We start from the raw sequence: 115,343 nt of genomic DNA, 5'->3' as shown, positions 1-115,343 counted from the left end.
GATCTGGACTTGCCATCGCGAGCCGACTTGATCGAATTGACCTCCCCCCGAAAAACAGTGCCAATGTAAAATAGAGGAATTCGGGTAATTGTGACAGTATGAGGAGACATAATTACCATGAAGAGATCGAAGTTCACGGAGCAGCAGATCGTGTTCGCGTTGAAGCAGGCGGACACAGGGGTTTCGGTAGCAGAAGTGTGCCGGAAGATGGGGATCAGCGAGGCGACGTTCTACAACTGGAAGAAGAAGTACGAGGGGCTCGGGACGGCGGAGTTGCGAAGGTCGCGCTCACTCGAAGAAGAGAACGCCCGATTGAAGCGGATCGTGGCGGATCTGACGCTGGACAAGCAGATGCTACAGGACGTGTTAAAAAAAGTGTCTGAAGGCCGGAGAGCGGAAGAAGTTGGTAAGGAAGCTGCTGGATGCATACCGTATCTCGGAGCGGAAAGTTTGCTCGGTGATGATGGTATCGAGGACGGTGTTGCATTATGTCGGTCACAGGCGTGACGATCAGGCGATAAGGCGCTGGATCAGAGAGATCGCGGAGACGAGAGTGAGATACGGATTCGATCGGATACACATACTGCTCAGGCGGGAAGGTTGGGCGGACAACCGGAAGCGGACATACCGTATTTACAAGGAAGAAGGGCTAAATCTGCGAAGTAAGAGGCCGCGAAGGTCGAAGGCGGCGGCACACCGGATGGAGCGTCCGGTGCTCGGCGGTCCGCACGAGTGTTGGAGCATGGATTTCGTGGCGGATCAGTTGTTCGACGGGCGAAGATTCAGGGCATTAACTTTAGTCGATAATTTTAGTCGTGAATGCGTCGAGATCGAGGTCGGGCAAAGCTTGAAGGGGTCTGACGTCGTCGACGTAATGGAGCGGATCAAGTTGGCACGAGGTATTGTGCCAAAACGGATCCAGGTGGATAATGGCGCGAGTTCGTTTCGAAGGTACTCGACCGGTGGGCGTACGAGAACAAAGTCACGCTCGACTTCTCCCGGCCCGGAAAACCAACGGATAACCCGTTCATCGAATCGTTCAACGGGAGCTTCCGGGACGAATGTCTGAACGTCAACTGGTTCCTTTCGCTTGACGACGCGAAGGAAAAGATCGCGGCGTTCAAGGATGACTACAACGGCTTCAGGCCGCACAGCGCGCTGTGCGGCCTGACCCCGAACGAGGTGGTTAAGCAATACTTAGAGACTCGAATTTCTCCAATTTAGACCGGCGCTGAAAATGGAGGGAGGTCAACGGACAGCCGATCGTTGTTTCCTGTTTCTGTCGCGCCGGTGAGATGTGTCATGCCGATGTCGTTAAGCTGGCGATCGAGAAGGTCCAACAACGGGTATTGCTTCATGACAGAACCAATGGCAAAACAGAGCACTCACCATCAATGACAAGATCGGTCGATATTCCTAATCCGAGGACCCAAAGAGCTATTAACGAGATACATTCCGTCAGTAAATCGGACTTGCTACTGGCCCGCATAGACCAAGCTGATGGTCGAAGCCGATATGAACACGCCTCGTACTTGAACCAACATTCCCAATTCGCCCGGGATCTTTACGAACGCGGAGCCACAGTATCCGGTAACGCGGTTATCGTTCCCAAAGAAAAGCTAACCATTACCGCTGGGTTGAATATCGCCACCAATCAGTATGCGGTAAAGAAGTTGGAACATATAACCGGAGACAGATCAAAAGCCGCCGAACTTGCTCCCCAGATAGTCGAATACGGCCAAAAGATCGCGGGTTCTGACGTCGACCGTGAAACTCAGTTAAGGGTCTTCAATTGGATCTACCAGTCATTGGAAGGTAAAACTGAATTTTTAGATTCCGGCGATAGGACATTCAGCGAAGAGTCTAAAGAAGAGCGCTTTGAGGGAACAATGACCGATATAGCGAACCTTGCTCACGAGTTAAGCCAGCTTGAACCTTCCGATCATTTTGTACCGTTGGATACGGTATTCGAACGCGATCACAATCACGCAAAAGATGAAAATCATGAACTTCTGAGAGATGAAGATGGTTCGCTCGCAAGAGACCCAAGCGAAGCGACTAACGCCAGTCACGTCGAATTTGAAAGATTCGAAATCGGCAACCTTGAACTCGCTCACATGGCATCGGAAATGAGTCACAATGAGCGCGAACACTGGTTCAGCGTTAAATTGCCGGCAATCGACAAGGAACTCGAAGACGGCAAACCCGTTAGTGAAATACTAGAGGCGTACGGAGGTGCCATCTACGCGATCGCTATTCACGAACCCTCCAGGAAACACGAAGCGGTTGACGATCTGAGATTTGCCTCTGCTTATATCGAGAATCAACTAAAACATCCAGATTCGAGGCTGCGGCACTTCAATGCACGATACCGAGAATATGCCGCGATGCTTGACCGCGCAACGACTCGCCAAGAAGTGATCGAAGCAGCTTCATTCATTCGCAAGGATAACGCTCAAATAGGCCTTAGATGGAAGGAACTTTCAGATCAAGAACGCTCAGAAACCGCGATCGCAGTTTCAGTGAAGGAACTTCAATTTCTATTTACCGAGAGTTCACCCTTACACTATTCATCGGAAATGACAGCGGCAAAAATGTCCTACTCACACTTTGGAAAGAGTCGCGAGGAAAAGACTCAGGCCCTTTTTGATGGCAAGATCCGGTTAAGCACGGAGGGGCTGCAACTACTGCACAGCCTCGAAGCGAGATTGGAAAGATCTGATCTAAGACATTCATTGGCCGCGACTAAACACTTTCTTTCAAGTCTGAGCACTCCAAGCAATGATCTGAGAAACCCGAACGAATTCGACCATGCGAAGACTTATCAAAATTTACCTCCATACGAAAAAGATTTTATTTTCGGCAAGGCGATGCAACAGAGGGATCTATTAGAAACTCGAGTGCAAGAGCGATATGGTAAAGCATCAGATGATACGGTTCACCTGTTTGCACAAATTCGCAAGGACGTAGCAAATGACCTTGTCCAGGATTTGAGTAATGACCTGACTATCACACGATCGAGGTCATTAGAGATTGTTACTTCGCAAATGAGCAAATATGGGCTGATTGACTCCGTTGAAGCATCTAGGATCGAAGCGCTACGTCATCAGATCGAAGAAAGTCTACAAAAGGTTCGACTGTCAATGCCGATTGCAGTTAACTATGATGCTCCTAAACTGAACGCTCAAAATACCAGGAATGAGCCACTTATAGAAAGAAATTACTCCCAAAACCGCTAATTCCAGCCCAAAATTCCATATTGAATCAAAACTGACACCTTCTTACGAACGAGAGGGTCTCTAATCTTACTGTAACGAGGAAGTTGCGAATTTTGCAGCTTGCTTGAGGATTCTTAAAAATGTTTATTACCGCAAACAATGTAAGTTTTAGCTATACCGAGGACAAACAGGTACTTCAAAATGTGTCGTTGTCTCTTGAGAGGGGCGAAACGCTTGCAATTGTTGGCGCTTCCGGTTGCGGCAAGTCAACCTTATTGAGGATATTGTCCGGAATTCTTCCGAACTCACCAGGGAATCAGCTTTCAGGCGATATATCGATTGATAACCTTACAGCGGATGACTATCGAAAGGCGGGCCGGCTTGCCTTCATGTTCCAGGAGCCGACACTAATGCCGAATCTAAATGTTCGAGATAATGTCGCTTTCCCGCTGAAAATCAAAGGGACGAAATATGGGAATGTTGATGATCTCATTGAGACGGTTGGATTGAAAGAGTTTTCCAACTATCTGCCAAAGAATCTTTCCGGTGGAATGAAAACCAGAGTAGCTCTTAGCAGGAGTTTCGTAAGTGAGCCGGAATTACTTTTCCTTGATGAACCGTTCGCAGCTTTGGATATTGCATGGAAGAGCAGGCTCTATGTCGAACTTGAGAATCTAGTTGACCGTTTTGGAACGACGGTAATGTTTGTTACTCACGACGTCCAAGAAGCCCTGTTGCTTTCAGATACCGTCTTAGTTCTTGGCAATACCGGACATGTGAAGGCCCATTTTCACATCGAAACGAATCGCTCTATCAGTGACCGAGTGAGGAATATTAGCGGATATATGAGTGAAGTGTATTCCAAATATATGCTGCCGATTCAGGATGCGATTATGAATGGAAACGGTGTTGGATCGCATGAAAGCCTTCAAAAGTCCAATAGTTCACTTCGGGTTTCAAAGGAAGCGTTACACCAATGAAGAGAGGGTTATATTACATCGTTTTCGCCCTGGCGTTGGTGGCACTGTGGCAGTACTTCGGTAGCACCAATCAGACTGTAAGGCTGCTGGTTTCATCACCTTCATTGGTGACGAGCTATTTTGTTGAGAATCTTGGAGATTTGCTGCGCGCTACGTGGATGACCATGCTCGAGGCAATCGTAGGCTTACTCATTGCAACTTTTTTTAGCTTCGCCGTAATGATCCTTTGTTTTTATCGCCCGAGATTAATGGACTATGTACTGCCATTGATGGTGACCTCCCAGGTCATTCCACTAATTGTCTTGGCTCCATTTTTTATTATTCTGCTCGGAATCGGCCTTAGTTCAAAGATTGCGATGGCTGCATTGATGTGTTTCTTCCCGATTTTCGTTAATTTCGCTCACGGCTTCAAAAGTATCTCGACGAATGTTCACGAGTTATTACACATTTATAACGCATCTCGCTTCTTCAGGATAGTAAATGTTTACTTTCCCTTATCGTTTGACAGTATTGTTGCTGGCCTCAAGATCAGCGCAACCTTGGCTGTGATAGGCGCGATTGTTGCTGAATTTAACGGCGCAGAAATTGGGCTTGGCAAAAATCTATATTTATCGGCCAAGCGCTTGGAGCCGGAGATGATGATTAGCTCATTAGTTCTTTCGACCTTGATTGGCTTTCTTCTCTTTGGAGTGATTCGACTATTAGAGAACAAAAAGAGGATATGATTATGAAACTCAGATACATCTTTGGTCTATTCTTGTTAGCAATATTGACGGGTTGTGGACCACAACCGCAACCAAATCAGACAGAAATTCCTTCTGTAAGTTTTCGTGAAGAATGGTTCCCGAGCGCTTGCTTCGCAGGCGACATGATGGCGGCAAATAAGACTGGGAAGGCGAACAAGATTGATATTAAAGTCGAAGCAGGAGCTGAAGACATCGACCCGGTCAAACTTGTTATCGCCGGAACAAATGATTTTGGTGTAGCGGGGGCTGACAGGGTTATAACCGCTAACAGCAAGGGAGCGGATTTGGTAATCATCGGGGTTGTGAATTACAAATCCCCGACAGTTTTCATTTCCCTAAAAGAAAAAGTAATCAAGACGCCGAAAGACTTTGAAGGGAAGAAAGTGGGCGTAATGACTGGAAACAATACTGAGTATGTTTATCGATCCCTCATTGAAAAGGCCAAGGTCGACAAGTCCAAGATCAAGGAGGTCGAAGCTCCGTTCGATGTAGCCACTTTTGTTTCGAAAACATATGACGTTCGTCCAGCATTCGTTTATGACGAACCTGTGTCGCTTGATTTGCAAGGAATTGAATATGACACGATTCGACCGGAAGACTATGGAGTAAATTTTGTTGGACCTGTAATTTTTACTAAAAGAGAATTTGCTGAGAAGAATCGTGAGACAGTTCAGAGGTTTGTGAATGCTCTTGCTGAGGGATGGGCGGATGCTTTATCGAACCCTGACGAGGCAATCATCTTCTTGAAGCAGTTCGATTCTAATATCGACGTGAATCGCGAAACCAAGTCCCTTATCAAGGGCAAGGAATATTTCGCCGGAGAAGATGGTAAGCCATTATTTTTGAGCGATAAGCGCTGGCAGTTATTTCTCGATGAGTTGGTTGCTCTAAAATTGATCACGGAAGACGAACGCAACCGCAAAGTGTTTGATAATTCATTCTTGCTATCACACTACAAGCTGGAGAAATAGATGCTCGAACAGCTCAAAGACAAGTTGGCATTTAAGAAACGAAATAGAAGAAGTTGGGAGCGTAACACAGAATTTTGGTTACACTCCCCGCTTCGTCATTTCGTTGATACAGAAGAGTTTCTTAGACGCCAACTGCCTGATCTCTTTGAAGACGTCAAGACGCCTAACCCGGTTGTTGTCGATATGGGAACGGGCAGCGGATGGGCATTGTCACTATTGCGGGATCTGGGCATCCACTGCCATTTTATTGGGCTAGATTTTAACCCACTATTTATTGATCATCTAACATCAGAATTTAGTGACGACAAGGATGCCGAGTTTCTTCAGTTCGATTTGGAGGAGACTCTACCCGAGAACTTGAAAGGAGTCGCAGATGTGGTTTTCAATTTTTTCAATTTTTTCGAAATTGCGAATATTGAAAGTGCGTTTAAGAACGCGTCACTAATGCTAAAGCCTGGTGGAAAATTAGTAATGATGACGATTGATTCTTATTATTTGATGTTCGCACTGGTTGAATCTCTTGAAGAATTGAAGGAACTGATGACGGTATACCAAGACCGTAAAATCGAAGGGAGAGTGCCTTTCTTTTTTCAGAAAATCGATCTTGGAGACAAGGAATCTGAGGAATACGAATATGCGAGCGTTCTATACTCTTTTGCCGATTATTTCAAGCAATCCCAGATAAACGAGATGACGCTTTGTGATTATGAGGAAATTGTAAAAACTGCAAAGTTTATTCCTAAGGTCTATCAGTACTTCGTTTTTGAAAACATGAAGCTTTAACAATTCGCGAGCAATGCCGGACCTAAAAAAACTTGATCATGAGTTCTCTATAAAGAGAGCCCTGGAGCGCTTCATTTTTCGCGTGGAGACCGAGCTCTGCCCGCTTGGCCAAACTGTTGCGACTCTGACTCCAGAAATTCAAGCACGCAACACTAGGTCGCCGGTCACGTCAGTAATATCCTGTCAACTAGTTGTTTATCACACCGCAGCCAACACCGGGCTATATAGTGTTTACAATTTCTGTCACGATTTGGACAAGTATTCGAGTAGACACGATTACTACTTTGATCAGGAGGGAGGGAAATCGATCGTGTCTATTTACTCAACTTGGCGAGCCAACGCGGAACTCGGATTTTGGAAATCCAATCCGAATCCGTCTGAGATTCCAGATGAACTCATTCTAGAGCATAGCACTAACATAGTTCCGGCTGCCTATACACAGTTTACAGATGAAAACGAGTGCGAAAATGAATGGGATCGTTGGTGTGCTTTGATGTTTCAGATATATCCATTCAGCCGTGGGGTATTCACCGATAATTTTCCAATTCAACTTGAGTCCCAAAACTTTTTGCATAATGCATTGTTTTTGAGTCTAAATCATGACTTGGATACAAAGCAGCAAAAGATAATTTCAAAGTTATCGAAGAGCGTGCTTATTGACGTTGCTCGTCAAAGCTTGATTCCAGCCATGTTTAGGAGTTTGCAGTCCCAAGCAACAAGGGCCGCTATTTCTCAAGTTATGGCAAGGAACCTGAGCCATAATATTGGTTCACACGTGATGAACCATTTGACGAAGGTCAACGATATCTATGAGTTGGTAAAATTCAGCGCTGCTATTAAAGGGAGTGCCGGGACATTTCGAGACGAAAAGAAAAGCAATGGTGAGAAAGTTGATAGAAGTGAGTACTATGGCAATCTGTTCGCCTACTATTCTCCCAGTGCATATATTCCTAAGACCTTAAGCCCTGAAAGCTCAGACTATAACTCCTTTAACTTGATAGCGAGATTCAATGCCTACTTAAAGCATCGAATGGGCTATTTAGGTGACGTTACGTTTGGGACTCCCATGATGCAGACAACAAAGACAATAGGTGACATGTATCGCGATTTCGAACGAAATCTCGTTCTACTCGATAGCATTTCCGGGCTTGGAGCGAACTTTAAGTACGCGGTCAATTTTACTTATCGAAATACCCCGATTTGTAAACTGGAGGAGGATAAAATCGCAGGAAACGCTACAGATCTTAAGATTGCCGTTCCAAATGACTTATTGGGCTGCCAGGCGTTCTACAACATTATTGAGAATGTAATCAGGAACACAGCCAAATATTCAAATTTGGCTGAGGAACGTCCCGTCAATTTTACAGTGGATTTTAACGAAGCGACCGTTTGTGACGGTTATAGTTCAGAGATTGACGATCCAGATACCCTTTATAGTGTTGAGATATATGACGACATCGATCTCAGAACCGAAAGTGAATTTAGCGATGCTGATTATAAAGAGTATAAAGACGGCGGAGGAACTAAAGAGAAGTCAGAGATGACCTTTGCTGACATTCTTGCTTTTGGACAGAATCGGCTGATTAACAACAGTGTTTTAGATCAGAACATGCAGCTCAGAACAAAGGGGCTGGGGCTGCTGGAGATGGAAGCTTCCGCTGCTTATTTGAGGCGCCTGCCGGATATTACCGATATTGAAAGCGATTCGTACAAGGTTCTGTACAACGATCATCACTTTACGACTTCGCGGGAGGTCGATCAAGATGGTAAGCATACAGATGTTACTCGTCTCAATATCCTCAAGGCCTTTGTCAAAGACGACGGAAACAAAGAATATCTCGGTTACCGTTTCTTTGTTTTGAAACCGCGAGTTGCAGTAGTGATTTCGAACGAGGTGATTGAGTCCGCTTCGGATCTAAAGAAACACGGTATTCTCATCCTGAACACGACGCAATTCAAAGAGCGCTTGACTAAGTCGCCATTGAATCATGAATTTCTGGTTTGCGACAAGGAACTTGAGGACAATTGCGAATTGTTGGGTTTGTTTAAAGAGCATGAGACGTCCCTTCCGATGAGGAAGATTCGCGTAAATGTATCTGACTGGATTGGAACAAACTCAGAGATTGAGACGCTAATAATTGATCTATGGAATAGCTGGTTTGACGAAATAAGGTGCAGAAAATCTGAGGTGGTCTCACTAGGGAACGTGAAATTCCATTCTGATGATAACCCGATCACTAACCGAGACAATCAATGTAAATTTGTCATTCAGTTTCTTAACCATGCTACTGAATTCTCGAAGACGAAATTCGACTCTTTTAAGACTAACCCGAACTATTATCTGGAGCCTCTTTCGAGTTTTGGTCAGGAAAAGCTTCCTAACTACGAAGTCAATCATATTCGAGATTACCCTAGGCATATTGACGATGATATTGAAACTAAGATCAGATTGTTTGAGGCGGCGACGACCCCAATTATTGTTATCGATGAGCGTATACAGAACTACGCAAAGGAATCTTCTGAAGGAGCAAGGAACCGCGAAATCTTTGAATCGATTGGAGTCTCTGTCCCGGCAGACAAAGAGTCTGATCCAAAGTTCGGATTTGATTTAGACAGTAGCGATTATAAAGGCATAAAGGAAAAAATCGAGAAGTTCTTAGAAGAACATCTGCCTAGCGATAACACTCCTGAGGAATTAAAGCCTTTCTTGCTACTTCATTATGGAGTTATCGAGAGATCCTACAAAGAAGTGAGTGGCAATTGGGTGGAGCAGGTGAACACTAAGCTCGAAGAATGGGGAAAGAGATCAAAAATTGTTATAACTTCCGGTAGAGGTAAACCAAAGGAACTACCCAGCAGTGTCAGATTTGTTCATCTTTCGCCAATATTAAATGTCTTTACTGAAATTAGATCCAAATATCTGATGACTAACTTACTCTATTCCGCTCGGAGGGCATCATGAGCATTTTATTAGTATTTACACATCCCACGTCTATTAACGGCATGAGACACGCGATAGGGAATCGAGAGGACGTCTTGAATCTCAACAATGAACCCATACTCTGGTATGACGAGAACGCATGTCAATTCCAGCCACATAGGGCGGAAATGACTGAAGGCCTGTTCTTCGTCTGCGACGCCACAGCCGAACAAGGGCTTAATCAATATCTACCCAAAGATCGTTCTGAACTGTTCGTGCTGAAACATCAAAGTCCTAGTTACAACATCGATGGAGCCAAGGTTGAGGTTGGACATCACATAACAGGTGATCGATTCTATCAGCCGGTTTTTGATTTTCTAATTGACGATCAGCCAGAAAAGTTTTCAAGAATATTGGAAGCTGTATTTCCTGCAATCCTTCCAATTAAACTTCAATTACTCCATAAGTGTCTGATGCCAGGAAATGCTCCGAGACATCTACCGGAAGCTCTCGATGAGCAGTATTCGGATCTGTATGAACAATTCTGGGAAGCGGCCGGAGGTGGACTTGATGACAAACAGTTGACCGAGTCAGATCCGTTTAATCCAGCATATATTGCAGCGTTAGCCAACCTGCGGGATGAGTTGTTAGCGTAAGGCTAATGGAATTTAGAAGAAGACACCAATGAAAGCAGTTTTTATTGATTCAAATACAGATTTTATTAACGCAGTTGCGGAAAATTTAGGACTGCCGGAAGGGAATACGACTACTTTGTCGAAAGACGTTGCGGCCGCAAAAGATGTTCGGACTCTGGCAGAATCAATTGTTATTGGATACAAAGATGCTATTTCGTCGCAAGCGTACTCGGAGTTGCTGTTTTTTATCAATTTAGACCTTGTATTGAATGAGTCATACAAACCGTTTCTTGGCGTTGAGCTATTAACGTGGTTGAGGATCAAGGGGATCATGAGCCACTGCGTGCTGTATTCGTTTTGTGACGCAAGCACGATCGCAGGAAAAGACCGGCAAAACCTTATACTCTTTTCTAAAGGAACGACTTTAATTCAACTTCCCTATGATTTTTCGCAATTGAAGTCAAAGATCGTAAATCTTTCTACAGAGATAGCGAACAACAACAATCTTGAATCCTATCTAAAAGCTTCTTTCAACCTCGGAGCCTTCCGTCATCGCGAAGCAAACTGGTGGGGTATGAAGCAAACCTTGGATGTACATGCCCTAACCGACATGAAAAGCATTGATGATGCATTGCCCACACCAAATTACGACAGAACATCAGTTAGTAAGGAACTTAAATCCCTGAACAATGCGGTTGCTGCTTATCTGCACCGCCTCGACACAAAACATTTTTGGAAATACCGTCAGGAATGTGCATTACGACTGAAGGATACGAGGACGAAACGAGATCAGGCAAAAGGTCATGCTGATGCAAAAAATGGAGAAGCTGAACGGATTAAGGCTGAGAGTACACAAGCAATAGAGGCGTTTCAAGCAGAACTGGATCTTTTGACCGCTGAACTCACTAACCCTCCTGACAAAAGCTCAGATGTCTATACACTTCAGGCCCGACAAGTTCGTGTGTCTGAGATTCAAGAGAAAATAGGAACTCTACGAGAATTGATTGAGGTTGCGAATTCAGAAGCGAGATCAGCAAGTCTAGATGCGGATCAATTAAACAAATCTGTTAAGGATATGGAGGAATCCTTCTGGAATGTTGAACGAGAAAGCCTTGGGATTGAGGCTAGGCAACCGAACAAATGCAACATCGTATTGATCGACGACCAGGCCAAGAGCGGATGGAAGTGTGTTTTTGGCGAGGTGTTACGCCCAAGACATATTGTTGATGTTTTCGACGGGTTGGTCATCGACCGTAATGCTGAGGATGATGAAAAAGTCGAGAAAGTGTTCAATGCATCCGTTTCAAGCATTGATCGCTTGCTAAATGGGTCGGTGCCATTGCTCGTATTTCTTGACCTTAGGTTGTTTGATGAAGTGGGCAGAGTTGCCCCCTCCAAACTTACCGGGCTTCAACTTCTTAAACGCTTACGCAAGAAATATCCGGCTCTGCATATCATGGTCATATCTGCATCCAATAAGCGAGAAGTATTTGAGGAAGTGATTCGTAGCGGTGCTGATGCGTATTGGGAGAAAGAAGGATTAGACCAACACTTTGACTTTACCAGTTCGGTGGATAGTTATAATCGACTAATTCTCCTGGTCAACCGTCTTTCGGGACAAGAATACAAACAGTTGCGTGAATTTACTCAGTTTGCGTCCGGACTTAGACAGGTTGCTTATGAACACCCAAATGTATGGTGGATACACTCAACTGATGATTTGGCAGAGACGCTACTCGATGCAGCTAATATGTATAGGGCTTTTCTGCACAGTTCTCATTTGCGGTATGGGGCAAACGTGGGTAGTGATGCTTTTGTGTTGTCCGGCCTGATTAATAAAGTGTGCGGAGTATATGAGAACGTGCATCCGGACTACGACTACGAAGCAGAGACATGGGGAAACTTCTTAAATCGGAAACACGATTATTATGCAAAGAAGCTGAAAAGGGCTCGCGATGAATTTTCCCACGCTGGGTATCGTGTGAATGGGTACTCACCTACCGCCACCTTTTCACAGGCAATTAGAACTGTCGAGGAGTACTTGTCCATGGCCGATAATCGTCCCGTTCATACACCGCCTGATGTACTTTCTACATGAGAGATGAGAGTAACAATTTTGGCATTCACGCTGATTGGCTAAGATCAGTAGAACTTTCTGCGTCAATTTGTTGGGAATTTGGGGGGCTCGATCGATCACAGCGTGACCAAATAGTTTTTGTGAATGGGGACGATGAGGAAAATTATCAACAAATTGTTGCCGCCAGACTGAACGGTGTCCGAAATCCCATTCTAATAATCTCATTCCAGGACCTTAGCTGCTTGAACAAGAAGCATCCGATACTAGGCTCTAGCGGTGTTTTTTTTCTCCGGTTGCCAGTAGATCGATCAGATTTAGAGACAGCCCTTAGCTCCTGCTCTAAAGGTGCTATTTCTGAAGAAGAACTTGCGACCACTCAACGATGGTTCTGCTTTTCAGAAGAGTGGAGAGCGTATTCACACTCATTGGGAAATCTTCTGAAGGATTGGCCTGAATCATCCAACCAGATTCAAGAGATAGTCAGCAAGTGGTCGGAGAGTATTCTCAGATTTGCGAAGGATCAGATCGAAAATCTTGAAGCATTCAAACAGACCATCAATTGTCCATCCGAACCGTTTGATCTGAAAGAGAGTCGAAGGCGTCTCGAAGTCCTAGACGTTGGTCTTCGTCTAAAAGAAAAGCCGGTGAGAAGCTCCATCGGAAGGGTTTATCCTAAACGGCCGCCCAAGGGGTATTCCAAATTGCTCATTGCGGACGATAACCTGCAGATGTTTCTCCCAGCCATGCTGGAGCGTAAATATCGCTACGACGTTATTCGTCCACAAGCAATGAAATTAGGCCAGGCCAAACAACTACTTGATGAACGTGACCCGAGAGTTGTTCTTGCCGATCTGTACTTTAAGAAATCCGAGAGAGCAACGGAAACTCCTGAGAAGGCAGTTGGCGAGGAGTTTATCAAATATGCAATGCGGGATCCAAACAGATTGGTACTGGTTACATCTAAAGCGAGCGTAACTGAGGTGCTTGCTGGAAGCTTTAATTGTTCCGGAGCGGAGCAGGCGACAAACCCTGAATTTGTACATCAGGCAATTTGGGCCGCTGCAGAATCTAAGGGGGTTACTGATGCTGAGCTCATAGATGGAAACGCATGGACCCCTCAAGCTGAGTATCTTGACCAACTTTCATTGTTCGGGGAGCAGCTACCCGACTTAAAGGAGCAATGGAGATTATTCCCCAAACTGATAACTGAAGCTCTTAATTTGACCAGACTCTTGGAAGTGCGGACTACCGGTCCAGAAAAGGAACTCGTAACAGAGCTCGGCAACCTATTATCTTCATTTGGCGGACAGAATGACTTCTCATTGCGACAAATCAAGGAACTTTTCCAGACCACAAATGAGATACACCGAAAGGCAAGACTTTCTGATACTGAGGTAAACAACAATATTCGCAATATTCTGCACGGAAAGATCGAGCAGTTTTCGAGTGAAATGAATGCTGCTGACTTCTTGATCTCCTCACTTAAAGAACTTGTTGAAATGATGGATGTTCTCGGACAGAGGAGTGAGATCACCTCCAGACTAGATTCTGTGCTCGATGCCTATTCTATTGATGTGCCAATGATTCCATTTCTTAGTGGCCTTGACACGATCATCCAGAACGAATCTTCGGGGATTTCGGACATACGCAGGAAAAAAGCACGGGATGGCCATGGAAAAACGCCTGAGAAAATCAAGGTTATTGTCGCCGAAGATACTGAGTATTGGTCCAATCAAGTTCGTCGGATAATAAGCGAATTATCGGAGGTTTACGCGGGTGAATGTGAATTTGAGCTTCACGTCACCGATAATGCCGCTGAGGCCTATGCCCTAGCAGAACCCAAAAGCCAAACCTCTGCTATGAATGAAACCACGGGTGGGGTCAGGACAATCGCCGTTTTGGACATCTGTCTGCCACGCGATCCCGAACACGCAGATGCGATTCGATCGGCGAGCAATGGTGACGCTACGTCATTTGAATCTCCTTCATCAGAGTTTGGGCTTGATTTAATTCGAAAGCTAACTGAGTTCGAATTCAACATTCCTACCATTGTCTTTAGCACGATCGATAACATCGAGGATCGCAAGAAGGTCTGCGGCTGGGGCGTACCTACCTCCAATTTTATTTCAAAAGGGCCAGGAGCGACGAGTTTTCTAGAACGTGCCTTGGTGCGATACATTGAAAAAAGTCAACGATACATCATTACACGACGGATTGTTGGAGATAAGGAAAGCTTTTTCATCAATAACAAGGAGATAGAACTTTCCGGGGCTTTATGCGAATTATTTTCAGCTCTTTATGATCTTGCCCAGATTGAGGACAAGGTTACCGTCGATGCTCTTGTTAATAAACTCAATCTTGGTCGTCAAGGAGATCCCAAGAGCAGCGTCAAAAAGAATATTCATAATATTCGAAAAAAGATTTTTGAGACCTCTCAGAAATATCGGTTTTATGTTGATGCACATCAGGTTATCAAGACTGTTTCGGCTTCAGATGGGTTTGCTTATCAGGTCACGGCACAAATTCCTACTTACAAAGAAGAAACATATGACACATGGGAAGAAGATTTAGATGAGGTAAATCAAAAGAACCGACTACTTGTGATCGGATCCGAAAACACGTTTAGCGAAATAGGCGATGCTCTTGCCCGCGGCGGGTACAATGTGGCTTATAGCTCGCACTTTGACACGGATCTGATCGCGGCATTTGAGCCGCATGTGTCGGTGATCGATAGAACAGCTTTCAAAGGCGAAGGAAGTAGTTGGGCTATTCTGCAGACGATCTTAAATAGCTTAGAAACTGGCGTTATTTTTGTTTTAGAAGAAGAAGATCCCATATTTGTGAATTCTGTCTTACAGTTAGGAATCCCCTTGGATAATATTTTGTTGCGACAGTCTAAAGAGTTTGTAAGCCGCTTGATTCGGTCATTGGAAACTGAACGGTTAAGAGTTTTCGTCGGTGATTCGCCAATTCCTCCGTCAGATACTGTATTTCCAATAGTCGAGATTATGGATGGTACAGATTTCGAACAGAACTTGCTGAACCTGTCGATCGGCGAAGTAGCATATTCAATTAAGCCAAGAAAGAAAAGCTACCTTGCTGCAATCCTAACTCGATTAGTTCAGAGTCCTGGCATGACGATTGGTTGGGATGCAATCAGCGATCACATTGCTCATCCGGTTACCGAAGACGATAGGAAAAATTGGACAAAAAGGCTAAGAGAAATATTGGTTGATGAGTGGCAAATAAATGATGCAATGGTAGTTCTCGAAAGTTCCGCTGATGGTCTGCGGTTGAATATTCGGGTTCTCGATCTTCGCACGACGAAGCCTTAAAAGTTCATATCCTCCATTTTCTGAAATCCGCCTGCCTTCTCGGCAGGCTTTCTTATTTTTAAAAGGCCGAACGTCTAACGCCTTACGCTCTGAACTAATTAAGGAACAATACTATGCCGCTGACTCCAATGAATGTTTGTTTGCGCAAACTGACACCGATCAGCGGATGCCAAATGATTTACTTGTTTTCAATGATGACAAAGAAGGTGATGCGGTTTGAACGGTGGAGCATGGTAGCCGAAACAGGCGGGTGGCTCCCGCCAATATTACAAACTGACACCTATGTGCCAATGCCAAGTGGTTTACTTATTTCCACGATGACAAAGGAGGTGAACGATATGGGCTACTAAACACTAGCGGGGCGGGCGACCGCCCCACTTTCAAGACTTCGCTGTCGCGGCCACGGGCTGCTTGACGGCTGCCAAAACGGGGCCAGGTGTGTTCCGGAAACGGCAGCCGTGTATTTGGACTCAGAACGTAAGACACATACTCAAGGACATTATGAACACATTTCTAAATAACCTGGCCGCCAACGTTTGGAACTTGCTGCGCGAGGCATTCTCGAAGGGCGGCTTTAATCCAAACAAGGCGTCCGGTATGGGTTCTTGGGTTGAATCAGAAATGCCTGCCAGCGCACCTTCGTTACCGCCGATGAGTTCGTTTGACAGGTCACTGCCCTTTCACCTGAGAATGGACGCGCTCGATCGCGAGCTTGAAGAATTTGATCGAGTGCTTCCGCACGCCGGTTTTAACGGAGTTGTCGATATCTCAGATTCGAATTTCCAAGCCTAAGGCCAAAAAAATGACAAACATCAGGACAAAACGTATGGATCGCACGAAAACAATATTCTTCAGACTCGGAGGAGCGGATTATAACGTAATTAGAGCGTGCAGTTCACGAACCGCTACGAAATATGGTGTATTTGCTATCGCATTGTGTGTCTCCGTAGCACTAGCATTCGTTGGCGGCGCGGACATTGCCCATCAGTATATTCCGGTCGAAACTCCTCTTTCTACTCATATAGCTATTTGTGTCGGGGTTGGCCTTGCTTGGTCGGCCCTTATTTTCACCTACGATTTCGGCATTCTTAATATCGGTAATTTGGGACGTCTTGGCTCAGCTCTGCGGGTCGTTTCCGGAATTGCCGCCGTGTTTCTGACAATCACAGCGTTGAATATTCTAATGGCTCAGAAAAAGGTAGACAACAGGATCAACGCTGATAAAGCTGCAGCACTCAAAGGTGTGGATGAAGCGTATCTTTCCGAAAGAGCGGCCAGATTTAAATTAGTAAATGAGAAGAAAGAACGTGCCGAAAAGTACAACAATGAAGTTGTAATGGCGGAGGCTAACCGCGTATATCCTGGCCCAAGATATCAGGAGAAAAAAGCTGCGTATGACGCATTGATAACCAATGTGAATGCCGAATTGAAACAGTTAAATGATCAGGAGGTTCCTTACCTTACCGCATATCAATCTGAGAGAAAGGAAATTGTCAGCCGAGGGTCTGGTGACTACATGATGAAAGCCGAAACTTTGTTCAAAGTTATCTATGACGGCGGTGTTGTTTCAATCATGACGGCTCTCGCATTGTATGTTGTCTTTGCGGCTTTCGAAATGGGAGTTCTTGCCATAAAAGCAACGACTTCTCCAGACGATGAGTATCATCAAAAAGAAGATCAATACAATCAGAGGATGGAGGCGGTTCGCCTGGAAGCCGCGAATGCGGACGCAGAATTAAAACGGGAACAAAAACGGCTTGATGATCAGAAACGCAGAAGTGATCTTAGGGCCGATAAGGATATCGCGGATATGCGGGATTCCGATGACAAAATCATTCAAGAAAGAAGGTTGCGCGGAAGGATACAGGTCTTGAGGAGCAAAGGCTACCTTGCCAACGCAGACGCGCTTGAAGCTGATTTGCAGCACCTGACGACAGGCCGAGGTGCAGTTTAGAAGATCATATGTTGAAATACATCCTCTTAATAGCTCTTTCATTCTTCTGTTGTGCCTATGCCGCATCCAGCATAAGGGAGATTGTATTCAACGACCCTACGCCTTTTTCAATCAAGTGTATCGGCGTTGCACTTGATCCCGCCAAAACCTTCGAGATCAGAAATTCAAAAACAAAATCTGAGGACACTCTGCAAATCGATTATCCCCAGGGCAAAGGGCTCCTCCCCAACAACCTTGGAACCATCAGCTATGACGAAAAAGCTGAAGGATATGCACTGACGGTTGGCAATGAGGTGACAAATAAAAAGGAAGCTAGCGTCAACCCCTTCTTTGCCTTTGCGAGAACTGCCAGTAAAGATTGGTTTGGCTTTGGAAGTTACTCCTTTTTTAACGCGGGGGATAAGGTTGTTGATGATTTGCGTGGAGACGGAATAATCTTCAATTCACCTGCCGGGGACAGAAACTCGAGAGTTGCCATCAAGACTATCGGCTATCAGGACAAGACGTTCCTTTCTGCTAAAACCGAAGGTATCGGTATCAGTTATCCGCTGGAAGCGGGCAAAGTCAATAAGTTCCTGGTGTTATGCAACCGGGATGTCTCATTGGTAGCCGCAAAGATTTTTAAGTTTGAGACTACGACGTATAAGCAATGTAGTTTCACAATCGAAGCGACGCCTCAACAATCGTTTGACCTTACTTACACGGTCTATGATGAGTACGGACACAGTGTCGCTAAAGGAAGCGAGAATCAGCTACGATTTGTTACGGGCGATTTTCTTTTTGAGTTTAGCCCTTCCAATAGCCACTGGAACCTACTGCCACTATTTCTGGGCATCTTAGTGTTAGCCGGATTTCAGATCTATATTCTGAGACATTACAAGGTGAACGGTACTCCCACAATACAGGCCGTTTTGGCCGTCCGATGTTTGTTCAATTGCCTTGCCTTCTTGTCGGTTCCACTGTTCTTGACAATATCAAACTCGGATGCGAGCCGGTCTTGGTATTGGTTTGTCTTATTCTTGCTAAATTTGACGTATTTTTCACATATTTTCCACAATCCTATTCGCAATTCGCTCTTTGGTTGGCAACTGAAAAACTTCTTTGGAAATCATTTCGTCAAAATAGCTATTTGTTTGGCCTTGGTAGTTTTGCCATTTACCCTTCCCCACTTCACGTCAAATGAAAGGCTCGGTCCGATTCCGATGCTACACATAGTAAAAGTAGCAATTCTGGTTGGAATGTACGCCATTTACGATCTCTTAGCAGCCAAGTCTTTACGATATGCCGTTATTGTGATTTATGCCGCGATTTTGTCCTACTTCTCCGGAGACTTTGGAAGCATTATTTACTGTTCGTCCGCATTTGCTTTAATTGCCTGCTTTTCTGGCCAGGCTAGGAAATGGAGAACCGGAATTGCCGTATTCGTGGTGTTGGGAGTGGCTAGTGCGATAGGGGTTTTCTATTTTACCGGCGGAGCGGTTGCCGGAGGAAAAGGGTACAGAATCTATGCCCAGTATTTCCAGCCTGACAGTGATTACCTCGAACTCGCGAAAGAAGCTGATCGAGAAACCTACGCGCATCTGAATTTTATCCAAAAAGAGCTTATCGATGGCAAAATTCCCGAGATGCGAAATGTCGTTGTGCCGGCGCCGATGAGATCCACGGCATTTAGCGATTATGCCTTATTCTGGTCTTTGGTTTACGGCAAACTCTGGTTCGCAGGACTATTTATTTTGACCATCGGTTTCTTGCTCTATCAGCTCTCATTCTTACTGACCTTAACCATTCGGCCGATTAACATTGGAAACGGAATGGCATATCTTCTCCCAGCGACTCGGGAATCCGAATTCATACAGTTCCTTCTGGCTCTAACAATAGTCACGCTGGGATATCCAGTGCTTTCAAATCTTTTGATCGCACCGCTTACAGGACAGAGTCTGCCTTGTATTTCGATTTCAAATGTCGAGCCTATATTTCTTGCCTTACTTATTATTGCTCTCTCGTTCATATTCATGGACCAGAAATACCAGCAACCGACCGATCCGCGGATTACCGAAAGTTACCAGGGGGTTCTTAGTTCACTCAAGAAAGGTGGGATTCTTATTCTGGCTGTTTTTGTCGCGTTAGTTTTTATGAGATCGAGTTTTCTACAGACAGTGCCAGGTGTCTATCGTTGGACGAAGACAACAAAGGAAAGTGAGAAGGACGCGGGCGACAATCTCAATAATTTGAATGCGTCAGACAGAAACTCGCTGATCGTTGCCGCAACCAAATTAATCGCAACTGATGAGCGTATGGCAGTCAGCGCCCAGAAAAGGCCCCTGCTACGGGATATCTCAAGCCTTTACTACGTAAAGGTTCCTTATTCACGGATCAGGATCGAAAACACCAAATTTGAGCTGATCGGAGAACGACTGCTTAGGCGAATGGACGCGGCATCGTATTTTACAGTTCGCTCCAGACAAATCAGCGGCGAGCGATCACCATTTGGGCGAGTAATGGGGGTGGATCAAATCGTCAACGGAGACTCGAAAATTGTCTATACAAATGACTACTATTCTTCAATCCCAAAATCAGCTAAGACAATCAACGCCGATCTGACGGCTGAGCTTGCGAAAGCACTCGAAGAACATTTAAAAAAGATCGGGGTAACGACAAACAAAGGTGCGATCGTGATCGTGAATAATAAGAATGGAGGCATTGTTGCGAACAGCACATATCCATTGTTGGGCGACACGAATTCGAATGAAATACACTACCTGATCGGCAGTCTCAAGAAGCCTATCCTTGCCTACGCCGCCCTCGCGGTCGATTCGGCGTACAAAAACCGGCCCTATCGTAATGTCACATTCGATAGCTTTATTCAGCAGTCAGATGATCTCTATGCTGCAAACCTGTTGAAGGATGTTATGCAGCATTATCCTAAAGAATTCGGTAGTGTTCTTGACAATGACTTGGCGTTGCCCCTTGTGTCTCTGACCGATGATGCTTACTTTGATAAGTTGCCTGCAAAGGCTGCATATTCACGACCGCTTGATAGAAACAATGAGATCTTCAGATTGAGCATTGGGCAGGAGAAGCCGTATAGATTCATCGATGTCATTCAATGGTATGCCCGCATCGCTTCCGGAAAGAAAATTGAGTTGAACTATGAGGGAAATGAAAAAAGCTATGATGAGGTTTCAATTGATAAGAATGAGCTTGAAAGACTGAGGTCCGCGATGAGCAGTGTCCTTTCAGGTACGGCCGGTGTGGTTGGTGACGCCCTTGAAAAGAATGGATTCGAGAAGGCAAATTTCACAGCTAAGACCGGTACTGCCGAACACTCATCCGGCAAGTACAATTCAAGCAGCTCATTTGTTATTGCAAGCAGCGATTTTACAATTGGGATGATGATCAATGGTAATATTCCTGCGAACAGCAAGGGTCTTGCCGCCAAAGACCTTATGGTTACCCTAATTCCGTTGCTTCAGAAGTATCGAATCTTGAACTAATCGATTATCCTAGCCTATGACCAATAAAGACGGTAAAAGCATGGCCCGTTCCGTCGTGGACGAGGATAAAGATCGGGGAGATTTCCAGCATGTAGACGATAAGCCAGGGTATTCTGTGTTTCTGACCAACAGAAATCACAAAGTTAGCCCACGAACTCGACGAAGGTTCAATAAGCAGATTAGAGACTTGCGCGATACGTTTTTCCTCAATAGAGATTTATTCGACCGTCGGTGGGACAGGCTCATTCAAGGGTGGCTCCATGAAATTCATCACAGAGCAACCTGCTGGGCAGAAGGAAAGGAGTTTACGGACGAAATCACGAAGGAACAAATAATCGAGCAGGGACAAATGATGGTTTTTGGGGTAATTGAAATTGCTGATTCTGTTTTGGAAGCTTGCGGGCCGGAAATTCAATCCCTGGTTGGAACTAATACAAAGGAGCTGCTAAAAAACGAAAGCATCAGGGCCGTTGCTCGAGTCGTAGACCACCGGCTGAACTTTCCTGTAGATAGACATTATCACCGAAAACGGTAGATCCCGCATTCGAGCAACTAATCAAGCTACCTGTCAATTTCGATGGCAGGTTTTTTTGTTTAGGTGAACATGGGGTCCGGATAACTTCGGCTAATTCTGCACCGCATAATATCGAAGCTTTGGAGGATAGGGTTGCAGCAAAACTGACACTTGTCTTCTGACAGTGCTACGTATGATGGACCTGTAAAGCAGTGAGTGACGAAGAACTGAAGTTGAAAACGCTTACTTCGCTGTCGCGATCTTTTAGAGAGATTGCTTGACGGCTGCCACGACGGAAGACGTGCATCTTCCGCCCTGGGGAGTACAGGAATTAGAAAGGACAACAAACATATGAGCAAAGACATGATAAAGATTAGCATGCTTGCGATTGCCGGCGGGATATTTACCGTGCTTGTATGCAAAGTCCATGCTTATTTTCTCGTCACACCGATCATGGGTATTTTGGTTGGTCAGGCAGCCCACACACTTGGAGCGCATAAGAAGACGGTGAACCGCCTGATCGTCATGATCATTCTGATATTCCTGGTTGTGCTGCCATACGTTGAGAGTCACCCCGAGACATTGGACAAAATGAAGGCCGGTTTTGACCGAGGCTTTAACCAAATGATGAAAGCCATAGAACGAATCCAGCAGACATCCGCTGCCAAAACGGCAGATGCGGCATCCGGTCGAGCAAGAAATAAGTAGCTATCGGAAAATATCAAACGGTTTTTAGAATGAACAGATCACTTTTTCAAAAAGTCTGGGACACACCTTGGAATCCGAATAAGTTATACGGTTCCGGCTCTTGGGGTTTCGAGGGCAGGAAGAATCCTGCTTCCTCAAATCTGCGACATCAGTATAGGTTTGGCAAGTACGTAATGCGGCTTACGCTCGCGACCATTTTTATGGCAGCTGTTATTCTCGGTGCTTATCATCTTGACCTTGTTCAATGGGTTGATAGCCAAATGGAGAGTTTTACTTCGTTTGCGCAGGGGTTACCAAAAAAAGAAGGCAATTTCACCAAAAAGAGCAACAACTCCAAAAAGAAGAACAAGGAAAAGAGGAACAGAACAGTTAAGAGAAAATAATCAAATACGATCATTATGAGCTTCGATTCACCGCAAAATAAGACCTACGATCACTCAAAGTTGGAGTTCCTCAAAGAATTTGGGACCGATCTGACTGCCGAGGCTTCCGAGGGAAAACTCTCTCCGATCGTCGGACGAAAGGAGGTAGTGGACATGATGATCCAGACTCTTTGTCGAAGTACTAAGTCAAACCCTGTGTTGATCGGACCGGCGGGCGTTGGAAAAACTGCACTCGTGGAAGGACTTGCTCTCAAGGTTTATAACAACGATGTACCTGAAACGCTGAGAAACTGTCGCATCTTCTCCGTCTCCGCCTTGTCACTGATTGCAGGAGCATCCTGGTACGGAATGATTGATCACAGAGTCAAAAACCTGCTGGAAGAAGCGAAACGAAAGAACGTCATTGTCTTTATAGATGAAATTCATACACTCATTGATTCCGGCCCGGGAGGCGATACTTCTCGCGATATTTCGCAGCAAATGAAGCCTGCCCTTTCTAAGGGCCAGATTCGACTCATAGGCGCGACAACTGACGAAGAATACCGAAAGTTCATTGCGAAAGATCGAGCATTGGAACGAAGATTTCAACCAATTCCTGTCCCGGAACTTTCGAGCGAGGAAACCCTGACTCTTCTTCGGGAGATCAACAACAGATTTAGTGAAAAGAACGGAATCATCGCGAGTGAAAACATACTCCGCCTCGTTTTGTCGTACAGTGACCGCTTCATTCGAAATCGACGATTTCCCGATAAAGCCATCGACCTTTTTGAACAGTCGGTCGCTTATGCGGAATCCCGAAATATGAAGGTTGTGTCCGCCAATGATGCGAAGACTGTTGTTCAGCGAATGGTAGGAATGCCCGACAACGTAGATGAGGTCCTGAACGATCTATACGACAACCTCATTGGCAAAGGGCTTTTGAGTGAGGAGCAGTCAGCTGAGTTCCGTAATCTTCTGAAAGTCTCTCTGTTCGGCCTGAATCTTCATCCCGAACGACCCAATGCAACTGTACTGATGTTAGGTGCCGGTTCAAGGGCTTCAGAGTATGACCTGCTCCCGTAAAATTACCCCAAGTGGAAAGCAAGAATCAAATAGAATGGAGGAAGGTTCTTGCAATGAGGAAAAAGTATACGGAAGAGCAGATCGTGGGGATCTTGCGAGGGGCGGAGGCGAGCGGGAAAGGCGTTAAGGAATATTGCCGTGAGAAGGGAGTGCACGAGACGACGTTCTACGGGTGGAAGAAGCGGTTTGGGTCGATGGATGTCGAGGAGGTACGGGAGTACCGAACGCTGGTGCAGGAGAACGCACGGTTGAAGCGTCTGCTGGCTGAGCGATCTTGAGATCGACGCGATCAAAGAGGTGCTTAAAAAAGTGGTAGGCGTGTCGGACCGGCGAGAGGCAGTGAGGATAATGATCGGTGCGGGTATGAGCGAGCGGTTCTCGTGTGCTTTGTTGGAACTGGAGCGAAAGAGCTATCGGTACGAGCGGCGAGAGCGAGCACCTGACCCGATCTCAGAGCGGATAAAGGAGTTGGCGCTTGCTTATCCGCGATTCGGGTATCGGCGGATATGGGCGATCTTGCGACGGGCCGGAGAGGTGGTGAACATCAAGCGTGTGCATCGCTGGTGGAAGAAGCTGAAGCTGCGGCTTGCGAGGAAAAGGCCGAAAAGACGGCGTCAGGACGTGCAGATGATCGTTCCAAAGGCCGAGAAGGCGAACCAGGTGTGGACTTACGATTTTGTATTCGATCAGGCAGTTTCGGGGCGAAAGCTGAAGATGCTGACGCTGGTTGATGAATACACGAGGGAATGCCTTGCGGTCGAGGTCGCATCATCGATCACGGCGAGGGCGTGAGACGGGTGCTTGAGCGGGTTTGCCGCGAGAGAGGATGCCCGCAGATGATCCGCTCGGACAACGGCAGCGAATTCATCGCCGGGGCGACCCGCGAATGGCTCTCGGCAAACAACATTCAGCCAATGTTCATCGCACCGGGCAAGCCTTGGCAGAACGGCAAATGCGAGAGCTTTAACGGCAAGCTGCGCGATGAACTGCTGGGCCAAAGGTGGTTCAGTTCGATGTGGGAAGCACGGGTAGTGATCGAAAGCTGACGGAAATTCTATAACACGACGCGCCCGCATTCGGCGCTTGGCTATCTCACCCGCCGAGTTTGCTGCCAGCCTCGCCTCCGGCTCGGCTGCCACCAAACTCGATCACGATCCGACGGCAGTTAGACCAAAAACACTAGCTTTCCACTTGGGGTAAAAACAGGGGGCTGGACAAGTATTTTGCAGAATTGCTGGCCACTACATTGTTCGGAAGCGGCGATAGGTTGATCAAACTGGATGTGTCCGGTATCACAAGCAAAACAGAGTTTGACCAAATGCTGGGGATTGAAAGGATGGCATTCCGACAACAGGATATCGACTCTCCATCGGCAAAAATCGCTCACACACCCTGGTGCGTGATTCATTGTAAGGGCCTTGATGATTGCGACCACTCCGTTCAGGAGGCACTCGCCCGAGCAATCGAGTGCGGTTACATAACAAATTCAGATAATCGCAAGATCTATCTGAGTGATTCGCTATTTGTCCTCGACGCTGATATTGACTTGTCTGCAAAGAAACTTGGATTTGGATCGTTGAAGGATGAGCCAGTTTCAGCCTTATTACCAACTCAGGTTGGAAAGCTCATTTCCAGTTCTCTTGTCAATCTTGCTGATCTTGTCATCCAGAAAAGTCAGGACAATGAAGAGGCATCTCGGCGGCAATGGCTCAAGCATACACTGCATGAAAAACTGACCAAGAGACTTCGACAACAAGGCATATATGTCCAATGGGACAAGTCATTTATAGAACATCTTAACTGCCGCCTTGCCGATTTTGCGTATGACTACCAATGGGAGCGAATTCTGAACATAGAGGTAATGCCTGAATTGCTGCCGTTCATTGAGGACTTTGGGACTAGAACATCGTTAATTGTGAGGTTCGACGACGGAACAATTATCGTTAATGCGGAAGAACTTTCCACCAACGCCGAAGAAGCACTTAAATTTGAAGAAAGTATAAAGAAGGATCTTTCGGAGAAGTTCACCCTATGGCTCAAGGGGCTGTATTACATCGAAAAAGATGATGACTATTCGAAGGTGACGATACACGTCGGCACATCAAAAATAGAGGTATATTTTTCATTCTGGAAGGAACGACCTTTGCTCTCGTTTTTGACTTTAGTTGAGGAGACATTCGGTGAGCAGGAAGACTCACAGGTTGGACTCTGACCTCCCCCCGAAAAACAGTGCCAATGTAAAATAGAGGAATTCGGGTAATTGTGACAGTATGAGGAGACATAATTACCATGAAGAGATCGAAGTTCACGGAGCATGGTAAGGAAGCTGCTGGATGCATACCGTATCTCGGAGCGGAAAGTTTGCTCGGTGATGATGGTATCGAGGACGGTGTTGCATTATGTCGGTCACAGGCGTGACGATCAGGCGATAAGGCGACGGATCAGAGAGATCGCGGAGACGAGAGTGAGATACGGATTCGATCGGATACACATACTGCTCAGGCGGGAAGGTTGGGCGGACAACCGGAAGCGGACATACCGTATTTACAAGGAAGAAGGGCTAAATCTGCGAAGTAAGAGGCCGCGAAGGTCGAAGGCGGCGGCACACCGGATGGAGCGTCCGGTGCTCGGCGGTCCGCACGAGTGTTGGAGCATGGATTTCGTGGCGGATCAGTTGTTCGACGGGCGAAGATTCAGGGCATTAACTTTAGTCGATAATTTTAGTCGTGAATGCGTCGAGATCGAGGTCGGGCAAAGCTTGAAGGGGTTCGACGTCGTCGACGTAATGGAGCGGATCAAGTTGGCACGAGGTATTGTGCCAAAACGGATCCAGGTGGATAATGGCGACGAGTTCGTTTCGAAGGTACTCGACCGGTGGGCGTACGAGAACAAAGTCACGCTCGACTTCTCCCGGCCCGGAAAACCAACGGATAACCCGTTCATCGAATCGTTCAACGGGAGCTTCCGGGACGAATGTCTGAACGTCAACTGGTTCCTTTCGCTTGACGACGCGAAGGAAAAGATCGCGGCGTTCAAGGATGACTACAACGGCTTCAGGCCGCACAGCGCGCTGTGCGGCCTGACCCCGAACGAGGTGGTTAAGCAATACTTAGAGACTCGAATTTCTCCAATTTAGACCGGCGCTGAAAATGGAGGGAGGTCAACTCCTTGAAAAGAACATGGTGCTTAGATTCGGGAAACTTGCCCGAGATGTTGACGGCGACACTTGGCTTGAATATTCCGCCTTTGGAGATCACTTGGATGCAGGAGCTCTTGTGCTGATTCTTAAAACTATGTTTGAGACCTGCCGCAAATTCAAAACGGACCAACCACGAGCAGCCAAAGAAACGCTAGGCGACAAACAATCAGCGTGGCTCGAAGCTCATCGTGCAAAGACGTGACCGGAGCAGCGCGGTCCAATTTGCGAAAGGACACGAAATAAAAAGGCTTGTTGTTGTGATGACGGCAAGCCTTTCTGATTCTATATTCCCAATGTCGAAGGACAACTCTCAAACTGACACCTAGTGTCAGATTGCACAAGCTACATTAAATAATCAGGAGAAAAATGAAAACAACACATATAAAACACATAAATGGTTTAGGACTTGCTCTAGCGATTATTATTGCAGTCTTCTCAATGCCAAGCATTTCGACGGCGCAGGAAGATGTCCGTTGCAACTGCGTACTCTTTGCCCGTCAGCGAGTTCCGGCATTGCCCAGCGGTCTATACAATGCAGACGACAAACGCCGGATCATAAACTCAAGGTTCCCCCGGCCGGGGACGGTCGCAGTCTTTAGCTACAACCATGTGGCGGCGGTGACCAATGTTCAAAGCGACACGGACGGTTCATTGATAGTTTCCATCGACGAAGCGAACTATCGCCCCTGTCAATTTGGATCCCGTCGGGGAAAGATGTCAGAACTTCAAATCATCGGCTTCTTCGATCCGCGGTTTAGTCCCGGAAATGCGCCGCCGCAGACTCGCTCCGGAAGCACGATTACGGGAGCCGCTGGTCGGCAATTGATTGCAACTATCGCCGGATCAGGATTTGACCCGCAGTCAGTTCAATTAGTGTTGATGGGAGGAAATTACTGCACTACATGGGGACGCTGTACGGTGCCAACTTCAGTGATTACCAATCGAACATCCGGATCGCTTAGCGGGCCGCTTACTATAAATTCACCCGGGCGGTATTCGCTATATGTGTTTAATTCACGCGATGGCCGCAGTTCAAACGCGGTTCCGGTAACAATCACTAATCCGACGACCTCAGCACAGACCCCAGCAAGGCCGCGGTTTTAGTGCTAATGAGAAAGTCAGTACACCAAACGGAGTGAAAAAAGAATATGAAAAATGCAGCATCATTTATGAAAGCAGTGATATTAGTTGTCCTTTGTGTGGCCGCCGTCAACTCGCAGAGCCGGAACAACCTGGATCCTGCGACCGTCGAATCAGCAGAAATTCAACGCAGTTCGACTAAGCCAAAATCCAACGGCAGAACTGCCGAAGTGATCGTTCAAGCTCTTGGCGGAGCAACGATTATTTATTGCAATACGACCAACAAATGCGGAGGCTTCAGCGCTGTTCTCTCAACGATTCAGAGAACAGAGTACCCTCAATACGGCGGAGCGAGTATCCCCGTATATGACCAAGGTTCAACAGCCGGCGTCCCACAAAGCAACGGCCCGGTATTTCCCTTTGCTCCGAAAGCGAGCGGCAGTTCGCAATCAGTGAATTCATCCTTGCCGTCCGGATGGAGGACTTATGGAAGCGGCCGTTCAACTGTGATAGCTCCAAATGGCGGAATGGTGAATGGCGATCTGAGGAACGGAGTTATTCTTGGCCAAACGAGCGGTCGATCGGCGGAAGACGTGTCGTTTAGCCTTCTCAAACAAAGCACTTATTTGGTATCTGAGGGGGTCACGTATCGTGTGAATCTCAACGGCAATTCGTGCAAGAAATTTAAGTACTCAGGCTATTCAACAAAGTCACGATCGGTTGAGAATGTTGAAGTGTTCGTTTGTCCGAATACTGGAAAAACCTTCTCGTACGCTATTGCCGTGTCGTCAGGGGCGCAGTCTGAGCTATATAGGAGCCAGCTTCTCAATATGGTCCGAGATAATTTGCGATAGGGTTTTCGTGCTGCTATCCACGTTTTTGCCGGGCGGCCGACTGTTTGTATGTACTATTCTGTTTCTCGCCCTACGCGAACATTATAGAGAAGGAACTCTCCCACGATGGAACTTAACCATATTGCAGATAAGAGATTATGATTATTGAGAATTTCATCACAACCCTTGAAGAGCCGGTGAAGCAAGCCGTTATTGTCGTGTTCAAGAATGGCGAACCGACCGGTAGTTCGGGGTTTCATCATTTCCTAAACCAAAAATGGGGGATCGTTTTTAATGGATACCCGTCGGAACTTGTGATTGAAGCAGCTCGATTGTCTGGGTTGAGCTTGGCAACGCGAGGTCATATACGGTGGAAACATGAAGTATGGACGGATGTGTGGTTAGAAAATTGTGAGGAGTCACAACGACTGGAAGCGAAAGCCGTTTTTGATCGATTCGCTGAAATTTACATGGCGCTGAAGTCCGTGGTCAAGCGAAATGAAGAAATCCGAAACGAGCAACGCAAGCGTGCCGAGGCCAGATTGAAAAGTTTACCTGAACGATTGATGAACATGTTTGATTGTTCGTATTTTACCCGTCGGCCTGAAAGCTTTGTATTATCGGCAAAAGAAACCGAATGACACCGAATCAAGCAAATACGAGACCAGAGTTGCTGCCTTGTCCTTTCTGTGGTGGGAAGGCTGAATTCGTTCCGCATCCAAATTGGAAACCTCCTTGGGGTTGGATTAGGTGCATTAAATGCGGATCTCGAAGTGACGACGTGAAAGAACGAGATGCACATGAATACTGGAACCGTCGATTCACCAAACCTTCATATGCACATGAATAAATTTGATCTTCAAAGATTTCTAACAGCACAATCTGAATCTTATGAAACGGCTCATAAGGAGCTGAGTGCTGGTCTCAAGAGATCCCATTGGATGTGGTTCATATTTCCACAGCTTGAGGGGTTGGGGAAAAGCGAAATCGCATACTATTTCTCTATCAAATCGTTGTCCGAGGCAGAAGAGTACTTAAGTCATCCGGTTCTCGGGATCAGACTGCATGAGTGTTCCGAAATTGTATTGAATCTTGAAGGAGTTTCTATTTCGGACATCTTTGGCTACCCTGACAATCTGAAGTTCCATTCGTCGATGACATTGTTTGCGGCATTGGACGGTAAAGAGTCGGTGTTTCAAGCCATTCTAAATAAGTACTTTGACGATGCACCGGACGAATCGTCTCTGAAGATACTAAAGCAACTCGGTTTCAATAGATCGAACATAAACTTACTTCCGCCTGACCCTGAAGGCGATAGATTCAGTATTTTTGCTCAAAGAGTTGCCAAATCGGGCAAGGCCAAATGCGGGGATTCGTTTGCCGTTGAATTCATTGAGGAGGAACGACTCCTGGTGCTTGCTGTTGCCGATGGCGTTAGTTCAAGTCCCTGCGACTGGAAAGCATCTGAAACTGCTTGTGAAGCGTTGTTGGAAAGATTCAAGTCCGCTTCGGGCAATGTGCCTCAACGGATGGTGAATGCTGCAACGAAAGCTCACAACGCCGTTAGACAAATCGAAGGCCAATGTTCCGGCTCGATCACTTCCTTGACATTTGTTGCTTGGGAGACTTCGTCTGAGGAGATCCATGCTCTTAACGTCGGCGATTCAAGGGTCTATTTGGGGCTCGATAATGTCCTGGAGCAGATCACTTCCGACGACGTCCAGTCGGTCATCCTGAAACGAAACGGCGAACTTGTTTTGCAGGCCGGTGTGCCGGTTTTTATGAGAGGCGTAACTCGGAGTTTGGGACAAACCGAAGCTCTTGAGTTCACTGTTGCTACTCATGAATTCAAGAGTAATCACATCCTTCTTTTGGTTTCTGACGGAATAAGCAAAAACGAGGCTTTTACGTCGGAATTTCCTTCGATTTTTGGTTCGGCAAATATCTCCGAAAAACTTGCAGAATTAGTTGCCGCAAATTCCTCTCGAAACAGAGACGACGCTACGTTGATTGCCGTATGGCACTCAGTTGTAGATCAATCAAAGCGATCAGTTTATGAAGCTTGTGTCGATGCCGGAACCGATTTCCGATCCGCCGCTCTTTCACCGATTGAGATAGTAGAGTTTATCAAGCCGGATTTGATTTCGAAGATCACCGAAAATGAAAATGATGAGGTAAACGCATTACTTGATTACGCAGGCGAATTTGGACTTCGTTTTGACCGTAATTTTCTGAGCAGTTTCTTGAGCCTTGTTATCAAACAAGGAACCGACAGGCCGTTGGTGGCCCGGATCAGAGATCTGATTCGAAGCTAGCTTATGAATAGTCCCGTGCTTAGTGTTATGCCCCTCGTGAAATTTCCAATCAAGAAATTGATTAATAGCATTACGTTGGGGTTAATGCCCCTCTTAGGAGCATTGGTGGTTGGACTCTACGCTGACCTTGACCTCCCTCCATTTTCAGCGCCGGTCTAAATTGGAGAAATTCGAGTCTCTAAGTATTGCTTAACCACCTCGTTCGGGGTCAGGCCGCACAGCGCGCTGTGCGGCCTGAAGCCGTTGTAGTCATCCTTGAACGCCGCGATCTTTTCCTTCGCGTCGTCAAGCGAAAGGAACCAGTTGACGTTCAGACATTCGTCCCGGAAGCTCCCGTTGAACGATTCGATGAACGGGTTATCCGTTGGTTTTCCGGGCCGGGAGAAGTCGAGCGTGACTTTGTTCTCGTACGCCCACCGGTCGAGTACCTTCGAAACGAACTCGCTGCCATTATCCACCTGGATCCGTTTTGGCACAATACCTCGTGCCAACTTGATCCGCTCCATTACGTCGACGACGTCGAACCCCTTCAAGCTTTGCCCGACCTCGATCTCGACGCATTCACGACTAAAATTATCGACTAAAGTTAATGCCCTGAATCTTCGCCCGTCGAACAACTGATCCGCCACGAAATCCATGCTCCAACACTCGTGCGGACCGCCGAGCACCGGACGCTCCATCCGGTGTGCCGCCGCCTTCGACCTTCGCGGCCTCTTACTTCGCAGATTTAGCCCTTCTTCCTTGTAAATACGGTATGTCCGCTTCCGGTTGTCCGCCCAACCTTCCCGCCTGAGCAGTATGTGTATCCGATCGAATCCGTATCTCACTCTCGTCTCCGCGATCTCTCTGATCCGGCGCCTTATCGCCTGATCGTCACGCCTGTGACCGACATAATGCAACACCGTCCTCGATACCATCATCACCGAGCAAACTTTCCGCTCCGAGATACGGTATGCATCCAGCAGCTTCCTTACCAACTTCTTCCGCTCTCCGGCCTTCAGACACTTTTTTTAACACGTCCTGTAGCATCTGCTTGTCCAGCGTCAGATCCGCCACGATCCGCTTCAATCGGGCGTTCTCTTCTTCGAGTGAGCGCGACCTTCGCAACTCCGCCGTCCCGAGCCCCTCGTACTTCTTCTTCCAGTTGTAGAACGTCGCCTCGCTGATCCCCATCTTCCGGCACACTTCTGCTACCGAAACCCCTGTGTCCGCCTGCTTCAACGCGAACACGATCTGCTGCTCCGTGAACTTCGATCTCTTCATGGTAATTATGTCTCCTCATACTGTCACAATTACCCGAATTCCTCTATTTTACATTGGCACTGTTTTTCGGGGGGAGGTCACCGTTGCTAACGGTCTCGGCCAGGAGTTTCATACCTTCCCTCAAACCGTCTTCATTTGCTCTGTATGTATTTCGGAGCCGTTCTGAATAAGCAAGCAATGCTCTGGCCCTCGCAAGTCCCTTTGGTGCGATTTCCGATCTTAATGGAGCCAACTGCATCAGTTCCGGCGTATTGATGTTCAACAGATCGAGAGAACGCCGCGGAAGGCGGCCATTTGTCTCTTCAGGGTTCATAACAACTTGACTTGTGAAATCTGTTTCCATTCCAATCAATCAGAAACCCATCCGTTCTAATCAATCTGAATAGCAAGTCGTGTGCCTGTTTGACCAAAAAGAGAGATCCAAACCTTTAGCGTTCAATTCCGTGTTCAGCCCTTGGTGGCCGAAGGCCGTGTTCAACTGACGATACCGACCTTTGCATTTCCGGCCGAGTGATCTCCAAAGTTCGGTTCGTAGGATCAAAAGTCTTCAACAAATTCCTTGTTGACTGTGCGGAACTTGTATCGGCATTCCTCAGTATCGCCTTCAGTTTCGTCGCTTCTTTTGAACTTTGAGTTTGATTGATTCGGAATTCGATCAATGAAATCTCCGAAGGGGTAAAGATCGGGGAATACATCGGCTCACGGTGGGATGACGTAATTGACTTCTGTTTGAATTCAGAGGCTATTGCTGACGCAGCATCGAAGATATCTTTCGCTCCGATATATTCGAGGTCAAGCCTCGCCTCCTTTTCTTTGACCATCTTCATTACTATTTTTCTGTTTCGTCTGTGCCCTTTGCTCTCCAGCATCGAGGCGACGGCCTGGTCCAATAACGAGTGTGTACTTGGCAAATTAACATCTTTGAGACTTAAGTAATTGATTTCCTTCGGAAGCAAACCAGGCACCGGAAACTTGGCATATTGTTTTGTCTTTTTGAAGCTCTCAATTTCCTCTTTAGCCATATCGACTCGAACCTTTGCGACGATCTCTTTTGCGATCGCACGGCCGCCGATCACCTGCTGTTTGTGGCCCTCAAGATCAGATTGATTCCCAGATCGTGAAAGTCTTCTGGCGGCTGGACAATCGTTCTTCGACAAGTCAACTAATGCCCGTTGTTCACGCCAGTTTTCCTCGTAAGCCTCTCGTGAGCCTAGTTTGGTCGTCAGTTTTTCGATCTCGTCCAGCTCGTGCGGCAAGTACATTCTGCTCTGAATACCGGCATCTTGATCCGATTCCAATATCTTTCCCAATAATGTTAACTGCTTCTTCGCAACCGAAAGCCCTCTCCTCATTCCTAATTTTAATTCTTCGAGTTTGAGTTCTATGCGTTGCGATGATTGAGTTCGTTTTGAGTCTGAAATAGAAACATCGGTTCGGGTCGCTCGTCCAATAATATGTCTGATATCTTCAACCAACTTCGACGCGAAACCGTGTTTAGCGGATGATCTTGCAATGTCTGCAAGTGAAAGTGGTTTTTCATCCAGATCGACGCGTCGATAGAAGCGGCCGGCATCGAATTCCTGCATTTGGCGTTCGGCATTTTTGACCCTTAGATTTGCGACTGCTGTTTGTGCAAATATTCGACTGAAGTCATGCTGATCCCGGCCTTCAATCTCGCCTTCTCTTTCAAGTTTCGTCCGCACCTTTTCCAGATAAGCGAACCGACGGATATCGGTTGTCTCCAGACACTGTTCCTGAAGCTGATCGATCTCGGTTTTTGAGAGTATTGGTGTCGGCAGTTTCAGGTTCTGTTTTCGATGGTCAGATCGAATCTTCTTCGCTGCCTCGATTGCTGTACCGAATTCCTTTTCTACTTTGGCTTTTTGATTCTCCTGCTTGCCCATCATTTTGAGCAGAACAGTCTTTATGATCTTGGTTTCTGGATTGTTATCTAAGCGATCATCACCGGATTGTTTATGCCGGCGTCGATCCAAATCGTTCAGTGACAAGCGCCGTTTCTCACCACTCAATGAATCTGTAACGAGGAATCTCATTTTGTCGCCGTTTTGTGCCAAGTGTTCTATCTGGGATTCAATTCGCCGGATCAATGCTTCACCGATAATTGCCTGGCCGAGGGTTCTTCTGTGGCTCCGGTCGAGGCAACCAGGAGAATCGAGAACTGTGTCGATAGACCGAATACGAGTGCGATCGGGTGAAAGTTGCGGCAAATTCCTTTCTTTGGCTTGTTCTTGAGCCAACACCGACTCCATTTTCACTTCAGCCGCATGAGCCACAATGCCCGGAACAAACACCTTCTCCCTGTTCACAATCTCATAGTGAGGTAGTGCCTCTCTTGGTATCTTCGTGAGATGACAATTGTCGAATGATTTTGAGATGTATTCCTTTTGCAAAGCGATATGAACATGAGGATTCTCGGTATTCAGATGAAGCGCGGCAACCCAAGTCAGTTTTTCGGCCTTGAGGTGTCCCTTTAATCCGTCAACACTTGCTCGCGTAATGGCCTTTAGGGCCGTTTGCCGTTCTTTTTCGGATCCAACCAACTTCCGATAATCGGACTCTCTGAATGAGATAACGAGATGATGTAAACGATCATTGCCTACACGCGTTTTTGAGAGTGCAACTTTCAGCGAGTTGTTTGCGCTTTCCAATGAGAGATTGCTCGAAAAATCATTGAAAAGGTCTCGGCCATTTGGCCGCTCCTTCGACGGATCGATCTTGCTGTTCGCAATATAGTTGACAAGGCCGTGAGCACTGCCTCGTTTTGACTGAACTGACACAACAATTCTCACTAAGGCTTTCCATCCTCTTTGAACTTTGTGTTTGCAGCATTAGCCACAATACGTTGCTGTAGAACTTTGATCTTTGTTTCAACAAACAAATTGGCATCTGCAATGGGGTCAGTCCTCAGCCCGTGAAAGGAAGTGCATTCATTAAGATCGAGGATGGAATGCTCGATCAGATTCGCAAGAAATGCATTCCCGATATCAATGCTGTTTTCCCTCTCAGATTGATTGGGAGATAAGAATTCGAGCAGTCTTGTAAAGATCTGGTTGAGTGACGACACGGTGATATTCAGCATGCAGTAGGCCTCACGTAGGAGAACAGTTGTGTTCAGCGAGTCGTCTGAAAGACTTTTGACATTATCACTAAGCCTTTCCGTCTCTTCACTCAACCCTTCAAATAGGCCCAAGAGACTGCGTAAATCAGTTTGGTTTTCGCGTTCGGTTCTTATGACCCAGTCGATCTTATTTTCGAACCGCTCCTGCTTAAGTTTTGAGTCATGTTCCGATAACGCTTTTTGAATGAGTTTTCTTGCAATAGCTGCGCGAGTCTCGCCCGTGCTCTTTGCTAACTCGGAAAGCTTGCGTACATCGCTTTCATAAGGTCTGATCGTCATCGGAAATCCCTGCTTCGTAACTGCTCCGGAATTTATTCCTTCTATTAACTTTTCGCGTTCACGTTTTCTCATTTGTAATCGCCTGAAATACAGCGATGGTGAGCAATCTACGTGCCGGGACTGCCTCTTGGCTGAAGCGATATGGTTTGTAATTTTCGATTACAATGGATAACCCTTGTGGTGTCATACAATTGCGGGAGTTACAAAGTGGATAAATTGGTCTATCCTGTCAGGCAACCTGAAGACAGCAACTTCCATAATAAAATTTCACCACCAGCCAGCCGCTTTTTTCCTGATGGCACGCCGTTTGTATCTAGCATCTACGATCAAATCCAAGAGGAGGCAGATGCCTAACTTATGAACACAATCGCAGATACAAACACACAAAAAAAAGCCGCAAGCGACCAGACAATTCTCCAAATAAACCGGCTGAATTACATCAAGGTCAATGCAAAGATCCTTGATTCAACTAACGAAAGACTCAAGAAATATCTACGCTTTGCAGCCGATCAGATGAGGACCGAAGTAACATCCGGCGATGTGGTCGATTTTGCCCTGAACATGCTCTTTGACCGTGATCCGGGATTCAGATCCTGGCATAAACAGCAAACCTGACAGGCGTCCATTTACGTGGAGAATGCAGAAGGAAGATCATTTCTCAAATCGACATTCGAGAATACATTTCCGCGATCAACTGACAACGCAAACCGGTTTACTGTTGCTTCAAGACTCTTCTCGAACGCCCGAATGTTCAGTTGGTTGCTTTCCAACAGCAGCAGTTTGGAAAGCCTCTGCAGCTCATCATCTGGCAAACTACATTGATAAGTCGATGCTGCCCGCGAAAGCCTGTCGGCGGCTTCCTGAAACGTAACACCGGAATGTCCTCTAACCCATCTCCAACTGACATGATGCCGATAGCATCTCGTGACAAGATCACTCCAGAAACTCCTATTCGATTTCATTCGATTTTTACCTGTCATTGTCTCAACGACATATCTTGAGTCCGAAATAATCTCGACAATGCAAGGACGGCGAAGTGTGCCTAGAGCTGTTGTACAAGCTGAGATCTCCGCCTGCTGGTTGGTCAGAGAGCCGAGATGCTCGGAGACAAGCCTCAGTTCCATTCTATGCCGGTCAACTATGACCGCTCCGCATCCGGCCGATGCTTCCTCGGAACCATTTCTCAAGCAAGACCCGTCAGCGTAAATTGTGATTTCCGGAAAATAGTCTTCTGTTACCTTATCGTTCATATACCCTCCAACAATTTCAGGGCACCGACTTCTCGATGCCCTGAAAGATCCCTTAGCAATCAGGAAACCATTTCCGAACGCGCATTCAGAACTGGTCGTCAAACGGTTCCGCCACCGCCAAATTCTCATCACCCTGAGCAGGCTCAGGCAGCATCTCCGGTTCGGGGGATTCTGCTTCCTGGCCGTTATCTGGTTTGGCTCCGTCCGCGAAGTCGTACGACTGGAGAATCACTTCTGCACCGGCTCGCGGCTGGCCGTCTTTTGTCAGCCAGGGTTTGAATCCGAGGCGTCCCTGCACAAGCAGATGACTGCCTTTCCTGACGTTCGACGCCAAGGTTTCAGCGACCTTTCCGAAAGCAGTGACGTTGTACCAATGGGTGGTCTTAACGCGGCCTTCAGGACCGTTCTTGTAAGAATTTGAAGCGATCGGAAAGGTTGCGACCGCCGTTCCTTTTTCTGAGTAACGGAGTTTGACCTCGCGACCGGTGTTGCCGAGGATTGATACTGTAGTTGACATTGTTATATTTGCTCCTTTTTGGTTTATTTTTGTTCCACTGTGGGTGATTTATGCACCACAATGGATGATTTATGCACCACTCGAAGAGGGCGATCAGGGCAGGTCAAGCACTTAGACTATCCCAAGCCTGACCGCCGCTCTTTTTCAATTTGACTGACAACAACTTCTAGGCCGCGTGAACGATCTTTACGAGTGCCGGCTGGCCAAAGAGCAGCTGTTGTGACTGTTTGGCATTCATTTCGGCTTTAAGTTCGCTCTCTCGACTCCGGACGGAATCCCACAATCTTTGTTTCTCTTGTCGTGTAAATCCCTTGGTTTCAGGATCGTTATAGAGTGCAAACTTCAGAAACCTGAGCCGTCCCGTTGATGCTCCCTCGACGGTCTTTATCCACTTTCTGGCTGCCGCACTAATTCGATTTGCAAGGCGAGCTTCCTGGGATTTTGCGACCGTGTTCAGCGCCGTGAACTCCTTGAGTGAGATCTCATTTCGCTCTTTGTAAGCCGCAAATGCACTCTTTTTTAGTTCAGCGACTACGGCCGTATCTTCCGTTCCTCGAAGGCTTAGATAAAGATTCTGATAAGAGGCGCTACGGAGACTTCTGATATGGAAATCACCGCGCATTCTTTGCCATAGAACCCGGCAGATTCCGGCCACATACTGCATCTCGTCATAATCGGGATTGATCTCGTTTTCCGAGACGTATTCATATGCTGAGTTCCCGGAGGAGCGCACTTTTCGGATCGAGCGAACGGTTAGTCGGGAATAGATACGCTCCAATCTCAACATAAGCCATTCTTCGAACTCATTGTCGGAAAACGGATGATGTGCGGTATCGGCTGAGAATACAAAAGGACACGTTTCCGGTCTCGATTCGGCGATCAGTTCACGACCTATTCGACCTTCCGAACCGCCCATCTGATGTCCGACAAACAGATGCGAGATGATCGAACTCAGGCCGCGAACATCGGACGGCAAGTACGAAGCGTCAACCTCGCATTCGAAGTCGAAAGCAACTACGGCGCTTTGCCCGCCGTTCATTCGAATGTTGATCGTGCCGTTCTCGTCATACTGTTCGAGACTCTCGAATGTAAGAAAGTCACGATCGAGTTCTTCGAGCGATTTGTCGCCGTCTGAGAGGTAGTATTCCTCGAATTCGTCCGTGATCATTCGAGTGATCTTCTGACGCCCGATCCGACGCATCACCGAATCCATTTCGGCGTCAAAATTCGGAGTCGGCTCAGGCAATGGTAAGCAAGATTTGGCAGCTTCACGGCTTCGTCGTTTATCAGCTCTTGAGAGCTTCATCAGGATCGGACGCGACTCAAAGACATTTAATTCCCGCTCGGAAAGGGGAGTGGTTACAGCCGACATCTCCATTCCGAGCATTCCCATTTCCTTGAGAACTTCCGGAATACCGCGACGCCTGATCTCGCCGTAGTAATGTGACGCGATCTGCTGGAGTTCGAATTGTCCGGCGTCGGGACTTGCAATGGCCCGGACGCAGCGAACAAACTCAAGAGCATCTGTCTCATCGCCAAGCACTTTCACCGCATATTCGAGAGAAAGTATCCTAACCTTATCAACCGGTTCGGCCTCGATCTCATCCGCGATCCTGACCACAATATCGCCAAGAATCGCAAACTCCTCGAGTTCCTGACGACGGAATGGATTTCGCTGAAGATGCCGACACCAGTCCTGCATTGGCGAGCCGGTGTTGAGCGGCGTGAAAGCCAGAATCGGACTGTCAGGAGCGAATTGTCTAAGCATTTCCAAATTCATTTGTACTGCCATATTCACCTCGTAAATCCCGGACAAGAGCCGGAGAGAACACTTGATTTTGGGCAGTGTTCTCAATGCCCAAGTTGAAAAAAAGCACAAAACTTCAGGCTCGAAAATCCCTTTCAACTTGGGAATAAAGGCTTGTCGGGTAGAACGGAAGAACTAGCCAATGGAGGCTTCCAGATCGGCTAGCCGAAGTTGAAGATATGCGAAAGTCTGCGGAGCCCTTCTATCAAGTTCGGCACGTCCGGTTCCGAGACCATCTGCCGGAATGACAACAGTGATATTGTTATCGCTCACAGCGATGAATACCGGAGACAACGCGGCTTCGATCGCGGACTTGTTGATCTCAAATTCATCGTCGGTGAAGAACGCAGACTCCTCCCTGCTCGGCTTTTTCTTGGTGGGAATACCGACAGCATTTGGCTCACCGCGCATGGCAGCTGCCTGACCGCCGAAACCTCGGTGTTCGAGGTTGTCACCAAACAAAAACAGCTTGTTCGGATTTGTCTTCACATATTCGCGAGTGATGTATTTCAATCGTTGGATCACAAGGCCTCCAAAAGAGTGGAAACTAAAAGGCGGCTACCTGATTCGAAACTTCGCTGACAACGGACGCCGGAATGGGACCACCGGAGTCTTCTGACCCGCTTTCCGCCCTCCGTGCTCTGGGAAGAAATTGAAATTCCTGAAGAACAATGTCCGCTCCGGCCTGCGGGGTGCCGTTTCGGTCGAGCCAGGGGTTGAAAGAAAGCGTCCCCACGACACAGAGCCGGGTCCCCTTATCGACAAATTGTGCGAGAGTCTGGGCCTGTTTGCCGAACGCAATCACACGAAACCAATTCGTCTTTTCGACCGGCCCGTCGTTTGTCTTGCGAACGGTATTGGACGCCATTGAGAAGCTGGCGATGAACGTTCCTTTGTCTGTTGTTCTGGTTTCTGGCGCTTTGCCGAGATTTCCAATTAAGGTAATGCTTGCTGACATTGTGTTTTCTCCTTTATGGTTAAAATCTGTGATCCATTCACCAATGCATGAAAGCCTTGATGAATTCACGTTCTATCAGCCGCTTTTATTTTTTTTGTTTCTTAGCTCACAATTTTTTGGAGTTATCCACCCGAAAACAGAACTTTGGGGTAGCTTTCAAGATAAAATGTTCGAAATCGGCGTCGAGTCTTCCGAATGGTGAAGACTGTAGCTTGGCTGGTTTAGTAGATGTATTTGGGCAACGTGGCGAAAAAAAGCACCACTCTGGTGCATTTTTTCGCCAAAGTGGATGATTTTTGCACCACTTTGAGATCAATGGGCGATTCGCTTGAGCTTTTTGATTAGACCGGATCGACTAATTCCAAGATCCCTCGCGGCCCTAGTTCGGTTATTGTTGTGGACCGCCATGGCATTTTTCAGAAGATCGGTTTCAATCATGGCAAGATAGTCTTCAAGCTTTTTGCCATCGGGTAGAGATCGCCCATGGCCGTTAGGCTTCTCATGCGAGTTGGTTTGGTTGACGGTCGGGGCTTCGAGATGCTTCTGGATGATGCCCTCGGTGAGCGGGATAGGAAGAAGCCAGTTTCCTCGCTCATCAGCTTCAAAAAGAACTTCAAGACAAACTTCATCAATAAAGGACCGTAGCTCTCGGACATTTCCAAACCACGGGGAGCGTTCGAGTACTCGCAATTCCTTCTTGTAGGCAGTTATGATGGCTCCGGATTTTGCACAAAAATCCTTTATAAACTGTTGTGCCAGAGGGACGATCTCTCCGGTACGTTCCCTTAAAGGCATCAGGCGAATTACATGCGAAGTAATACGGTATCTGAAGTCTTCGCGAAACACGGACAGATCACGATGGGTGGCATAGATTATCCTGACATCTATATGTCTTGGACGGTTGCCGCCCACTCTCGTAATAGACTTTTCTTCAACGACCTTAAGCAGCTTTGCCTGTGTGCCGTTGTCCAGTTCGCCGATCTCATCGAGGAACAATGTGCCGCCGGCAGCAGTCTCGAACTTGCCGATCTTTAACGCAGTTGCCCCTGTGAACGATCCTTTCTCATGCCCAAACAATTCACTTTCAATGATCGAGTCGGCCAATTCCGCGCAATTCACTGAAACAAACGGATGTTTCCTGCGCGGGCTTAGATCGTGTATCTCCTTTGCGGTATGCGTTTTGCCTGTACCTGTTTCACCTAGCAAACACAGGTCAAGAAAATCGAACCGTGCAAGTTGCTCGATATTTACATGATTACTTTGGAAAGTGTATAACATTTATTAAACGCGTATTACAGATTCACCGCCCACCGGAGTTTTCGACTACTCGTTTCCTAATTAGGAATGAAGCTTCACTCCGAATTTGACCTGTATTAGTAAAAACCTTTGGAAGTCGAAAAGGTTACATAACATCAACTTGCTGGAAGCAATTTTCTTTTCCGAAGCCGTAAAAGCATATCGGAATATCCAATAGGTGATGAAAAGGTCGTTTCTTCAAAAGCTACAGCCATTCCCCGGCAATGCCCCTTCGCCGGACGCTGAAGTTAAGCCCAAGCACTCCAGCGAAGGACTTATCCGCGAAGCCGTCAATCTCATAACGCTGATCACACGAGGACAGAGAATCTCGTTACCGGACGCCGATATTCCGGATGTTGAGCAGGATACGTCGTTGCGGCTCTGGAAATGGCTCATAAAGTTCCGTGAAAGAAGTAACGGAATGTCACCGGATGAATGGCGTTCTTTTACGGCAAGATCCACATACAACGAGATCAATCGCTCCAGGACAAAATTGTCCAGAATCCACGAGGTTCCACTTGAGTTTGTTCCTGAGTTTGAGGACAAAGCACAAGATGCCGAGTCTGATCTTGAGATGAAAGAACTTGTTCGAGAAGTATGGCAAGGAATTTGCAGACTGAGTGTGTATCAACGGCGAGCATTACTTTTGCATTCAGCGGAAACTTTGATCTATCTGATGCAGTTCGGATTAAACGAGAAACAGATCGCTTCGGCCCTCTCATTCGATATCGAGATGTGGCGAGCGTTATCGCCGCAAATACCCTTGACCGATGTTGAGATCGCGAGACTGGTAAACGGTAACGGTGGCCCCGTAAATAATGGGGCACAAGTGCGAAATATTAAAAAGGCAAGATACGATGCGAGGAAAAAGCTTGAAAGGCTGAGAAAATGAACGGCGAGCACTTACAGATTTCAGAGATCGCACATTTCCGAAAGGGGACACTTTCGAGAGAAGACATGCGTCTGACATCGAGGCACCTTTTGGAATGCCTCAGCTGCCGAGAGCTTTTGCCAAAGCCAACATCAAAGGAATTTCTGGATTCCATTTTTATTGAACGGGACAACAGCATGTTCACCGATGACGCAGACGAGAGCCTCGGAAATAAGTTCATTTCGTTCGTGAGCAGTTTCCGTCCAATGCTTCGGCCAGCATTCGTTGCCTTGCTGTTCATTGCAGTAACAGGCGGCTTGTCAATATGGTTCCTCTCCAACCCAAACAATTCGACGAACGCCAACTTGGTTGCATCGATCGATAGTAGCGAGTTGGACAGAAACGATGGTGTTCCACCACTACTAAAGCACGAAACCGATCAGCCAACTCGCAAGTCTCCTCCTAGCGGAACAAGCAGATCCCCAATATCAACAAATCAGAGGGCGGCAACCAAAAGCTCGGTGCTGAGGAGCGGCCTGCCGCAAAAATCTAAAGTGAACGCACCTGTCAATTCTGAAACAAGAAATCTCGACGTCCGCTGCGGCCCCATTGATTCGATCGGTCTGGACACTGTGGCATTCGATGATGGCGTCAAGTTGGTATGGAGCAATGTCCCGAAAGCCGCTCGGTACGCAATCTATATTTCAGATCTCAACGAAAAGCTCGTTGATCATTTCGAGACTGAAAACGAAACCTCATACGTTTCGAAGGCCCGCTTTGAACAAGATGTGGTTTACAAATGGCGCCTTGTCGTGACTCTTCAATCGGGCGAAACCATCTCAGGTGGATCGCAGCGTTTCTCGCTGAACGACAGCGGTGAAATTAATAGTGATAAAAGAAAGCTTCGGCTTCAGAAGCGGGGTTCGCCGAACCTAAGGTGTACGGAGAAAAATTGATGAAGAACTTATTAGCACACAATCTAATTTACTATTTCGTACTGGTCATCCTCGTCGTATTGGGCTCAGTCTCGATCTTTGGACAATCAACTTCTGATGATTTTCCCGTACCGGCCAATATGAAGGTTGAAGGAATACCTCCAATAAAGAAGGATGAAGTCGAAAAGCTTTTCTTCGATCCGTCTCAGATCAGGAATAACCTTATTTGGGATGCTGAGAGGAATTCCCGGTCGATACTCCTTACCGATGAAAAGTCATTCATTTACCGCGTCGCGTCGCCGATGGCAAAGCCGGAGGTCATTATTGACAATAGAGTTCCGAGCACCGTCAGAGGGAATCCAACTAACGACACCTTTGCATTCACCGATGACAAAGCCGACGAGGACAACTATGAGCTATATCTATGGACCGGCAAGGAAATCAAGAAATTATCTTCCTTTTCCGGCAAGGACGAGTCCGTCGAATCATTTATCTGGTCAAGAGACGGTAAGAGCATCTATTACACTCAGGTTGACTTCGACGCTAAGACGACAAAGTTGTGCAGGCACGATCTTGTGTCGATCTCTTGCTTTCTGACGGACCTGAAGGGGATTTGGAATGTTCTCGATGTGGATCAAGACAAGGTCCTGCTCAAATACTGGAAGGCCTCAAGCAATCAGAGCTTGTATCTGTATGACACCACGACCAAAAAGATAATTCCGATAGAGGAAAAAGGAAACTCAAACAAAGGCTTTTTTGCACAAGGCCGAGTCTTTTGGCTCTCGGAGGGTTCGGATGAATGCGGTCAGGAGCGTTGCCTGCTTTCGTTAGACATCAAGACCGATCGAAAAAACCGCATCTCGTTGCCGGAAGGCACGGCAAATCTTCAGGATGTTAAGGTATCCCCCGATGGGAAGTCATTTCTGATACAAGAGGCCAAAGACGGGATCGACACACTGAAAATCGCCAAATTGAAACATGATCGGTTGGTAGATTTAGCCTCGTCCTTTGTACACGGTTCATTTGTGATCTGGGGAACACGATGGCTGTCAAACCAGGAAGTGGTTTACACAATTGAAAATGTCGGAAAGCCTGCCTCGGTCGAGTCTTTTGATTTCTCCAAGAAGAAGCACACGTCCTGGACAAAAGAGCGGGTTCCGCCTCAAATCGAGAATGCCGTGCATCCCCCCGAAGTGATCAAATGGAAATCCTTCGACAGCAAGACCATTTCAGGTTATGTGATCAAACCAAAGGCGGCACAAGGCAAATCACCTGTTGTGATCTACATTCACGGTGGACCGCAGATAATTGATCGACCGACATTCAACACCTCTGACATACGCCTTGCTGCCTATCTAGGCATCACAACAATTCACACAAATATTCGCGGCTCATCCGGATTCGGGATCGAGTACATGGACGCCGATAACGGGGCAAAGCGCGGAGATGCCGTGAAAGATATCCGCACATTGATTGATTGGATCGAGAAACAGCCGGGATTGGATGCATCACGGATCTATATACGTGGGGAGAGTTATGGCGGCCTGATTGCCCTAGCGACGGCGCTTCAGGAGCCCCATAGAATTAAGGCCGTGCTTGCCGAATATCCTTTGGTTTCAGTCCGGGGATATCTGTCCCAGAGTTTTATAGATGAATTCTCCATCACGGAATATGGAGATCCTAAAAACGAGGAATTAATGAAAAAGCTCGACGAACTTTCTCCGCTCAATAACACAAAACAATGGAATAATACGCCGTTGTTTCTAACGCGAGGAAAGCTCGATCAGAGAGTCCCTGAACGGGACGTGCTCGGTCTCAAGGATCAGATCAAGAACACCGGGGCCGAGGTGTGGTTCATATTCGCTAACGAAGCGGGACACGGCGTTGGAGGCCGTTACGTGACTGCCGCGATGTATGAGTTTTTGAAAAAACAAATAGGGAGTAAAAAGTAATGAGAAAACTAAGAACAACCATATGCACATTGCTGCTTACGACGCTGCTGGCCGGCAACATCCTTGCCAACACCAGTATCCTCGCGGGCACCGCAACGGTCACAAGCATCTTCTCGGATCTGGTCGAAGAAGTACTTCTAATGCTTCGTGATGACGATTGCCCGCCGAGACTATGCACGACATGCAGGCCAAATGGCGTGATCGATGAAAACGGCAATTGTCGTCCACGTGAGGAATAATATTGTCGGAGTGAAGAATGAATGACCTCTGTAAGAACGCAGGCGCGGCAACAGCCCGGCTCGCAGTCTTCGGCTTGCTGACTGCGCTTGCGTCAATTTATGGTTTTGCGGCCACGACCGATCTTCGTTCTCTCTTCGAGGAAGGAAGCTTTAAAGCTGTTATAGAAAGCGCTCCCGCTGAAATTACAAACGCTCGTAAGCTCGGCAAATTCGCGGATGCCGCGGTTAGCGGGCTATATGCTTCCAAAGCCTTGATACAACTTGAAAAGTACGACGAGGCCGAACAGGTGTTGGTCCAGGCTTTGGCTGATGCCGAAAGAGTGAAGGCAGACAAGAAACTTCTTGCTTCTTTGCTTTTTGCACAGGCACATCTTTTCAGAGCAAAAGAAGACTTCCGATCTGCATCTTCTCGCTCCCGCGATGCTTTTGCCCTTGCTCCCCAGAACCGCATGGTCGAACTTGAATACTATGTCAGTAACGGCCGGATACTTTTTTCGAGCGGATATGATATCTCAGCGATTGTCTGGCTGGAAAAAGCGGAGGCGGTATCAAATACGGTTCGGAGGTCGTCTCTTCATCTTGAGATGCTGCGGTTTCTAAGTCTGGCCTGGCAATCCAAATTTAATTATGGCAAAGCAATTTCCTACTCACAGAAGTTGGTTGACGCGAGTCAGAATTCGGAATTCAAATTCTGTTATCGCCAGGCCCTCTATGAATACGGGAATCTACTGAGCGCGGCCGGCCAGGAACAGCGGGCAAAGACAATGTATGAAAAAGGGTTGAATCTGGCATTATCGGCAAAAGATGATACTCAAAGTTCTATTTTTCTTTCCACATTGCTCCTTAACGCACTTTATCAAAACGATCTTACGACCGCTGAAAACCATGTAAGGACCCTTGCGGTACTCGATAAAAGTAAGAGCTTCGAATACGAGGTTACGCTCGGTCATGCAATCTTAAACGCTTTGCAAGACAATGCTCGTGAATCAGAAAAACACTTCTCTCGGCTCGAAACAATGAAGTCTTCCTCCGATTTCGTGGTTCCTTATTGGAAAGCCACCATTGCGGAGCGGAAACGCAATTGGGGAAAGCTTATCGAGTTGAGCGAAGTACTTTTGCGCCTTGCGGAAAAGGAGAACTTTCGTGAGAACCTTCCGCATTTGTATCTATTGCTCGCTAGGGGACATTGGGGGCTGGGCAACAAAGAGTCAGCTTTGAAGGCCCTGCGGAAGGCCGAGGCGATCGTAACCGAGGCAAGGCCGACTGACGACGCACCGTTATCGCTCTCGATGCTTGAAACCTTCCACTCGGTTTATAGATTGATTGCGGAGGTCGAGGCTGATGCCCGTGATCTTAGCAGGTCATTTGAAACCGTCGATTACCTCAAGGCAAGGGTCCTGAGTGACCGCATCAACTTCTCGCCGCTAAAACAATCTTCAGATATTTCTCCGGGTATTAGAAAAAGAGCAAATGATCTCTCGTCAGGATTTCTCAATGGCGACGACACGAGCGCATTGGACGATTTTGAAGCAAACATAACAAACGCAATTCCACAGAACTCGACCCCTGCGGCAAAGTCATTGCAGTTGGACAATATACAGGGCCTTGATGACACGGCAATCGTGTCATATTTTTTTTCGCTTGATGGCAAGCTTGCGGCTCACGTGCTTGAAAAACATAAGCCCATTCGTCGTGTCAGACTGGGTATCTCTGAGGCGGAAGTCGTTGCAATGGCGAATAGTGTCCGAAACAAGATCATGAATCGGATTTTCTTCAAGAATGACGGAAAGGAGATTTACGATTTTCTAATAGAACCTTTATCGCTCAGTGCTTCCCATATAGTGTTCGTTCCGGACAAGTCGCTCTGGAAGATCCCATTCCATGCTTTAAGCCCTGACGGTGAGTCGTACTTGATCGAAAAGAAAATGGTCAGCTACTCGCCTTCGGTCTCTTTGCTGCTTGAATCACTTAAGAAAAAGGCTCCGTTCAGAAAAGCCGCACAAGTTTTTGCTAACAATACATTTGAGAACCGTTCGCTTCGATTTGTAAACCAGGAAGCTGCGGCAGTTGGGAAACTTCTAGGAGTCCAGCCAATAATCGGAGCCACCTCGCTGCAGTTCGTCAATTTATCTAATGGGGTCGATATTCTGCATTTCGCGATGCACGCTCAGGCCGATCGCGAAGAACCGCTGGATTCTTTTCTTGGATTCAAACCATCGAGAAATCATAACGGCCGAATAACGGTCAACAACCTGCTGAAAATTCATCTCAAACCCCAAAGCCTTGCCTTCATAGCCTCGTGTGACACAAACAATGTGCTTAACGGCGAAGGCGTTGTCAGCATCGGCTGGGCTTTACTAGGCTCAGGAAGCACTACGGTAATTTCATCTCAATGGGAAGCCAACGACCGATCAACCGGATTGTTTGCACAAAACTTCTACAAGGAATACCAAAAAGGAATCCCGGCAGCACGAGCTCTTCAAAACGCAGCAATCTCGATGATCCGTGACAAATCATCGGAAACCTACGAACCATACTATTGGGCAAGCTTTACGCTTCTCGGTGACTTTCGGTAAATCGGAGCAAAATCCATTCATCGGCGAAAATTATTCTCTATGGATGAAAAATGCACCATTTGAAAGAAAAGTGGTGCAAAAATGCTCCAGCTAAAACCTAAAACTATCCACTGTTATTTGTAGAGGTCTCGTATTTACAGGCATCCGAGAGTGATCTATGCCGAGGCACGCGTTTTGCACTTTGAAATTCCAAAGGAGCAAAACACATGGATGACAAATTTATTCTAATCCCGAAGGAAGAACTCGTTGAGACTCTGGGGGCGTTGTTAGATGAAAAACTGGAAGATCATTTCCATCCATTCAATTCTGTTATCGCTGTCAAGCAAAAGGAAGCTTGCGAGGCGTTGGGAATATCTGACGATACGGTGAGACATCGCATTAGCCAGGGAAGGATTACTCCCCTTCAACGTGACGGTTCTCGTCTAGTGATCCTCACCTTTGAGATGATGCGCGGGTTGAAGCCTCGCCCTCGACGACCTAGATTAAAAGCATAGCGCCGTCAAGAAGAAAGAAGCTATGTCGGGCTTGATTTGATGCAAACCTAAACAAGTACAACGGCCATGACTATTCCTCTCAAGAAGTAATTGACGAGTGAAATAGGTTTGGAATAGTTAGATAATAGTTAGATTAAATGAAAAGGCGTCCAACTTGGACGCCTTAACTTATTGATTATATTGGTGATCCGACCAGGACTCGAACCTGGGACCCAATGGTTAAAAGCCATTTGCTCTACCAACTGAGCTATCGGACCACGCGGCGTGTCGGTAGCCCGCACATGAGTGAAGGCACCTTTGCCGAATGCAAGATTTTACAGATTGGTGTCTGCTAAGGCAAGCTCCATTCTCACGTCGGCGCGGGCGTATTCGGAATTCGGGTCAGTCGGGGTTTGGACAAAGCCGTGTTTGAGGTAGAGCGCAACGGCCGGGGCGAGGCTGGAATGGGTTTCGAGGAAGATGGTCGCGTAGCCCGCCTCGCGAGCGAATAGGATGCAGCGGTCCATCAGCATGTCGGCGATGCCCAACCGGTGAAATCCGGGCGAAACCGCCATTTTGGTCAATTCCACGACGCCATTGCCCGCCGGTATCATCGCAACCGTCCCTGCCGCGACGCCGTCGGCGACGGCCATGAAGATCTCGCCGCCGGGATCGAGGACGTATTGACGGGGATTGTCGAGGATCTCACGGTCATGGCGTTCGACCGTGAAGTATCGCTCGATCCACTCGTAGTTAAGGGCGGCAAAATCCGCCGCCCATTTGTCTTCGAATTCGATTATCTCAATGCTCATAGTCAGAACCACCTGCGGTAGCGGGTGGTTGAACCAACGCCAGATTCAGCTCGACAAAACGTACCAAGCCGTCGCGATCGCAAGGCTTGTCCATGACCACGTTCAACCACCCGCTACCGCAGGTGGTTCTGACTGAAACCAGCCTTCCATCGTAGAATTGCGAATTATGATCGTCTGATCGCGTTCTGGGCCTGTGGATATCAGGCCGATCTCGACGCCGATCTGGCTGGAGAGGAATTGTACGTACTTACGTGCGTTCCCTGGCAACTTTTCAAACTCGGTCGTGCCCAGCGTTTCCGTCACCCAGCCGGGCAGCGTCTCGTAAACCGGCTTGATCTGTCTCAGGTCGCTCGAAACGGCGGGAAACGTATCGACACATTTGCCGTTTATCTCGTAAGCGACACAGACCTTGATCTCGTCGAGGGTGTCGAGCACGTCGAGTTTGGTGAGGGCGACGGAATCGAAACCGTTCAGTTCGGCCGCGTAGCGCGTCGCTACGGCGTCGAACCAGCCGCAGCGGCGCGGGCGTTTGGTCACGGAGCCGTATTCGCGGCCACGTTCGCGAATGACGTCGGCCATCTCGGCCTCGCCCTCGATCATCTCTGTCGGAAACGGGCCTTCGCCGACACGCGTCGCGTAAGTCCGGACAATTCCGAGCACGCCGCTGATATGATGCGGCGGAATTCCCGCACCGACCGACGCACCGCCGGCGGTCGGATTGGACGACGTGACATACGGATACGTGCCGTGATCGACGTCGAGAAGCGTCGCCTGGGCACCTTCCAGCAATATTTTTTTATTAGACTTACGGGCCTCGGCGAGAAAATGTGACGTCTCGCACACAAATGGCCGCAGCCGTTCGACCAACGGTTCGAGTTCGGCTAGGATCTCATCCGCCCGCAGCGGCTGGTTGCCGTAAAGTACGACTATTCTGTTGGCTTCCTCCAGATTGCGCTCGACGCGGAGCTTTAGGATGTCGGGCGACATCGCGTCGGCAACGCGAATTCCGCGCCGGCCTGCCTTGTCCTCATACGCCGGGCCGATGCCGCGCAGCGTAGTGCCGATCTTTTCGTTGCCGAGCCGCTCCTCGGACGTGTGGTCAAGGGCCCGGTGGTACGGCATTATCAGGTGCGCTCGCGACGAAACTTTCAACCGTTCCGGCGAGACCGAAATTCCCTTTTCAGTTATCTGATCGACCTCTTCAAAGAACGCCTTCGGATCGATCACCATGCCGTTGCCGAGCACGCACGTCTTGTCTTCGTGAATGATCCCCGACGGCAAAAGCCTGAGAACAAACGCTTTATCACCCACATACACACTGTGTCCGGCGTTGTGCCCGCCCTGATACCGAGACACGATATCAAATCTATCAGCAAGCAGGTCAACGACCTTTCCCTTGCCTTCATCGCCCCACTGGGCACCGATAATCACTATGATCATAAAGACTTTGTCACCACAGCCGTGTCACGCCGTAAGCATCGAAGATCGTATCGACGCTCACCAATGTAAGAGCTTCTATCTACGCCTGAGAAGCCAGTAGCCGGTCGAAAGGGTCTTTGTGGTGAAACGGAAGCTTTTGTAAACCGAGAATATGGTCTGTGTCGATGTGCAGTATCCTGGCCCCGTTATCCCGGGTTTGGTCCGTTATCAACTCCTCGATCGTTGTACGCAAGCCGATCTTGCCTAACTGCGATTTGATCTGCAGTTCCCAAATGCTGGCGTCGCTAATATACAGGGTATTATTCTCGTCCTCCAATGCGGACAGCGCCGTCTTAGACAACTTGGTGGTTTGGTCGTCCCACCAAAGAAGGCAATGGGTGTCGAGCAATATCTTCAAGAGTCTTCTCCCAGCCAAAACTCGTCCGGCAAAGGCGCATCGAAGTCCTCGGCCATGAAAATAATGTTCCCTTCATGCAAGCCTGCAACGCGTTTTTTCTTCTTCTCTGGTGGGGCAACTGATTCGAGGAGACCGAGCGGTTCCCCGTTTTGCACGATTTGAATCTCACCTTTTTCTCGGGCGATAGAAAGCAACTCGGCCAGTTGCTGATCAACCTTATCAATATTGACGGTTTGGATTGGCATACTAAATCCTCTTGTCGAGCTTCTCAAGCTTGAATATAGCACGGTCATGAACTCTAGCCGTGTAGAGTAAAATCGTAAAGCCTTACATAGTTCCGTGCCGCGTTTTCCCACGAATTGTCTATTGACATTCCGTTTCGTTGAATTCTTGCCCACGCTTGCTTATCCTCATAGGCAAATCGAGCCTCATAGATCTTTTCGAGCAGCTTTTCGGCCCTGTACGGGCCGAATTTGAAGCCGTTGCCGGTTTGCGTAACGGCGTCCCAATTTTGGACCGTGTCATCGAGGCCGCCGACGGCACGGACGATCGGAACAGTGCCGTATCTCAATGAATACATTTGGTTTAGCCCGCACGGCTCGAACTTTGACGGCATCAGGAACATATCTGCGCCGGCCTCGATCAGATGTGCCAATGACTCATTATAGCCGATATACACGCCGACCCGTGAAGGCGAATAGTCGCGCAACGCCTGCAGGAAGCGCTCGGCATCGCGCTCGCCGGATCCCAACGCGATAAAAAAGCCGCCCGCCGCCAAAATATCGCCCGCGCCCTGTTTGATCAGCTCGACCCCTTTTTGGCCCGTGAGTCGCGTTACACTCGCAAAAATGGGCCTGTCAAGCTCGACCGGCAGTGAAAACTGCTCAAGCAGGTGCCGTTTACACTCGACTTTGCCCAACATATCGTCCATCGAGAAATGAGCGGGCAATTCCGTATCCGTTTCAGGGTTCCAAACCTCGTAATCGACGCCGTTTGTGATGCCGATCAGCCGGTTCGAGCGCTGTCGGGTCAGCCACTCCAAGCCATGACCGAATTCGCTCGTTTGAATCTCGTGCGCATACCGTTTTGAGACGGTCGAGAGCATGTCAGATACTTCAAGTCCCGCTTTCATTGCAGATGCGTAACCGTTGAAAGTAAATGCATTTGTCGCCGCACTTGAAGTAAAACCTAAACTCGGCAATTCGCCCAATCCGAAACCGCCCTGATACGCCATGTTGTGGATCGAAAATACCGTCCGGCTTCGCTGCCAATACGGCTGAACCCGTCGCCTAAGAGCAAATTCCACGGCCGCAAATCCCGTGTGCCAGTCGTTGAGATGGATGATGTCAGGAGCCGGGCCGAGACGTTCGATCAGGGCCAATACGGCATGGCAAAAGAAGGCAAAACGCTCGTAGTCTTCCCTGTAACCGTAGATCGAATCGCGGTGAAACAGCGGCGGATAGTCGATCAGGAATGTTGGCGACCCATTCGCCTCGCTGTAAAACGCCTTGGCCCTCACCGCCTGCCCTCGCCAGGTCACCCAAAGGTCGTCGATGGCCGTTTCCCAGAGGTATTCGCCTTTCGTCTGCCAATAGCACGGCGTGATCAGCATCGAATCGACGCCGATCTGCTTGAGCGCCTTTGGCAAAGCTCCCGCCACGTCGCCAAGACCGCCGGTCTTGGAGTAAGGAACCGCCTCCGAGGATATTACTGCTACACGCATAGTGTTGGCCGTTTAATAGTAGACCCTGAGCCGATTTTCGCGTCAAATCGCCGTTCCATGTCTGTCTGGTGTTCCGGCCGCGTTCCGCCCGTGTTCCACCCTGAGCGGAACGCTGTAAATATTGTCCTGATTGAGCTTACAGGCATATTGTTAGCGTGTTCCACGAATTTCGCGCAAAAAAACAGATTCGTGTTCTGCTCTGTCATATTTGTGCAACACTATACCACATAAGACCCGTCCAGTCAAGGTTTTTCTTGACATTTCCCGTTGCAAAGGCTATCAAATAGATACTCTGACGTAACAATGTTTCGTGAAGGACAGCAGATCGGGCCGTATGCGCTCGTGTCAAAGCTCGGCAAGGGTGGCTTTGGCGAGGTCTGGCTCGCCGAGAAAAAGTCACAATTCCTCACTAAACGCGTCGCCGTCAAGCTCCCGCACGATGAACAGGTCAATTTTGACGCGATCAGCCGCGAAGCAATGCTGTGGGAAGAGGCCAGCGGCCATCCGAACGTCCTGCCGATCATCGACGCAGACGTTTACGACGGGCAGGTTGTGATGGTAAGCGAATATGCAGACGGTGGCTCTCTTGCCGATAAGCTCAAAGGCGGAAAATCCATTCCGATTGCAAAATCGGTGGAGATAACATTAGGAATACTCCACGGCCTTGAATATCTCCATCGCAAACGAATCATCCATCGTGATATCAAACCTGAGAACATCCTAATACAAGGTGACACGCCCCGACTTGCCGATTTTGGAATTTCGCGTGCGATGCAAACGACAGGCGTTAGTTCAACGATTATTGGAACCTACGCCTATATGTCGCCGGAGGCGTTCGATGGAAAACGCACGGTGCAAACTGACATTTGGTCGGTCGGTGTTGTTCTTTATCAGTTGTTGACAGGTAAGCTGCCATTTCCACAAGAACATCCGAGCGAGAGAATGTTCGCGGTGATGACGAAAGATTTCGCGCCACTGCCTCGAAATATTCCCGGGAATATCGTAAGAATTGTCAACAAGGCACTGCAAAAACTGCCAGAAAATCGTTACGCGTCGGCAATCTCGATGGCTGATGAACTGTCGAGACTAGTAGAGCCCGTTGTCGAGAATCGGTCGGACCAAAAGACGGAGATTCTGGATTCGGACAAGATCAGCAATCCAAGATTAGAGGAGGACATCCGAAATATCGAGGAGACCGTATTGCGGCCTGACTCCGGCGCTCGCCTGCAATTTCCGGCTGGGGACGTCTCGGTAGCAACTAAGATAAGAACTAATTTTCCCTTGGAGCCACAATCCACGCGGCCGCTCCCCGTTAGTTCCAGCCATTGGCGAACTACCTTGATTCGCCAACCCTTTGTCATCGGCGTCGCTGCTTTATTCCTGCTCGGCCTCGTAATAGTTGTGGTGGCTTTGTGGCCCGAGGCCAAGGACAACACCCAGGTTGCCTCTAACGGTACTGGCGCCACAAACGTTCGTGTATCGCCGTTCTGTCGCGGATTCATTGACGGCTGGAACGCGGGTTACAATTCGGTAAAAGACACCGGGGTGAACTCGAACATTACATGTCCTGATGAAAAGCAGTACCCGGACAGATCATACGAAGGCGGAAGGTTGACCGGATATTCACAAGGCGTGCGAAACGCCAAGGATAGTGTTTACAGACCAAACAGCAACGTTTTCCCGACAATTAGGTAGATATTCACATACTCACTATCCTAAAAGCTCTATTCCCTTCTTTTTTAACTCTGCATCGACGCCAGAAACTCCGCGTTCGTCTTGGTCTTGCCGAGACGTTCGAGGACGACTTCCATCTGCTCGACGGGCGAGAGCGGGTTAAGCACGCGGCGCATTACCCAGATGCGGTTGAGGTTTTCCTTGTCGATAAGGAGTTCCTCTTTACGTGTTCCCGAACGCTGCAGGTCGATCGCCGGATAGAGGCGTTTGTCCGAAAGCTTGCGGTCGAGGTAGATCTCGGAGTTACCTGTTCCCTTAAATTCCTCAAAGATCACGTCGTCCATGCGCGAGCCCGTGTCGATCAGTGCGGTGGCGATGATCGTCAAACTCCCGCCTTCCTCAATATTGCGGGCCGCGCCAAAGAACCGCTTCGGACGCTGCAGCGCGTTTGAATCGATACCGCCGGAGAGGATCTTCCCCGATGGCGGCACTACCGCATTGTGAGCTCGTGCGAGACGAGTGATCGAATCGAGTAGGATCACGACGTCGCGTTTATGCTCGACCAGGCGTTTTGCCTTTTCGATGACCATATCGGCGACCTGCACATGGCGCGTCGGCGGCTCGTCAAATGTCGATGAGATGACCTCGCCCTTGACAGTGCGCTGCATGTCGGTGACCTCCTCAGGACGCTCATCGATCAGCAGGACGATCAAGACGACCTCAGGATGATTTTCCGTCACGGAGTTTGCGATCGTCTGCAGCAGCATCGTCTTACCGGTTCGCGGCGGAGCGACGATCACGGCGCGCTGGCCTTTGCCTATAGGCGTGACTAAATCGATTACACGCGCTGCGATCCGTGCGGGATCGCTGTCGATCTCCATATTGAGCTGCTCGTCAGGATAGAGCGGCGTGAGATTGTCAAAGAATACCTTCTCTCGCGACTGCTCAGGCGCCTCAAAGTTGATCGCCTCCACCTTGATGAGTGCGAAGTAACGCTCACCTTCTTTTGGTGGACGGATCTGTCCCGAAACCGTGTCGCCGGTGCGCAGGTCAAATTTTCGTATTTGTGACGGCGAGACGTAGATATCGTCGGGCCCCGGCAGATAGTTGTATTCCGGAGCACGCAGGAAGCCAAAGCCGTCAGGCAGCGTCTCGAGCACACCTTCACTAAAGATAAGGCCGCTCTTTTCGGTCTGTGCCGCGAGGACCTTGAAAATCAGCTCCTGCTTGCGCAGCCCCGTCGCGCCCTCGATGCCCATCTCTTTTGCGATGTGCGTCAACTCGCTGATAGACATGTCCTTGAGCCCGGCGAGGTCGAGCTTTGCGTCCTCTGCACCAGCCTTGCCGTTGGATTTAGCAGCAGGCGGAGCTTCGGAATCATCGGTTGCGGGAGTTTCGATCTCGGCGTCGCTAGTGATCTCGACGTCGGCCTCGGCAGCCTTTGATCGGCGGCCCTGTGTTGATTTTGTTGCCATGATTAAGTTGGAAGGCAGCCCTTCATTTGAACATTCTTAAGGATTTGTGATTTTCCCGCGCATCTACGCGACAGATAGGACAATGTATTAAGAGGCGGAGAAAATCGTACGGATCGTATGTAGTATGCCGTGAAACGGACCCTTTGGCCCTCGAGAAACCCTGAACTAAAGGGATTGTCTAAATATTTACACCATTGCGCCGATAAAAGCAACCAAAAAATCAACTTTTTCCGATCAGCCACGAATGCACGAATAAAAAACTAACTTTGGCAGCATCTTGTCTCTTTAATTCGTGCATTCGTGGCCATCTCTTAATGCGGCCTGCAACTCCGCCCAAACATCATCACGTCCGCGACCCGTCTGCGATGAATACGCGATGATCTTGACGCCTTTAAGCACCTTGCCCGCCTCGGCGAGCGAATGTCGCAATTCGTTATTCGACAGCTTGTCCGCCTTTGTCGCCACTACCAGATGCGGCTTATGGTAATGGCAAAGCCATTCATTCAATTGCAGGTCGAGCGCCGTTGGCTTGTGTCGCGAATCGATAAGCTGGACACACAGCCGAAGCTCGTCCCGTTCGGCCAGATACTCCTCTGCCATATTGCCCCAATCGCTCCGCATCGTCTTTGAGACCTTCGCGTAACCGTAGCCCGGCAGATCGGCGAAATAGAATTCGCTATTGATGAGAAAGAAATTAATGCTCTGCGTGCGTCCCGGCGTATTCGACGTGCGGGCGAGGCCCTTTCGTTGGAGCAGCGAGTTTATGAGCGACGATTTTCCAACATTCGAACGGCCTAGAAATGCTATCTCCGGCCGGCCGTCGTGTCGCCAGTGTGAGCGCTCGAATGCGCTGTAAACGAATTCGGCAGACGTGATCTTCACCCCGACTTTGCCATCTCTGCGCGCGCCTCCATCCAGCGTTTCATCATCTCGCGACGCTGAGCGAGCGTATCGAGGGCGTTTGGCTGGCGCATCACGAGATCGTCGAGGTGCTTGAGATAGTTTGGGTTGCCGAGCGTCTCACGCATTTGAGCGACGTATGGCTGTATCTTTGAGAACACGACCCATATCTCGCCGGCCGAATCAAAGAACATATCCTCATCGATCGCTCCGCGATTAACAAAGCTCGCCGCCATGTCCCAATAGGTCGAGACCATTCGGTATTTCGCGCTCGTTTCGGCATCGATCATCACTTTCAGGATGTCTTCGGCACTCTCGGGAAAAAAAGAAACGAACCATGCCCGAGCCTCGCGCATTTTCTCTTCGCGGCGAAGGTCATAGAGCTTCATTATCAGTTCGGCTGATGCTTTTCGGTTCATTAGGGCACTCCTGCGTTATTCGATGGCGGCGCCGATCTCGGAAGACGGCGCGTCCGGATTCCAGACCTGTGGTGTATCCAGTTTCTCGGAATCAATGTCCGGCTCGATAGCGAATTTGAGCACTTCATCGATGGTGTCGACAACGTGGATCGTCAGGTCATCTCGGACCTCTTCGGGCACGTCTGCCAGGTCCTTTTCATTCTCTTTGGACAAGATGAGCGTCTTGAGCCCAAAACGATGGGCAGCCAGCAGTTTTTCCTTCACGCCCCCGATAGGCAGCACCTTGCCGCGGAGCGTTATCTCGCCCGTCATCGCCACGTCGTGCCGCGCCCGCTTTCGTGTCAGGGCGGACACCATCGCCGTCGCCATTGTTATGCCGGCCGACGGGCCATCCTTTGGGATAGCTCCCTCCGGCACGTGTATGTGCAGGTCTTTTTCCTTAAAGTCAGCCGGATCGATACCCAATTCCTCAGCTCTCGTACGGACACACGTCAACGCGGCCTTCGCCGATTCCTGCATGACCTCGCCGAGCTTGCCGGTCAGCGTGACGTCGCCTTTGCCTTTGACCAACGTCGCCTCAACCTGCAGAACGTCGCCGCCGACCTCGGTCCACGCAAGGCCGTTGACCAAGCCGATCTCACTCGTTCGCGCTATATCCTGTTTGCGGAATCTGATAGTGCCGAGCAGCTCCTGCACCTTCTCGGCGTCGATGACCACGCGGAAATCGTCCTTGGTCTCGGCCGCAACGAACTGTCGCGCGATCTTCCTGAGACACGAGCCTATCTCGCGTTCGAGATTGCGAACGCCCGCCTCACGTGTGTAATGGCGGATGATCTCGAGAATGCCGTCATCGGTAAACGTCACGCGGCTGCAGTCAACACCGCTGTTATCGCACTGTTTTGAGATGAGATGCCTCTTTGCGATCTCGACCTTCTCTCGCTCGGTATAGCCCGAGAGATTCAGTATTTCGAGCCTGTCCTGCAGCGCCGGCGGTATCGTGTGCAGCACGTTCGCCGTCGCAATAAAGAAAACATGCGACAGATCGTAATCGATGTCGAGGTAATGGTCGCGAAAGGCCGAGTTTTGCTCCGGATCGAGCACCTCAAGCAACGCTGCGGACGGATCGCCGCGAAAATCGCGTCCGAGCTTATCTACCTCATCCAGCAGCATCACGGGATTTGTCGTGCCCGCACGCTTCATTAACTGGATTATCTGCCCCGGCATCGAGCCGATATATGTGCGGCGATGCCCTCTGATCTCTGCCTCGTCATGAACGCCGCCAAGGGCGAGCCGGACGAACTTGCGCCCTGTCGCACGAGCGATCGATTTGCCGAGTGACGTTTTACCGACGCCCGGAGCACCCACGAAGCACAGGATCGTTCCCTTTGGGTTCTTAACGAGCTGCCGGACAGCGAGGAATTCCAGAATGCGTTCCTTTATCTTCTCCAGTCCATAATGGTCCTCGTTGAGTATCTTTTCGGCCTCGCCGAGATCATCAAGCTCGTCGGTTCGCTCCTGCCACGGAACATTTATGAGCCAATCGAGATATGTCCGCGACACAGTGCCCTCGGCTGACATCGGCGGCATCGCTTCAAGTCGAGCAAACTCCTGCATCGCCTTTTCCACCGCTTCGTCGGTCATGCCGGCGTTCTCGATCTTATGCTTAAGGTCCTCGAGCTCGGCCTTCTCGTCCTTACGGCCGAGTTCCTTGTGAATGGCCTTGATCTGCTCATTCAGGTAATACTCACGCTGGTGCTTGTCCATCTGCTTCTTGGTGCGTGCGTGAATATTGCGGTCAAGCTGGCGTTTCTCGATCTCCGCCTCGAGGTATTCGGTCAGTTTCTGCAGACGGTCGTGGACCGACACCGTCTCGAGCAGGTCCTGTTTTTCGTCAACGTCGATCTTAAGATGCGATGCCATCGAGTCAGCGATCTGTCCGGCCGTCGTCCCACGAAGGCTGGCGTGCAAGGCGTCGGAATACGCGTCCGGCGACATCCGCAAAAACTGCTCGACGAGGCCGTGTACCTTTTGCAGGAGACCATCGGTCTTATAGCCGGAATCGTCCGTGCCGCCGATCCGTCGAACGTAGGCATAGAACATCCCATCTGACTCTTGCTCAGTGCGGACCGTGCGGCCGCGCACCTGCCCTTCTACTACGACCTTGATCTGGCCGTTGTCCAGCCGCTGCGCCTGTAATATCCGCCCGAGCGTGCCGATTGCAAAGACATCATCCGCCGTCGGCTCATCGATCGACGCGTCGTGCTGCGTAGCAAGGAAGATCTGCCGCTCGCCGGCCATCGCCTGCTCAAGTGCCTTGACCGAGGACGAGCGGCCGATCTTGAATGCGACTTTTGTGAAGGGAAAGATGACCACGTCCCGGATCGGCACCATTGGAAAACGCTCGATGTCGGCTGGCCTCTGGTCTGTAAATTCCTGCATATAGAATTGGGAACGTCCCGCCTCGCATGGCGCGATTGCGGCCCCGTCGGGTTATCGGAATAAATCTATTTACGCAAAATCACCGGCCAAAAGCAACAGCGATATTTGCATGAAAAAAGTGGTCTCTTCTCTGCCGTGTATTAAAGGACGATTTAAGGCGCGATTCTAGAATTTGGAGGACGGTTTTGCGGTTGTAGCGGATGCAGAACTGCGCTATGATTCGCGCGAAAAAGTTTTCGTCTTTGTCACGGTCCTGTCCGTCTAAGCTACAAGGGGAACCAGTCGTAATAAGGGAGAAGAGCAGTTTATGACACGTCTTTCCGATCATTTTCGCAGAACGCTATTTATCAGCGCGCTTCTCGGTGCCGTCACTCTCTGGGCCACCGCCCCTGCCGTGCTTGACGCTGTGACAACACGGACGCAGGCCCAGGTCGGAACCGTTCCCTCTTTGACCGCGACGCTGGTGTCTCCGGGGCCGGGTATCCTTTGGGGCTCGGCATTCTACGGACCGACGAATGCAGCCGACCGCGTCTTGCGCGTCGATGCGTTCAACCTGAACCCGCAGCCGTCGACGCCCTATCGCGTTTTCTTGAATAACACGGACATCGGTGCGATGGCCCGGACAGGGCCGGCGTCAAATGCTTGGAGGCTCTTTTTGACGACCGCGAACGGCGGAACCGTCCCGACCGTTATCGCCGGCGACCACGTCTCTGTCAGGAACGGAAATGCGGTCCTGTTGGCGGGAATATTCGGCCCGCCGCATTCACCGACACCTCCACATTCACCGACGCCCGGCGTATCACCGACACCTCCGGGCTCACCTGTCCCGCCGGTGCACCTATGGGCCGAACTGACGGGTCCGCCGATCGACGGCATCACCCCGCGCGGGATGGCCGCGTATCACTCTGGCGGCCCTGCGGGCGGAACGAATCTCGGCTTTAGGTCGATGAATGTTTGGGTCTCATACGTGAATCTTCCCGAGAACACTCCGATGCAGGTAGTCGTTGACGGGAATCCTGTCGGCGGATTTCCGCTGCATAACCGAGGCGGACAATGGGCATGCGGCAATGCACCAACGCCTGTGCTGTGCCCGGTCGTCACGAATGGCTCGACGATAGAGGTGCGCACCGGCAACGTAACGCGGCTGTCCGGGACATTCTCAAACGTCCCGCCGTCGCCTAATCCCACGCCGACTGCCTCGCCGACACCGACCGGAACGCCGCACCCGCCGCGAACGTTTCGTGCCAATCTCACCGGCAACAGCGTCGTCCCGCCGGTCACGACACCCGGACGGGGAATGGGATTTGTGAATCTTGCCCCAACGTCGCCGGCAAACACAATGCGAATAGCCGTACGGCTCACGCAGCATAATCTGTCGAGCGCGATCACATCCCGCACTATCAACGGCCCTGCGGCGGCGGGCGAGAACGGACCGGTGATCTTCACGCTGGCCAACGGCCCCGCCCCGACGCCAGGAACGAATGGTTTTGTCCAGTTTTTTGACATAACGGCGGCCCAACTAGCCGAGCTGCGTGCGGGCCTGTGGTACTTCAACGTCGCGACCGTCAATAACCCTGACGGTGAGATCCGCGGGCAAATTTTATCCGCCAATCACCGCAGCGACTTCAATGGCGATGGAGCTTCCGATATCGGCATTATGCGCACCGTCACGGATGCTCCTGACAACGCGGCAAACGTATGGTATCTGCTTAATAGCGGTGATAACACCATCTCGTCCATATCTATCGGCCGTCCGGGCGATATCAATGTCCAAGGTGATTACGACGGCGACGCAGTGGCAGACATCGCCCTGTTCACCCCATCGAGCGGCGTCTGGCAGATACGCCGGAGCGAGACCGGCACCATCACGGAGATTTCGTGGGGACAGGCCGGCGACATTCCGGTTGTCGGTGACCATGACGGCGATGGCCTTTCAGATCTCGCCGTATTCCGCCCGTCTAACGGCCAGTGGTATGTAATGAGCAGCCGTGATGGCGGGTTCATTGTCCGTCAATGGGGCACCGAGGGCGACCGCCCCTTGTCGGGCGATTTCGACGGCGACGGCATTAACGATCTGGCCGTCTTCCGCCCGTCAAACGGCACCTGGTACATAAGGCCAAGCTCGAACGGCGGCTTTACTGTGATGCAGTGGGGCATGGCCGGCGACCGTCCGGTCTCGGGCGACTTCGATGGTGACGGCACGACCGACATCGCTGTCTATCGGCCGTCGACCGGCATCTGGTATATCAACCGTAGTTCGGGAACGGGATTGCTGGCCCGTCAATTCGGCGCTCCAGGCGACATACCGGTCGCGTGCGAATTCAACGGCGACGGCATCACCGATATAGCCGTCTATCGCCCGTCAAACGGACACTGGTACATCCTGAGCAGCTCGAATGGAGCATTCTCTGCGTTGCAGTTCGGATTGCCAACCGACAGCCCGTTGAACAGCGTATACGCGCCGTAAAGGTCGGTCTTGCGGCTGTGCCGCTCTATTTGCGGCGAAGCTCTGCTTCGCCGTCAGTTCTCAAACTTATCGCGGCTATGCCGCCGCTCCGGTAACCGAAGCGGCGGCGTAGCCGCGAGAATTTAGTAAGCACTTTCGGAAAAGCACAGCTTTTCCGCAAATAGAGCGGCGAGGCCGCAAACCAGGAAGGCCGCCGGATCCATCCGGCGGCCTTTTTCACTTTTTCGCCTTTTCACCTTTTCACTCCTTCACTTTCTGCCGTCCGGCGATCATCACCGGAGCCGCAGGTGAACAGCAGAAAGCACTGAACAGAGACCTGTCGCGCTTCATCTCCTCGTCACCTTCGAGCATCTTCATCGTCGCATCGAATACCTCACCGGCCTGCTTGTCCTCAGGCCGGCGGATCGAATAGTGCATCCACTTCCCGTCCCGGCGGGCGTTTACCAGCAAGGCGCGTTTTAGATACGCCAGGTGCCGCGAGATCTTCGGATTATTAGTCCCTAACGCTCCGGCAAAGAAGCACACGCACACCTCGCCGTCACGCATCAGGTTCAATAATCTGAGCCGCGTGCGGTCGGCCAATGCCGAGAAGAAGAGTTCCGCGTTAAATCCGTTCTTCACACCCATACGAGAAATATTCTATCACACTACATTTATGGCTTGACATAATTATTCAGAGGGGCTATTGTCTTATTGACAATTACGGATATGCGTAATTGATTATCAAAAGAGGTGAGTCATTATGTCAGAAAATATTGAACAAGCAATCCGCTCAAGATACGGTTCGGTCGCAGTAAGCGACCTTTCCAGCGAAAATCCAGGGGTCATGGCCGTGGCCGAAGCATTCGGCTACACGCCCGAGCAGCTCGCGTCGATACCGGCCGAGGCCAATATGGGGCTCTCGTGCGGAAATCCGACAGCGACGGCAAATTTGAGAACAGGCGAGGTGGTCGTAGACCTCGGCTCAGGCGGCGGCCTCGATGTGTTCCTAGCCGCGCAAAAGGTCGGGCCGTCCGGACGGGCCATCGGCATCGACATGACGCCGGAAATGATCGACCTTGCCCGCCGCAACGCGGCGAAAGCGAATGGAGGCGATGGGTACGACAACGTCGAGTTTCGTTTGGGAAATATTGACGACCTGCCGCTTGCTGACGGTTCGGTCGATTGTATCCTGAGCAACTGCGTCATTAATCTTGCTCCGGACAAGCAGGCTGTGTTTCGCGAGATCGCCCGCGTCCTTAAGCCCGGAGGCAGGGTCGCCGTAAGCGATATTGCTCTCAAGCAGCCTCTCCCCGCGGAACTGGGCGAGGACATTATGGCCTATGTCGGGTGCATCGCCGGTGCGATCCAGATCGATGAATACAAGCGCGGGCTGATCGAAGCAGGCTTCTCCGATGTGCAAGTCATCGAGACAGGCTCGGACTTGAATAGCTACGCAAAGATCGAGGATCAGGTGGCCTGCTGTTCACCGTCGCCAAACCAGGTCGCAAATGTCGGAGGCTGCTGTTCGCCGGCCGATGCGATGTCTGCCGACCCGGCCGCGAATCGGCTCGCTGAACTCCTCACGCGATACAACGTAAACGATTACGCGGCCAGCGTTCGCGTATTCGCGGTGAAAAATGCCGCGTGATCCCTATCGATATGGACAAAAACAATAGCCGGATGAGACTCAGAGATAAGATGTTTACCCGGACCGGCAAGGGCTGCGAACCTAGCAGCCCTTGCCCCGGTACTCCGGACACCAACAACGACCTGTTTGCACACGATTGGGAAGTATTCGTGATCCGGCACGATAAGGTGAGCGGCAAGTACAAGTGGTTTACAATGTGCTGTGAGGCAATGAACGCTCTAACTAGGCGGCCTCTTCCGTTCGGTTGACGACCTCAAAAACAGGTACTTTGCGCTCGATCATCTCTTTGGTGACGATGATCTCGTTGACCTGTTTTTGCGACGGCAGGACATACATTGAATCGAGCAAGACTTCCTCGAGGATCATCATCAGGCCGCGGGCACCGACTTTGCGTTTGTGGGCCGCTTCCGCGATAGCGTGAAGTGCCCCGTCGGTGAATTTGAGGCTGATGTTGTCGAACTCAAATTTCCGCTGATACTGCTTGATCAGGGCATTTTTTGGCTCAGTGAGGATCGTCATCAACGCCTCGGCATCAAGCTCTCGCAGCGTTCCGATCACGGGCAGACGGCCAACGAATTCCGGGATCAGGCCGTAATGGATGAGATCTTCCGGTTCGAGCTTGCTGATCGCGTCAGCGGCGCGCTGCTTGGTACTCTTGACCTCTGCCTGAAAGCCGAGTGATTTGGCACGCAGCCGCTTCTCAACGACCTTTTCAAGCCCAATAAAGGCTCCGCCGCAGATGAACAGGATGTTCGTCGTATCCAACTGCTGAAAATCCTGCTGCGGATGCTTTCGGCCGCCGGCGGTCGGCACGTTGGCGATCGTACCCTCAAGTATCTTCAATAGGGCCTGCTGAACGCCCTCACCCGACACATCTCTCGTTATCGACGGATTGTCGTCCTTGCGGCATATCTTGTCGATCTCGTCGATATAAATGATGCCCTGCTGGGCTTTTTCGAGTTCGCCGCCTGCGGCCTGCACTAGCCGAAATAGGATATTCTCAACATCTTCACCGACGTAGCCTGCTTCCGTCAGGCTGGTCGCGTCCACGATGCAGAACGGCACGCTAAGTTGGCGGGCAAGCGTCTGTGCGAGCAGTGTCTTTCCAGTTCCGGTCGGGCCGATGAGCAGGATATTTGATTTCTGGAGTTCGACATCGCCCTTTCGCTTTGCAAGCTCCAGCCGCTTGTAATGCTGATAGACCGCTACCGAAAGCCGCTTCTTTGACTCTTCCTGCCCTACGACATATTCGTCCAAAAAGGCCTTGATCTGATCGGGTTTTGGAAGGCTTGTCCGGACCGCCGAGCTCGCCGTCTGCTCGTCATCATTGATTATCTCGTTGCAGATGTCGATGCACTCATTGCACACATAGACGCCCGGCCCGGCGATCAGCTTGCGGACGTCATTCTGCGATTTCCCGCAGAAGGAGCATGTAAGTAATTCCTCTGGGCCGCGAAAATTGCTCATTTGGCTGCTTCCCTGTGTTCGATCACCTCATCGATCAGGCCATAGTCTTTCGCCTGCTTGGCGGTAAGAATGCGGTCGCGTTCAACGTCCTTCTCAACCTGCTCGAATGATTGGCCGCTGTGCTTTGCAATGATCGTCGAGGTTTGTTCACGCATACGAAGTATCTCTTCGGCCATGATACGCACATCCGTAGCCTGTCCCTGCGCGCCGCCCGATGGCTGGTGGATCAGCACGCGAGCATTCGGCAAGGCAAACCGCTTGCCTTTTGATCCGGCACACAACAATAATGCCGCCATCGAAGCGCATTGGCCGACACAGATGGTCGTCACATCATTCTTGATGAACTGCATCGTGTCGTAGATGGCCATACCCGCGGTGATCACGCCGCCGGGCGAATTGATATACAGATTGATGTCGCGTTCGGGGTCTTCGGCCTCGAGAAATAAGAGTTGTGCGACTATCAGGTTGGCTATCTGATCGTCGATCGGCGTTCCGATGAAGATGATGCTGTCTTTCAGCAGCCGTGAGTAGATGTCAAACGCACGCTCGCCGCGTGAGGTCTGCTCGACAACCATTGGGACTAAAGCCATATGTTTTCTCTCTCAGAGTTTACGTAACGCTTGAATTATGCCGGGATAAGTTGTTGAAAATATGGCGATTGCCATATATGCGAAATGATTTTACACCTTTTATCCCATTTTGCAAGTTACTTTTTCGCGGCTTTCTTCGCCGCCGGCTTCTTTTTCGGTTTGCCGGCCGGCACGGCCGCGGCAGCCGCTTCATCGATCCAATCGCCCTCGGTCACTTTCGCATGAGCCATTAATGCCTCCACGGACTTTCGAGTTCGCAGATTGTTACCGATGTTTTCAATCCCTCCGCCTTGTTTCTCTATCTGTGACCGCATCTCTTCGGGCGTCGTCCGGTAGTATTCCGCCATCTTAGCGACCTCGGCATTGACCTCATCGTCCGACACCTCGACGTTTTCTGCCATTGCAACCTTATCCAGCAATATCGCCCCGCGAACGTCACGCTCGCCCTGCTGACGCATGTTTGAATACGCCATCTCGATAAAGCTCTGCTCGACCTGATTCAGGTCAACGCCACGCTGCTGCAGGTCGCGAGCAAAATCATTGAGCAGGTTCCTTGTCTGAGTTTCGATCAGCGTATTCGGCACTTCGAAAGGATTCGCCTCGATCAATTTTGCGACGGCGTTGTTTCGCACCCGAGAATCCGCGTCTGCCGCGGACACGTTCGCCAAGTCCGCTTTGAGTCGCTTTCTGAGGTCGGCGAGCGACTTGTAACCTTCGTCGAGGCTCGTCGCCCACTCGTCGTTGAGTTCAGGCACCTCGGATACGCCGACAGATTTGACCTTGGCCTTATAATGGACAGTCTTCCCGGCCAGCGCGGGCGACGTGAATGATTCCGGATATGCAACGGTAAATTCCTTGTCTTCGTCCTGCTTAACGCCGGCGAGATTCTCGGTAAACGAACTCTCGATCAGTTCGTCACCCAGGACGATCTCGAGATCTGTCGCAGTGATCGGCTCGGCGTCAGGCGTCTCGTCGAACCGGCCTTCGAGGTCAACGATGACCGTGTCACCGACCTGAGACGCACGGCCCTCGACCGGTATCAACGCCGCTTCTCTTTGCAGTCGTTCGGCGATCAGGTCTTCGACCTCGCCGTCCTCGACCGGTTTGACCCGTCGTGTTACCTCAATGCCTTTATAGTTCGGCTCAGGTATCTCCGGCATCACCTCGACGTGAACGTGCAGCTTGAGCGGTTCTGAACCGTTGACCTTGACGGTCTCGTGATCCTCCAAATGCAGGTCAGGCTCGGCCAGCGGGTGCAGGCCATGTTCGCGGATGGCGTCAGTGACCTTCTGCGGGATGATCTCCTGCAGCACATCGCTCTTGATCTCTTCCTTAAAACGAAGGCGCACCACGTCGAGCGGGACCAGGCCCTTTCGAAAGCCCGGAACGCTCGCTCGCTTAGCGTACTTCTGGCTCACTCGGCCGTAGGCCTCCCTTACGGCGTCGGCGTCGATCTGCAAATGTATCTCTTTTTGGGTCGGTGAAATGACCTTTACTTCACTCTTCATCTACGCGTTCAAGGATAGCAAGTAGGTTGTCGGTTGACAAAAATCGGTGGCCGTTGCTGACAACTGACCACCGACCGCTGACAAATGAATTTTGGTGCCGAGGACAGGAATCGAACCTGCACGCCTCGCGGCGCTAGATCCTAAGTCTAGTGCGTCTGCCAATTTCGCCACCTCGGCGTCGCAAGTCAGAACCACCTGCTATAGCGGGTGGTTGAAGATTAGCATCCCAGCCCGCTTTTTGGCAATCAAAGCTAGTCCCGGAAGTCGCTCGGGCACGTTAAACCACCCGCTACCGCAGGTGGTTCTGACTATTTGTGCAGATACTTCTTGTCGTACTCGTCCCACGACATCGGGATGTCCGCACCGGGGCCGATGCCGGCGTGTGGTTCGTTGCCTAAGACTTTTGCTTCTGCTCGCTTGAAGAGCCGATAGCCGCCATACGCGAGGACGCCAAAGAGGCCGATCCAGAAAACGTAATAGATGATCGACGAGAGGAATCCGAGCACCCAGAGGAGCAGCATTCCCACGAAAACAAGCCCGATCGCAGCGAGAATGAGTTTGATGATATTCACAGGCGTATACCTCCGACCTGAAAGATATACGAATTTCAAGGCGCGATGTTCGTGGAAAAGCGAGCGGCGGATGTATAATTCACGCAAGATATCGCCTTGAGTTCACAGAACATCACAGTCAGGCAGGTCGCCGAGACGCTCGGCGCGGCAGCGGTTGGGGGGCTCGACGTGTCGGCGACCAACGTTACCCACGATTCGCGACAGGCGGGCGATGGCGCGCTATTTGTTGCCATCAGAGGAGCTACATCTGACGGACATCGCTTTATTGATGATGTGATGCGTCGCGGCGCGGCCGGGGTCATATCGGAATTTGACGCGCCTGACGATTTCGCCGGGGCGTGGCTCAAGGTTCCCGATGCCAGGAGTGCCCTCGCACGTGCGGCGGCCGCCGTGTATGGCGATCCATCGCACGATCTCGATCTTGTCGGCATCACGGGAACAAACGGCAAGACGACGACGACGTATCTTTGCTTTGCCCTGGCTGAAGCGGCGGGCGTCAAACCTGCGATGCTCACGACCGTCGAATACCGCATCGGCAAGACCAGCGAAGAGGCCGTTCGCACGACACCGGAGGCATCGGACACGAATCTCTTTCTCCGCTCTGCCCTTGGATCGGGCTGCACGATGGCCGTTATGGAAGCATCGTCGCAGGCGATCGATCTGCATCGCTGCGACTGGCTGCGGTTCAAGATCGCCGTTTTTACGAATCTTACGCGTGACCATCTCGACTATCACGAGACGATGGAGAACTACTTTGACGCCAAGAAGAAACTCTTTGACGGGCGTCTCGGTTATTCGCCTGAGGCGAGCGTGATCAATATCGACGATGAATGGGGCGTCGCCCTCGCAGATGAGTTACGGGCAAACGGCCAACGCGTGACCACATTTGCCCAGAACACAAACGCCGACCTCACGGCCGATAACATCGTCGTATCACTGGTGCGAGGGACGTCATTCGATCTCAAAACGTCAGCCGGAACGCAGCGAATAACTTCGCCGCTAGTCGGTAAGCCGCATGTTTACAATATGTTGGCAGCGACGGCTGTCGCCCTCGCACTCGGCTACGATTTCGATGCGATCGAGAGCGGCCTCTCGACCTGCGTCGGTGCGCCGGGCCGATTCGAACGTGTGCCGCATGAGGGTGACTTTGCGGTCGTTGTCGATTATGCCCATACTGACGACGCGTTGCTCAATACGTTAAAGACCGCTCGCGAACTGACGACCGGCCGTATCATTACCGTGTTTGGCTGCGGCGGCGATCGTGACAAGACAAAGCGTCGGCCGATGGGTGAGGTCGCGGGCGAATTGAGCGACGTGGTGGTCATCACATCCGATAACCCGCGAAACGAGGACCCGCTTAAGATAATCTCTGAGATCGAGGCCGGTGTCCGTAAGAAAACACCGGAATACGAGGTTGTATCAGACCGACGCGAGGCGATCAATCGCGCGGTCGCTATGGCACAGGCCGGTGACGTGGTCATCATCGCCGGCAAGGGCCATGAGACCTATCAACTGATCGGCAGCGACAAATTCCACTTTGATGACCGCGAGGCCGCGTTAGAGGCCCTCGCTCGACGGGAAGAAACAGTCTAGGCCTTTTCCGCGTCCTGGACGAGCTTGATCAGCAGCTCCCTCTGAGCGGTATTGAGTGGCGAAAATCTCACGCCAAATCCTATCTCAAATACATGATTGGCGACCGAGCCATCGAATTGAACCTTCATTCCGTCAGCTAAGGGGACGAATATCTTGACCGCGTCGCCATCACCGACCTCGCCGGAACCGAGTACAAAACACCCATCGAGGCTGACATCGCTGATCGTGCCCGACTGGCGCGTTCCTGCGGCCTCCCATTCGATATCCACCTCGATCGGAAATCGATTCGATGCCCTTCTTTCGTTACCGCTTCGCCTATCCTGCATCAGCCTCACCGGTGCTTTCTGCGCCTTTACTATTCAAGTAGTAATAGACGGGCAATCCCAAAAGTATCAATCCGATACCGATGAAAGAACTCTGCGGCGCCGTCATCATCGTGTTTATCAGGAGCCAGCCCGCCACAAGAAGAAAGATCACAGGCACGAGAGGATAGCCCCAGGCCCGGTAGGGCCGCGGCGCGTCAGGATATTTCCTCCGGAATACGAAGATCGATGATGCTATGAGGGCGTAGAAGATCCACGAACCGAATATCACGTAATCAGTCAGCGTATCGAATGAGCCTGACAAGGCCAGAATGCTGGCCCAGACGCCCTGGAACAACACACCGTTGATAGGCACGGCCTGCACCGACACCTTTGCGAACTTATCAAACATCATCCGGTCCGATGCCATCGCATACGGCAGCCGAGACGCGCTCAATATCGATGTATGCAGTGTCCCGATGCTGGACAGCATCAGGCCAATCGTGAAAATAGCCACTGCGACGCCAGTCGCAAGGCTTAGCGCATCGCCGCCGAAGAATTTGCTGACGACGACCTTGGCTACGGTCGAGTCTTTCGAGACCGAGGCGACCGCAGTCGGATCGAGCACGTAATAGTAGGCCGCATTCGCCACCACGTAGAGGACAATAACGACCACAACGCTGCCGATGATCGCGATCGGAATGTTGCGGTTCGGGTCTTTAACTTCGCCCGCGACAAACGACAAATTGTCCCAACCGTCGTAACCCCAGAGAGCCGCAAGCATCGCCGCGCCAAAGCCTGCGATAAACGTATATTCCGGCGAGCTGACATTTACCGCCGCGGCAACGCCTTCACAGGCTCCGCCCGTGTTTGCGAGCGAGAAGTTGGCAAATCCACCACCCGTCACAAAAAGGAACGCGCCAAACGCGACACCCAGCACGAGCCCGATCTTTATCATCGTAAGCCACGTCGCTATCTGGCCGCTCATCCTTACAGACAAGCAATTAAGGGTTGTGAAGATCGCGATCACGACGACAGCGATGATCTGCAGCGAAGTTACTTCATACGGATAACCAAAAATGCTCGTTTGGAACAGGGTCTGCTTTAGTGCTCCGTTTAGGTAGTCATTCAGTGCAATGGCAAAGACAACAGCGACGCTGGCCTGCGCTCCCGTGCTGGCAATGAACATCCGCGTCCAGCCGAATAGAAAACTCGACAGGCGGCCATAACTGTCACGCAAAAAAGCATACGGCCCGGCAGCTTCCGGCTTCATCGCGGTCAACTCAGCGTAGGTCAATGCACCGGCCAGCGACAACAGGCCCGCCGCGATCCACGCCGCAATGACCCAGCCCGGCGTGCCTACATGGCAGGTCATCACCCGCGCCTTGAGAAAAACGCCCGTGCCGATCACGTTGCCGATGATCACAGAGACGGCCGCTATCAGTCCGAGGCCGCGAATGAGGGTTTGCCGTTCGCTTGATTGGAGGTCCATATTGTCTATCGGGTTGAGGTCGGAATCATCTTACGCGAAAACCGCGCTGAAGTGAAACGCGCCTCGCCCGTGCTAAAATTCGCGAGTGCCCCAACTCGACCTCACCGCCGACGAACTCGTCTCACCTCTGCTCAAGCTCTCTGAGACCGAGACGGTATGCATTCTCGACAGTTGCGGCGTCGGCTATCTCGATTCACACCTGCTGATCGCGGGTGTCTGCCCTGTCGAACTCATCGAGTTGAACGATACAGACGTCGAGGCAACACTGCATGCCCTTGAGGAACGTCTGGGTGGCGATCTCGCCGCGATCTTTACGATCTCATACGACTTTGGCCGCAAACTACTGAATATCGGAACGACAAATGAAAGCTGCGATCCATCGAGTGAACCAGACATTTTTTTGGCCCTTTTCGATAGTCTTATCGTCCATGATTATCGAATCGGTAAAACAACGCTTCATGGCAACGGTTTCGATCTGGCCCGCCGCAACGCCCTGCTTTGCGAGGGAATATCTCAGATCTCAAATTTGAGATTTCAAATTCGTCCGTAAGGGTAAAATCGAACGTCACAAAAGTAGAGTACGTAAAGGCGATCAACGCCATCCATGAACAGATCCGCTGCGGCAATACATATCAAACCAATCTCACGCGGCAATTAACGGCCCGGTTGCCTGATGACGTAACGCCGCAGACGATATTCACTCGTCTCCGCCGCGATCATCCGGCCCCATTTTCGGCATTTATCACCCGGCCAGGATCGACCGTCATTTCAGCTTCACCGGAACGCTTTATTCGGGTCGAAGGCCGACACATCTCGACCTCTCCGATCAAGGGCACACGCCCGCGAGGAAAAAATGCGGCCTCAGATGCGGCGCTTCGCTCAGAATTGCTTGCCAGCGAAAAAGATCGTGCAGAGAACACAATGATCGTCGATCTTCTCCGCAATGACATCGGCCGTGTGTGCGAATTTGGCAGCGTAACGGCCGCGAAACTATGCGAGATCGAGGAACATCCGACATTTTTCCATCTCGTCTCGACCATCGAAGGTCAGTTGAGAGAGAACACGACAATTTCGGCATTGCTCCGCGCCGTTTTCCCGTGCGGCTCGATCACGGGTGCCCCGAAGATCAGCACGATGAAGATCATCGACGAGATCGAACCGGCAGATCGCGGTCTGTCGATGGGAGCGATAGGTTACTACGTGCCCGAAAACTGGGCGGCCGACCTTGCGACCTTCGACCTCAATGTCGCGATCCGAACGATGGTCGTTCGCGATGGCACCGCAACATTCAACGTCGGCGGCGGCATTGTTATCGACAGCGAGCCGGAAAAGGAGTGGGACGAGACGGCCACAAAGGCGACGGCGTTGATGAACGCGATTGGCGGCAAATTCACATAAGCGGGAACAATTCCTTACTTACGGTGTCTAACCTCTCGAACGCCGCAACGGAGGAACCCGAATTTGAAACCCGAGATAAACGTAACGCCGTTAATCGACGTCCTGCTGGTCCTGCTCATCATCTTCATGGTCGTCGCACCGCTCAAGCCAAGCAGCTTTAAGGCACGCGTACCGGCTGAACCCCCAGACATTTCCGAACATGTCGAACCCAACCCCGAAACCCTCGCCGTCGAGATCGACAGGAATGCCGCGCTTACTCTCAATCGTGAAACCGGCCTCGGCACGGCTTCCGACACGGCTTCGCTCGTAAAACGGCTGCGGGCTGTGTTTGCCGAACGCGTGGCGAATGGCGACGTGTCCGAATCATTCGCTGACGATCCGCAACGGCCGCATACCGACCGCATCGAACGGACGGTCTTTATCAAAGCCCCGCGTGACCTCGACTACGGGAGCGTTGCACGCGTCGTTGATGCCGTAAAGCTAGCCGGAGCCTATCCCATCAGCCTGCAGATCGATAAGTTAGAGTAAGCCTTCAGGCGGTGATGCTGTGATACAATTTGGGATGTTCGCCGGGCCGGTCGCCCGGTGGTCGTCTCCCGAATACCTCGCTTTTGCCGCCTGCGATGGTGAACTACTACGACATACTTAAGGTTTCGCCTGAGGCGTCGGGCGCCGAGATAAAGTCCGCATATCGCCGCTTGGCGCGAAAACTCCACCCCGACAGCCACACGGGCTCTGAGGAAACCGCTCTAAGATTCGCCGCCATCGCTGAGGCCTATGAGGTCCTCGGCAATGCGAAAGAACGGCGCAAATATGACCAACGCCTCCAGGAGGTAACAGCCGGCTCTAACGGCGATCCATTCCTCTCATCAAATCCACACATTCAGCGTTGGCGGCAAATGGTTGTCGAAAAGCGTTATAACGACATCATCGACCGGCTGATGGCCGAGGAACGCGATGAGGCGGCGGCGTTTCAAAAGATCGTTTACCCGGTCGTCGCTCTATTTGTCTCAGCGATAATCGTTACTGCCCTAAAGCCGCGCATATTTGCCGAATCTCTCGTCATCGGCAAGATCATCATCGTGGCTCTTTTTCTCGTCGGTGTGATCCATATTGTAGGGCGGTTCCGCGAGGGATTTGAGCGATACACGGGAGCGGGAACTGACATTCACGAGTCAATCCTCGATGAAGGCGAGAAAAGGGAGAAGCCGTATTCGCGGCTGGCCGCCGCGGGCGCTCTCGTTGGCGGCCTCGTTCTATGTCTGGGCATCGGTATCGTCGTCGGATCGCAGATCGATTTTGCCGCCAGTTCCCTGCCGCGAATGTTCTCACCGTATCTAAAGCCCGAATTTCTGTTCTACCCGCCGATTATCACTCTGTTTGTCGATATCATGCACTCATTCGCATCGAGCCTCGACCGCTGAAGTAGTGGTTTAGTTTGAAAATCGCCTCTTCCGCGAACACTATGTTTCAACCTCTGCGTTCTCTGCGTGGAAAAAAACCTTAGCAAATATCCCACGCGGAGAACGCAAAGAGTTTCGCAGAGATCGGAGAGACGATCACAATTTCAAACTGAACCATTGCGACCGCTGAAGCGGGCTTGACAGAATGCCGTTGCCTGATTAGACTCTAAGGTTTGTTTCATTTGTATTGGAGTATAGATGGCTAATCACAAATCAGCAGAAAAGCGTATGCGGCAAAATGCCCGACGCAACGAGATAAACCGCAGTAACCGCAGCAAACTGCGCACTTCTGTCAAGAAGCTGCGCGCCGCAGTCGCTGGCCACGACAAATCAGGAAGCACTGAGCTTCTCATTCCAACCGTCTCGTTGATCGATAAAGCGGTCAACAAAGGCATCATTCACAAGAACACTGCCGCGAGATACAAATCGCGGCTCACCAAACACGTTAACGGTATCGCGTAAAATTTCTGCTAATAAATTCGCTTTGATACAATGAGCGGGCCGCCAATAGCGGCTCGCTTCTTTTTTTGATGGCCCAGCCGCGACAATTCAAATACTTTGATCTGCTCATGGCTGCGTTCGTCGCCGTCCTGCTGTGCTCAAACCTGATCGGCGTCCACAAGGTATCGTCGGTCAACTTGCCGGTGATCGGCGAATACGTCTTTGGCACGGGCGTCCTCTTCTTTCCGCTCAGCTACCTTTTCGGCGACATTCTGACGGAAGTTTACGGCTATGCCCGCTCGAGAAAGGTCATCTGGGCGGGATTCGGTGCCTTGATCTTTGCATCGCTGATGGCATTCATCGTCACGTCGCTGCCTGCAGCTTCGGTCATGCCTGCCGAGCAGCAGGTCGCGGTCAACACTATATTCGGCCAGACGTGGCGCATCGTCGCGGCCTCGCTGCTTGCGTTTTGGGCGGGCGAATTTGTCAATTCATTCGTTCTTGCGAAAATGAAGGTTTTCACCTCCGGCAAATATCTGTGGACGCGCACGATCGGCTCGACCTTCGCCGGCGAGGCCGTTGACAGCGTGATCTTCTATCCGCTGGCATTCCTCGGCACCTGGCCGGCCGCCGAGGTCGTCAGTGTACTTGTCGGCAACTACTTTCTCAAGGTGTTTTGGGAGATCGTCGCAACCCCGATAACGTACAAGGTCGTCCGCTTCCTTAAACGGGCTGAACACGAAGACCATTTCGACCGCGACACAAATTTTAACCCTTTCACCCTGGCCCTCGAACCCGAGCATGGAAAGAACTAGATCGGGAAATATCAACATCGTCCACGACCTCGTAACGCAGATCGGCAAGAATCTGCTGATGGGCAATCGCCTTGTGCGCAATTGGCGCCTCAAGCGCCCGCGCACGGCGCAATACCATACAAACACAGACGAATTCCTGCAAAACTACGCGTTCGCGAGCCTTAGTTTGCTGCGCGAATACGTCGGCGACCTCACCGGCAAGTTAGTCTGCGAGATCGGTCCCGGAGACCATCTGACCTCCGGATTGAGCATTCTGGCGGCCGGCGCTTCACGCTACGGCGGTATCGACCGGTTTCCGGGCGATTATTCGGGTGAGGCCTCGAAGCACTGGTACGCCGAGATCGAGAAGAACTGGCCGCGGTTCTATCCAGCCGTGCCGTGGCCCGCATGGCTGCATGCGTCGGATTTTCCGGAAGGCTATCCTGACCGCGTCGAGGTGATCGGCGAACCTCTGGAGACCGCGAAGACCGAGAGTAAATACGACATCGTCTGCTCATTCCAGGTCGCCGAACACCTGTCAGATATTCAGGCCTTCGCCGACGTTCACAACCGAGTGCTGACCGATGGCGGCGTCGGCCTCCACCGCGTGGATTTTGGGCCGCACGATTGCTGGTTCCAATATAGCGATCCGGGAACCTTCCTTTGGTTTTCCGATTGGATGTGGAGGCTAACAGGCTCTAATCGCGGCGTTCCAAACCGCAAACGCCATCATGAATTCATGCAGGCTTTTGAGAACGCCAACCTCAACGTCGAAATTCTCTACACCAACGATTTCGACCGCTCGATGATGAACCTCGGCAAGCTGAACCGTAAATTCCGCGAAATGCCGCTCGAATCCGTCCTCACCGGCACCGCGATTTACCGTTTGACGCAAAAATCGTAGATAATCAGGTGACCAATGCCGTCGCCATCGATCGAATTGTCCACACCGCTCGTTGATGTCCCCCGTGACGCGCTCGCGAACCTGACCGTTAACCTAAGTAGGAAACTCGCCGCCGCCGTGGCCTCGCTGGCGGGCAAAACCGACGTCGAAGCCGCAACGGTCGGCGATCTGCTCAGCTATTTCCCTTCGCGTTACGAGGACAGGTCAAATTTTCTCTCGCTCGATAAACTCGAGGACGGCATTGAGGCCGCCGTCGAGCTTTTCGTTCGCAAAGCCTCGGGCCGCCGCGTCGGCCGTAACCGCGACCCGCGAAAGCCCCCGCTTTTCCTATTTGAGTTGATCGCCGGCGACCGTGACCGGCTCATGCTGCCGGTAGCCGTCAAATGGTTCATCTCAGGCCGGAATTCGAACGAGATCGCCGCGTGGTATGAGAAACGCTTCGCCCTCGGCACCCGTTTTGTCGCCCACGGCCGCTGGGAACGCGACGAACGCGGTCGATTTGAACTGCGGATCCAGAAGCCCGACGAGATCGAGATATTGCCGTCGGTGGGCGACGCAGAGAGCTTTGGCCTGCTCGAACAACCGAGCGACGAGTCGGCCACTGTGAAGACAATCGATGAGACCGACGATGAGAACGCCTCCGATCCGTCGCTGGCGACGATCCACACGGGCCGTGTGCCCGTATATCGCAAGCTCGGCCCGTTTCAGACCAAGCGTTTACGCGAGGTGATCCATTCGTTGCTCGACAACATTGATCCTGCCTCGGCCACCGACACTTTGCCGGCCGAGATTCGTGAACGCCACAACCTCGCGTCACGAGCTCAGGCCATTCGCGAGATCCACTTTCCGCCCGATGATGCTCTCATCAGCGAGTATGAGATGCTTCGCAGCCCCGCTCAGCGGCGGCTGATATTTGACGAATTTTTCTGGCTTGCATTCTCGATGGGCCTGCTCCGCGGCGAGCGCGAGCAGGAGCCGAAAGGCACCGTCATCGAGGTCACTGACCACACAAAGGAAAGATTGAGGTCGATCCTGCCATTCCCACTCACGGGCGCCCAAAAACGCGTGGTCGGAGAGATATTCACCGACCTCAAATCCGACAAACCGATGAACCGCTTGATCCAGGGCGACGTCGGCAGCGGCAAGACGATCGTCGCGTTACTCGCGATGCTTGCCGTCGCCGAAAATGGCTATCAGGCGGCGCTAATGGCCCCGACCGAGATACTGGCCGAACAGCATTTTCGAAATGCGCGGGCGCTCCTTGGCGAGGGCGGCTATCGCATCGAGTTGCTCGTCGGCAGCACAAAGGCAGCCGAGCGAAAAAGGACGCTGGCTGCGCTCGCTGGTGGCGACGTGAATATGATCGTCGGCACACATGCCCTGATACAGGAAGGTGTGACATTTGAGCGGCTCGGCCTGGCTGTGATCGATGAACAGCACAGATTCGGTGTGCTCCAGCGAGCCCAAATCAAGGCCGCGGGCGTCAATCCCGACGTGCTCGTGATGACCGCGACACCGATTCCGCGCAGCTTGGCGATGACCGTTTACGGCGACCTTGATGTTTCGATCATCGATGAATTGCCGCCCGGCCGCACCCCGATCAAAACGGTCGTCTGCGGCAACGACCAGCGTCGCGGCGTTTACAAAGGCATCGAACGCGAGATCAAACTCGGCCGCCAGGCCTACGTCGTCTATCCACTGATCGAGGAATCCGCCAAATCCGACCTAAAGGCCGCGACCGCTATGTACGACGAACTGCGGCGAACCGTATTTCCTCAATACAACGTGGGGTTGCTCCACGGCCGTATGAAACCGGCGGAAAAGGAGGCGATCATGGCCGATTTCCTAGCAGGCCGCATCAACATTCTCGTCTCGACCACGGTCATCGAGGTCGGTGTCGATGTGCCGAATGCGTCGCTGATGGTCGTCGAGCACGCTGAGAGGTTCGGGCTGTCGCAGCTTCACCAGCTTCGCGGCCGTGTAGGGCGAGGTGCCGAACAGAGCTACTGTGTCCTGCTGACCGGCGACAAGCGGACCGCGACAGCAAGAGAACGCCTCGGCATCATGGAGCAAACGTCGGACGGCTTTAAGATCGCGGAGAAAGACCTTGAAATTCGCGGCCAGGGCGAGATCCTCGGAACGCGGCAGTCAGGCCTGCAAAACTTTAAGATCGCCAATATCATTCGCGACCTCGATCTACTAGTCGCCGCGCGCACCGAGGCCAATGAACTCCTCACAAGACGCCGGATGTCACCCGAAACCGCCGAAATGGTTCGCCTCGTCCGAGGCGATAGACGCCTGCGGCTCGGCAGCATCGGTTAGTTCTGAGTTCAAGCTTTAGCGTGTCTTAGATAGAATAGGAACAAGCTAAAGCTTGGACTCACAACGTTAGACCTATGCGCGTCATCTCGGGTATTTATCGCGGCCGCACCTTGAAAAGTCCGCCCGACGCGAAAACACGGCCGACCTCGGACCGTCTGCGCGAGACACTCTTTAATATTCTCGCTCCAAACATCAATGACGATACGCGCTTCCTCGACCTATGTGCCGGAACCGGTGCGATAGGTATCGAGGCCCTCTCTCGCGGAGCGGCATTCGTGACATTTGTCGACCGATCTAAACGCTCGTGCGCCTTGATCGAGGAGAACCTCGACAAGCTACAGGTTCCGGAATCGCAGACCGACGTGCTTAATCTGGATGCCGAGAATTTCACGAGCCGCGAGCACGAGACCGGCTGGGATATCGCTTTTTTTGATCCGCCATACGATTTCGACCCATCGCTCGTGATACACGATTTTGGCACAAAAGCGGACCTGCTCCGCGAGGGCGGCATCCTGGTCGTCGAACATCACGCCAAATCACACATCCACGACGCCGTCGGACGGCTCCGCCGATGGCGCGTTGTCAAACAGGGCGAATCAAGCCTGAGCTTTTACGAGAATGCCTAAGATTTTTTCGTTAAAGGCCTTCGTTTGGCTCATCCTCGCATTGATCTGGAGCACCACGTGGATCTTTATCAAGATCGGCCTCAACGATCTGCCGCCCATCGCGTTCTCGTCGGCCCGTTTTCTCATTTCGGTAGTCGTTCTGTTCGTGGTCATTCGGACCCAAAGGATACAATTGCCAAAAACCGCGGCAGAATGGCGCTTGATCGCCCTGACAGGCATCCTGCAATTTGGTGTCAACTACTCGATGGTCTTCTGGAGTGAGCAGTACATTTCGTCGGGCCTTGCGGCCGTCCTGCAGGCGACCATCACGGTCTTTGGGCTTGTCCTTGCTTGGATATTCTTGCCCGACGAACGAATTACACCGCAAAAGATCGTCGCCGTCGCCATCGGCATTATAGGAGTCGGCGTGATATTCAGCGACCAGTTGCGTGTTGAGAACTTGCTGGCCTTCGTCGGGTGTGTCGCCGTCGTGGTTGGATCGTATGCCGCCGCACAGGCGTCAATACTGATCAAAGCAAAGGCCGGGGGCATTCATCCGGCGTCGCTCGTTTTCTGCCAAATGCTCTGTGGCCTGCCGCCGGTCATCGCATACAGCCTTATCCGAGAGGGCAATCCGCTCGTGTTTTCGTGGTCATGGATGTCGATCATCTGCGTCCTTTATCTGGCGCTTTTCGGCTCCGTGATAGCATTTTGGCTGTATTATTGGCTGCTGGGCCGGATCGAATCGACAAAGGCGATGATGATCTCGCTTGTCACGCCGTTGCTGGCCGTGGTGATCGGGAACGTCGTCCTCGGCGAAACGCTGCCGCCTCTGACATTCGCCGGCGGGCTTCTGATCATCGCTAGTATCGGCCTGATAGTCTTTCGACGGAAAACGGTAAAACCACAGATAAACACCGATGCACACGGATAGATTTGGTATTTCTATCTGTGCTTATCCGTGTTTACCTGTGGTTAAATTCTCCTGATGTTCTTCAATTTCACAACCGCTGGCGAATCGCATGGCAAAGCTCTAATGGCGATCATTGAGGGCGTGCCCGCCGGGCTGCCGATCGACTCAGCGGCCATAGACCACGAACTCTGGCGGCGGCAACAGGGCTACGGCCGCGGCGGACGGATGAAGATCGAGGACGATAAGGTCGAGATCATCTCCGGCATCCGTCACGGCAAAACGCTCGGCTCGCCCATAGGGCTGGTGATCGAGAACAAGGATTTTGTGCACTGGCAGAATGTCATGAGCGTCGAGCCGCCGCAGAAGCCCGCACGAAGAAAGGGCACCGACTCATCTGACGACGGGAACGCTGAACGCGCCGTCACTCGCCCTCGCCCCGGCCACGCGGACCTTGCCGGCGGACAAAAATACGGTGCCCGCGATCTGCGAAACATTCTCGAACGCGCTTCCGCCCGCGAGACTGCCGCCCGCGTCGCCTGCGGAGCCATCGCCAAACAGCTTCTCGCCGTTTTCGGTATCGAGATCAAAAGCCACGTCATCCGCCTCGGCCCGGTGCAGGTGGTCCCGCTTTGGCGCTCGTGGGATGAGATCTCGGCAATGCGCGAGAATTCGCCGCTGCGGTGTGTTGACGAATCCGCTGAAAAGGAGATGATCAAAGCCATCGACGATGCCAAAAAGCAGGGCGACACGCTCGGCGGCATCTATGAGGTCGTCGCCCGCGGCGTACCTGTCGGCCTCGGTGCTCACACGTCGTGGGAAGACAAACTCGACGGCCGCATCGCCCGCGCCATAATGTCGATCCATGCCACAAAAGCCGTCGAGATAGGCGAAGGCGTCGCAAATGCCGGCCGGCCCGGGTCGCAGGTGCACGATGAGATATTTATGTCAGTACCACCGGCGGTCGCGGGTGGTTTAATGCCGACCGATGAGGCCGTGGAAGCGAACGTTCAACCGCCCGCTACCGCAGGCGGTTCAGACTACTGCCGCAGAACTAATCGTGCGGGCGGTCTCGAGGGCGGCATCACCAACGGCGAAGAGATCCGCGTTCGCGGCCATATGAAACCGCTCTCGACCTTGCGAAAACCGCTGCGCTCCGTGGACATAGAGACAAAGCTCGCGTCAGATGCCGCATTCGAACGCTCCGACATCACCGCTGTCCCGGCGGCCGGTGTCATCGGCGAAGCCATGCTCGCGATAGTCCTTGCCGACGCTATGCGTGCCAAATTCGGCGGAGATTCGATCGAAGAAATGAAACGCAGCTACGACAGTTACGTCGCTGCACTGGCGACCTATTAAAAATGCCCACGAAATACACGAATAGCACGAAAAAAAGATGTGCAGGAATTATCTTCCTTTTTGTGTCTTTCGTGTATTTCGTGGGCTGTTCTTCCACTGTAGATAGGCCCGCGTCGAATATGTCGGCGGCCCGCGAGGCAAAGCGGGAGCTCAAGGAACTGCGTGATGCTATCAAGAAGGTCGAACCTTTCTTCAAGCCGATGGGCACGCCATCACGAGATGACTGGCTCGAATCCCACAACGAGCCGGGGCAGACGTTTGAGGAATACCTTGACAGCGACCCTGTCAGGCCAAAGCAGGAGCGTCAGAAGCTCTATGTTCTTCCATTGGGAACTTTCACGCCGCAACAGAAAAAGATAATAGACATCGCCGCCGGATATATCGCGATTTTCTATGATCTTCCCGTCGAAAAGATGCCATCGCGGGCATTCACGGCAACTTGGCCGCACATTCGCCAAAACAAATTCACAAAGACGCGACAGATAAAGACGGGCCACATCATCAATGACGTTCTAAAACCGCTGCTCCCTGCTGACGCTGCCGCGCTGATCGCATTCACCGCAGACGACCTGTATCCGAACGAGTCGATGAATTACGTGTTTGGCCAGGCCAGCCTCGAAGACCGGCTGGGCGTGTGGTCGCTGGCTAGGCTGGATGACCGCGCCGCCTACGACAAGTTCCTCGGGCGAACGCTAAAGATCGCTGCGCACGAGACGGGGCATATGTTCTCGATGCGGCATTGCACGAAATATGAATGCCTGATGAGCGGCACGAACAACCTTGCTGAGACCGACCGGCGGCCGATCGACACATGTCCGGAATGTATGGCGAAGATCTGCTGGCTGTCTGACATCGCTGCCGGTGATCGTTATAAGAAACTAGCGGAATATTGTCGAAAGAATGGCTTAGCGAGCGAAGCTGACGAATACGACCGCAAGGCAAAGGCTGTCGGATGACCTTACTTGCCAATATCGCGTCGGTATTGCATCCCGGGCCAGGAGATCTTTTCGACAGCCGAGTAGGCCGTCGCGAGCGATTCGTCGAGCGTTGCGCCGGTCGCCGTTACACCCAGCACGCGGCCGCCCGACGTCACAATGCTGCCGTCGGGCGAATCGGTCGTCCCCGCATGAAACACCTGGACGTTCGGCGCAGCCGAGGCTTCGGCCACGCCGGAGATGACATCGCCAGTGCGCGGCATCGAGGGATAGTTCTCGGAAGCGAGAACTATACAGGCCGAGCTTCCCGGCCGCCAGCGAATATCCATATCACCGAGCGTCCCGGCAAGCATCGCGTCGCAGATATCAAGAAGGTCGGTATCGAGCCTGACAAGTATGGCCTGAGTTTCCGGATCCCCAAATCGAATGTTGTATTCGAGTACCCTCGGCCCCGCTGCGGTCATCATCAGGCCAAGAAAAAGTATCCCGCGAAAGGAGATATCCTCTCTTTCGCATCCGGCAAGCGTCGGACGAATGATCGTTTGCTCGATCTCAGCAAGCTGTTCGCCGGTCAGGAGCGACGCATCGGTGATGGCTCCCATTCCGCCTGTGTTAGGGCCGGAATCACCGTCGCCGATGCGCTTGTGATCGCGGGTCGCCGGCATGAGAGCGTAGCTCTCGCCGTCGACAAATGCCAGGAGCGAGACTTCCCTACCGACGAGACATTCCTCGAGCACGATCTTCTCGGCAGCGGCCGTCCCGACCAGCGACGCCATTGTGTTGATCGCATCCGCAGCCTCGGCTCGATCACGGGCGACAACGACGCCTTTACCGGCAGCGAGGCCGTCCGCCTTGACGACCACCGGAGCGTCCGGCCCGCCAAAATCGCCGCTCTCGAGCTCAAGAATGGCAAAACCCGCCGAATGGGCCGTGACATACCGCGCGGTCGGCACGCCGTGACGCGCCATAAAATCCTTTGCAAATGCCTTGCTCGATTCGAGCCGGGCGGCATCTCGCCGTGGCCCGATGATCCTCAGGCCGCGTTTCTCAAACTCATCGACAACGCCCAACGCCAGCGGCGTCTCACCACCGACAAAGGTCATGTCGACACTATTCTCGCTCGCAAACTGAACGAGACGGGCGGCCTCGTCGTGGCGGATCGGTACGCACTCAGCGATCGCGGCGATGCCCGCATTCCCATTCGCGCAGAAAAGCTTTTCAACTCGCGGCGAACGGCGAAACGCCGCACAGATAGCATGCTCGCGGCCGCCGGAACCGATCACAAGGACATTCATAGGATCATTGACTGCAAAAGCCGGATAGTCATACCGTCTTGACATTGGAACTCGCCGGATGTATGGTCAAACAATCTCAACGTAGCGCTAAATGCTAGATTGGACAGCCGCCCCCACCTGTCCAATCTACAATACGAGGTTGCCTTTAGTCTAAGGAGGCGTCGAGAGAGTGATAGGGCCGGGCATGTCGGATATCGAAGATCAAGGAGCCGCGAGCGTTCGTTCGTCCGCCGACGAAGATACCGATCTTCAGGATATCTCAATCATTTGTATCGACTGTTCACTTGCGTTCATATGGAACGCGGGCGAGCAGTTATTCTTCCGCCAGAAACTTCTGACCCATCCACCCAAAAGGTGCAAGCCCTGCAAGAAGGCCAAGAACCGCCGCCTGCGGGCCGTCGAGATCGCAAGGACCACCGGCAAACGTCCAAGGATAGAGGTCGCCGCCGAATGCGCACTCTGCGGGGATGCAACGACAGTACCGTTCTTTCCGAGCCAGGGACGGCCGGTCTACTGTCGCAAGTGCTTTCTCGAGATCGATACCGAGCGCGCCGCCGCTGCGGCCGGTTGACGTCAGCCGCCTACGTGTACGTTTGGGCGAAGTTGTGGATCGGACTCGGCCTGCCTCAGTATCTCGCGAGTCACCGGAGCCGTGTCGCCCTCACCGAAGAGAATATAGCGGGCAAGATACATGATCGGATTGCCCTCGCTCCAGCCGAAATAGACGTGCGGTATCTTGCCGGTTCGGTCGCGCAGATAGAGTAGGAACGCAGCGATAGCGTTTGGCACGGCCGGCGCTTGGGTGCGAAGTATCTTGTAACCCTCCACGTCAACGCCGCGGATGAAAAGCTTGCCCTTGAACTCAGACGAATCGCCTGGCTCGATCTCGTAGAAGATCACCGGATCGGACGATGGGATGTGATTGTCGACACGTTTCTCGTGCTCCTTGAACCGATATTCGGTCAGGTCGCCTTCCTCGCGACGATTAGTGACGATCCGTATCTCACCCTCGGCATCGACCTCGTCAAGAAAGGCCTGTGCCGCCGGATCAAGTTCGATCTGATCGATCCTGATCTCGGTCGAGCGCATGGCCCTCGACACAAACGAACTGGCAATAATGGCAAAGATAAACATCGCCGCGATCTGGATACCGCTCGGCTGTTCGATCATATTGACGGCAAGTGTATACACAAAGACGATCGTGATGGCCACATAAAGCGGCCACGTCGCATGTCGGCGGCGCCAGGCCGAGACCATCACAGCGAACGACGCAGATGTCATCAAGGCCAGAACGCCGGTCGCGTAGGCTCCGCCCTGCGCCGTCACATCAGCTTGGAACATGAAGGTTACGACGAAACAGATGAGGGTAAAGACAAGGACAAGCGGCCGCGTCGCCCTGGCCCAATCCGGTGCCATGCCGTATCGCGGCAGATAGCGCGGCACGATGTTCAGCAGGCCTGCCATTGCCGACGCACCCGCAAACCAGAGGATCATTATGGTCGAGATGTCATAGACAGTCCCGAATATCTCACCGAGCAGGCCATGGGCCAGATACGAGAGGGCTCGTCCATAGGCCGCTCCACCCTGTTGGAACGCCTCGGCGGGAACGAGCATTGTTGTAATGACACTGCTGCCGACAAGCATCACGCTCATGATAAGAGCGGCACCGGCGAGCAGTTTTTTTCCGTTACGGATACGCCCGGCGAGATAGCGTTCCTCGTCGCTCGTGATCTGTGCCTCGGAGAATGCGGTGTGCAGCCGCGCCTTCTGTTCGGCGGGCAGCGAGTGGTCGCTCTTGACCAGCGGCATCACGACGACGCCGGTCTCAAACCCCGACAGGCCGAGGGCGAGCTTTGGAAAGAACCACAGCGACACGATCGCGAGCCAAAGTACGCTGCCCTCCACGGAAGGAGTTGCCCACACGACCGACTGCCATTTAGTGAAGGCCTCAGGATGGATCCAGAAGATCTCATACAATCCACGAGCGATGGTCACGACGTTGAGCACAAGGAACACGGCAACGATCCCAACCGCGATACCGATCGCCTCGTTGAAACCCCGCAGGAAGACGATCCCCAACATCCCGATGAGGACAAGGGTCACGATCACGGGGTGCTCAAGGAAATGAAGGTTCTCTCTAACGAACGGGTTTTCAACGATGTGGGCCGTCGCGTCGGCAGCCGACAGTGTGATGGTGATAATGAAGCTTGTGGCAACAAACCCAAGGAGGATGAGCACGAACATCTTGCCCTTCCAGCGCGAAAGGAGATTCTCTAGCATCGACAGCGAGCCGTCGCCGTGGGGGCTCGCTTCGGCGACTCGCTTATACATCGGCAAAGCACCGAACAACGTCAGCAGCACCAATACGAGTGTCGCGAATGGCGACAATGCACCGGCGGCCAGAAAGGCGATGCCCGGCTGGTAACCGAGCGTCGAGAAATAATCGACGCCGGTCAGGCACATTACTTTCCACCACGGATGGCGCTTGTGGCGGCCTTCGGGTTCGTGCGGCCCTTCGATCTCGGCTACGCCTTCGAAAAGCCACGTTTTGAACCAGCTTTTAGCACCAGCCTTCATAGCCCGAAAACACAAAGACCGCCGGACGTCCTGCGCCCGCGGCCACAACTTTCTGATATTGTCCTGTCGGTCCTGAGAAACACGAACCTGAGCAGCATGTCCATCAAGCCGGTCTGCGCAAATTGAAAGGGGCGACGTCTCCCACACCGCCGCCCCGCGGCTGCCGAAGCAACCTTATGTTCACCGGGAGGTGAACAAGCTAATTATGCACAAGAGCAACGAAAACGCAAATACAAGTCGGAGCGGAAGGTAAGACCATCGCGCCGCTAATAATGACGCTACCGGATGGCGACAGCGCCAGGCAGCGCGGACTGAATACCGTCCTCACTCGTTGCGAAAATAGAATACAGGCCCGGCGGTGTATCAGGACTGATCTTCAGGACAAAACTGATGACCGCGAGGTCGTCACCAAAGTCGTGCTGACGGACCGATCTAGGCAAGATCGTTATGTAGGGCGAGTTGAACTCGACCGCGATATCTCGCCGATCAAGTGAATTGCCGCCGAGAAATACGACGTGCTCACGACCGGTGTCGAGCGTTATCGACGAATCTGTCAGTTGGCTGTTGAGGCCCACGAACAAGAGTTCGTCTCTCGTGCCTTCCGGATCGAGCCTCAGCGATAGGGTCTTTGTCTCCTGAGCACCGAGTCTCACCATGCCTAGGTATCCGATGCTTGAGTGTGCCTTTCCCTCAATGCGCCGCCACAACAGCGAGTAGCTTCCGCCAGGCATACCACCCAGTTGAAAACTCCCGTCTGCAGCCACCTCGGCCCACGCCGACACCCGGCCCGTCCCGTTCTCTTCGGCCCAGACACTCATGCCGCTGGCCGATCTGGTCGTGAGTTTTCCCGTGATCGTCGAGCAACAGTCTTCAACCGCCGTCGATCCATATATCTGACGGACGGCCGCAATATCACTCGCCGCGAGTGTGCGCGGGCCATTGACGAACGGAAACTCATTGTTGCGAGCGAGGCTCTCGCTCATAACAGAACCAATCACTCCCGAATGCCGGATCCCGAGCAGGTGGCCGATCTCATGAGTAAGAGTCGATTCAAGGTCAAACGTGCCAAAGGTCCCATCGGTCGAGAACTGGAGAAATGGATTCAATACAATGTCAGCTTCGGTGATCGTTCCGAGACGGTTGTAAAACACACGTGTGCGTGCAGATTCGGCGTTCGGGTCCCGAGAGAAAAGCAACACATTCTCAGGGGTCTGAGCGATCGTGATCAAGCTGACACCGTCACCGGCGACACCTGACGGACTGATACTCTGACGTTCGGACGTAGCAACCGTAAATTCGACATCCGCGACGGTGCTCCAGGCTGTGAGACTTCTCTTTATTGCTCCGGTGATATCACTATCGGCCTTGATATTTGGGCTCGGACGATAAAGTGAATTCGACAACGAGAGGCGGATCACCGGCGTCCGCCATTTGAGGCTTAGAGGCTCGCCGCGGTCAACGGACGCGCTCGCAGGCGCAGCAAATACCGAGGCGGAAAAGCACGCCAATAACAGCAGACAGCCACAAACATCCCTGATCGCCTGCATAAGCTCGCTCTAGCTTTTTGCCACGGCACCGTCGCCGTCCGTACGGCTCACTTTCTCGAGGTCAGTAAAGCCCACGATCAACAAAAGAACGACGATCGCCAACGTCGCAAGGACGTAAAGGATCGATATCTGCTCATATGCGATCAAGCCGCCGATCAGCGCCGCGACCGCTACCATCCAGATCAACGCCAGCTTGCGCCGGCTGATTCCACTCTTGCTATTAGCCATAAGTCGTTAGTTTACCACACGGAGCGGCAACTCCGTCTTTAGTGACCCATTGTCATCTCCGGCGATCACCGGCGGATATTGCCGCTTCGGCCCACCTTTCGTCCCAACCTCCAGTATATCAAACGGTTTTAGGATAATATCCGGGACTTGGCCTCGCTCGATCTGCTGTAAGCTGGTCTCGATCACGCGACTATCATTCTGATCCTTTCGAAAGAGGGTTATCCTCTGCTTATCCGCTCCTTTCGCCGGACCGCCAGCCGCAGCAATGGCACGAGTGACAGTCATTTCAAGAGCCGAGTAGATCGGCCGCGGATTATTGACTGCGCCGATCACGTAGACCGGATCTGCCCTTACGACAGATATGAGGTCGCCGCTGAGTATTCTGGGGTCAGCGTCGCCCGACCCGCTCAAGAGTTCGGAGATTTTGAGGTTGATCGTTCGAGAGGCGTTGTCTCGCAGCGCAGCTTCGCGAATCGTTCGGACATCAGCGTCATTGCCCGAACAGCTTGCGTTCCCGGGCCGAAAAATGGATATCCCTCCACTGGCTCCTTCGGTTAGCCCACCCGCCATGACGATCAGCTCCCGCAGGTTTACTCCCCGCAGCAGGCGGAAGCGCGTAGGCGTTCGTACCGCTCCGTCAAGCCTTACTGTGGGCCGGTTCGACCGGTCGATGATCCTGACGACGACCTGCGGATCACGGAGCATCTTGGAGAACGCTTTAGATATATCGGCCGCGATCTGATCGACCGACCTGCAGTGGCCAAAGATCGCGTCGCCATACGAGTCAAAGCCACCCAGAAAACCCTCTGGATCGAGTCGCCCGCGCCAGTCAAACTCGAATCCACCCAATACATCGACGTCGATCAGATCGCCAAAGTGTACGAGTGAATCCGGATCGTCCCCGGCAACAATTCCCTGAGCGCCTGCACCACCACAGAGAACCAGCAGGCACGCGAAAACGATCAAGAACTGCCGGAAGCTGGACATTTGCACCCAAAACCAAGCTGGGATAGGACTATCGGTCTTTGACACGGGATTTTCGATTCCGCGATCCGCGTTCGACGGTGCCCGGCACGGCAAAGCCCGTGAATTCCCAGTTACACGCGTCGCACAACAAGTGATAGCGGAAAAACAGCTTGGAGAGCAAAGATGTTGGCTTGTAGCCCCGCCGGATTCGCTTGCTCCGGCATCGGGGACATCTCTGAGAGATCATGATCTAACTCCCAACAGCATAACCGTTACACGGCCCCATCCAAAGTCTCACGCACCTTTTTCGAGCAGCCTGATCCGCTCGATCTCGGCCAAGATCTTCTCTGCAGCCTCTTCACGCTCATCACTTTGGACGTTGTCGCGCCCCAGATAAAAGAGTGCGTCCTTGTAGATACTCTTTGCGTTCGAGTATTCGCCCTTGAACGCAGCCTTTTCGGCCTGCTCGACCAAGTGAGAGACATTGATCGAAACCAGCAGATCACCGAGAACCTGCCGCGATTCGCGCAAGCTGTCCTCTTCGGGGTACGAGGCCAAGGCCGTGTCCACCACGCTGATCGCACTCTGGGCTGCGTCCATTTTTTCGGCAACATCCGGGCGACTTCGCGCCTCGGCGGCATAGGCACGAGCCTCGATCTCAGCCCACTTAAGCATATGAAAGCGATGGAGTTCACCTGCTGTCGAACGCCCCCGTAGCAGTGGGGCCAGCCGGGGCGATCCCGCTTTTACATTCTTCAGGTCGATCTCATTGCGGGCCAGATACTCACTGCACAACTCAAACACTTCACGATGGCCTGCCGAAACCTTCGCGAACACGTTAGCGGCAGAGGATTTCTGCTTGATCTCGCCAAGGATCGCGGCGTTCAGCTCCAGTGTCAGCTTTTCTCCGTCGTAGATGTCTGATCTAGCAGAGTGGCCCCGAAACTGGCTGTCGATCGACCGCTGCTGGGCGGCCAGTCTCGCTCTGGCGCGCCGTAGGATCACCTCGCGAAGAATGACGGCCCCGATCATGAGGATGCTTGCCCCGATGCCGGCCGTGATCCACGGCGTCTCTTCACCGCCGTCGTGGAGGATGCCCCAGACAAGGAAAAAGAATACTGCCGATACGGCGACTGTCAGAACGTAATAGTTCGACGCCGGCAGCCAGAAAGGCCGTCTTGTTCTGCGCACATTTGACCGCATGAAAGATTCACGGCCGGCTCTGATAAGGATCGCGGGACCGTGTGGTTCGCTAGATTATAACCCGAATAATGCGTAGTCTGCTATAATCCGCTAAATGGTGCGGCATAGGAGGAAAAAGGCCGTAAGGCCGGTCTTTGATTCGATCAGAAAGCCGACCGCTCCGCCATCGCGGCACATCGGCAGCGACGCTCTGGAAGAGAAACGTCACCCGTCGCTGCGAAAGGTAAAACACAAGAAAGACCCGTCCCCGGAAGAATAATGGTCAATCTGCAGAATCTTTTTAAGAGCGAAGAGAGTGTTTGGGCCCGGCCCGAGATGAACGTCACTTTTCGGGCTGAGATAATGCCCGGCCGCGATCGTGAGGAGCGGACGTATCGGATCGAGAGCGTCCTGCGTAACGGCCGCGTCACGCTATACGATTTTCCCGGCGAATATCGTGAATCCGCTTTTGAGGCGATCAACTTCTTGCGCGAGAAAGCGGCTAAAGGCTAGAGGTCGTACACTCGGCCGACATCGAGAATCTCAACTTGACCGATTCCCAATTTGTCGATCTGTTCGACGACCTGCCGACGATACATAGGCTTAATATTGACAACATGAACGGGAACGGACCGGTTCGTCAGTTTCTCAAGTTCAGTTTTGAGCCCTCGCGGAGTGAGATGACAAGAGACCGCGGCGAGATCGGCCAGTTCGTCTGGGAACGCACATTCTACAAATATCGCTGCCAAGTCTTCGGCAAAGTTGCAGGCTTGCCAGATCGCATCCGTCTCGGCCGTGTCGCCGGTTATTGCTATCGAAACACTGCCGTCCGAGATGACATAACCGCTGGCGCCGACTTTGTGATTAACGGCTATGCTCTCGATCGAAAGATGGCCGGCCTCGAACGTACTGCCGTGTTCAAATTCGCAATATTCGATAACCGAGCCGTTGTGGTTACTAAGCTCAGAGAATTTCGGGTAGATCGACCAGTTAAAGATGTCGCGTTCGAGAATGTCGATCATCTCTCGCGTCGCATGAACGCGGACGGGTTCGGTGAGCGTTGCGAATAGATCGTCGATAAACAGGGGCAATCCGGCGATGTGGTCGAGATGGGCGTGTGTCAGAACGACGTCACGTATGTTCGTCCGCTGCGCGTCCGAACACGACAACGCCAGGCAACCCGCATCTATCGCCACGCGGTCGTCGATAACAAGCGTAGGCAAATGCTGCCTTACGGACGCTCGTCCGTCGGGTTCGATAGTGCTGGGCAGCATCTGCACTCTCATAAATGTCTATCTCGCACACGTTTGGGCACGCCCGCCGTCGATGGCGTAGGTCGCGCCCGTGATCCAGCCGGCCTTGTCCGAGGCCAGATAGCAGATAAGCTCCGCCACCTCGTCCGCCGTACCGACCCGTCCGATCGGATGCGTTTCGGTCGAATGTTCAAGAAACGCCTTATATGCTTCCGCTTCCATCCCACCACGTTTGTGGAGGTTCGTTACGACCACGCCGGGGTTGACGGCGTTTACGCGGACGCCCTTAGGGCCGAGTTCCAACGCCGCGCAGCGGGTGAACTGGTCAACTGCCGCCTTTGATACGCAATACGCAAAGACGTTAGGGAATGCGCGAGTCCCGGCGACGCTCGACACGTTGACGATATTCCCTTTCGACGCGATCAAATGCGGCAAACATCGCTGCGAGAGCATAAAGACCGATCGCAGGTTGATGTTCATCATCCGGTCCCATTCGTCGATCGTAGTGCTTTCGAGGGTCCCGTTCTTGATAATGCCGGCGGAATTCACCAGCACGTCAATCCGCTTGTGCTTCTGCATGCAGTCGGCGACAATGCGTTCGAGATTGGAATCCTCAAGCACGTCTGCCAGATGTGTCCTGATCGTCCCCTCAGCGTCCTTCGCCTCAGCCACAAGATGCTTCAGTTCCTTCTCGTTCCGCCCGACAGCAACGACCGTCGCCCCACGCTCGGCAAACAGCGCAGCCGCAGCACGCCCAATCCCACTGCTCGCCCCCGTAACGATCACGACCTTACCCTGCATAATCTGTCGAAATGAAATCGGTTAAGGATAGCAATGAAACCGCGCGGGTGGCAAATTCCTACTCACGCGTCTGGAGTGTTAGCCGTTCGATTCGAGGTACGGACCTTCTAATCGAGGCGCTTGGTATGATCGCGGTAATTCTGGAAGCTACCGTCGCTGAAGCGGAAGGCTTACGGTCCCCGCAAGAAAACAGGCCCCGACGTATGTCTGCCTGTTTTTCTCTGCCAAATTCAAACGGAATCTACGACTCCCTCGGCGTGCGGCCGCCGGAGAATAGGAGGTCGAGGGCGGCGCGGGTTTCGTCCGACTTGCGTTGTTTGAGGTCCGTGACCCAATCGGTAACGGTCGAGGCCAGGTCGCGGGCGGCCTGACGCGTGGATTTGACGCGGGCCCGGCGTTTAGCCGGTCGTGCTTCGGTTCGCTTGATGATCTTTATCTTTGCCTTATCTGACATTTCACGTTCCCCCTTGAATGAATGAACTCGTTAGGTATAAATGCGTTGGTTTGTAACCGGTTAGATTACGAATCGCCGCCGCGGGTTGTTCCGAATAATTGCGAAGAGCGATAGAATCTGGTCTATAGACGCGTTTATGAGCCCTTCGGTCGCAGCGGTTTTGTATTTTGCGTGCGGTTTCCCCGTGGCGATATACCTCGTCACGCAGCGGCGGCCGACGCTCGTCAAGATCGTCGTCTGGTCACTGTTGTGGCCGGTTTTCGCAGGTGTTTTGCTGTTTCGGCTGGTCTTTCCAAGTCTGGAAATGCGTGAGAACGCCCGCCGCCTGCGCATTGAGAGCCTCGCCGCCGAGATCGAGCGGGACGCATTCGATGACGACGCAATGGCGGCCGTTTTTGAGTTTCGCGAGGTATTTTACCGCTACGCCGGCCTCGCCGACGCCGTTTCAACGCCGCTTCCCGACCTCCCCGACCTTCACGAACGCTGTCTCGCCCGTAATAACCGCGTCAAGTTGACAATTCACGCCGCGCTTGCACGGGATGAGTTCGTCGATGCCGTAAAGACGTTCCCGTCCGCCTCTCGCCGCCACGCGATCGCCCTGACCGAACTCGTCGGCGACGCCGAGACAAGGAGCCTGATAGCTGACGGCTGATCGCTGATTGCTCATTCCTCGGGTTGACACCGCGTGCTCATCCGTTGCACCTTATTCCATACAAACTTTCGTAATCCGAATACCAAAGGAGCTGCTAATGAAGAGAGTTATTTTGGGCTTTCTCGCGACGTGTCTGTTGGCGCTGGCCACGCACGCGCAGGAAAAGCCCGTTGCGTTCATCAACGCCCGCGTGATTCCAATAGTCGGCGAGCCTATCGAACAGGGTATCGTATTGATCCAGAACGGAAAGATAGCGGCCGTCGGCGACGCCAAGGCGGTTCGATTGTCGTCCGACGTGACCATCATCGACTGCAAGGGCAAAGTGATAATGCCCGGCATCGTCGATACGCACAGCCACATCGGCGGTCCGGCGGGCGGCGACGCATCGTCTCCGATACAGCCCGACGTGCGAATACTCGACAGCCTTAACGTGAGGGCTTCGAGCATCCAACGAGCGCAGGCGGGCGGCATCACCAGCGTCAATGTAATGCCCGGTTCGGGCCATCTCGACAGTGGGCAGACCTTGTATCTCAAGCTCCGCGACAACGCCGTCAAGATCGATGATCTGCTGATACTTGACGCCGACGGCAAGTACATGGGCGGTATCAAATTCGCCAACGGCACAAACTCGATCCGCGCGGGCGGCGGAGCGTTTCCGGGCACACGGGCGAAATCCGCCGCGCTGGTACGCGAACAGTTCATTAAGGCACAGGATTACCGGGACAAGGTCGCAAAAGCCGCCGGCGACAAGACAAAGATGCCGCCCCGCGACCTCGCGATGGAGGCCCTTGTCGAGGTCCTCGAACGCAAGCGCACTGTCCATTTTCATACGCATCGTCACGACGACATCATGACGGCTTTGCGGCTCTCGAAGGAGTTCGGCTTCCGCATCGTCCTCCAGCACGTCAGCGAAGCATGGAAGGTGGCAAAAGAGATCGCTGATGCAAAGGCACCGGCGTCGATCATCTTTATTGACTCGCCAGGCGGCAAGCTCGAGACCGTGGATATCGATTTTAAGAATGGAGTGGAACTCGAAAAGGCGGGTGTCCTGGTCGGATTCCACACCGACGACGGCATAACCGATTCGCGTTGGCTCCTGCGCTCGGCCGGCCTCGCTGTGCGAGCCGGTATGACGCGCAAAGGTGCTCTCTATGCTCTTACGATGGCAAATGCCAAGATGCTCGACATCGACGGGAGAGTCGGTTCGCTTGAGGCGGGCAAGGACGCCGACTTGGTTGTCCTTTCGGGCGATCCGCTGAGCGTTTATACGCATGTCCTCCAGACATACGTCGAGGGCAAGAAGGTCTTTGACCGGGCCGACCCCAAGGACTACATCTACGCCGTCGGCGGCAAAGGAGCAACCGACGACAGCGACATGACCGGCGACATTCATTGCTTCGACGGCGACGGAGGGAACCAGTGAACAACGAAAAACTAATAACGAACAATTCAAGAACTATGATGAGACTTCCGTTCTTCGCTCTGGCACTATTCACTATTCACTGTTCATTATTCACTGCTTCGGCCCAGATAGCTGTCAAAGGCGAGACTGTCTGGACAATGAATGGCGACCCGATCACGAACGGTGTCGTGCTGATCAGCGCGGGCAAGATCACCGCCGTCGGCAAAGCCACCGAGGTGCCGATCCCGACCGGCTATCGCGTCATGACCGCCAAGATCGTCACGCCCGGCCTGATAGATGCACACACGGTCATCGGCCTTAACGGCTACCTTAACCAACCTCACGACCAGATGGCGCTCGACGGCGGGGCGACGATCCAGCCAGAACTGCGGGCCACCGACGCATATAACGCCGAAGAGAAGCTCGTCGAATGGGTGCGTCAATTCGGCGTCACGACCATTCACACCGGACACCAGCCGTCTGCACTTATTTCCGGCCAGACGATGGTAGCCAAAACGTGGGGCAAGAATGTCGATGAGGCCACGATAGTGCCGACCGCGATGATCGCCGTCACGCTCGGCAACGCCGCGAATGCCGGAGCGGGCCGTTCGCCGGGAACGCGTGCCAAGCAGGTAGCGATGCTGCGGGCCGAACTGATCAAGGCCCAAGAGAACGCCGCGAAGGCCGATAAGCCCAAAGACCAGCGCTCTGCGATCATGCTGCGCGTAATTAACCGTGAGATACCGCTGCTCGTCACCGCCGAGGCCGCACAGGACATCATGACTGCTATCCGCATCGCGAAGGAATTCAATATCAAGATCGTTCTCGACGGCGTTGCCGACGGCCACCTCCTGACGAACGAGATCAAGGAGTCTGGTTTCCCCGTAATCGTCCACGCGACGATGGCACGGCCTGGCGGTGACCGCACGAATCTGTCGCTTGAAAACGCATCAAGGCTAAGGGTAGCAGGAATCCCGGTCGCCCTTCAGAGTGGTTACGAGAGCTATGTCCCAAAGACGCGCGTCGTCCTCTTTGAAGCCGCTATGGCCGCGGCCAACGGCCTCAGCCGCACCGACGCGCTGGCCACGATAACCATCGACGCCGCCAAAATACTCGGCCTCGAAAAACGGATCGGCTCGATCGAGGTCGAGAAAGATGCTGACCTCGCTCTATACGACGGCGATCCGTTCGAATGGACGTCGCATTGCACGGGGACGATCATCAATGGCCGCATCGTCAGCGAAGGGCCGAAATAGTTCAGTTTTCAAATAACCATGCAAAAGATCCTTTTAACTCTGCTCGCCGTCTGTTTATCGTCGGCCGTGCTGGCCCAGGCCCCGAGCCCCTCACCGTCGCCTGCGAAACCGCTTGACCCCAAAATGGACGATCCCCCGGTGGTGACGAAACACACCGTTCGTGTCGGCTCTCAGACGTTGAGCTACACCACGACGACCGGCTTTATGCCGATCAAGAACGCCGTCAGCGGAGATGTCGAGGCTCGGATCTTCTTCATGGCATACACGCTCGATAATCCGCCGACGAAAAGGCCGCTGATGTTCTCGTTCAACGGCGGGCCCGGCTCGGCTAGCGTCTGGCTGCACCTTGGTGCTCTGGGGCCGCGACGCGTCAAGATGCTCGACGACGGTATGCTTCCGCCGCCGCCGTATGAGATGGAGGACAACGCCTCGTCGTGGCTAACCGAGACCGATCTCGTTTTTGTCGACCCCGTCGGCACGGGCTATTCGCGTGCGGCAAAGCCTGAATTGGCAAGTAAGTTCTTCGGAGTCAATGGCGATATCGAGTCGGTCGGCGAATTTATTCGAATGTATCTCGGCCGCAATGAACGCTGGACCTCGCCGCTGTTCCTCGTCGGTGAATCATACGGCACGACCCGCGCGAGCGGATTGTCCAACTGGCTCTTTGACCACGGTATCGCCCTTAATGGCATCGCCCTTGTGTCGGCTGTATTGAACTTTCAAACGATCCGCTTCGCCGCCAACAACGATATGCCGCTGGTATTCATCTTCCCGAGCTACACGGCGACGGCGTGGTATCACAAACGCCTACAGCCGCAACTTCAGTCTAAGACCATCGAACAGGTAACCGACGAGGCCCGTCGCTGGGCGTCCAACGAATACATGCGAGCCCTGCTCAGGATCGATTCGTTGACCGACGTTGAGCGGAACGCGCTTGCCGCATCATATGCCACATTCACGGGCCTCCCGACCGATTTCATAATTCGCAACAACTTTCGTATCGAGTTGGGGGAATTTCAGAAGGAATTACTGCGCGTGCCTGAACGCCGCACCGTCGGCCGGCTCGACAGCCGATTCAAAGGCATCGACCGGGATGCCGCTGGTGACGGGCCTGACAGCGACCCGTCGATGAACGCCATTCGCCCGCCCTATACGGCGGCCTTTAACAGCTACGTTCGCGGCGAGCTTGGTTATAAGTCGGACGTTGAGTACTACATCCTCGGCGGCGGTGTCACCAGTCCGTGGAACTGGAACACCAACAACGCCTACGCCGACACGAGCATGCCGCTCAAGGATGCAATGGCCAAGAACCCGTATATGAAGGTCTGGCTCTCACAGGGCTATTATGACATGGCCACGCCGTTCTTTGCCGCAGAATATACGGTCTCGGCAATGAACCTTGACCCAACCCTGCGTCGAAACGTCTCGTTCACCTACTACGAGGCGGGGCACATGATGTATATCGACGTGCGCGAGCTCCGCAAACTAAAAACCAACGCCACGGCCTTTATTACGTCCGCAGTCAGGAGTAAGAATTAACCGCGAAACACGCAAAAAAAAGAAAGAGCCTCCACCGCGAACCTCTTATTTAGCGTATATCGCGTATTTCGCGGTTAATGCCCCGTCTTTCCGGCAAGCAGGTCGATGGCGTGCGACAGAACCGGCCGGATGACATCGAAACACTCCTCAACACCCCGTGGGCTTCCGGGCAGGTTGATGATCAGAGTGTTGCCTCGAATACCGCAAATACCGCGTGAAAGCATCGCCCTCGGCGTCTTTGTCGCGGTTTCTCTCCGCATCGCTTCGGCCATGCCGGGAGCCTCGCGTTCGATGACGGCGCGTGTTGCTTCCGGCGTGTTGTCCCTTGGCCCAAAGCCCGTGCCGCCGGTCGTGATGATCAGGTTGACGTCTTCCCGCTCGGCCAGCGTGTAAAGCGTTTCCCGCAGATCGAGCAGTTCGTCCGAAACCAAGATCCGCTCAACGATCTCCGCCCCAACGCCATGAAACAACTCGACCAACTTATTGCCCGAAACGTCGTCCGCCAGCGTCCGCGTATCACTCACCGTCACAACCACTGCCCTAATTTCCATCTCTCCGTGCCCTCTGTGCCCTCTGTGCCTCTCTGGTCAATTCCTCTCTTTTAGGCGGCGGTGGTCTCAACAGCTTCCCTGCTTCGCTGTCGACGGCCGTATAGCACGCTCATGGCGACGCCTGCTACTACCAATCCCATGCCGGCCAACGCCATCGGCCCTTGGGCTTCGCCAAAGACGATCCAGCCGATCGTGATCGCGTAAACCAAGCCCGTGTAATTGATTATAGCCACGCCCGCGACGGGTTCGCGTTGCAGGGCGTTGGTCAGGAACATCTGCCCAAGCTGTGAGAATACTCCCACGAGGAACAGCCACAGCCATTCGATCCCAACGGGCGTGGTCCATTCAAAAAACAGCGACACGGCCCCGACGACCAGCCCGACAAACTGGAAATGCAGCACTACCGTTAGCGGATGCTCTTTGCCACGCAGGCTCCGCACAAGATTGTAAGCCACGCCCGAACAGAACGCCGACACGATGCCCAACCCTAAGTAATACGGCGAGATTCGCGGGTCGAACCGCTGGATCAGCAGCACCCCCAAAAACGCCACCGCGTAAAACAGCCATTGTATCGACCTCACGCGTTCGCTGAGCACGAATATCGCGATGGTCGCGGTAAATATCGGCGACAGGTACTGTATCGTCTGGGCCGACGCCAGCGGCATATGCTGCAGCGTCAGAAAGAAGCAATACAACGCCGCCGTGCCGAACGCGCCCCGCAAAAACAGTATCAAATGGCTCGTGCCGACCGGATTCTCGCGAGCGCGATACAGCCCGATAAAGCAAAACGTGCTCGCTATCAAACACCGAAAGAAGACCGTCTCCATCGCCGGAATGTGCGCGACCTGCTTGACGAAAACATTCGCCAAAATGAACGCCGCCGTCGATAAGAACATCGACCGCACCCCCGGCGTGATCCATTGTGCCTCGGTTGCCAAACTATGAGGTTAATCACCCCAAGCGCTCATTGCAACCGCGCCCGAAAATCAGAAAAATTGCGCCGTAAAAACTAGCTATTTCATTGATTTCGGGAATTGGGTTTCTTTTTGAACCGCAAGTCAAGCAGGCTGCCGATCTGCGGCGCAAATTTCGCCTATCTGTCCCGCAGGGACTGGCGGAAAATAGCCCGGCGATTCATCGCTGGGTAAATTGATCACAGCAATCTAAGTCCCGCAGGGACGACTGATCAACCCCTTTGCGCCATTTTCAACCGTCCCTACGGGACATCAACCCTTTCCGCAGCTGCAATCATTATCGCAGCCGTGTTTGGTGGAGAAGGACTTTCGCTTGGAGAAGAGTTTGACGCCGAGAAAGGCGAGGGCGGCGAGGATGATCAGCGCCACAACTGAGAACTGATAATTGAGAATGGAGAATAGAAAGACCCACATTCTATGCCATCTCCAGCACCTCAACGGCCTGCTCGCGGGTGACGGTTGGGAAATCATCAAGGAATTCGTCTAGAGGCACACCCTCTTCCAAATGATCAAACAGGCTCTCGACCGGCACACGCGTCCCGTGAAATACAGGCGTGCCGCCAAGGATCTCGGGATCGATGTTTATCACCTCGGTCATACGAGACAAATATACATCAAAGCAGTGAATAGTGAACAACTAATAGTGAATAGTGCCGGCATTGCTCGTTGTTCGTTATTCGTTGTTAATTACCCAAATCCTAACAGCTTTCCGCCCTGGTAGGTGAGCAGGGCGGCGATGTAGGCGATTACCGTCATGTAGGCGAACATGAAGATCGGCCAGGTCCAAGAGTTTGTTTCGCGGCGGACTACGGCGAGGGTGGACATGCATTGCATGGCGAGGACAAAGAAGACCATTAGGGTAAGGGCCGTGAGCGGCGTCCAGACGGGTGTGCCGTCGTCTTTTTTCTCATCGCGGATGGCGGAGATGAGGGTCTCGGACTCTTCGTTGGCGTCGCGGCCGACATTGTAGATGATGCTGAGCGTTGAGACAAGGACTTCCCTGGCGGCAAAGCTAGCGATCAGGGCGACGCCGATCTTCCAGTCGAAGCCGAGGGGTTCGATAACAGGCTCGATGGCGTGGCCTAAACGCCCCGCAAACGAGCGTTTTAGTTGAAGCGAATCCTGAGTCTGCCCTGAGTCTGAAGTGTTAAGTCTTGAGTCTTGAGCAGAACCCTCTTTTTCCTGCTCAGGACTTAAGACTTCAGACCGAAGACTCTGTGTTTGTTCCTGCTCAGGACTTAAGACTCCAGACTCAAGACCTTGTCTCGGGAAATACATCAGGGCCCATAAGATGATCGATATCGCCAGGATCACCGTTCCCGCTCGTTTCAAAAACAACCACGCACGCGTCAGCATGTTTTGCACGACGGTGCGGAGATTCGGCAATCTGTATGGCGGGAGTTCCATTAGGAACGGCGGCGGTGGAGCCTTCAATACCGTCCTTTTCAATACGAACGCGACGGCGATGGCTACGATGATGCCGATGGCGTACATTGCGAGCATCAGCAACGCGCCGACGGAAATGAATCCCATTACATATTGCCCACCAAAGAACGCGCCGATCATGAGCGTGTAAACCGGCAGGCGGGCCGAGCACGACATGAACGGGGCGATCAGGATGGTCGCGAAGCGATCGCGGCGGCTCTCGATAGTGCGGGTCGCCATGATGCCCGGAATCGCGCATGCAAAGCTCGATATCAGCGGCAAAAACGCCTTGCCGTGCAGGCCGATGCGGGACATTAGTTTGTCGAGCAGGAACGCCGCCCGGGCCATGTAGCCGCTGTCTTCGAGGAGCGATATAAAGAGGAAGAGAAGCAATATCTGCGGCAAAAACACCACCACGCCGCCGACGCCCGCGATGATGCCGTCCGCGATAAGGTCGGCGAGAATTCCCTCTGGCAAGGCCGATTTGGTGGCCTCGCTCAAGGCACCAAAGCCCGATTCCAACAGGTCCATCGGCAGCGTCGCCCACGAAAAGATCGTTTGGAAAACGACGAGCAGTATCGCGACGAGGATGACCAGACCAAAGAATCTGTGTGTCAACACACGGTCGATCTTCTCGGACAGGCGATGCTTGTCATGGTCGCTGTGCCAGACGGATTCCTGAACGGCGTTTGAAATGAACTGGTAGCGCGCAAAGATCTTGCCGTGCGGGCCGTCTTCTCTCGTCTCGTCGAAGACATACGGCACCTCGGGCGTCGTCCCGATGACGTCGTTCACCTTTTCCGCAAGCTCGTCGATCCCGCGGCCGGTCTTAGCGTTCACCGCGACGACCGGCGTTTTGAGCAAAGCCGACAGCATCTCGACATCGATCTGGTGCTTTTGCTTCTCAAACTGGTCGATCATTGTTAGGGCGACCACGACCGGAACGCCGAATTCAAAAAGCTGCGTGACGAGATAGAGATTGCGTTCGAGATTGGTCGCATCGACGACCGCCACGACAGCGTTGGGCCGCGGCACCTCCGGCCGCTCGCCGGTGATGATGTCACGGGCGATGTGCTCGTCCAGCGACGTCGCATCGAGGCTGTAGAGGCCGGGCAGGTCGATCAGATCGGCCGCGTGGCCGTTGAGAGTCCATGGGCCGGATTTGCGTTCGACTGTGACGCCGGGATAGTTTGCAACCTTTTGCTTGAGGCCCGTGAGGGCGTTAAACAGCGTGGTCTTGCCGGCGTTAGGATTGCCCGCAAGCGCGACGGTTATGTGCTGGCGATCGGCCATTTAAGAAAATTGCCCACGAAAAACACAAAACACACAAAAACAAGAAGCTATTTTCTTTTTTGTGTATTTCGTGTATTTCGTGGGCACCTGTTTTTATGCAACTTCGACGGCGGCGGCCTCGCTGCGGCGCATGGCGAGGCTGTAGCCTCGCAGGCGGACCTCGATCGGGTCGCCGAAGGGTGCGGATTTGACGACCTTTAGCGAGACGCCCGGAATGATACCCATTTCGAGCAATCTTTGCGTGATACGGCCGCTGCCGCTCACGGCGGTAACTCTTACACTTCGCCCCGGCACTACGTCTGTCAGTGTCGTTTTGACCATCGCAAGGGACTCCTCCTCAACCTAATAATATAGTAAATGAAAATCACTTTCAACTATTGGGGCAAGCTCACACCCCGTCTTGAGAACTGTCTTGGCAGGTCAGGCTCTATTTTCGAAGACTCGTCGAGCGAGAGACAAGCTCCGCCGTATATGCCCCGGCGGAAAAGCGCAGCGGGACGCGGTCCTCGGCTCCAAGCCATACTTTTAGGTCGAGTTTGTCAAGAATCCCTTCGCCCGTCGTGATCGAGATCAATTGAGCACTGACCTTCTCACCGCCGATGTCGATCACCTCGAGCGTCGATGGCCGCAAGGTGAAGACAAGCGGCCTGTCGCCCCAGAACACCGCCACGCGGGTATCGTTGACCGGATTGCCCGGATCTTTACTCGGCTTTAGATTGAACGAACGCATTGCGTAGATCAGCGTCAGGACCGTGTGGGTCCCGACGGGTGCGTCGATCGTTTGCTTTCCGCCCGTGCCGATCTCGCCGCTATTGGGGTCAAACGTCAGTGTTTGATTCAACGAGGGAAATGGAGAGACAAACTTCGCGGACGAGTATCGCGGGGCGAGTGTATCGGGATCGACCTGAGCTTCGAAATAATCGCCGGGACGGAGGGCATCCGCACCCGTAGCCGAACCCGTGACGCTGGCCCTAAGGACCAGGGTATCGACGTTGTTGATCCGCTTACGTTCTTTGGCATTCAATGTCATGGTGCCGGCCGGGCGTCGGTCAGTGGCGACGCGATATTCGAGAAGTTCACCAACCTGAAAGCCCAACTCAGGTAACAGCGGGGCGTTATCGACATACGTATCGGGCGTTGGCGACGGTTTGACAGCGGGCGTTGGTGCGGGTGTTGGGGTCGGTGTGGGTGTAGGTTTGGTTGGCACCTCGGGCAGCGTTATCGACGCAATGACCGCTCGAAAGGGCCCTTTGGGTGTCCTGAAGCGAAGGAAAACCGGGACGCGATGCTCGTCGGCCGTAAATCCGATCCGCATGTCCTTTATGCCGAGGGCAGCGAGGGCCTCGCCCTGCACGGCCGACACGTTGGCCTCAATGTCGCCAATCTCGGTCTTCACCTGTTCAGTGCCCGCGGCCGTGAGGGTGAGGCTGTAGAGTTGCTCATTCTCAGTAACGGCAAAACTGCCCGTGCCCCCACTCTCGCGGACCTTATAGATTAGCGAGAGCAGATCGAGGCTCGTCGTCGGCACCTTGAAGAAGTCAGCGTTCGTTTCTACCGGAAGGGCACCGGTGCTTGATACCTTTCGGATATAAACCGGGATGCCGGTTCCCGGCTGCAGATAGGCCGTCCGCGTCTCATCGATATTACAAAACGCCGCGCTGACGACATCAAATGTCTTGACGCGCGAGCGGACCTCAATAACATCGACATTTCTCAATTTGCCTCTTGAAAGGACTGCGATATCAGCGTATCCGGCATTAAGAAAACGTCCGAATGAGAGGTTATAAGAGAGCTTCTCACCGATGCGAAATCGTGTGGGGGCCGGACCCGTGTCGTTGGCTATTGTCTCGCTGTCCTGAGCACACACGAATGCCGCAAGGAAGGCAAACGCGACCGCGATGCGCAGGACGAAGCCGAATGGAAGTTTCTTGTAAATGGTCATTGATCGGCTTTTGCCGCCTCGTGCAATATCTCACTGACCGCGTCGGCCATGCTCACAGCGCGAATTATCGGACGGCCGATGACGAGAAGATCTGCGCCGTTATCGAACGCCTCTCTGACGCTGGTTACACGCCGCTGGTCGTCCCTTGTTGCAAAAGCGGGCCTGACGCCGGGCGTAACGATGATAAAACCGTCGCGGCCAACGGCCTTCCTGATCGCCACGGCTTCCTGCGCCGAGGCGACAACCCCATCGAGGCCGCAATCCGCAGCAAGCCGGGCCAGGCGAACGACCTGTGTCTCGGCATCCGTTTCGATACCGATCTCGCCGAGAGTATCGTCGTCGCTACTGGTCAACACTGTTACGGCGATGATCAGCGGCCTAGTCGAACGTGTCGACGAACAATGTGCCTCAACACGCCGTACCGTTTCGCGCATCATCTCGCCACCGCCGGATGCGTGAACATTCAGCATCCAAACGTCGAGTTTGGCGGCCTCGACGGCTGCATTTACAACAGTATTTGGGATATCGTGAAATTTTAAGTCGAGAAAAACGCGATGACCGTCTGCCGTAAGTTCCCTAACAAATTCGGGGCCCGCGACGGTGAACAACTGCAGCCCGACCTTGAAAGCGCCAACATGGCCTGCCAACTCCGCAACGATGCGGCGCGCCTCGTGGGCCGAATCCACATCGAGGGCGACTATTACGCGCATTTTTGGATCAATGACTGGCAAGGCCATACTGGCGGGCATGTTCGTCTAGTCGAGGTCAAGAGGATTTCTGAACGGTGTCGTCGTGTCGCCTTCTGCGCGTTTTAGGGCTTCCTTGAATTTTTCTTCGAGCAGCCGTTCGCGATCCTTCATTGACGACATTTCCTGAGCGAATATCTGCTCGCGATGTTCTTTCTGCTTGTCGAGGTTGCCTTTCAGGTCTTCGAACGATCCCAGGACCTTCTTCTTCTCCTCGTGTGCGAGCAGCGCCCCCGTGTTTGCATCGACCGTCAAGGTCGCTTCGCAGCAGGGGCAGACTATCGAATACTTATCCATAAAAACTGAGATTATACATTATCGGCTGTGATTCGTGCCTGTTATTGTGCAGACAAACCTGCGATCGCAAGCAATTGTGCAGTGGTCGCAGATTGCAGGTTGGTGAGCTTCTCCGTGCGCGCCGTGATCGTCTTGCCATTGCGGAGCCTGAATCTGAGCTCTTTCAGGGGCAGGCCGATCCAAACGGCCTCGATCCGATCGAACTGCGGATGGTCCTTAAAGACACGCACTTCGACAAAATGGCCCTCCTTGTCCATCGTCACAGCGGTTTCAGAGTTCTCGCCTGACGGGCGAAACTGCGGCGTAGGCTTCGGCCCTGAGGTCCCCGGATTCTCGACTCCCTGCCGTCGGTTCACGGCTAACTTAGCGTTCTCATTACCACTGTTGGCGAGCCTTTCCGTATTCGGCGCAAGGCTCGGTGTCGGCGACGCAGCCTGAGCGGCATTGGCGTTCGGCGACGGTTTCGTCGGTGTATCGGACGCCGGGCCGCAGCCGAGCGAACCGACACAGATGGCCGTGACAAAAAGCATTTTCATTAAACAAAACCTATGGTCCATCGAAAAAATGTTACGTGAAGAGGCATACTACGAGCAACCCGTCGTAAATCTTCTTCCCCGCGTTTTGAACTTTGCCGGTGCTGATGTAATATCTCTTTTTTGATTTTCCCCGCTATGCGGTTTTCACGCTCAAAACTTGTCCCTTAACCCAGGAGAGAACATGAACGCCAAAAATGTCTTGACTTTCGCTTCTGACCAAGAAGCGAGATTTGTCTCTGTGCGCTTTACGGATCTGCCCGGCGCGTGGCACCACCTGACCTTCCCGATCGATCAGTTGACGGAAGACAGCTTTGAGGACGGGTTCGGGTTTGACGCCTCTAGCCTTCGCGGGTGGGCGGCAATTCACGAATCGGACATGCTGCTCGTGCCGGATCCGTCGCGGTTCTGGATCGACCCATTCACCGACGACACCACGCTCTGCCTGATCGCAAATGCCGTCGATCCGATAACTAAAGAGGGCTACTGGCTCGATCCACGTTCGGTCGCAAGCCGCGCCGAGAGCTATCTGAACTTTACCGGCCTTGCCGACACCGCGTATTTTGGCCCCGAAGCCGAGTTCTTTATTTTTGACCAGGCTCAATTCCACAATGAGCAAAACTCGGCCGGCTACTTTATTGACAGCGAAGAGGGCCACTGGAACTCCGCACGTGGCGGAGATGTTCCGAACACCGGCTACCATATCCGCCCTAAAGAGGGCTACGTACCGGTCGCCCCGATGGATTCGCTTATCGACATCCGCAACACGATCTCGTCAACGCTCCTCGAGGTTGGCATCAGCGTCGAATGCCATCACCATGAGGTTGCGACCGCCGGACAATGCGAGATCGATTTCAGATTCTCGAATCTGCTCCATACGGCCGATAATCTGATGCTCTTTAAGTATGTCGTAAAGAATACGGCCCACGCCTACGATAAGACGGCGACATTTATGCCGAAACCGCTCTTCGGCGATAACGGCTCGGGTATGCACGTTCACCAGTCGTTGTGGAAGGACGGCGACCCGCTGTTTGGCGGCGATCAGTATGCGGGGCTGTCGGAGATGGCAAAATTCTACATCGGCGGGCTTTTGAAGCATGCTCCGGCGATAGTAGGATTTGCCGCACCAACGACCAACTCATACAAGAGGCTCGTTCCGGGCTTTGAGGCGCCCGTGAATCTGGCATACTCGGCGCGAAACCGCTCTGCGGCGGTGAGGATACCGATGTTCTCGCAATCGCCAAAGGCAAAGCGTCTTGAGTTTCGTCCGCCCGATCCGTCGTGCAATCCGTATCTGACGTTTGCGGCGCTGCTGATGGCCGGCCTCGACGGCGTCCAGAACCGCATCGATCCGGGCGAACCGCTCGACAAGGACATCTACGATCTGCCTCCCGAGGAATTGGCAAACGTCCCCTCGCTGCCAGGCAGCCTCGACGAATCGCTCAAGGCACTCGAGAACGACCACGACTTCCTGCTCAAGGGCGATGTCTTTACGCCACAGCTTATCGAACGCTGGATCAGATACAAACGCGAGAACGAGATCACGCCGTTGAGATTGCGGCCGCATCCGCTTGAGTTCTCGATGTATTATGATGTGTAGAAATTAGGTCTTAGGTCAGTTGCCTCCAGCTAGAGTCGGAGGCAACTGATAAGAAAGATTCTAAATATCGGGAACCCAATAAATTCTACCGCCGTCAGTCCGTTTCTTCAATCCCAGTCTTGGCAGATCGCTCTCAGGCACGCCCAGAAACGTGAAGTGCGGCAGGTCGCTCACGACAGTCTGATACCAGCCGTGTTTCGCCAGTATCTGTCTGACCTTGGCGTTCTCGTGCTCATTGACATCGAGAGCCAGCATAGACAGGTGCTGCGACGTGCCGGGCGGTGCGACGGAGTAGATGATAGATTTATCGAGCGTCTTGGCAAAGTAGATCCCCTGTTCTTCGAGCTTGAATATCTCACTCACCTGTTCAAATGGTGACATGCCCTTGATCCGATCCGCATCGGCTTGAGTGATGCGCCCCTTGCCGACCCAATGCGTCAGCCCCGGATTCACGCGGCTCGCCCAGAGCGTCACGGTATCCTCATAGCTGCGTTTTGCCGAGTCCGTCCCGCGAGGCGTGATGGACGCGCCAGACTTTTCGGCCTCAGCGATGGCATCCTTGAGATGCGTCATCGCAGGCTCCTGCAATTCGAGGGTCGTGCCGCCAATGCTGCCACTGGTTCCTTTGGCGGAGGATTGGAAGGCCGTCACGGCAGCCCCATCGCGAAAAGCGGCCGTCTTCGGCGCGACAGCACCACCGCGGGCGACGTATAGTGCGCCGTATTCCTTCAGCATCCGCTTGCCGACTTCATCAGTCGGCGGTTCAAAGCCTGCCGGCAGATTCGCAGTAAAACCACCGTTCATAATATTCTTGTCGGGCTCGATAGCCGAATTCTTTCCCGAATTTGACGCTTTGGGGATATTTGTCCAGGTCTTGTTATCGTTCGTTTCCGATCCGCATTGGCAAGCACCAACGGCGAATGCCAGCGTAATAAGAGCGATGATCGATCTGTGCATCTCAAAACTCCTTTACCGAAGCAATGACGAGTGGACGTAGTAGCCACCTTCGATCTCGGCCCATGGCCCGCAGCCCTTCCCGCTCTTGGGACATTCATAGCCAGTGTAGCCAACGACATTCACGCGCGCGCCGCGATTGAATCGAAATGTCGGATGAAATGCCGCATTCGAACTCGGCCCGACACGGACCCTGACATAGTTAGCGGAGATCGTTCTCATGCCCGTTGTCGGCATTGGCGGTGGCACCGCCGGCTGGACCGGGGCCGTCCGGGTGGATACGGATGTCGTTGGGGTCGCCGGTGTATTGGTCGCCTGGGCCTTTGGTTTCAGTGGGACCGATGCGGCTTTCAGAGCGCTTCCGTTATCGCTTTTTGCGGAGTCCCGAACCTGAAACGGCCAGAAGCGCTGCTTGCCCTCGTTGATGTAGCTATCAAAGATCGCCAATGCATATTTGCCGTTGGCGAGACCGTCTGGCACACGAAGGCGTTTCATCTCAGGCTTTCCTTCGACCGGCGCCGCCTGAAGGTCGATCTGCTGCATGCTGCCGTCGTCCTTGATCGCCTCGAGTGGAACGAGCCGCAGATCATTGATATTGATGCTGCTGTCCGCATTCAGGATAAGACTAGGATGCGATACCACGGTAGGAAGGGCCTCGTCCTTAAGCAAAGCGGCCTTGCCTTCGATTGCGTTTGCAAAATCCTGTCTACGTATCTCATCGACACGGTCCTTGGCGTCATTTTGCACGAACATCCCGAAATGTGTCGGAAGCACCTCGCTCGGCGTCCATTGATAGACGGCGAAGACGCCGCCGAAAACTACGACCAACAGTACGGCGACAAGCCCCGCCAGCACCCACGGCAGCACCGTCCGTTTCTTGTCAGCCATCTGGGCCACGCCCGGCGGCTGGAAGAGGTTCGCCCGACGCTGTACGGTCGCGTTTATCGGTTGTCCACAGCTTACGCAAAAGTCATAGTCATCTGCATTCTGAGTATTACAGTGATGACATATCATGACTACCTCACTCAGCGATGTTCGGGACCCAGAACTTCTGTCCGTTAGCAAAAACCGCCTTCAACCCAAGGGCCGGAAGTTCGCTCTCTTTCAGTCCGAGATATGTAAAATGCGGCTGATCGCTTTTGACGGTTTGGAACCATCCGTTCTCGGCCATGATCTGCCGAACGCCCGCATTGCCAAACTGAGCCACGTCGAGCGCCAGCAAAAAGTTGTGCTGCGAAGCTCCCGGCACGGCGACCGAATACAGTATCGATTTGGACCGGTCGGTGCTAAAGAATATATCATCCCGTTCCCATAGCAGGATCTGTTCGACCTGTTGACGTGCGGGCATCTTCGCCGCGGCAGATGCATCGGCGGGCCCTATCCGGCCTCGCTGCTGCCAGTATCTAAGTCCCGGATCGACACGCGACTTCCAGAGAGCGACCGTCGTCGAATAATTGCGCGCCGCGGCAGTCGGCCCGCCTCGCGGACTTATCCTAAGGCGACGTTTTGTAGCGTCCTTCCTCGCCTGAAGCAGGGCTACCATCGCCGGCCGCTGAAGAGTGATCGTAACGCCGTCTATCGTCTCGGTCTGCTTATCGATGTCGGCGTGAAGTTTACTGAGTTGCTCTTCGCTCTCATACATGCATCGTGGCGGTAGCATTACACCGCCATTGGCGACAAAGACAGCTCCGTATTCGCGGAAGATGCGGGTGGCCACCCAATCGGTCGTGATCGGGCAAACAGTCTCGAAGTCGCGTTTGTATTCCTTCTCAAAGAGCCGCTCGACCACCTCGCGAAAGTCCGTGGGAGCCACCGACTGCCCGCTGATCGCATTACCAAGCGACCCTATCGTCACGATCATCATGAATAGGTAAAGGCTTTTCATTTGTTAGCTACAACGATCGATGAGCATATCGACTCGCCCAAGATGATACCTCAATTTCTGCTTCGCAGCCACAATTAGTGTTCCGAACGGGCTTGATCTTGTTCTGGGCACACAAGTTGCTACCAATGAGCAATGTCAGGCTGTTCTACACGAAAATACTGCTCCTATCGCGGGGTATTTCGTGTAAGGTGCGAAAGATTTCGCGCTTTGTATTGGTCAATATGCGGATTCTCAAAGTCGACATCCCGGGGGAAGGCTACCATAAGGGATTGATCTCGTGTCAGGCCGCCTGCCCTGTTCACACGGATGCACGCGGCTACGTTCGAGCGATCGCAGACGGAAAATTCAATGAAGCCTACCTGATCGCCCGCGGCCCAAATCCCTTTGCCTCGATGTGCGGCCGTATCTGCGGAGCACCGTGCGAGGTCGCCTGCCGTCGCGGGAAGATTCCAAAAGTCAACGATGACGGGCTGTTTGTCGGCCAGGACCGTCCGATCGCCATTCGGGCGCTTAAGCGTTTCGTCTGCGACCAATACGGCCCCGAGGCAAGGCCGGTCAGTGATGTTGTCGATGAGATCAGGGATTTCATTCCGCCCATAGCGGCCGACGCCGAAGAAATGGCATCGCTCCTGCGAGCTGCACGCAGCCGAACCGTCGTGCCGGGCAACGGTGAGAAGATCGCCATTATCGGGTCAGGGCCCGCGGGACTGAGCGCAGCCCATGATCTGGCACTGTTAGGTTTCAATCCGGTTGTTTTTGAGATCGAACCGGTTGCGGCTGGTATGCTCGCGGTCGGAGTCCCGGCCTATCGCCTGCCCCGCGACCTGATAGCGAGCGAGGTGGCGGTCATCGAGGCACTCGGCGTCGATATCCGCTGCGGCGTCGAGGTCGGAAAGGACGTCACATTCAAGGAACTTCGCGAGCAGTTTGCGGCCGTAATAATAGCGGTCGGGGCAAAATCGTCGCGAGAACTCGGTCTCAAGGGCGAGAACGGCCCGGGTGTGGTCGGCGGCGTCGATCTGCTGCGGGCCGTCTCACTCGATGAACCTATCGAGATCGGCAACGAAGTGGTCGTGATCGGCGGTGGTAATGTCGCCTACGACGTCGCCCGCTCCGTAGTCCGGCAGATCGCATTCGATACGGCTCGAACGGCAGCTCGGCTGGCGGGCACGACGCGCGTTCACCTCGTCTCGCTCGAAGGTGCCGAAGAGATGCCTGCCGACACCATTGAGATCGTTGAGGGCGATGAGGAGGGCGTCGAACGCAGCAATGGCTGGGGCCCGACCGAGATCGTCCGCGATGAGGCGGGACACGTGACGGGCGTAGCTTTTCGTCGATGCCTGCGGGTCTATGACGACGAGCGAAAGTTTGCTCCGGTCTATGACGACGAGGATACGCGTGTCATCCCCTGCGACACGGTGCTGCTTGCAGTTGGGCAGGCCCCAAAGCTGTCATTTCTTGAGATCGGCGGCAAAGATGTCGAACGAATGCGCGGTGACTGGTTAAAGGTTGATCCAGCAACCCTTTCCACGACTGCGGATGGCGTCTTTGTCGCCGGTGATCTCGCCCACGGAACGCGTCTGCTCATCGATGCCGTCGCATCGGGCAAGGCGGCGGCGCGTTCCGTGTACCAATTCCTGACAGGCCGGAAATTGGAGAGCGAGGTCATCGAAGCCCACAGGGTCCTCGATCATTATCGGCGCGAACTCGGATACGAATCGATACGCCGCGTCGAGGTGCCGACGATCGAGCCATCCGAACGCCTCGAGCATCCCGAAAATGTCGTTGAGATCGGCTATACCAAGGAACAGGCAATGCGCGAGGCGTCTCGCTGTCTCGATTGTGGCGTCACGCCGGTATTCGACGGGCTGCGCTGCGTATTATGCGGCGGCTGTCAGGACGTCTGCCCGACAAAGTGTCTCAAGCTCGTCTCACTTGGCCGGATCGAGATCGGCGAAGAGACCGAAACAGTCTTTGACCGGGCGTTAGGCGAGGACGCTGACCTGAAGGAGAACTCAGCGATCCTTAAGGACGAGGACCGGTGCATCCGCTGCGCGCTGTGCGCGATACGCTGCCCGGTCGATGCGATATCAATGGAACGCATTACATTTCAGACAAACTGGAGTTGTGTATGACTACGCATCCGGGCAAGAAAGAGTCACGATTTGATCCCGAGCCGATGCCGCGCAGGGACTTTTTGGGCCTCGCAGCCTTGGGTTCGATGATTGCGGCATTCGTTTTCTCGGTATTCGGCATGCTCAAGCTGCCCAAGGCGGCCGTGTCGGCGACACTATCGAAGAAGTTTAACGTCACGCTGCCCGACACGCTGCTTGAGGGCGAGGCGTTCATCCCGCCGGGCCGCAACGTCGCCGTCTTTCGCGACGGCGAGGGTGTGTATGCGATCTCGACGATCTGTACGCATCTGGGCTGCATCGTCAAGGCAAGCGGAACGGGATTCGATTGTCCGTGCCACGGCTCAGGCTTTGAAAAAGACGGCACCGTGCGAAAGGGCCCGGCTCCCAAGCCCCTGCCGTGGCTTAAGGTAGCCAAGAATGGTGCGGTATTCAATATCGACGAGGGAACGACCGTCAAATCGGGGACAAAGGTGTAGCTATGCAGGCTGAACAAGGCTATTCCGCACTTGGTGAATTTTGGAACAACCTCAAGGCGATACCGCGCGAGGTTCGCCGGGCGATGTTCCGGGGCGGCACGCCGACAACCGATCGATCGAGATCGACTTTCGTTTTCGGCAATGTCTTTCTTCACCTGCACGCGGTCAGGACACATCTCTGGTCACTGCGATGGTCAACGACGGCCGGACTCGGCATCATCACGACAGCGGCATTTCTCATCACGCTGATCACGGGCGTGCTGCTGATGTTCTATTACAAGCCATACACGGACGTCGCATATCAATCGATCAAAGATATTCACTTTATCGTGCCGACCGGCCGCTACATGCGCAACATTCACCGTTGGGCGGCAAACGTGATGGTCATCGGCGTGATATTGCACATGGCGAGGGCGTTTTACACCGCAGCGTATCGCCATCCGCGCGAATTCAATTGGTTCATCGGCTGGGGGCTGCTTGTCACAACGCTGGCGCTTTCGTTCACCGGCTATCTGCTTCCGTGGGACCAGCTTGCATATTGGGCGATCACGATCGGCGCGAACATCGCTCAGAGTCCGCGTGAGATCACGGACGCAATGGGAATGACCGAGTTCTTTGACATCGGCGGCCTGCAGCGGGAGATACTGCTCGGCTCTGAGGTCGTAGGCGAAGAGGCCCTGATCCGCTTCTATCTGCTTCATGTGATGATCCTGCCGCTGACGCTCGCCGCGCTTATGGCCGTTCATTTCTGGCGCATTCGCAAGGACGGTGGACTTGCGAAGCCGTCTGATGCCGACCAGCGTGTCATCGAGGACAAGAAGCAATACTATCCGGTCTTTACAGAAGAGCCTGCGAAGACATATCAGCTTGCGGCGATCGTAAAAGGCAAAACGCCCGCCGTGGATTCCGGGCCTGAGAATACCGTGCCGTCGATGCCGCATCTGTTCTTTGCGGAGTTGGGCGTTCTGATGTTGACGGTGCTGATCTGTGTCGCACTGGCATTCGTTTCCGATGCTCCGTTAAAGGAGCTCGCCAATCCGCTCGTGCCTGAGAACCCAGCCAAGGCACCGTGGTATTTCCTCGGCCTGCAGGAGATCGTTTCGTTCTCGGCATTCATGGGTGGCATCGGAATACCGATGCTGTGCATGGTCGGGTTAGGACTGATACCGTTCCTCGACCGTGAGAAAGAAGGTACCGGCGAATGGTTCGGTGGCCCTGGCGGATGGCGGTTGGTTAAATGGTCGATGGTCGTCGGGTTTGCATCGTCGATCTTTGTCGAAGCATTTGCTATAGAATTCGGCTGGCTCCGCGAGTGGTTTCCTGACATTCCACAGCTTGTGATCACTCTAGTGAATCCCGGAACGGTGCTGACGGCCATCTACGCAGCATTCTCGTTCTGGGCGATCAGACGTTACAACTCGACGCGAGCGGGGGCATTGGCCCTCTTCACGTGCTTCCTGTGCGGATTTATCGTGCTGACCGTGATTGGCACATACTTCCGCGGTCCGAATTGGGATTTCTTCTGGTCGCCTTCGTCGTGGCCGGGGCATTGATGCGATGAATAAGAACAAGTACCTACTGATGATCTCAAGCCTCGGGGTTTTTGTGCTGCTCGTCGCGGCTGCGTTCAGCGAGAACTTCCTCAAGGACTGGCACCGGATACAGGCTACAGCCACCACCGCTGAAGGGCCGCTTGACGTTCGCCTAAGGCAGATCGTGAACCCGAACCTCAGGGTCACCGACCGATGCGTTACCTGTCACACGGGAATGGCTGCCGGTGAACAGATAACATCTCCACTAAAGGTCGGCGCCGCTCACAAGCCGGTCGTTCATTCGCCGCAGGAGATGGGCTGCACGACCTGTCATGGCGGCCAGGGACAGGCAACCGAAAAGGACGACGCACACGGCAATGTCCATTTCTGGACCGAACCGATGCTGCCGGCAAAATACGCCTACGCAAGCTGCGGCACATGCCACACGCCGCTCAACGTGCCCAGCCTGCCAACGCTCGACATCGCCCGCAAAACATTTGAGCGGCTCGATTGCTACGCCTGCCATCGCCTCGATGGGCGAGGCGGAACGATCCGGCCGGGCGGCGATATCACCGGCATGGAGGGCCCGGATCTCTCACTTGTGGGAATGAAGGGTTACAACGCCGAATGGTATCCGGCCCACGTCACAAAGATGCAGCAGGCAGCTGATGGCGCATGGAAAAACTCTTTCCGCGAGATCGGCGCCGAGGATCAGGCCGCACTGAAGACCCTTCTTGACACGACGATGGGAGCACCGAAGCTCATCGAGGCCAAGGCGCAGTTCAACACGGTCGGATGCGCCGGCTGCCACACCGTTGGCAGTTTTGGCGGGGATGCGGGCGTGAATTTGTCGATCTCGGGCCTCAAGGATCCAAACCAGCTTAACTTCTCCCGCGTACCGGGCGAGCGGTCGGTCGCAAACTGGACCGCCCAACACTTCCGCTCACCGGGATCGACCGTCGCCGGTTCTCAGATGCCGGTGCTCGGCCTCAATGAAGACCAGATCGACCTGCTGACACTCTATACGCTGAGCCTGCGGCGGCGAACACTGCCGG

General features: G+C 52.5%; 106 protein-coding genes, 2 tRNA genes and 2 pseudogenes (1 of these 110 only partly in view). 61 read left to right on the top strand and 49 right to left on the bottom strand.

The annotated features are described in order from the left end of the window. The first annotated feature begins 117 nt into the window (after positions 1–117). From IPM59_09395 to IPM59_09270, 26 genes and pseudogenes are all read left to right on the top strand, one after another. Positions 118–1,224: pseudogene (locus IPM59_09395) on the top strand (IS3 family transposase). 170 nt (positions 1,225–1,394) lie between these two features. Then, positions 1,395–3,239: a hypothetical protein gene (locus tag IPM59_09390; GenBank protein MBK9215802.1), complete on the top strand. Its 1,845-nt coding sequence runs from the start codon at positions 1,395–1,397 to the stop codon at positions 3,237–3,239. A gap of 119 nt (positions 3,240–3,358) precedes the next feature. Next, positions 3,359–4,198, top strand: coding sequence for an ATP-binding cassette domain-containing protein (locus IPM59_09385; protein MBK9215801.1), 840 nt, complete (start codon positions 3,359–3,361; stop codon positions 4,196–4,198). Further along, the gene (locus tag IPM59_09380; protein MBK9215800.1) at positions 4,195–4,923 is read left to right on the top strand and encodes an ABC transporter permease; all 729 of its coding nucleotides are present in this window, start codon (positions 4,195–4,197) and stop codon (positions 4,921–4,923) included. Before IPM59_09385 ends, IPM59_09380 begins: the two co-directional genes overlap by 4 nt. 2 nt (positions 4,924–4,925) lie before the next feature. Then, entirely contained in the window at positions 4,926–5,915 is a 990-nt protein-coding gene (locus IPM59_09375) for an ABC transporter substrate-binding protein (GenBank protein ID MBK9215799.1), read from the top strand. Beyond that, positions 5,916–6,698, top strand: a complete 783-nt coding sequence (locus IPM59_09370) for a class I SAM-dependent methyltransferase (GenBank protein ID MBK9215798.1) — start codon at positions 5,916–5,918, stop codon at positions 6,696–6,698. 13 nt (positions 6,699–6,711) lie between these two features. Next, on the top strand, positions 6,712–9,660 hold the full coding sequence (locus IPM59_09365; GenBank protein ID MBK9215797.1) for a hypothetical protein: 2,949 nt from the start codon (positions 6,712–6,714) through the stop codon (positions 9,658–9,660). Positions 9,661–9,806: 146 nt separating this feature from the next. After that, complete coding sequence (locus tag IPM59_09360; protein MBK9215796.1) at positions 9,807–10,274, top strand: hypothetical protein; 468 nt, start codon at positions 9,807–9,809, stop codon at positions 10,272–10,274. A 28-nt stretch (positions 10,275–10,302) separates the two neighbouring features. Next, the gene (locus IPM59_09355) at positions 10,303–12,351 is read left to right on the top strand and encodes a hypothetical protein (GenBank protein ID MBK9215795.1); all 2,049 of its coding nucleotides are present in this window, start codon (positions 10,303–10,305) and stop codon (positions 12,349–12,351) included. Continuing rightward, on the top strand, positions 12,348–15,665 hold the full coding sequence (locus IPM59_09350) for a hypothetical protein (protein ID MBK9215794.1): 3,318 nt from the start codon (positions 12,348–12,350) through the stop codon (positions 15,663–15,665). Before IPM59_09355 ends, IPM59_09350 begins: the two co-directional genes overlap by 4 nt. 113 nt (positions 15,666–15,778) lie before the next feature. Next, positions 15,779–16,015, top strand: coding sequence for a hypothetical protein (locus IPM59_09345; protein MBK9215793.1), 237 nt, complete (start codon positions 15,779–15,781; stop codon positions 16,013–16,015). A gap of 151 nt (positions 16,016–16,166) precedes the next feature. Beyond that, positions 16,167–16,457 carry a hypothetical protein gene (locus IPM59_09340; protein MBK9215792.1) on the top strand — a complete coding sequence of 97 codons (291 nt, stop codon included), beginning with the start codon at positions 16,167–16,169 and terminating at the stop codon, positions 16,455–16,457. Positions 16,458–16,467: 10 nt separating this feature from the next. Further along, complete coding sequence (locus IPM59_09335) at positions 16,468–17,619, top strand: hypothetical protein (protein MBK9215791.1); 1,152 nt, start codon at positions 16,468–16,470, stop codon at positions 17,617–17,619. Positions 17,620–17,627: 8 nt separating this feature from the next. Further along, positions 17,628–21,113, top strand: coding sequence for a hypothetical protein (locus IPM59_09330; protein MBK9215790.1), 3,486 nt, complete (start codon positions 17,628–17,630; stop codon positions 21,111–21,113). Between the two features lie 16 nt (positions 21,114–21,129). Next, positions 21,130–21,648, top strand: coding sequence for a hypothetical protein (locus IPM59_09325; protein ID MBK9215789.1), 519 nt, complete (start codon positions 21,130–21,132; stop codon positions 21,646–21,648). A gap of 330 nt (positions 21,649–21,978) precedes the next feature. Next, complete coding sequence (locus tag IPM59_09320) at positions 21,979–22,335, top strand: hypothetical protein (protein ID MBK9215788.1); 357 nt, start codon at positions 21,979–21,981, stop codon at positions 22,333–22,335. A 29-nt stretch (positions 22,336–22,364) separates the two neighbouring features. Next, positions 22,365–22,718 (top strand): hypothetical protein, encoded by a 354-nt coding sequence (locus tag IPM59_09315; protein ID MBK9215787.1) that lies wholly within the window; start codon positions 22,365–22,367, stop codon positions 22,716–22,718. A 15-nt stretch (positions 22,719–22,733) separates the two neighbouring features. Further along, positions 22,734–23,780 (top strand): ATP-dependent Clp protease ATP-binding subunit, encoded by a 1,047-nt coding sequence (locus IPM59_09310; GenBank protein MBK9215786.1) that lies wholly within the window; start codon positions 22,734–22,736, stop codon positions 23,778–23,780. 53 nt (positions 23,781–23,833) lie between these two features. Continuing rightward, positions 23,834–24,980, top strand: a pseudogene (locus tag IPM59_09305) (IS3 family transposase). Positions 24,981–25,047: 67 nt separating this feature from the next. Continuing rightward, complete coding sequence (locus IPM59_09300) at positions 25,048–25,992, top strand: hypothetical protein (protein MBK9215785.1); 945 nt, start codon at positions 25,048–25,050, stop codon at positions 25,990–25,992. Between the two features lie 102 nt (positions 25,993–26,094). Next, entirely contained in the window at positions 26,095–26,916 is an 822-nt protein-coding gene (locus IPM59_09295) for an IS3 family transposase (GenBank protein MBK9215784.1), read from the top strand. A gap of 429 nt (positions 26,917–27,345) precedes the next feature. Further along, the gene (locus tag IPM59_09290; protein ID MBK9215783.1) at positions 27,346–28,083 is read left to right on the top strand and encodes a CHAP domain-containing protein; all 738 of its coding nucleotides are present in this window, start codon (positions 27,346–27,348) and stop codon (positions 28,081–28,083) included. Between the two features lie 44 nt (positions 28,084–28,127). After that, a complete protein-coding gene (locus IPM59_09285; GenBank protein MBK9215782.1) occupies positions 28,128–28,913 on the top strand; it encodes a hypothetical protein in 786 nt (261 codons plus the stop codon). A gap of 137 nt (positions 28,914–29,050) precedes the next feature. Next, positions 29,051–29,533, top strand: coding sequence for a hypothetical protein (locus tag IPM59_09280; protein ID MBK9215781.1), 483 nt, complete (start codon positions 29,051–29,053; stop codon positions 29,531–29,533). Further along, positions 29,530–29,742, top strand: a complete 213-nt coding sequence (locus IPM59_09275) for a Lar family restriction alleviation protein (GenBank protein ID MBK9215780.1) — start codon at positions 29,530–29,532, stop codon at positions 29,740–29,742. Before IPM59_09280 ends, IPM59_09275 begins: the two co-directional genes overlap by 4 nt. Continuing rightward, a complete protein-coding gene (locus IPM59_09270; GenBank protein ID MBK9215779.1) occupies positions 29,693–31,207 on the top strand; it encodes a DUF1810 family protein in 1,515 nt (504 codons plus the stop codon). The genes IPM59_09275 and IPM59_09270 overlap by 50 nt, the downstream gene beginning before the upstream one ends. Before the next feature lie 155 nt (positions 31,208–31,362). On the opposite strand, the gene IPM59_09265 is transcribed toward IPM59_09270, so the two are convergent. From IPM59_09265 to IPM59_09250, 4 genes are all read right to left on the bottom strand, one after another. Then, a protein-coding gene (locus IPM59_09265) for an IS3 family transposase (protein ID MBK9215778.1) occupies positions 31,363–32,470 on the bottom strand; the annotation gives its coding sequence in 2 pieces (ribosomal slippage) (positions 31,363–32,218 and positions 32,217–32,470; 1,110 coding nt in all). Between the two features lie 43 nt (positions 32,471–32,513). Further along, positions 32,514–32,813, bottom strand: a complete 300-nt coding sequence (locus IPM59_09260; GenBank protein ID MBK9215777.1) for a hypothetical protein — start codon at positions 32,811–32,813, stop codon at positions 32,514–32,516. An 85-nt stretch (positions 32,814–32,898) separates the two neighbouring features. Further along, positions 32,899–35,268, bottom strand: coding sequence for a hypothetical protein (locus IPM59_09255; GenBank protein ID MBK9215776.1), 2,370 nt, complete (start codon positions 35,266–35,268; stop codon positions 32,899–32,901). An 11-nt stretch (positions 35,269–35,279) separates the two neighbouring features. Continuing rightward, complete coding sequence (locus IPM59_09250) at positions 35,280–35,960, bottom strand: hypothetical protein (protein MBK9215775.1); 681 nt, start codon at positions 35,958–35,960, stop codon at positions 35,280–35,282. A gap of 285 nt (positions 35,961–36,245) precedes the next feature. Between IPM59_09250 and IPM59_09245 the strand changes: the two genes are divergently transcribed. Then, a complete protein-coding gene (locus IPM59_09245; GenBank protein MBK9215774.1) occupies positions 36,246–36,503 on the top strand; it encodes a hypothetical protein in 258 nt (85 codons plus the stop codon). An 11-nt stretch (positions 36,504–36,514) separates the two neighbouring features. On the opposite strand, the gene IPM59_09240 is transcribed toward IPM59_09245, so the two are convergent. The 6 genes from IPM59_09240 to IPM59_09215 all read right to left on the bottom strand — a co-directional run bounded on the left by IPM59_09240 (position 36,515) and on the right by IPM59_09215 (position 41,698). Further along, complete coding sequence (locus tag IPM59_09240; GenBank protein ID MBK9215773.1) at positions 36,515–37,138, bottom strand: hypothetical protein; 624 nt, start codon at positions 37,136–37,138, stop codon at positions 36,515–36,517. 85 nt (positions 37,139–37,223) lie between these two features. Continuing rightward, positions 37,224–37,655 carry a single-stranded DNA-binding protein gene (locus IPM59_09235; GenBank protein ID MBK9215772.1) on the bottom strand — a complete coding sequence of 144 codons (432 nt, stop codon included), beginning with the start codon at positions 37,653–37,655 and terminating at the stop codon, positions 37,224–37,226. Between the two features lie 166 nt (positions 37,656–37,821). Further along, a complete protein-coding gene (locus IPM59_09230; GenBank protein ID MBK9215771.1) occupies positions 37,822–39,423 on the bottom strand; it encodes a hypothetical protein in 1,602 nt (533 codons plus the stop codon). Between the two features lie 174 nt (positions 39,424–39,597). Then, positions 39,598–39,987 carry a hypothetical protein gene (locus IPM59_09225; protein MBK9215770.1) on the bottom strand — a complete coding sequence of 130 codons (390 nt, stop codon included), beginning with the start codon at positions 39,985–39,987 and terminating at the stop codon, positions 39,598–39,600. Between the two features lie 22 nt (positions 39,988–40,009). Next, positions 40,010–40,489, bottom strand: coding sequence for a single-stranded DNA-binding protein (locus tag IPM59_09220; protein ID MBK9215769.1), 480 nt, complete (start codon positions 40,487–40,489; stop codon positions 40,010–40,012). A 243-nt stretch (positions 40,490–40,732) separates the two neighbouring features. Then, positions 40,733–41,698, bottom strand: a complete 966-nt coding sequence (locus tag IPM59_09215; GenBank protein MBK9215768.1) for a sigma-54-dependent Fis family transcriptional regulator — start codon at positions 41,696–41,698, stop codon at positions 40,733–40,735. Positions 41,699–41,897: 199 nt separating this feature from the next. On the opposite strand from IPM59_09215, the gene IPM59_09210 reads away from it, so the two are divergent. The 6 genes from IPM59_09210 to IPM59_09185 all read left to right on the top strand — a co-directional run bounded on the left by IPM59_09210 (position 41,898) and on the right by IPM59_09185 (position 48,783). Further along, complete coding sequence (locus IPM59_09210; GenBank protein MBK9215767.1) at positions 41,898–42,608, top strand: hypothetical protein; 711 nt, start codon at positions 41,898–41,900, stop codon at positions 42,606–42,608. After that, positions 42,605–43,543, top strand: coding sequence for a hypothetical protein (locus tag IPM59_09205; GenBank protein MBK9215766.1), 939 nt, complete (start codon positions 42,605–42,607; stop codon positions 43,541–43,543). The genes IPM59_09210 and IPM59_09205 overlap by 4 nt, the downstream gene beginning before the upstream one ends. Continuing rightward, positions 43,525–45,474 (top strand): S9 family peptidase, encoded by a 1,950-nt coding sequence (locus tag IPM59_09200; GenBank protein MBK9215765.1) that lies wholly within the window; start codon positions 43,525–43,527, stop codon positions 45,472–45,474. The genes IPM59_09205 and IPM59_09200 overlap by 19 nt, the downstream gene beginning before the upstream one ends. After that, positions 45,474–45,713: a hypothetical protein gene (locus IPM59_09195; GenBank protein MBK9215764.1), complete on the top strand. Its 240-nt coding sequence runs from the start codon at positions 45,474–45,476 to the stop codon at positions 45,711–45,713. Before IPM59_09200 ends, IPM59_09195 begins: the two co-directional genes overlap by 1 nt. Before the next feature lie 17 nt (positions 45,714–45,730). Beyond that, a complete protein-coding gene (locus IPM59_09190) occupies positions 45,731–48,289 on the top strand; it encodes a CHAT domain-containing protein (GenBank protein MBK9215763.1) in 2,559 nt (852 codons plus the stop codon). Positions 48,290–48,495: 206 nt separating this feature from the next. After that, on the top strand, positions 48,496–48,783 hold the full coding sequence (locus tag IPM59_09185; GenBank protein ID MBK9215762.1) for a hypothetical protein: 288 nt from the start codon (positions 48,496–48,498) through the stop codon (positions 48,781–48,783). A 181-nt stretch (positions 48,784–48,964) separates the two neighbouring features. Here the strand turns inward: IPM59_09185 and IPM59_09180 are convergent. The 6 genes from IPM59_09180 to IPM59_09155 all read right to left on the bottom strand — a co-directional run bounded on the left by IPM59_09180 (position 48,965) and on the right by IPM59_09155 (position 53,134). Further along, a tRNA-Lys gene (locus tag IPM59_09180) sits at positions 48,965–49,040 on the bottom strand. A 57-nt stretch (positions 49,041–49,097) separates the two neighbouring features. Then, positions 49,098–49,574, bottom strand: coding sequence for a GNAT family N-acetyltransferase (locus IPM59_09175; GenBank protein MBK9215761.1), 477 nt, complete (start codon positions 49,572–49,574; stop codon positions 49,098–49,100). A gap of 102 nt (positions 49,575–49,676) precedes the next feature. Beyond that, positions 49,677–51,014: an adenylosuccinate synthase gene (locus tag IPM59_09170; protein MBK9215760.1), complete on the bottom strand. Its 1,338-nt coding sequence runs from the start codon at positions 51,012–51,014 to the stop codon at positions 49,677–49,679. Positions 51,015–51,093: 79 nt separating this feature from the next. Beyond that, a complete protein-coding gene (locus tag IPM59_09165) occupies positions 51,094–51,411 on the bottom strand; it encodes a type II toxin-antitoxin system VapC family toxin (GenBank protein MBK9215759.1) in 318 nt (105 codons plus the stop codon). Beyond that, on the bottom strand, positions 51,408–51,656 hold the full coding sequence (locus tag IPM59_09160) for a toxin-antitoxin (TA) system antitoxin (GenBank protein MBK9215758.1): 249 nt from the start codon (positions 51,654–51,656) through the stop codon (positions 51,408–51,410). The genes IPM59_09165 and IPM59_09160 overlap by 4 nt, the downstream gene beginning before the upstream one ends. Before the next feature lie 53 nt (positions 51,657–51,709). Continuing rightward, the gene (locus tag IPM59_09155; protein ID MBK9215757.1) at positions 51,710–53,134 is read right to left on the bottom strand and encodes a glycogen synthase; all 1,425 of its coding nucleotides are present in this window, start codon (positions 53,132–53,134) and stop codon (positions 51,710–51,712) included. 303 nt (positions 53,135–53,437) lie between these two features. Between IPM59_09155 and IPM59_09150 the strand changes: the two genes are divergently transcribed. Next, on the top strand, positions 53,438–54,829 hold the full coding sequence (locus IPM59_09150; protein ID MBK9215756.1) for a serine/threonine protein kinase: 1,392 nt from the start codon (positions 53,438–53,440) through the stop codon (positions 54,827–54,829). Between the two features lie 44 nt (positions 54,830–54,873). Here the strand turns inward: IPM59_09150 and rho are convergent, their stop codons facing one another. From rho to lon, 4 genes are all read right to left on the bottom strand, one after another. Continuing rightward, positions 54,874–56,283 carry a transcription termination factor Rho gene (gene rho, locus IPM59_09145; GenBank protein MBK9215755.1) on the bottom strand — a complete coding sequence of 470 codons (1,410 nt, stop codon included), beginning with the start codon at positions 56,281–56,283 and terminating at the stop codon, positions 54,874–54,876. A gap of 285 nt (positions 56,284–56,568) precedes the next feature. Then, a complete protein-coding gene (locus IPM59_09140; GenBank protein ID MBK9215754.1) occupies positions 56,569–57,165 on the bottom strand; it encodes a YihA family ribosome biogenesis GTP-binding protein in 597 nt (198 codons plus the stop codon). Next, positions 57,162–57,602, bottom strand: coding sequence for a hypothetical protein (locus IPM59_09135; GenBank protein MBK9215753.1), 441 nt, complete (start codon positions 57,600–57,602; stop codon positions 57,162–57,164). The genes IPM59_09140 and IPM59_09135 overlap by 4 nt, the downstream gene beginning before the upstream one ends. Before the next feature lie 15 nt (positions 57,603–57,617). Then, positions 57,618–60,041 carry an endopeptidase La gene (gene lon, locus IPM59_09130; GenBank protein MBK9215752.1) on the bottom strand — a complete coding sequence of 808 codons (2,424 nt, stop codon included), beginning with the start codon at positions 60,039–60,041 and terminating at the stop codon, positions 57,618–57,620. Positions 60,042–60,348: 307 nt separating this feature from the next. Here lon and IPM59_09125 point away from each other — a divergent pair, with 307 nt between their 5' ends. After that, on the top strand, positions 60,349–62,508 hold the full coding sequence (locus tag IPM59_09125; GenBank protein ID MBK9215751.1) for a CHRD domain-containing protein: 2,160 nt from the start codon (positions 60,349–60,351) through the stop codon (positions 62,506–62,508). 240 nt (positions 62,509–62,748) lie between these two features. Here IPM59_09125 and IPM59_09120 read toward each other — a convergent pair whose 3' ends face one another. Next, a complete protein-coding gene (locus tag IPM59_09120) occupies positions 62,749–63,135 on the bottom strand; it encodes a metalloregulator ArsR/SmtB family transcription factor (protein MBK9215750.1) in 387 nt (128 codons plus the stop codon). Positions 63,136–63,250: 115 nt separating this feature from the next. On the opposite strand from IPM59_09120, the gene arsM reads away from it, so the two are divergent. Further along, positions 63,251–64,138 (top strand): arsenite methyltransferase, encoded by an 888-nt coding sequence (gene arsM / locus IPM59_09115; GenBank protein ID MBK9215749.1) that lies wholly within the window; start codon positions 63,251–63,253, stop codon positions 64,136–64,138. A 222-nt stretch (positions 64,139–64,360) separates the two neighbouring features. On the opposite strand, the gene clpX is transcribed toward arsM, so the two are convergent. From clpX to IPM59_09090, 5 genes are all read right to left on the bottom strand, one after another. Further along, positions 64,361–65,605: an ATP-dependent Clp protease ATP-binding subunit ClpX gene (clpX, locus tag IPM59_09110; GenBank protein MBK9215748.1), complete on the bottom strand. Its 1,245-nt coding sequence runs from the start codon at positions 65,603–65,605 to the stop codon at positions 64,361–64,363. Next, positions 65,602–66,195, bottom strand: a complete 594-nt coding sequence (clpP, locus tag IPM59_09105) for an ATP-dependent Clp endopeptidase proteolytic subunit ClpP (GenBank protein MBK9215747.1) — start codon at positions 66,193–66,195, stop codon at positions 65,602–65,604. The genes clpX and clpP overlap by 4 nt, the downstream gene beginning before the upstream one ends. A gap of 116 nt (positions 66,196–66,311) precedes the next feature. Further along, complete coding sequence (gene tig / locus IPM59_09100) at positions 66,312–67,703, bottom strand: trigger factor (protein ID MBK9215746.1); 1,392 nt, start codon at positions 67,701–67,703, stop codon at positions 66,312–66,314. Positions 67,704–67,795: 92 nt separating this feature from the next. Continuing rightward, a tRNA-Leu gene (locus tag IPM59_09095) sits at positions 67,796–67,880 on the bottom strand. A gap of 131 nt (positions 67,881–68,011) precedes the next feature. Next, positions 68,012–68,275: a hypothetical protein gene (locus IPM59_09090; protein ID MBK9215745.1), complete on the bottom strand. Its 264-nt coding sequence runs from the start codon at positions 68,273–68,275 to the stop codon at positions 68,012–68,014. Positions 68,276–68,371: 96 nt separating this feature from the next. On the opposite strand from IPM59_09090, the gene IPM59_09085 reads away from it, so the two are divergent. After that, positions 68,372–69,868, top strand: coding sequence for a UDP-N-acetylmuramoyl-L-alanyl-D-glutamate--2,6-diaminopimelate ligase (locus tag IPM59_09085; protein MBK9215744.1), 1,497 nt, complete (start codon positions 68,372–68,374; stop codon positions 69,866–69,868). On the opposite strand, the gene IPM59_09080 is transcribed toward IPM59_09085, so the two are convergent. Next, the gene (locus IPM59_09080; protein MBK9215743.1) at positions 69,865–70,194 is read right to left on the bottom strand and encodes a PilZ domain-containing protein; all 330 of its coding nucleotides are present in this window, start codon (positions 70,192–70,194) and stop codon (positions 69,865–69,867) included. The two genes, IPM59_09085 and IPM59_09080, sit on opposite strands and share 4 nt — an antisense overlap. Beyond that, positions 70,184–71,662 carry an amino acid permease gene (locus tag IPM59_09075; GenBank protein ID MBK9215742.1) on the bottom strand — a complete coding sequence of 493 codons (1,479 nt, stop codon included), beginning with the start codon at positions 71,660–71,662 and terminating at the stop codon, positions 70,184–70,186. The genes IPM59_09080 and IPM59_09075 overlap by 11 nt, the downstream gene beginning before the upstream one ends. Positions 71,663–71,747: 85 nt before the next feature. Between IPM59_09075 and IPM59_09070 the strand changes: the two genes are divergently transcribed. The 12 genes from IPM59_09070 to IPM59_09015 all read left to right on the top strand — a co-directional run bounded on the left by IPM59_09070 (position 71,748) and on the right by IPM59_09015 (position 82,814). Further along, positions 71,748–72,212 (top strand): hypothetical protein, encoded by a 465-nt coding sequence (locus IPM59_09070; GenBank protein MBK9215741.1) that lies wholly within the window; start codon positions 71,748–71,750, stop codon positions 72,210–72,212. Next, on the top strand, positions 72,161–73,060 hold the full coding sequence (gene pabB, locus IPM59_09065; GenBank protein ID MBK9215740.1) for an aminodeoxychorismate synthase component I: 900 nt from the start codon (positions 72,161–72,163) through the stop codon (positions 73,058–73,060). Before IPM59_09070 ends, pabB begins: the two co-directional genes overlap by 52 nt. 63 nt (positions 73,061–73,123) lie before the next feature. Continuing rightward, complete coding sequence (locus tag IPM59_09060; protein ID MBK9215739.1) at positions 73,124–73,588, top strand: biopolymer transporter ExbD; 465 nt, start codon at positions 73,124–73,126, stop codon at positions 73,586–73,588. Between the two features lie 95 nt (positions 73,589–73,683). Next, entirely contained in the window at positions 73,684–74,484 is an 801-nt protein-coding gene (locus tag IPM59_09055) for a DnaJ domain-containing protein (protein ID MBK9215738.1), read from the top strand. A 237-nt stretch (positions 74,485–74,721) separates the two neighbouring features. Further along, positions 74,722–74,985, top strand: a complete 264-nt coding sequence (gene rpsT, locus IPM59_09050) for a 30S ribosomal protein S20 (protein ID MBK9215737.1) — start codon at positions 74,722–74,724, stop codon at positions 74,983–74,985. Between the two features lie 68 nt (positions 74,986–75,053). Further along, positions 75,054–75,779, top strand: coding sequence for a queuosine precursor transporter (locus IPM59_09045; GenBank protein MBK9215736.1), 726 nt, complete (start codon positions 75,054–75,056; stop codon positions 75,777–75,779). Continuing rightward, positions 75,766–76,662 carry a hypothetical protein gene (locus tag IPM59_09040; protein MBK9215735.1) on the top strand — a complete coding sequence of 299 codons (897 nt, stop codon included), beginning with the start codon at positions 75,766–75,768 and terminating at the stop codon, positions 76,660–76,662. The genes IPM59_09045 and IPM59_09040 overlap by 14 nt, the downstream gene beginning before the upstream one ends. A gap of 15 nt (positions 76,663–76,677) precedes the next feature. Continuing rightward, a complete protein-coding gene (recG, locus tag IPM59_09035) occupies positions 76,678–78,984 on the top strand; it encodes an ATP-dependent DNA helicase RecG (GenBank protein ID MBK9215734.1) in 2,307 nt (768 codons plus the stop codon). Between the two features lie 74 nt (positions 78,985–79,058). Further along, on the top strand, positions 79,059–79,610 hold the full coding sequence (rsmD, locus tag IPM59_09030; GenBank protein ID MBK9215733.1) for a 16S rRNA (guanine(966)-N(2))-methyltransferase RsmD: 552 nt from the start codon (positions 79,059–79,061) through the stop codon (positions 79,608–79,610). Further along, positions 79,603–80,523 (top strand): EamA family transporter, encoded by a 921-nt coding sequence (locus IPM59_09025; protein ID MBK9215732.1) that lies wholly within the window; start codon positions 79,603–79,605, stop codon positions 80,521–80,523. The genes rsmD and IPM59_09025 overlap by 8 nt, the downstream gene beginning before the upstream one ends. Positions 80,524–80,577: 54 nt before the next feature. After that, positions 80,578–81,858 (top strand): chorismate synthase, encoded by a 1,281-nt coding sequence (gene aroC / locus IPM59_09020; GenBank protein ID MBK9215731.1) that lies wholly within the window; start codon positions 80,578–80,580, stop codon positions 81,856–81,858. Positions 81,859–81,977: 119 nt separating this feature from the next. Continuing rightward, positions 81,978–82,814: a hypothetical protein gene (locus IPM59_09015; protein MBK9215730.1), complete on the top strand. Its 837-nt coding sequence runs from the start codon at positions 81,978–81,980 to the stop codon at positions 82,812–82,814. Positions 82,815–82,816: 2 nt separating this feature from the next. Here the strand turns inward: IPM59_09015 and purD are convergent, their stop codons facing one another. Then, complete coding sequence (gene purD, locus IPM59_09010; protein MBK9215729.1) at positions 82,817–84,088, bottom strand: phosphoribosylamine--glycine ligase; 1,272 nt, start codon at positions 84,086–84,088, stop codon at positions 82,817–82,819. Between the two features lie 184 nt (positions 84,089–84,272). Here purD and IPM59_09005 point away from each other — a divergent pair, with 184 nt between their 5' ends. After that, positions 84,273–84,659, top strand: a complete 387-nt coding sequence (locus IPM59_09005) for a zinc-ribbon domain containing protein (protein ID MBK9215728.1) — start codon at positions 84,273–84,275, stop codon at positions 84,657–84,659. Positions 84,660–84,661: 2 nt separating this feature from the next. Here the strand turns inward: IPM59_09005 and IPM59_09000 are convergent, their stop codons facing one another. The 5 genes from IPM59_09000 to IPM59_08980 all read right to left on the bottom strand — a co-directional run bounded on the left by IPM59_09000 (position 84,662) and on the right by IPM59_08980 (position 90,597). Further along, on the bottom strand, positions 84,662–86,665 hold the full coding sequence (locus IPM59_09000) for an amino acid transporter (protein ID MBK9215727.1): 2,004 nt from the start codon (positions 86,663–86,665) through the stop codon (positions 84,662–84,664). Between the two features lie 278 nt (positions 86,666–86,943). Then, on the bottom strand, positions 86,944–88,212 hold the full coding sequence (locus tag IPM59_08995; GenBank protein ID MBK9215726.1) for a matrixin family metalloprotease: 1,269 nt from the start codon (positions 88,210–88,212) through the stop codon (positions 86,944–86,946). Positions 88,213–88,221: 9 nt separating this feature from the next. Then, the gene (locus IPM59_08990) at positions 88,222–88,440 is read right to left on the bottom strand and encodes a hypothetical protein (GenBank protein MBK9215725.1); all 219 of its coding nucleotides are present in this window, start codon (positions 88,438–88,440) and stop codon (positions 88,222–88,224) included. 6 nt (positions 88,441–88,446) lie between these two features. Then, positions 88,447–89,427 (bottom strand): SLBB domain-containing protein, encoded by a 981-nt coding sequence (locus IPM59_08985; protein ID MBK9215724.1) that lies wholly within the window; start codon positions 89,425–89,427, stop codon positions 88,447–88,449. A 273-nt stretch (positions 89,428–89,700) separates the two neighbouring features. Further along, positions 89,701–90,597: a hypothetical protein gene (locus IPM59_08980; GenBank protein ID MBK9215723.1), complete on the bottom strand. Its 897-nt coding sequence runs from the start codon at positions 90,595–90,597 to the stop codon at positions 89,701–89,703. A 106-nt stretch (positions 90,598–90,703) separates the two neighbouring features. Here IPM59_08980 and IPM59_08975 point away from each other — a divergent pair, with 106 nt between their 5' ends. Further along, positions 90,704–90,868, top strand: coding sequence for a hypothetical protein (locus tag IPM59_08975; protein ID MBK9215722.1), 165 nt, complete (start codon positions 90,704–90,706; stop codon positions 90,866–90,868). Next, the gene (locus IPM59_08970) at positions 90,868–91,101 is read left to right on the top strand and encodes a hypothetical protein (protein ID MBK9215721.1); all 234 of its coding nucleotides are present in this window, start codon (positions 90,868–90,870) and stop codon (positions 91,099–91,101) included. The genes IPM59_08975 and IPM59_08970 overlap by 1 nt, the downstream gene beginning before the upstream one ends. Here IPM59_08970 and IPM59_08965 read toward each other — a convergent pair. The 3 genes from IPM59_08965 to IPM59_08955 form a co-directional block, all read right to left on the bottom strand. Further along, entirely contained in the window at positions 91,098–91,874 is a 777-nt protein-coding gene (locus IPM59_08965) for a 3',5'-cyclic-nucleotide phosphodiesterase (protein MBK9215720.1), read from the bottom strand. The genes IPM59_08970 and IPM59_08965 overlap by 4 nt on opposite strands. 6 nt (positions 91,875–91,880) lie before the next feature. Continuing rightward, positions 91,881–92,642: an SDR family oxidoreductase gene (locus IPM59_08960; protein ID MBK9215719.1), complete on the bottom strand. Its 762-nt coding sequence runs from the start codon at positions 92,640–92,642 to the stop codon at positions 91,881–91,883. Positions 92,643–92,883: 241 nt separating this feature from the next. Next, positions 92,884–93,096 (bottom strand): hypothetical protein, encoded by a 213-nt coding sequence (locus IPM59_08955; protein ID MBK9215718.1) that lies wholly within the window; start codon positions 93,094–93,096, stop codon positions 92,884–92,886. A gap of 136 nt (positions 93,097–93,232) precedes the next feature. Between IPM59_08955 and IPM59_08950 the strand changes: the two genes are divergently transcribed. The 4 genes from IPM59_08950 (at position 93,233) to IPM59_08935 (ending at position 97,945) form a co-directional block, all read left to right on the top strand. Further along, positions 93,233–93,748, top strand: a complete 516-nt coding sequence (locus tag IPM59_08950) for a hypothetical protein (GenBank protein MBK9215717.1) — start codon at positions 93,233–93,235, stop codon at positions 93,746–93,748. Between the two features lie 97 nt (positions 93,749–93,845). Next, on the top strand, positions 93,846–95,171 hold the full coding sequence (locus IPM59_08945; protein MBK9215716.1) for an amidohydrolase family protein: 1,326 nt from the start codon (positions 93,846–93,848) through the stop codon (positions 95,169–95,171). Positions 95,172–95,209: 38 nt separating this feature from the next. Next, a complete protein-coding gene (locus IPM59_08940; GenBank protein MBK9215715.1) occupies positions 95,210–96,406 on the top strand; it encodes an amidohydrolase family protein in 1,197 nt (398 codons plus the stop codon). Between the two features lie 18 nt (positions 96,407–96,424). After that, positions 96,425–97,945: a peptidase S10 gene (locus tag IPM59_08935; GenBank protein MBK9215714.1), complete on the top strand. Its 1,521-nt coding sequence runs from the start codon at positions 96,425–96,427 to the stop codon at positions 97,943–97,945. Positions 97,946–98,019: 74 nt separating this feature from the next. On the opposite strand, the gene IPM59_08930 is transcribed toward IPM59_08935, so the two are convergent. The 9 genes from IPM59_08930 to IPM59_08890 all read right to left on the bottom strand — a co-directional run bounded on the left by IPM59_08930 (position 98,020) and on the right by IPM59_08890 (position 105,709). Next, complete coding sequence (locus tag IPM59_08930; GenBank protein MBK9215713.1) at positions 98,020–98,496, bottom strand: MogA/MoaB family molybdenum cofactor biosynthesis protein; 477 nt, start codon at positions 98,494–98,496, stop codon at positions 98,020–98,022. A gap of 50 nt (positions 98,497–98,546) precedes the next feature. Next, positions 98,547–99,434 (bottom strand): DMT family transporter, encoded by an 888-nt coding sequence (locus tag IPM59_08925; GenBank protein MBK9215712.1) that lies wholly within the window; start codon positions 99,432–99,434, stop codon positions 98,547–98,549. A 451-nt stretch (positions 99,435–99,885) separates the two neighbouring features. Then, entirely contained in the window at positions 99,886–100,068 is a 183-nt protein-coding gene (locus IPM59_08920; GenBank protein MBK9215711.1) for a DUF433 domain-containing protein, read from the bottom strand. A gap of 89 nt (positions 100,069–100,157) precedes the next feature. After that, positions 100,158–102,188: a ferrous iron transport protein B gene (feoB, locus tag IPM59_08915; protein ID MBK9215710.1), complete on the bottom strand. Its 2,031-nt coding sequence runs from the start codon at positions 102,186–102,188 to the stop codon at positions 100,158–100,160. 93 nt (positions 102,189–102,281) lie between these two features. Beyond that, positions 102,282–102,509 carry a ferrous iron transport protein A gene (locus IPM59_08910; GenBank protein MBK9215709.1) on the bottom strand — a complete coding sequence of 76 codons (228 nt, stop codon included), beginning with the start codon at positions 102,507–102,509 and terminating at the stop codon, positions 102,282–102,284. Between the two features lie 106 nt (positions 102,510–102,615). Continuing rightward, a complete protein-coding gene (locus IPM59_08905) occupies positions 102,616–104,130 on the bottom strand; it encodes a DUF3108 domain-containing protein (GenBank protein ID MBK9215708.1) in 1,515 nt (504 codons plus the stop codon). Then, a complete protein-coding gene (pyrF, locus tag IPM59_08900; protein MBK9215707.1) occupies positions 104,127–104,867 on the bottom strand; it encodes an orotidine-5'-phosphate decarboxylase in 741 nt (246 codons plus the stop codon). Before pyrF ends, IPM59_08905 begins: the two co-directional genes overlap by 4 nt. Before the next feature lie 18 nt (positions 104,868–104,885). Further along, entirely contained in the window at positions 104,886–105,173 is a 288-nt protein-coding gene (locus IPM59_08895; protein ID MBK9215706.1) for a 2-nitropropane dioxygenase, read from the bottom strand. A gap of 41 nt (positions 105,174–105,214) precedes the next feature. After that, positions 105,215–105,709, bottom strand: a complete 495-nt coding sequence (locus tag IPM59_08890; protein ID MBK9215705.1) for a hypothetical protein — start codon at positions 105,707–105,709, stop codon at positions 105,215–105,217. A gap of 181 nt (positions 105,710–105,890) precedes the next feature. Between IPM59_08890 and glnA the strand changes: the two genes are divergently transcribed. After that, positions 105,891–107,306 (top strand): type I glutamate--ammonia ligase, encoded by a 1,416-nt coding sequence (gene glnA / locus IPM59_08885; GenBank protein MBK9215704.1) that lies wholly within the window; start codon positions 105,891–105,893, stop codon positions 107,304–107,306. Between the two features lie 60 nt (positions 107,307–107,366). Here glnA and IPM59_08880 read toward each other — a convergent pair whose 3' ends face one another. From IPM59_08880 to IPM59_08870, 3 genes are read right to left on the bottom strand one after another with little or no spacing between them, the layout of a single operon-like run. Continuing rightward, the gene (locus IPM59_08880) at positions 107,367–108,263 is read right to left on the bottom strand and encodes a D-alanyl-D-alanine carboxypeptidase family protein (protein ID MBK9215703.1); all 897 of its coding nucleotides are present in this window, start codon (positions 108,261–108,263) and stop codon (positions 107,367–107,369) included. 12 nt (positions 108,264–108,275) lie between these two features. Further along, positions 108,276–109,274, bottom strand: coding sequence for a zinc ribbon domain-containing protein (locus tag IPM59_08875; protein MBK9215702.1), 999 nt, complete (start codon positions 109,272–109,274; stop codon positions 108,276–108,278). 7 nt (positions 109,275–109,281) lie between these two features. Continuing rightward, positions 109,282–110,145, bottom strand: coding sequence for a hypothetical protein (locus tag IPM59_08870; protein MBK9215701.1), 864 nt, complete (start codon positions 110,143–110,145; stop codon positions 109,282–109,284). Between the two features lie 221 nt (positions 110,146–110,366). Here IPM59_08870 and IPM59_08865 point away from each other — a divergent pair, with 221 nt between their 5' ends. The 4 genes in view from IPM59_08865 to IPM59_08850 are tightly spaced (at most 4 nt apart) and all read left to right on the top strand, a layout consistent with a single transcriptional unit that may run on beyond the window. Then, positions 110,367–112,280, top strand: a complete 1,914-nt coding sequence (locus tag IPM59_08865) for an FAD-dependent oxidoreductase (GenBank protein ID MBK9215700.1) — start codon at positions 110,367–110,369, stop codon at positions 112,278–112,280. Further along, complete coding sequence (locus IPM59_08860; protein MBK9215699.1) at positions 112,277–112,756, top strand: ubiquinol-cytochrome c reductase iron-sulfur subunit; 480 nt, start codon at positions 112,277–112,279, stop codon at positions 112,754–112,756. The genes IPM59_08865 and IPM59_08860 overlap by 4 nt, the downstream gene beginning before the upstream one ends. A 2-nt stretch (positions 112,757–112,758) precedes the next feature. Then, positions 112,759–114,309, top strand: coding sequence for a cytochrome b N-terminal domain-containing protein (locus tag IPM59_08855; GenBank protein ID MBK9215698.1), 1,551 nt, complete (start codon positions 112,759–112,761; stop codon positions 114,307–114,309). A 4-nt stretch (positions 114,310–114,313) separates the two neighbouring features. Beyond that, a protein-coding gene (locus IPM59_08850) for a c-type cytochrome (protein MBK9215697.1) crosses the window boundary here: on the top strand, positions 114,314–115,343 show its 5' portion. 629 nt of this gene lie beyond the right edge of the window; 1,030 of the gene's 1,659 nt are visible here — the first part of the coding sequence; the start codon lies at positions 114,314–114,316; its stop codon lies beyond the right edge, outside the window.

The organism is Chloracidobacterium sp., from assembly GCA_016715795.1.
Taxonomy (GTDB): Bacteria; Acidobacteriota; Blastocatellia; order Pyrinomonadales; family Pyrinomonadaceae; genus OLB17.
This window is presented reverse-complemented; position numbering and strand designations above follow the sequence as displayed.

What these genes read in the sequence shown, in the direction of transcription:
- IPM59_09025 (MBK9215732.1), top strand. Translation starts at nt 79,603, where the DNA reads ATGCCTAAGATTTTTTCGTTAAAGGCCTTCGTTTGGCTCATCCTCGCA.
- pyrF (MBK9215707.1), bottom strand. Translation starts at nt 104,867, where the DNA reads ATGGCCTTGCCAGTCATTGATCCAAAAATGCGCGTAATAGTCGCCCTC.
- aroC (MBK9215731.1), top strand. Translation starts at nt 80,578, where the DNA reads ATGTTCTTCAATTTCACAACCGCTGGCGAATCGCATGGCAAAGCTCTA.
- clpP (MBK9215747.1), bottom strand. Translation starts at nt 66,195, where the DNA reads ATGGCTTTAGTCCCAATGGTTGTCGAGCAGACCTCACGCGGCGAGCGT.
- IPM59_08860 (MBK9215699.1), top strand. Translation starts at nt 112,277, where the DNA reads ATGACTACGCATCCGGGCAAGAAAGAGTCACGATTTGATCCCGAGCCG.
- IPM59_09195 (MBK9215764.1), top strand. Translation starts at nt 45,474, where the DNA reads ATGAGAAAACTAAGAACAACCATATGCACATTGCTGCTTACGACGCTG.
- IPM59_09150 (MBK9215756.1), top strand. Translation starts at nt 53,438, where the DNA reads ATGTTTCGTGAAGGACAGCAGATCGGGCCGTATGCGCTCGTGTCAAAG.
- IPM59_09295 (MBK9215784.1), top strand. Translation starts at nt 26,095, where the DNA reads ATGGTAAGGAAGCTGCTGGATGCATACCGTATCTCGGAGCGGAAAGTT.
- IPM59_09390 (MBK9215802.1), top strand. Translation starts at nt 1,395, where the DNA reads ATGACAAGATCGGTCGATATTCCTAATCCGAGGACCCAAAGAGCTATT.
- IPM59_08910 (MBK9215709.1), bottom strand. Translation starts at nt 102,509, where the DNA reads ATGGTCAAAACGACACTGACAGACGTAGTGCCGGGGCGAAGTGTAAGA.
- tig (MBK9215746.1), bottom strand. Translation starts at nt 67,703, where the DNA reads ATGAAGAGTGAAGTAAAGGTCATTTCACCGACCCAAAAAGAGATACAT.
- IPM59_09325 (MBK9215789.1), top strand. Translation starts at nt 21,130, where the DNA reads ATGACCAATAAAGACGGTAAAAGCATGGCCCGTTCCGTCGTGGACGAG.
- IPM59_08960 (MBK9215719.1), bottom strand. Translation starts at nt 92,642, where the DNA reads ATGCAGGGTAAGGTCGTGATCGTTACGGGGGCGAGCAGTGGGATTGGG.
- IPM59_08965 (MBK9215720.1), bottom strand. Translation starts at nt 91,874, where the DNA reads ATGAGAGTGCAGATGCTGCCCAGCACTATCGAACCCGACGGACGAGCG.
- IPM59_09175 (MBK9215761.1), bottom strand. Translation starts at nt 49,574, where the DNA reads ATGAGCATTGAGATAATCGAATTCGAAGACAAATGGGCGGCGGATTTT.
- IPM59_09320 (MBK9215788.1), top strand. Translation starts at nt 21,979, where the DNA reads ATGAGCAAAGACATGATAAAGATTAGCATGCTTGCGATTGCCGGCGGG.
- IPM59_08865 (MBK9215700.1), top strand. Translation starts at nt 110,367, where the DNA reads ATGCGGATTCTCAAAGTCGACATCCCGGGGGAAGGCTACCATAAGGGA.
- IPM59_09080 (MBK9215743.1), bottom strand. Translation starts at nt 70,194, where the DNA reads ATGCAGGATAGGCGAAGCGGTAACGAAAGAAGGGCATCGAATCGATTT.
- rho (MBK9215755.1), bottom strand. Translation starts at nt 56,283, where the DNA reads ATGGCAACAAAATCAACACAGGGCCGCCGATCAAAGGCTGCCGAGGCC.
- IPM59_09280 (MBK9215781.1), top strand. Translation starts at nt 29,051, where the DNA reads ATGATTATTGAGAATTTCATCACAACCCTTGAAGAGCCGGTGAAGCAA.
- IPM59_08870 (MBK9215701.1), bottom strand. Translation starts at nt 110,145, where the DNA reads ATGAAAAGCCTTTACCTATTCATGATGATCGTGACGATAGGGTCGCTT.
- IPM59_09170 (MBK9215760.1), bottom strand. Translation starts at nt 51,014, where the DNA reads ATGATCATAGTGATTATCGGTGCCCAGTGGGGCGATGAAGGCAAGGGA.
- IPM59_09190 (MBK9215763.1), top strand. Translation starts at nt 45,731, where the DNA reads ATGAATGACCTCTGTAAGAACGCAGGCGCGGCAACAGCCCGGCTCGCA.
- rsmD (MBK9215733.1), top strand. Translation starts at nt 79,059, where the DNA reads ATGCGCGTCATCTCGGGTATTTATCGCGGCCGCACCTTGAAAAGTCCG.
- IPM59_09120 (MBK9215750.1), bottom strand. Translation starts at nt 63,135, where the DNA reads ATGGGTGTGAAGAACGGATTTAACGCGGAACTCTTCTTCTCGGCATTG.
- IPM59_09000 (MBK9215727.1), bottom strand. Translation starts at nt 86,665, where the DNA reads ATGAAGGCTGGTGCTAAAAGCTGGTTCAAAACGTGGCTTTTCGAAGGC.
- IPM59_09235 (MBK9215772.1), bottom strand. Translation starts at nt 37,655, where the DNA reads ATGTCAACTACAGTATCAATCCTCGGCAACACCGGTCGCGAGGTCAAA.
- IPM59_09215 (MBK9215768.1), bottom strand. Translation starts at nt 41,698, where the DNA reads ATGTTATACACTTTCCAAAGTAATCATGTAAATATCGAGCAACTTGCA.
- IPM59_09340 (MBK9215792.1), top strand. Translation starts at nt 16,167, where the DNA reads ATGAACACATTTCTAAATAACCTGGCCGCCAACGTTTGGAACTTGCTG.
- IPM59_08930 (MBK9215713.1), bottom strand. Translation starts at nt 98,496, where the DNA reads ATGGAAATTAGGGCAGTGGTTGTGACGGTGAGTGATACGCGGACGCTG.
- IPM59_08905 (MBK9215708.1), bottom strand. Translation starts at nt 104,130, where the DNA reads ATGACCATTTACAAGAAACTTCCATTCGGCTTCGTCCTGCGCATCGCG.
- IPM59_09135 (MBK9215753.1), bottom strand. Translation starts at nt 57,602, where the DNA reads ATGAACCGAAAAGCATCAGCCGAACTGATAATGAAGCTCTATGACCTT.
- IPM59_08890 (MBK9215705.1), bottom strand. Translation starts at nt 105,709, where the DNA reads ATGAAAATGCTTTTTGTCACGGCCATCTGTGTCGGTTCGCTCGGCTGC.
- IPM59_08855 (MBK9215698.1), top strand. Translation starts at nt 112,759, where the DNA reads ATGCAGGCTGAACAAGGCTATTCCGCACTTGGTGAATTTTGGAACAAC.
- IPM59_08955 (MBK9215718.1), bottom strand. Translation starts at nt 93,096, where the DNA reads ATGTCAGATAAGGCAAAGATAAAGATCATCAAGCGAACCGAAGCACGA.
- IPM59_09245 (MBK9215774.1), top strand. Translation starts at nt 36,246, where the DNA reads ATGAACACAATCGCAGATACAAACACACAAAAAAAAGCCGCAAGCGAC.
- IPM59_08880 (MBK9215703.1), bottom strand. Translation starts at nt 108,263, where the DNA reads ATGCACAGATCGATCATCGCTCTTATTACGCTGGCATTCGCCGTTGGT.
- IPM59_09275 (MBK9215780.1), top strand. Translation starts at nt 29,530, where the DNA reads ATGACACCGAATCAAGCAAATACGAGACCAGAGTTGCTGCCTTGTCCT.
- feoB (MBK9215710.1), bottom strand. Translation starts at nt 102,188, where the DNA reads ATGGCCGATCGCCAGCACATAACCGTCGCGCTTGCGGGCAATCCTAAC.
- IPM59_09290 (MBK9215783.1), top strand. Translation starts at nt 27,346, where the DNA reads ATGAAAACAACACATATAAAACACATAAATGGTTTAGGACTTGCTCTA.
- IPM59_09230 (MBK9215771.1), bottom strand. Translation starts at nt 39,423, where the DNA reads ATGCTTAGACAATTCGCTCCTGACAGTCCGATTCTGGCTTTCACGCCG.
- IPM59_09385 (MBK9215801.1), top strand. Translation starts at nt 3,359, where the DNA reads ATGTTTATTACCGCAAACAATGTAAGTTTTAGCTATACCGAGGACAAA.
- IPM59_09045 (MBK9215736.1), top strand. Translation starts at nt 75,054, where the DNA reads ATGGCCCAGCCGCGACAATTCAAATACTTTGATCTGCTCATGGCTGCG.
- IPM59_08970 (MBK9215721.1), top strand. Translation starts at nt 90,868, where the DNA reads ATGGTCAATCTGCAGAATCTTTTTAAGAGCGAAGAGAGTGTTTGGGCC.
- IPM59_09040 (MBK9215735.1), top strand. Translation starts at nt 75,766, where the DNA reads ATGGAAAGAACTAGATCGGGAAATATCAACATCGTCCACGACCTCGTA.
- IPM59_09335 (MBK9215791.1), top strand. Translation starts at nt 16,468, where the DNA reads ATGACAAACATCAGGACAAAACGTATGGATCGCACGAAAACAATATTC.
- purD (MBK9215729.1), bottom strand. Translation starts at nt 84,088, where the DNA reads ATGAATGTCCTTGTGATCGGTTCCGGCGGCCGCGAGCATGCTATCTGT.
- IPM59_09240 (MBK9215773.1), bottom strand. Translation starts at nt 37,138, where the DNA reads ATGAACGATAAGGTAACAGAAGACTATTTTCCGGAAATCACAATTTAC.
- IPM59_09355 (MBK9215795.1), top strand. Translation starts at nt 10,303, where the DNA reads ATGAAAGCAGTTTTTATTGATTCAAATACAGATTTTATTAACGCAGTT.
- lon (MBK9215752.1), bottom strand. Translation starts at nt 60,041, where the DNA reads ATGCAGGAATTTACAGACCAGAGGCCAGCCGACATCGAGCGTTTTCCA.
- recG (MBK9215734.1), top strand. Translation starts at nt 76,678, where the DNA reads ATGCCGTCGCCATCGATCGAATTGTCCACACCGCTCGTTGATGTCCCC.
- IPM59_09270 (MBK9215779.1), top strand. Translation starts at nt 29,693, where the DNA reads ATGAATACTGGAACCGTCGATTCACCAAACCTTCATATGCACATGAAT.
- IPM59_08945 (MBK9215716.1), top strand. Translation starts at nt 93,846, where the DNA reads ATGAAGAGAGTTATTTTGGGCTTTCTCGCGACGTGTCTGTTGGCGCTG.
- glnA (MBK9215704.1), top strand. Translation starts at nt 105,891, where the DNA reads ATGAACGCCAAAAATGTCTTGACTTTCGCTTCTGACCAAGAAGCGAGA.
- IPM59_08935 (MBK9215714.1), top strand. Translation starts at nt 96,425, where the DNA reads ATGCAAAAGATCCTTTTAACTCTGCTCGCCGTCTGTTTATCGTCGGCC.
- IPM59_09365 (MBK9215797.1), top strand. Translation starts at nt 6,712, where the DNA reads ATGCCGGACCTAAAAAAACTTGATCATGAGTTCTCTATAAAGAGAGCC.
- IPM59_09055 (MBK9215738.1), top strand. Translation starts at nt 73,684, where the DNA reads ATGGTGAACTACTACGACATACTTAAGGTTTCGCCTGAGGCGTCGGGC.
- IPM59_08985 (MBK9215724.1), bottom strand. Translation starts at nt 89,427, where the DNA reads ATGTCCAGCTTCCGGCAGTTCTTGATCGTTTTCGCGTGCCTGCTGGTT.
- IPM59_08920 (MBK9215711.1), bottom strand. Translation starts at nt 100,068, where the DNA reads ATGACCGAGGTGATAAACATCGATCCCGAGATCCTTGGCGGCACGCCT.
- IPM59_09315 (MBK9215787.1), top strand. Translation starts at nt 22,365, where the DNA reads ATGAACAGATCACTTTTTCAAAAAGTCTGGGACACACCTTGGAATCCG.
- IPM59_09250 (MBK9215775.1), bottom strand. Translation starts at nt 35,960, where the DNA reads ATGAGAAAACGTGAACGCGAAAAGTTAATAGAAGGAATAAATTCCGGA.
- IPM59_09205 (MBK9215766.1), top strand. Translation starts at nt 42,605, where the DNA reads ATGAACGGCGAGCACTTACAGATTTCAGAGATCGCACATTTCCGAAAG.
- IPM59_08950 (MBK9215717.1), top strand. Translation starts at nt 93,233, where the DNA reads ATGAGCCCTTCGGTCGCAGCGGTTTTGTATTTTGCGTGCGGTTTCCCC.
- IPM59_09285 (MBK9215782.1), top strand. Translation starts at nt 28,128, where the DNA reads ATGAAAAATGCAGCATCATTTATGAAAGCAGTGATATTAGTTGTCCTT.
- IPM59_09075 (MBK9215742.1), bottom strand. Translation starts at nt 71,662, where the DNA reads ATGGACCTCCAATCAAGCGAACGGCAAACCCTCATTCGCGGCCTCGGA.
- IPM59_09360 (MBK9215796.1), top strand. Translation starts at nt 9,807, where the DNA reads ATGACTGAAGGCCTGTTCTTCGTCTGCGACGCCACAGCCGAACAAGGG.
- IPM59_09210 (MBK9215767.1), top strand. Translation starts at nt 41,898, where the DNA reads ATGAAAAGGTCGTTTCTTCAAAAGCTACAGCCATTCCCCGGCAATGCC.
- IPM59_08895 (MBK9215706.1), bottom strand. Translation starts at nt 105,173, where the DNA reads ATGGATAAGTATTCGATAGTCTGCCCCTGCTGCGAAGCGACCTTGACG.
- IPM59_09380 (MBK9215800.1), top strand. Translation starts at nt 4,195, where the DNA reads ATGAAGAGAGGGTTATATTACATCGTTTTCGCCCTGGCGTTGGTGGCA.
- IPM59_09310 (MBK9215786.1), top strand. Translation starts at nt 22,734, where the DNA reads ATGAGCTTCGATTCACCGCAAAATAAGACCTACGATCACTCAAAGTTG.
- IPM59_08975 (MBK9215722.1), top strand. Translation starts at nt 90,704, where the DNA reads ATGGTGCGGCATAGGAGGAAAAAGGCCGTAAGGCCGGTCTTTGATTCG.
- IPM59_08990 (MBK9215725.1), bottom strand. Translation starts at nt 88,440, where the DNA reads ATGGCTAATAGCAAGAGTGGAATCAGCCGGCGCAAGCTGGCGTTGATC.
- IPM59_09125 (MBK9215751.1), top strand. Translation starts at nt 60,349, where the DNA reads ATGACACGTCTTTCCGATCATTTTCGCAGAACGCTATTTATCAGCGCG.
- IPM59_09155 (MBK9215757.1), bottom strand. Translation starts at nt 53,134, where the DNA reads ATGCGTGTAGCAGTAATATCCTCGGAGGCGGTTCCTTACTCCAAGACC.
- IPM59_08875 (MBK9215702.1), bottom strand. Translation starts at nt 109,274, where the DNA reads ATGATATGTCATCACTGTAATACTCAGAATGCAGATGACTATGACTTT.
- IPM59_09375 (MBK9215799.1), top strand. Translation starts at nt 4,926, where the DNA reads ATGAAACTCAGATACATCTTTGGTCTATTCTTGTTAGCAATATTGACG.
- IPM59_09345 (MBK9215793.1), top strand. Translation starts at nt 15,779, where the DNA reads ATGCCGCTGACTCCAATGAATGTTTGTTTGCGCAAACTGACACCGATC.
- clpX (MBK9215748.1), bottom strand. Translation starts at nt 65,605, where the DNA reads ATGAGCAATTTTCGCGGCCCAGAGGAATTACTTACATGCTCCTTCTGC.
- IPM59_09350 (MBK9215794.1), top strand. Translation starts at nt 12,348, where the DNA reads ATGAGAGATGAGAGTAACAATTTTGGCATTCACGCTGATTGGCTAAGA.
- arsM (MBK9215749.1), top strand. Translation starts at nt 63,251, where the DNA reads ATGTCAGAAAATATTGAACAAGCAATCCGCTCAAGATACGGTTCGGTC.
- IPM59_08940 (MBK9215715.1), top strand. Translation starts at nt 95,210, where the DNA reads ATGAGACTTCCGTTCTTCGCTCTGGCACTATTCACTATTCACTGTTCA.
- rpsT (MBK9215737.1), top strand. Translation starts at nt 74,722, where the DNA reads ATGGCTAATCACAAATCAGCAGAAAAGCGTATGCGGCAAAATGCCCGA.
- IPM59_09330 (MBK9215790.1), top strand. Translation starts at nt 17,628, where the DNA reads ATGTTGAAATACATCCTCTTAATAGCTCTTTCATTCTTCTGTTGTGCC.
- IPM59_09160 (MBK9215758.1), bottom strand. Translation starts at nt 51,656, where the DNA reads ATGCCAATCCAAACCGTCAATATTGATAAGGTTGATCAGCAACTGGCC.
- IPM59_09015 (MBK9215730.1), top strand. Translation starts at nt 81,978, where the DNA reads ATGTCGGCGGCCCGCGAGGCAAAGCGGGAGCTCAAGGAACTGCGTGAT.
- IPM59_09260 (MBK9215777.1), bottom strand. Translation starts at nt 32,813, where the DNA reads ATGGAAACAGATTTCACAAGTCAAGTTGTTATGAACCCTGAAGAGACA.
- IPM59_09005 (MBK9215728.1), top strand. Translation starts at nt 84,273, where the DNA reads ATGTCGGATATCGAAGATCAAGGAGCCGCGAGCGTTCGTTCGTCCGCC.
- IPM59_09185 (MBK9215762.1), top strand. Translation starts at nt 48,496, where the DNA reads ATGGATGACAAATTTATTCTAATCCCGAAGGAAGAACTCGTTGAGACT.
- IPM59_09370 (MBK9215798.1), top strand. Translation starts at nt 5,916, where the DNA reads ATGCTCGAACAGCTCAAAGACAAGTTGGCATTTAAGAAACGAAATAGA.
- IPM59_08995 (MBK9215726.1), bottom strand. Translation starts at nt 88,212, where the DNA reads ATGCAGGCGATCAGGGATGTTTGTGGCTGTCTGCTGTTATTGGCGTGC.